Source organism: Sorangium sp. So ce363, from assembly GCF_051520435.1.
In the GTDB taxonomy this organism is placed as follows: domain Bacteria; phylum Myxococcota_A; class Polyangia; order Polyangiales; family Polyangiaceae; genus Sorangium; species Sorangium cellulosum_B.
Genome location: NZ_CP150333.1, coordinates 8,143,136 through 8,258,478, shown reverse-complemented (window position 1 = coordinate 8,258,478; position 115,343 = coordinate 8,143,136). Strand labels below are relative to the sequence as shown.

Genomic DNA, 115,343 nt, shown 5'->3' with positions numbered 1-115,343 from the left:
AAAGCACGCAGAGGAGATTCCAGGATGATCACGATCACAGAGAAGGCAGCCGAAAAGGTGATGGAGATCGCGACAGCGGAGGAGCTGATGGGGCAGGGGTTGCGCCTGCGCGTCGTGGGCGGTGGGTGCGCCGGCTTCTCGTACGACCTGTACTTCGAGGACAAGCCGACGGAGTTCGACGAGGAGTTCGAGGACAGGGGAATCAAGCTCTACATCGACCCGCTGAGCTTCCAGTACCTGGACGGCACGGAGATTGATTACGTGGAAGGCCTCCACGGCTCGGGCTTCAAGTTCAGCAACCCGTCGGTGAAGAGCACCTGCGGCTGCGGCTCCTCGTTCTCCGTCTGATTCCGCTCGTTTCCGTCAGATTCCCTCTGATCGGGCGCCCGCTCTCTTCGCGGGCTTCGCTTCCGTCCTGGCTCGCGCCGCTCGTCTCTCGAGCGGCCTACGCGAGATGCACACGGGCCGCGTGAGCGCGTCTGCCCGGAGCATCGCAGCCTTCCTGGCTCTCTAGCGCCTTCGGTTTGGCTCGTCCCTCGCTCGGGCGCGCCTGAGGCGCGTGCGCCAGCGCTTCGCAGCCATGGTGTACAAGCTGCCCGCCCGGGGCGGCATGCCAGCTGCATCGCAGCCTGGGTGGGCTGCTCTCTTCGGAATCTCGAACCAACCACGTCGGCGGCAAGTGCCGGCGAAGCGATCAACGCGATCGAGGTCCGGCCCCGGCCGACCTCGACAGCAGGAGACGGGGTCCGGCGTCGGCCGGCCTCACCAACCGAACCGGGGTCTTCGGACCTCGAAGGAAACCCTGTGCAAACGTCCCGAGATCAGGCCAGCGCGGTTTCGCGCTACATCACGCATGTTCGGCAGATCCCGGAGCTGTCGCGCGAGGAAGAAGTCGAGCTCGCTCGACGGTGGCGGGACCACGGCGACGAGCAGGCCGCAGCCGCGCTCGCGCTCGCAAACCTGAGGCATGTTGTCTCGATAGCGATCAGCTACCGGCGTTACGGGATCCCGCTCGCCGACCTCATCGCCGAGGGGAACTTCGGGATCGTCCACGCGATCCGCAAGTACGACCCGGACCGCGGAAACCGCTTCGTGACCTACGCGGCCTACTGGATCCGGGCGTACATTCTGAACCACGTCATCCACTCCTGGAGCCTGGTCGGCGTGGGCTCGGGCCCGCTCCGCTCGAAGATGTTCTTCCGGTTGCGGCGGGAACGGGCGCGCATCGCGGGCCTCGTGGGCGAGGGGGAGGAGGGGGATCGGCTGCTGGCCGAGAAGTTCGGCGCGCCCGCGGAGAAGGTGCTGGAGATGGCTCACCGGCTAGAGGCCCGGGACGTCTCGCTCGACACGAAGGTGTTCGAGGACGGCGCCCGGTCGCTGGTCGACACGCTGCCCGCGGACGATCAGGACCAGGAGGAGCGCTTCTCGCGCGCGGAGGAGGGGGCCCTGCTCCGGGAGCGGCTGACGCAGGCGGTGGAGAACCTGGACCCGCGCGAGCGGTACATCGTCGAGACCCGGATGATGGCGGATCCCGAGGAGGAGCTGTCGCTCGCCGAGATCGGGCGTCGCCTGGGCGTGTCGCGCGAGCGGGCTCGGCAGCTCGAGGCGCGCGCCAAGAAGAAGCTGCGCGACCGCCTCCAGCCGCTGGCGGCGTAGCGACTTGCCACAGGTGAGCGGCGGGCGAGCACAAAAGCACGAAGCCCCGCCGGGGCGGAGCTTCGTGGTCGCAGGAGACGTAAGCCGAGTTCTGTTGCGCGGGGAGTCGCCCCCCTCGCGCCGGCGATCATTCCTCTAGGACGCGCGTCGCCGCGCGCCTCAAGCAGCCAACCCGGAGGCCTGGGGCGGGCAGCCCTTGCCGCGGCGGCTGTCGCCGTCGCGGACGCCTCCCTACGCGGCCTTGCTCCAGGTGGGGTTTGCCGTGCCACCCTTGTTGCCAAGGGCGCGGTGGGCTCTTACCCCGCCGTTTCACCCTTGCCGCGCGGCGAGCCAGCGGAGGCTCGGAGCCCAGCCCATCCGGGCAGGAGGCTCGTTGCCCTCGCGAAGCGCGCGGCGCGGCGGTCTGTTCTCTGTTGCACTTTCCTCGAGATCGCTCTCACCGGGCGTTACCCGGCACCCTGCCCTGCGGAGCTCGGACTTTCCTCCCGCGGCCGGGTTTCCCCGTCCGCCGGCGATCGCCTGTCCCGCTGCGACGCGGCGAACATAGTCAAGGGCCGGCCGAACGCCAACACCTGAGGTCGGAGAACGGGCGCGACTGCATGCCGTGGAGCGTCTTGTCCTTTCAAAGCCAAGCTCCGGCGGTGGCGCTGCGCGTGGCGTGGCTGCTCCCCTGCTCGTGGTCAGCATTCGGGGACAGGCCCGCTCCTTGGTCAGGCTCAGGTGCGGCGGAGCTTCTGCGCCATCTGGGCGCCCAGCTCGGCCGAGCGGTTGGACGCCGCCTCCACCGCGTCGATCAAGGTGCGGCGGAGGCCGCCTGCCTCCAGCGTGTGGAGCCCCGCGATGGCCGTGCCGCCGGGGCTCGTCACCATGTCCTTCAGGCGGCCGGGGTGCTCGCCGGTCTCGAGCTGGAGCTTGGCGGCGCCGTACACCGTCTGCGCCGCGAGCAGCAGCGCCGCGTCCCGGCCGAGGCCGACCTTCACGCCGCCGTCCGCGAGCGCCTCGATCATCAGCATGACGTAGGCGGGGCCGCTGCCCGACAGGCCGGTCACCGCGTCGAGCAGCGACTCGTCGAGCACGACGACGCGGCCCACCGCCTGGAACAGGGTCCGCGCGATCTCGACGTCCTCGCTCGTGGCGTGGCTCCCGGCGGCGATCGCCGTGGCGCCGGCGAGCGCGATCGCCGCGGTGTTCGGCATGCTGCGGATGACGCGCGCTCCCTCGGGCAGGCGCGCCTCGATGGCGTCGATCGGCACGCCGGCCGCCACCGAGATCACGACGTCCGAGCGGCCGAGCCCCGACGAGATGGGGGCGAGGATGCGATCGACGACCTGCGGCTTGACGGCGATGACGAGGACGTCGGCCCACCGGCAGAGCGCCTCGTTGTCCTCGGTGGTCTCGATGCCGTAGCGCCCGTGGAGAAAGGAGAGCCGCTCGCTCTTGAGATCGCTCGCGCGGATCTGCTCCGCGCCCACGGCGCCCCCCTGGACGAGGCCGCGGATGAGCGCCTCGGCCATGTTTCCGCCGCCAAGAAACCCGATCTTGCGCCCTCGCAGCAGACCCTCATCGCTCGCCATCGCTCGCCTCGCTTCCAGGAGCGCGCACCCTAGCAGCCTTGCCGAGCGCGCGGCTCAAATCTCGACGGACACCGCCGCGCGGCTGCGTGCCGCGCGTGCCGCCATGGACGTGCAGACAGGCGCGGGGCCCGCTCGCCCGGACCGAGGCGATCACTCTTGTCAGCCGAGCCTGCGGCGTTATTGGTGCGGCGGAATGAACGCAGTCGGTCCCATGTTCGTCGATGGCAGGACGGGACCCTTCGACTGCCCGACGGAGATTTCATGATTCAAGCGGTTTCCTATCGCCCTCGCGCTTCGGCCCTCGCGCTGCTCACGGCGGCGGCGCTGGCCATCGGCGGTTGCGGTCAACAGGCCCACGCCACGCCTCCTTCCACCCAGGCCGCCGCCTCGCCGCAGGCCGCGGCGCCGCCGGTCGCGACCGTGACGCTCCCGCCGGCGACGGCGCCGGTGCCGGCCACCTTCGATGTCGCCGCCCTGTCAGATCGGGTCAAGCCGATGGTCGTCAACATCACGACGACGCATGAGGTCCAGGGGCCCGAAGGGCTCGACCCCTTCCAGTTCTTCTTCGGTCCGCAAGGCGGCGGACGGCTCAACCCGCGGGGCCAGCAGCCGACGCAGACGGCGCTCGGGACCGGCTTCATCATCGACCCGAGCGGCTACGTCGTGACGAACGAGCACGTCATCCACGACGCGTCCGGCGTCCGCGTGCGGCTCGCCGACGAGCGGGAGTTCGAGGCCGAGGTCGTCGGCCGCGATCCCAAGCTCGATCTCGCGCTCCTCCGCCTGAAGGGCGCGAGCGGCCTGCCTGTGGCGCCGCTCGGGGCGAGCGAGCAGCTGCGGGTCGGCGAGCACGTGCTCGCGGTCGGCAACCCCTTCGGGCTCGGCCACACGGTCACGCTCGGCATCGTCAGCGCGAAGGCGCGCGCGATCGGCGCGGGGCCGTACGACGACTTCATCCAGACCGACGCGTCGATCAACCCGGGCAACAGCGGCGGCCCGCTGTTCAACTGGCGGGGCGAGGTCGTGGGCATCAACACCGCGATCCGGGCGGGCGCGAACGGGATCGGCTTCGCGATCCCGATCGACGCGCTGAAGGACGTGCTCCCGCAGCTCCGCGAGAAGGGCTTCGTCGAGCGCGGCAAGCTCGGCCTCCTGTTCCAGCCCGTCACGCGCGATCTCGCCGCGGCGCTCCAGCTCGACGGGCCTCGGGGCGCGCTCGTCGCCGAGGTCGAGCCGGGCGGCGCGGCCGCGCGCGCCGGCATCAAGCCGGGCGACGTGATCGTGAACGTGAACGGCGTCCCCATCCACCACGCCGAGGAGCTGCGGCGCAACGTGGCGCGCAACGCGCCCGGCTCGGAGATCGCGGTGACGCTGGTGCGCGCCCAGAAGCAGCAACAGGTCGTGGCCAAGCTGGACGCGCTCCAGGACGAGGAGGGCGACGCGGCGGGCCGCGCGCGGCCGAGCCAGGGCGCGCGGCCCGAGCGCCAGCTGAGCGCCGAGAAGCTCGGCATCCAGGTCTCCGAGGCCCCGGGCGGCGGCGTGCGGGTCGACGGGTTCGCCTCGGGCAGCAAGGTCCAGGAGATCGAGGTGGGCGACGTGATCCTCGAGGTGAACGGCGCCCCGGTGAAGGACGTCGCCGGCCTCCGGGCGGCCATCTCCAAGCTCAAGGACGGGTCCGTCGCCCTCCTCAAGGTGCGGCGCGGGAAGCTCGTCCAGTTCGCGGCCGTGCCGATCTCCGCGCGCTGATCCTGCGCCGGGCGTGGCTTTCGCGGCTGGCGCGAGCCGCCCTGCGCCAGCCGCGCCGACCGCGCCACCCCATTCCCGCGCCACCCCATTCCCGCGTCACCCCATTCCCGCGTCACCCCACGCCTTGCTGCCGATCGGTGGTGTCCTCTCCACCCAGCGGCGCCTTCGCGGCGCGCGCCGCCTCCGCGAGCGCGCGCTTCTCCGCCTCGGTCTGCTTCACGCGCTCCTCGAGCACGTCGGTGCCGAGGTAGCGGAAGACGTAGACCCCCCCGACGAACATGCAGAGGAACAGGGTGAGCACCCGCCAGAGGACGACGTAGGGCACCACGAACGCGCCGTGGACCCAGGGCGACATGAGCGCGTTCGAGCCGAGCTCGGCGACGCCGCTCGCGCCGGGCGTGGGGGTCATGTAGAGCGCGAAGTTGAGCAGCGTCTGGATCAGGACGACCTGCACGATCGGCGGGCCTACCGAGACGAACGTCGAGGGCGAGGTCGGAATGCCGAGCCCGAGCAGGATGAAGTAGGCGACGGCGAACCGCGAGCAGAAGAAGCCGAACGTGAGCAGCAGCGCGGCGGCGTAGGCGCGCTTGCCGCGGCGCATGTAGATGCGGAAGCCGTGGTGGAACTCGTCCACGCCCAGCAGCAGGCGCGCGGTCGTGGCGCCGGGGGCGGCGAGCGCGGCCTCGGCGCGGGCCCGCAGCCGGGGCACGCGCCGGGCGCCCAGCAGGGCGGCGCGCAGGAGCTTCCCGAGCGGCACCGACAGCGCGCGGACGATCCCCTTGAGGAGCGGCGGGTACGCCGCCGCGGCGATGAGCGCGACGAGGGCCGAGCCGAACATCACGACGGTGAAGAGGAGCAGCCACTCGATCTGCGAGCCCGCCTGCACGACCAGCATCCCGCCCTGCTGCAGCACGAAGATGACCACGGCAGACAGGAGGAAGAAGGTGATCGTGCACGAGGCGGTGAGCAGCTCCGCCGTGGCCACGTCGACGAGCCGCATGCCGCCGTGCACGAGCACGGCGGCCTGCGACGGCGCCGCGCCGGCCTGTCCGGGGGTCACCCCGGCGCAGAACATCAGCACGAACTCCGAGGTCACCGCGGTACGGACGCGGAGCTCGGGCCAGAGGACGCGCCCGAGGGTCCAGATCCTGAGGCCTCCGAACACGCCCTCTTGCAGCGCCAGCACGGCGCCGACGAGCAGCCAGCCCGGGCGCACGTGCGCGAACGCGGCGGCGAGGCTCGCCTGCTTGTCGTGGATCTCGCTGTAGAGGACGTAAGCGAACGACGCGAGCGTGAGCGTGACGATGACCTGGATGCCTCGGATCAGGGTGGCGCGGTTCATACAGGGGCACGCAGCCGGGGTGATCGCATGCGCACGCCCCTATACCCTGTCGCCGGCGCTCGCGACCGTCATGCCTGCGCTCCTCCGGATCGACACCCCTCCCGTGGCGGCCCCGACCACACGGCGCACGCGCGCCGGGTGCGAAGGCCGCTTCGCGCAGGCGCTCCTCGCTCGCCGCGTTCCCCGGGCTCGTCCAGCGCGCCGCGTTCGCCGCCGTCCGCCGCCGTCGCTCCGTCGAATCGCGACGCGCATCCGTGCCTTTCGAGGCCAGGTCGAGGAGATGTCTATTGCGTCGCCGGGGGCGGCTCGCGATGCTGCGAGCCTCATGGCGGCACGAAAGATCGCTATCAGTACCGGCGGAGGCGACGCGCCGGGGCTCAACGCTGTGATCCGCGCGGCCACGCTCGGCGCGCTCGAGCGTGGCTGGGAGGTCTGGGGGATCCGGCAAGGGTACCGCGGGTTGCTCGACGACGATCCGGATGGGCTCATCCGCCTGGATCGCGAGCGGGTCCGGGGCATCGCGCACCTCGGGGGCACCATCCTGGGCACCGCGAACCGCGGCGATCCGTTCCATTACCCGACGCCTGGCGAGCACGGGCTCGTCCCCCGGGATCGATCCGAGGATCTCGTGCGGCGGTTTCGCGCGGAGGGGTTCGACGCGCTCATCTCGGTGGGCGGAGACGGATCCATGTGGATCGCGCACCAGCTGCTCCAGCGCGGGCTGCCCCTCGTCATCGGCGTACCGAAGACGATCGACAACGACGTCTGCTGCACGGACCTCACGTTCGGCTTCGACACGGCGGTCTCCATCGCGACCGAGGCGCTCGACCGGCTCCACACCACGACCGAGGCGCACGAGCGGATCATGGTCGTGGAGGTGATGGGGCGGCACGCGGGCTGGATCGCGCTCAACGCCGGGATCGCCGGCGGAGCCGACGCCATCCTGATGCCGGAGATCCCGTTCCGGTTCGAGGCGATCGCCGAGAAGATCCGCCTGCGGGAGTCGCGCGGGCGCCGCTTCTCCATCGTCGTGGCGGCCGAGGGGGCGTACGCGCAAGGGGGTGAGCTGATCATCAAGGACGCGGGCGACGCGTTCCGCCGCACCGCCGTGCTCGGGGGCGTGGCCGAGCGCGTGGCCAAGGAGCTCGCGGCCCGCACCGGCAAGGAAGCGCGCTCGATGGTGCTCGGCCACCTCCAGCGGGGCGGCGGACCCACGACGGCGGATCGCTTGCTCGCCCTCCGCTTCGGCGCGGCCGCGGCGCGCTGCCTCGTCGAGGACTGCGGCAGCGGGATGGTGGCGCTGCGCTCGAACCGGATCGAGCTCGTCCCCCTCGAGGAGGTCGCCGGCAAGACGAAGACGGTGCCGCTCGACTCGGACACGGTCGTCACCGCCCGTGAGATGGGGCTGTGCTTTGGAGACGAGGCGCCCGGCCACTTCGTCGCGCCCTGATCGGCGAGCGCGCGGGTCTTCCGCTGTCTCCCTGCTCCTCGGCAAGAGTTATGTAGGATTGTGCGGTATCGCCCCCGGGCCGGGCGATTTCCGCTCGGCGCCCCGTCGGCAGGATTGGCAGGCGGATGGCGGCCGCGCGATCTGAGCTGCGCTGCCAGCCTCGTGTTTGACACTCGTTGAAGGGGGCCGATATCTTGGTTTCCCCTCCGAACCCGCGCACACCCCGGAACATGACGAAAGTCCTCGTATTTGAGAGCGATCCGGCGTTTGCCGGGGAGCTCCGCACGGAATTGGGCCGCCTCGGCTGCACCGTTCAGGTGGTCGACGACGGCAACGTCGGCCTGCAGGCGGCAGCGGCCGAGCGCCCCGACCTCATCCTGCTGTCGATCGAGCTGCCGCGCATGAACGGCTTCTCGGTCTGCAACAAGCTCAAGAAGGACGTGCAGCTCAAGGACGTCCCGCTCGTCATCATGTCGAGCGAGTCGAGCGAAGAGACGTTCGAGCAGCACCGCAAGCTCAGGACGCGCGCGGAGGACTACATCCACAAGCCGATCGCGTTCGGCGAGCTCCTCGAGCACATCCGCAACTACGTCTCGATCGACGGGGACGACGCGGAGGCCGATCCGATCATGATCGATGAGGCCGAGGTGCTCGAGGCCGACATCGACGAGGACTCCGGCGATCCCACGATCATCACGGCCGCCGTGGGCTCGGACGGCACGCCCGGGAGCGTCGCGCCTCCGCCCGCCGTTGCGCCGTCGGTCCCGCCGCCAGTGCCGAGGCCGCCGTCCGCGGCGCCGCCGCCTGCCGCTGCCGCCACGCCGTCCGCGGTGCCGCCGCCCCCCGCGCCGAGGCCGCCGTCCGCGGTGCCGCCGCCCCCCGCGCCGAGGCCGACGTCCGCGGTGCCGCCGTCTGCCGTCACACCGTCTGCCGTGCCGTCGGCGCCCCCTGCCGCCGCTGCGCAGGATCGTGCCCGGGCGTCAGCTCCGCCGAGGCCTCCGCAGGGCGCCGCGGCGCGGTCGGACGCCCGCAAGTCGGACGAGGACATCGAGGAGTTCATCGGCGGCGCGTTCACCCGGCTGATCCGCGACGAGGAGGAGGAGCGCACCGACGTCAGGCCCTCGGTCGCGCCGTCGTCTCGGACGCTGGCGCCCACGAAGACGCCCGTGCCGGCCTCGGCGCCGCCGCCCGTGAGCTCGTCGCCGGTGGCCGCGTACCGGGCGCCGGTCTCCGAGCGCGGGGCCGCGTACCGGGCTCCGGTCTCCGAGCGCGGGGCCGCGTACCGGGCTCCGGTCTCCGAGCGCGGTGCCGCGTACCGGGCTCCGATCTCCGAGCGCGGGCGGCTGACCCCTGCGCCGCCCGCGCCGCCTCGCTCCGACGCCGACGCGGCCGAGATCGAGCGCCTGCGTGGCGACCTGGACAGGTCCAAGGGAGAGATCGTCCGCCTCACCAAGGAAGTCGCGGCTGCGCGCGCGACCTCGCTCCGCCTCGAGGGAGAGCTCTCCTCGGCGAACGACGGCAGCCAGGAGGCGGCCCGCCTGCGGCGCGAGCTGGACGAGCTCAAGGTGAAGCTCGCGTCCGGCGCCGGCGCCGGCTCCAGGCCCGGCGGCGTGTCGAGCCGCGAGTTCCTGGATCTGCGCGAGGCGCTCAACAAGAAGGACAAAGAGATCCTCGCGCTCCGCGACCAGATGTCGCGCAAGGACAAGGAGCTGCTGGAGCTCCGGGATCAGTCGCTGTCGCTCGAGCGAGAGAAGGCCGATCAGGTCGACAGGATCCTGGAGCTCGAGCGCGCGAGCGAGGACCTCGACGGACAGGTCGCGTCGCTCCGCGCGGACAAGGAGCTCGCCGCGAAGCGCGCGGACGACTTCAAGGCACGCGCGGAGAAGCTGCAGGGGCAGATCGCGGCCCGCGACGCCGATCTCTCGTCGGCCCGGCAGGCGCTGATGGACGCGGAGGCGGCGCACACGGAGGCGCTGCGCGCGGCGGCGGACGAGAAGACGCAAGCGATCGCCGCCGTCGAGGCCTCGGCGCAGCGCGAGCTCGAGGAGAGCGCGCAGGTGGAGCGCGAGCGCTTCGAGCAGGCGGCCGCGGGGCACCGGGCGGAGGTGGAGCGGCTCAACGCCGAGCACGCCGCCCGGCGCGAGCAGCAGGCCGCCGAGCACCGCGCCGCCGTCGAGAAGCTGACCGGCGAGCACGCCGGCGCCATCGAGAAGCTGACCGGCGAGCACGCCGGCGCCATCGAGAAGCTGACCGGCGAGCACGCCGGCGCCATCGAGAAGCTGACCGGCGAGCACGCCGGCGCCATCGAGAAGCTGGCCGGCGAGCACGCCACGGCGCTGGACCGCCTCCGGGCCGAGCATGCGGCGGCGGCGGAGGGGGCGAAATCCGAGCACGCCGCCGCCATGGAGGGGCTGCGGGCCGAGCACGCCGGGGCGCTCGACGCGTCGAGGCGCGAGCACGAGGCCGCCGTCGAGGCGCTGCGGCGTGAGCACGAAGCCGCGACGGAGCGGCGCGACCGGGAGCACGCCGCTGCGCTGGACACGGCGCGAAGCGAGCACGCTGCCGCCCTGGAGCGCGCTCAGGCGGAGCACGCCGCCGCGCTCCAGGGGGCGCGCGACGAGCACGCCGCCGCGATCGAGAAGCAGCAGGCCGCGCACGCATCCGCGCTGGAGTCGCTGCGGGGCGAGCACACGTCCGCGCTGGAGTCGCTGCGGGGCGAGCACGCGAGCGCCGTCGAGGGGCTCCAGAGCGAGCACGCGGACGAGATCGGACGGCGGGATCGCGAGCACGCGGGCGCGCTGCAACGCCTCCAGACCGAGCACGCGCGCGCCCTCGAGGGGCAGGCCGAGGAGCATGCGCGGGCGATCGCGCAGCAGACGGAGGAGCACGCGAGGGCGCTCGCGGCCGCGCGCGAGAGCTTCGCAACGCAGCTCGCGGCGCGGGAGCGCGAGCTCATCGAGGAGCGCGAGCAGGCCGTCCGCGACGCCGAGCAGGCCCACGCGAAGCGGGTGGTCGAGCTCGAGGCGCGCGCCGCCGAGCGGCAGGCGCAGCTCGAGGCCGCGCACGCGCAGGCGCTCGCCGACGCGCGCGCGGCGCACCAGGCCGAGACCGCCGAGCGGGAGGCCGCCTGGGCGGCGCAGCGGCGCGAGCTGGACGAGGTCGCCCGCGGGCTCTCCACGGAGCTCGGGCAAGCGCGCAGCCAGATCGCGGACCTCGAGGCCCGGACGCAGGAGCTCGATCGGCAGCTGGAGCAGCGCGCGGGTGAGCTCTCCGCGGCTGCCGCGGAGCGCGAGCGCTTGCTGGGTGAGCTCGCCGAGCGGGCGCAATCCATCGAGGCGCTCCAGGGCCGGCTCGCCGAGGCCGAGCGGCGTGGGAGCGAGCTCGGCGCTCAGCTCTCGCAGCGGACCGAGGAGCGCGACAGCCTGCGGGCGCACGGCGAGCAGCTCACCGAGCAGCTGGCCGTCGAGCGCGCCCGCCTGCAGAAGGCACGCTCGAAGTGGGGTGAGGACCGCGTCTCGCTCGAGCGCGCGCGGGAGGCGCTCGCCGCGGCGCTGTCGCAGATCGATCAAGCCGAGGCGCTCTCGATCGAGTGAGCCCTCGGCGCTCCCTGGAGGGCGCTCGGGGCGATCAGCGCGAGAGCGCGGCCGCCCCGAACGCCTCGGGGAGCAGCGCCGACAGCGAGGTGGTCCGCGGCGCCACGCCGTCGGCCTCGGCGGCGATGAGGCGGATCGGGAAATCCTCGGCGAACTCGGCGAGGGTTTGCCGGCACATACCGCACGGGCTGCCGAGCACGGGCCCGCTGGTGGCGACGGTGAGCGCGATCGGATCGCGCTCGCCGGCCGCGACCATCTGCACGATGGCGGAGCGCTCTGCGCAGATGGTGAGCCCGTACGAGGCGTTCTCGACGTTGCAGCCGGTGAACACGCGGCCGGATCGCACGAGGATCGCCGCGCCCACCCGGTAGCTGGAGTACGGCGCGTGCGCCCGCGTCCGGACGGCGAGGGCGGCCTGGTCGAGCGCGTCCCAGTCGATCGCCTGCGCCGCTTCAGCCGAGGCGAGCGCGTCGCTGGCGTCGCGCGGAGGGCGGCTCACGACGCCGTGCTCCCGGCCGCGACGTCGGCGCCGACGCGGCGGACCCACGTCGAGAGCAGCGCCGTGAACCGGGCGCGCGCCTCCCGGGCGGTCTCCTCGACCTCCTTGTGGTCGAGCTCGCGCTTGGTCAGCCCCGCGGCGAGGTTCGTGACGCACGAGATGGCCGCGGCGGGCACGCCCATGTGCCTGAGCGCGATGATCTCCGGGACGGTGCTCATCCCGACCGCATCGGCCCCGAGCGTGCGCAGCATCCGGATCTCGGCGGGCGTCTCGTACGTCGGTCCGAGCAGCGCGGCGTAGACCCCCTCGCGCAGGGCGACGCCCGTGTCGCTCGCCGCAGTCTTCGCGAGCTCGATCAGCCTGGGATCGTGCGCGTAGGTCATGTCGGGGAAGCGCTTGCCGAGCGCCTCGTCGTTCGGCCCGACCAGCGGGTTCGCTCCCATCAGGTTCAGGTGATCGGTGAGCAGCATGAGGTCGCCGGCGGCGAACCCCGGGTTGATGCCGCCGGCCGCGTTGGTCAGGAGCACGGCGCGACAGCCGAGCCGGGCGAGCACCCGCACGCCGAACACCACCTTCGCCAGCGGGTGCCCCTCGTAGAGGTGCGCGCGCCCCTGCAGGCAGGCGACCTGCACGTCCCCGACGCGGCCGGCGCAGAGGAAGCCGGGGTGCCCGGCGACGGCCGGCCGGGGCATGCCGGGGATGTCCGCGTAGGGCACCTTCACGAGCTCGGCGAGCTCGTCGCCCCAGCCGCCGAGCCCCGATCCGAGCACCACACCAACGCGCGGAGGCGCTGGAATTCGTTCACGAATGACGCGCGCGGCTTCGTCGAGCTCAGGCAGGAGGGTCACCGTGACAAGCTACCCCAGGGCGGCGCAAAGGGTAAACGTCGCAGCGTAAACGTCGCAGATGCACGGCGGCGCCGCGCGTGATAGGGTCGCCGCCCTTTCGGGGCAAGTGACGACGATGGCTACCAAGATCGAAGATTTCTTGAAGGAAAAGAAGATCGACCCCCGCCGCATCATCGCGGCGTCGGTGAAGATCGAGCGGCTGCAGCCGGAGGATCGGGCGATCCGCCTGACGAAGCGGCTGGCGCGTGGCAGCGAGGACGCCGCCAAGAAGAAGGAGGCGGCCAGCGCCAAGAAGCCGCGCAGCGGTCGTCCCGTGACCGACCGCACGCTGAGCGCCGCGCTGCAGGGCAAGCCGATCAGCGGCCCCGCGAAGACGCGCGTGCTTCGCGCGGTCAACCGGCTCCTAGAGCAGAAGAAGCAGGAGAAGGTCGAGCTGTCGGCGCTCTTCGAGCTGCCCAAGAAGGGCGGCGCAGCGGGGGCCGAGGCCGCGGGCTGAAGCCGACGGGGACGACCCGGACGGCGCCGCGATCTCCTCGACTCGCCCGGCTGGAGCGCTCGTTGGCCTGAGGCCGGCGCGGGCTCCAGCCGGGCCCCTTTTTGTCAGGGGCTGAAGGCGCTCGCTACACGCGATCGCGGCGGCGGGAGCCCAGATCGAGCAGGTCGGCGGCGACGAGGGCCACGGTCAGCGATACGGCGATGAAGATCATGCGCCGGAAGGTCGCGCCAATGTGGCTCAAGGAACAACTTTTCTGCGTTCGGCGTAACCGCTGCCCTTGTGGAGCAGCCGTGCGGCGCCATGAATGATCCGGCGGCTCGGCGCACCAGAGCTCTCCGTGCATACCGTGGCGGTCGAGACGGGGGCGCTGTGGGCGCACCTCTCGCGGTCGTTCTTCCCTGCTGACGCGGCTGCGCCGGACGGCCGTGGCGACGACCTGCCCGAGTGCGCTGCCAGAGACGCCCACGCGCCGCTCGACGTCGTGTTCGCGGGCGGTGACCGCTCTCGTCGTCCGGCGCTCCTCGTCTCTCCGTCGAGCTCCATGAGCGCCGAGGGGGCGGGTAGGCTTCCGCAGGTGACCGAGCCCGACGACGTGGGCGAGTGGATCCGCCGCTTCCAGAGCGGTGACCCGACGGCGTTCGTGGAGATCTTCCGCCGCTACCGCCGCGACGTCGCGCGCCTCGTTTTCAGGATGCTCGGGCCGACCGCCGACGTCGAGGACGTCATCCAGGAGGTGTTCATCCAGGTGCACCGGAGCCTGGGTGACTTCCGCGGGCAATCGAAGTTCACGACGTGGCTCCACCGGGTGACGGTCAACGCCGTGCTGATGGCGCGGCGCGCTGCGCGCTGCCGGCCGGTGTTCGTGGGCGAGCTCGGCGCCGACATCGAGGTGGACCGCGGCATGCTCCCGGACGAGGACGCCGCTCGCGCTCGCAGGATCGACGCCTTTCGGCGGGTGCTGGAGCGCCTCCCCGAGAAGAAGCGGGTCGTCTACGTCCTGCACGAGCTCGAGGGGATCCCGCCGAACGAGATCGCGGAGATCGTCGGCGCGCCGGTCCTGACGGTGCGGACGCGCCTGTTCTATGCGCGCCGCGAGATCGAGGCGATGATGCGCGCCGAGCCCGCGCTCGCCCAGCTCGCCGCCGAGCTGGCCGAGGGCGGCGCGGACAAGGCGGATGGCGCCGGGCCGGCAGCGGCGCGCACGCGCGTTTCCGTGGGGGGCGCCGCCGTGGGATACCCCGCGGCGGATCCATCGGCTGTCGACGCGGAGGACGCATGAGCGGCGCAAAGCACTACGACCGGGCACGCGAGCACATGGAGCGGTTGCTCCGCGCCGAGCAGCCGCCCGAGCCGCGCTGGGAGACCATCGAGCGCGAGCTGTTCGCGCGGATCGAGCGGGCCGCTCCGGTCCACCGCGCCGCGCCGCAGCAGCGCTCGCCGCTCGGGCGCGCGCTCGGGTTCGCGGCGGCGGCGGCGGCCATCGCGTTCGCGGTCCTCGCGGCCGGGCGCTCCGCCCCGCCCGTCACGGCGACGTCGACGCCACCGCGCGCCCGCGATCTCGCCGAGGTCCCCGTGGCAGCCGGCGGCGACCGGGCGTCCGGCGACCTGGACTTCCGCGCCCTCCGGCCCGGCGACTCCGTCGAGACCGCGGACCACGCGGTCTCTTTCGTCGATGTCGGCTCGGTGCGCTGGACGCTCCTGCCGGACAGCCGCGCCGTCGTGCGCGCCGTGGGCGCGGCAGGGGTCGGCCACGTGATCTCGCTCGAGCGGGGCTCGGTGCGCGCCGACGTCGTCACGCGCGCGCCCGAGGAGGGGCTCGTCGAGGCGTTCGCCGTCGAGGTGGACGGCACCCGCGTCGCGGTGCACGGCACGCTCTTCACCGTGACCCGCCTGGAGGGCCGCGTGGAGGTCGACGTGGAGCACGGCACCGTCGCGGTCGGCCCTGCGGCGTACCGCGGCGCGACCACCGCGCACCTCCTCGTCGGCCCGTCGCGCGGCACCTTCTCGCTCGACGGCGGCCGCGAGGCGCGCCTCCTCGAGCGCCCCGCGCCGAAGGAAGGCGCCGCCGCGGTCGCGTCGCCGGCGCCGGCGCCGGCGCCTGCACCCGCTCCGCCCCAGCCGTCCGTCGGCGCGCGTCCGCCGGGCGGAGCCGCTCTGGCCCCGGCGGTCGTGGCTCGCGCAGAGGAGCCCGCCGCCCCTGCGGTCGCCGAGCCGACTGCGCTGCTGTCGCCGCTGACGACCGAGCCCCCGGCCGCCGCCGCGCCGCCGGTCCCGGAGGCGCAGGAGGCGTCTGGCCCGCCGGCGCTCACGCCGGCCTCCGTGCAGTCGCTGCTGTCGAGCTGCTTCGCGCGCGAGAGCGCGGGCGGCAGGTCCTCGGTCCGCCGATCGATCGTCTCGACGCTGCACGTCTCCGTGCGCCCCGACGGCAGCGTCGCCGCCCTGCGCTTCAACCCGCCGCTCCGGCCGGCGCTGCAGGCTTGCGCCGAGGGCCTCTACCGAGGGCGCTTCGCGGGAGGCTCGAGGCAGCTCGACATCCCCCTGACCATCGACGACTGAGCGGCGGTCACCCGCTTCGGATACGGGCCCATCTCGACGTTTTCGGTGCTCAGCGCACCGGAGTGCGCTTGCGCGCCGAAAACGCCGATCTGGACCCGTCTCCTGTGCGGGTGACCGCCGCTCTTCCTGTGCGGGTGACCGCCGCTCTAGAGGGAGCCGAGGAGCTGCGTGAGCGCGTAGGTCTCGCGTGCGCCCATCATGCCGAACTGTACCCCCATCCCCTCAGGGGTGGTCCATCGCACCACCGACGGGATCACGGCGACCTGCTTCAGTCCTTGCAGGGACAGCAGCACCTCGACGGTCGCGCCGAAGGGAGCCGGCGAGCTCGTCTCGATGAACATCCCGCCGAGGCTGAGGTCGCGGCATATCGCGTCGACGCGCGGGCCGTCACCGATCCGGAACGCGATCGAGAGCTCGATTTGCTTGCGCGGGTGCTTCCGGTGATCTCGCACGTTCCTCGCTGGCTAGCTGCGCGGCGCTGAGGCGCGCCGCGTGGGGTATTCTGGAGCGCAGAGGAGACGATCAATGTCGCGAGCCGAGAGCGTCGCTGTCAAGCGCCGGGAGCCGCGCTCGAGTTCTTCTTCGAGCCGCTCGAGCCGCTCGAGTCGCTCGAGCCGATCGAACAACAGCGGCAGCAGCACCACCCCCGCGGTCGCGGTCGCGTCGTCCACGAGGGCCGACGCGGGGGCGCGCCGCGGCTGGAAGCGGCACCTCGAGGGCTGGGAGCCGGGGCTCGTGGCCGTGTTCATCGCGGGGTCCGCGGCGATCCTCGCTGTGCCGCGGTCGGTCGAGCCGGCCGAGCTGCCGCTGCCGCTCGCCGACGCGCGAGCCCTCGCGCGCGTGCGAGACGCGGACATCACGCGCGCCCGCGAGGCCGAGGAGCTCGGGCTCGACGCCGAGGTGCGCGAGCTCGGCTCCGCCGTCCGCGCGTTCGGGCTCGTGGACGCCGACGCGGATCACACCGAGGCCGAGCTCCTCGCCGCGCGCGCGCGCGTGATCGACGCCGTGGGCCGCGCGCTCGCCCAGGGGGACGAGGCGGTGCTCCGGCTGCGCGCCTACCAGTTGAGAGCGTTCGTCCGCGAGGTGCGCCGCTTCGAGGCGACCGGCGAGGAGTCCGACGAGCTCCGCGAGCTCGGCGGCGATTTCCTCGGGCTGCTCCGCCGAAACGCCTGGCTGGGGCAGGGGGACGCGGCGCCGCGCGGCGGCGGGGAGGGGGCCCGCCGCGTCGCCATGGATGGCGTCGCGCTCGGTGTGCTCTTCAAGAAGCGCTGGAGCGCCATCGTCGGCGTCCAGCGAGATCCGTTCGCCCCGGCGCTCGACGAGGAGCGCGCGCTGTTCAAGTTCTTGCTCGCGCACCCGCTCGTCGCCGCGAGGAGCGCGCAGACCCTCCCGGCTCCTCCCGACGAGGAGACGGCGGCGCGCCTTGCGCAGGCGGGTGGGTCGGGGCCGCGCGCACCCGCGGCGGCGCTCCGCGCAGCGGAGGCGCGGCGCGCCGAGGAGCAGTATCGCCTGAAGAAGATCGACGAGCTCGCCGCGCTCGACCCCTCCTATCCCAGGCACCTCGCCCGCGGCGTCACGCTCTATCGGCTGGGGAGCTTCATGCAATCGGCGGAGGCGTTCCGCAGCCACCTGGACCAGCACCCCGACGGGGCGTACACGCTGCGAGCGCAGAACTACCTGCGCGCCGCGCTCGAGCGCGCGCGCGAGGAGCAATTCTAGGAACGGTCTCCCGTCGGCCGCGCCGATCGGCCGCGCCCCCTGCGCATCCCCCGGGGCGGGCCTACGGGCCCCTGCGCATCCCGCCGGGGCGGTATGGGCGCCCGCTGATGCCCTTGGCCGGGTTGCCTTGCCCGCCGCGCCCTCGGCGCGTCTCCATCTCGTTCCAGATCCCCTGCTTGGCCGAGGCCTGCAGGAACCGGCGAGCGGCCGGAAATACCTCCTGCTCCTCGCTCTCCACATGGCGCTGGTGCGCAGCGCGCAGGTCCTCGATGAGCTGGGGGATCGTCTCCACGGCCTCGGGGCCGCCGTCTCTTTCGATCGCGGCGCGCAGCGCATCGATCGCGCGCTGTTGCGCCTTGTGCTCCTGCCGGAGGCGCTCGAGGGTCGGCGCGATCGCCTCGAGCACCGCGAGCCGCGGGTACAGCGAGCGCTCCTCGTCCTCGCGATGCCGGCTCATCGACCGCTCGAAGTAGGCCACCACGCTGGAGAGACCCTCGAGCGCGGCGGCACGCCCGCGGGGATCGCTGAGCGCGCGCGCGGCGCGCGCGAGATCGTTCAGGTTCTCTTCCAGGCTCCGGTGAGCGGCGGCGAGCTTCTCGAGCGGATCGATCCGGTCATCGGACATTCATCGATCATCGAACGACAAGGCGCACGCGTGGAAGCCCTTTATTCCTTCCGCGCGCTATTGGCGCTCCGCGTCGCGCGCTCCGCGTCGCGCGCTGGTCATCCGACCAACTCGCCACCTGACCAGCGGAGACCGTATCGCACCTCCGGCGCCGGTCATCCCGCGCGGGATCGCTGGCGCGTTCTACGGAAGGCCCGCGTTGCGGGGCAGATCGAGGTGCAGCGCGGGCGCCAGCATCTCGCGCGCGAGGTGCACCTCGAGCAGGTCGATCACGGGGCTCTTCGACACCGCGCGGAGCCGCTCGTCCGCGCCGGCATCCCCCGCCGCCTTCCTGGCCATCGCGGTGTAAAATTGCGCCTCCACCCGCTGCGCCGCGCTCCGGGCGAGCCTGCCGAGATCCGCGTCGCTGAGCCCACCGTTCGCCCAGGCCGCGAGCTTTCCCGTCCAGGACGCGCGGCTCGTCGCGCTGTCCAGCGCGCGACCCGCGGTGCCGTCGGTCGCGACGCCGAGGGCGCGCTCCAGCAGCAGGACCCAGAGCCCGCCGTAGATGAGATCGTCCTCGTCCACGTTCGCCTCGAGGCCGCGCTTCAGCGCCCGCCGCGCGGCGGGGAGATCGCGCTCCACGAGCGCGCGCCCCACGGCGTCGAGCATCGTGGCGCCGAGCTGCGGCGGCTCGGCCGCCACCAGGGCGAACGCCCGATCGTACGCCCGGGTCGCGCCCTTCTCGTCGCCATAGCCGTCGAGGATGCGCCCGAGCAGCCGCTCCGTCCGCGCCTTGGCGCCGGGATCCCGGGCGCGCTGCCGGGTGTCGAGCGCGGCGGCGAGCGCGGCGTCGAGCGACTCCTTCGCCCGGTCCTGCGTGCCAGCGTCGCGGTGGAGCTCGAAGGCGAGCAGGTGCGCCTGGATGATCTCGAGCGGCGCGCTGCGCGCGTCCGGCGCTCCCAGCGCGCGCCGCACGTCCTCGAGCGCCGCCTGGGGCTCGCCGGACTGCCGCTCGGCCATCGCGAGCACCGTGAGCCCGTTGACCGTCGGCTCGGCCGCCGTCGCCGCGCGGAGCAGCGGCAGCGCGGCCACGAGGTTGCCGGCGCGCAGCTCGAGCGACGCCATGAGAGAACGGACGCGGGCGCCCGAAGGATCGAGCGCGCCGCCGCCGCGCGCCGCGCGATCGGCGAGCACGAGCAGCGGCCCCGCCGCGTTGTAGGTGCGCCGGGCCGCGTCGAAATCGTCGTTCGACGCCTCCTCCGAGAGCGCGCTCAGCACGAGCCCGAGCGCGGCCCCGAGCGCGCCCGGGCTCGGCCGGTCGCCGAGCGCGCCGACGATCACGAGCGGCGTCGCCTCGGACATGCCGAGGCGGATCATCACCTGGGAGAGGAGCGTGGCGCTGTCGTAGTTCTGCGGGTCGCGCCGGTAGGCCTCGAGGGCCGCGCCCCAGATCGCACCGTCGAGCAGATCCTGCCGCATTCCGGTCTCGGCGTCGCGCTCCTGCGCCTCGTGCTGCGCGAAGGCGGCGGCGAGCGCCTGCCACGAGACCGCGTCGTCGTCGGAGGCGGCGGCCTTGAGCCGCTGGTACAGGCCGGGCGGGATCACCCGGCGCACGCTCGTGCGGTCGATCTGATCGATCGCGCCCTTCGCGTCGCCGAAGCGGAGGAACAGCGCCGCCAGGCTCGCGCCGCCCGACTCGAGCGCGCGCGCCGCCTCGACCGCCTCCTCGCGCTCCGGCCTCGCGCCGCCCTGCCGGTACTCGATGTTGAACTCGATCGCCCGATCGATCCACGCCACGGTGGCGGCGGCCGCGCGCTGGATCGACTCCGCGCGGCCGTCGACGAGGGCGCGCGAGACGGCCGCGCGCTGATCCGCGCCGAGCTGCTCGAGCGGCCCGCCGGTGCGCGTCTCCTTCATCCACTGCTCGAGCGCGGCGAGGTGCTCGTCGCTCTCGGCGCGGGCCCGGCTCCCGCTCGGCAGCGCGGCGGAGCGGAGCTCCATGAGGGCCCGCACCCGCCCCTCGTCGCCGCGCGGGCTGAGCCGCTCGATCGCGCCGGCGATGGCGCGCTCGCCCACGGCGTCGATCATCTCGGCGCGCCCCTCGCCGGGACGGACGAGGGCCAGCGCGCCCAGGACGCTCTCGACGGCCCGGTCGGGCTGCCCTGCGTTGAAGCGCCCGGCGGCGTGCGCGAGCTGCCTGCGGACCACGCCGATGAGCAGGCCCGTGCGCTGCGGGCTCTGCTTGCCGTCGCGCACGATCGCGAACAGGCTGGCCGAGAAATCGGCGTCGCGGACCTCGACGGCAGCGACGCGGCCCTCGGCGCCTGGCGGCCCCTTCGCCCCCGGCGAGCCAGAGGCCCCGCAGGCGACGGGAGAGAGCGCGAGGGCGAGCGCGGCGAGACCCCGAGCGAGACGGCGCCGAGGGAACAGGGGCGGCAGCGACATTGCGAGCCAGTGTACACGGGGGGAGCGTGAGCGCACCCCTCGGAGGCGCTACCGCGAGCCGTCGCCGAGCTTGCGGCCGAGCAGCTTGGAGGCGAGCGTCTCGCCGAGCTCGCTCATCATCAGCTGCTCGACCACCGCCTCGGTGGCGGCGCGCTCCGCCTCGCTCGTGTACTGGAACTCGATCCCCATCCCCGCCGGAGCCGACTCTGTCGCCTCGGCGGTCGTGACGATCCACTTCACCCGCCCGCGAAGGCGGAGCGGCTCGGCCAGGTTCCGGATCGAGAGGGCGAACACGAACTCGGTGCCGATCGCGAGCGGGCGATCCGTCCGGATGAACGTCCCGCCTTTCGAGATGTTGCGCGTGTAGTCGGCGAAGAACGTGTTGAGCCGTTTGTACTCTACGCTCAGCTCGATCGCGGCGCGATGGGCCGAGCGGCGGTCAGCATCCGTCACGGGACCCACCCTACCACGACGCATGCGGGCCAGAGTAAAGTCGCCGGCCATGCGACTCGGAGGGGTCAGGGCCGCGCTGGCGAGCGGGCGAGGCACGATCGACGCGACGCTCGCCGCCGGGCGGGCAGTGACGCAGGCGGGGCTGCTCGCCGCGCTGCGTTGGCCGGGGCTCAAGGTGCTCGCGCGCGAGCTCGCGAGAGGCAAGGCGAACCCGTCGCTCTTGTTCCGTTTCCACGCCGAGAACAGCCCCCACCGGATCGCGGTGATCGAGCCGCTGGGCCTCGCGAGCCTCGCGCCCCGCGCGGCGGAGCGAGGCGCGGGGCCCCCGGCCGAGGATCGGGTCTACTCCTTCTTCGCGCTGAACGAGGCCATCGATCGGCTGGGCTCCGCGCTCGACCGGCGCGGCGTCGGCCCGGGCGTCACCGTGCTGCTCGCGCTCAAGAACCGCCCCGAGTTCCTGATGTGCCAGGTCGCGCTGGCCCGCGTCGGCGCGTCCGTGGTGGCGGCCTCGTGGCGATCGACCCCCGCGGAGCTCGCCTACCTCGCCGGCCACTCCGGGGCGCGCCTGCTCCTGTTCGACTCCGACATCGCCGGGGTGATCCGCGAGGCCGCGCCGCGGCTCGAGGGGATCCCGCCCGAGGAGATGATCGCGATCGGCGAGCGCGCCCCGGGCTTCTCGCACCTCGACGACCTCCTCGCCGAGCGGGGCGCCGAGCGGGGCGCCTCGCCGGATCGGAGCGAGCGCGCCGCGGTGGTGATGTACACGTCCGGCACCACCGGCAAGCCGAAGGGCGCGGTGCGCGGCTTCGGCGGCGGCATCGTCCTGCCGGCGCTCGGGGCCATCGGCGCGACCCCGATGCGCGCGGGGGACGTGCACCTCGCCGTGTGCCCGCTCTACCACCTCACGGCGCTCGGCTTCGTCAACCTGTCGCTCATCGTCGGCGCCACGATCGTGATCCTCCCGGAGTTCCAGCCCGAGCTCTTCCTCGAGGCGATCCAGCGGTACCGCGTGACCACCACGGCGGTCGTCCCGACGATGCTCCACCGCGTCCTCGAGCTCGGCGAGGCGCGGCTCAGCGCCTACGACACGTCGTCGCTCACCGCGATCTTCGTGGGCGGCGCGCCGCTCTCGCCGGCGCTCGCGGCGGAGGTGATGGCGGCGTTCGGCGACCGGCTCTTCAACTTCTACGGCGCGACCGAGACGGGCATCGTGACGATCGCGGGCCCCGGGGATCTGCGCGCCTCGCCGGGCACCATCGGGCGCCCCGTCGCCGGCAGCGAGCTGCTCCTCGCGCGCGAGGACGGGACGCCGTGCCAGGACGGCGAGGTGGGCGAGCTTTACGTGAGGAGCTCCTTGCTGGTCTCCGGCTACCACAGGGACCCAGGCGCCACGCGCGAGTCGACGCGCGACGGCTACTTCTCGGTCGGCGACCTCGCCCGCCGCGACGCGCGCGGCTGCTACCACCTCGAGGGCCGCAAGCGGGAGCTCATCATCTCGGGGGGCGTGAACGTGTACCCCGCCGAGGTGGAGTCGGTCCTCCACGAGCACCCGGCGGTCGCCGAGGCCGCGGTGGTGGGCGTCCCGGATCGCGCCTTCGGGGAGCGCGTGCGCGCGGTCGTCGCCCTGCGCCCCGGCGCGACCGCGAGCGAGGGCGACATCCGGGCGCACTGCCGCGCGCGGCTCGCGGGCCCGAAGGTCCCGCGCGAGGTCGTCTTCGTCGACGCGCTGCCGCGCAACCCGACGGGCAAGGTGATGAAGCGCGAACTCGCCGGGCCCGAAGGGAAATCAGCGGATTAGGCGGCCCGGTAGCCGCTGTCCCGGGAGGGCGATCGATGCTATTTCGCACGTCGTGCGGGATCCGTACGAAGTATTGGGCGTCGAGCGTTCCTCGACGCAGGATGAAATCAAGAGCGCCTTCCGGCGGCTCGCCGGCCAGCACCATCCCGACAAGAACCCGGGGGATCAGGGCGCGCACGTCCGCTTCAAAGAGCTGAACGCGGCCTACCAGATCCTGAGCGATCCGCAGAAGCGCGCGGCGTTCGATCGGTTCGGCCCCGCCGCCGTCGGCGCCTCCGCCGGCTCTGGGGTCCCGGGCGTGCCCTTCGACATGCAGGACCTCAACCTGGACGCCATCTTCGGCGATCTCCTCGGCGCCCTGGGCATCCGGGTCGGCGACCGCGGGACGCTGCAGAAGGAGGTGCGGATCACCTTCGAGGAGGCGGCGTTCGGCTGCGCGAAGGAGATCACCTACGATCGCGTCGAGCCGTGCGGCGACTGCGCCGGCTCGGGCTCCGCGCCGGGCGCGTCGACCGAGCGCTGCTCGGCGTGCTCGGGCCGCGGCCGCGTCCGGATGCAGCAGGGGATGTTCCCCATCGCGATCGAGCGCCCCTGCGGGCGGTGCCGCGGCACGGGGCGGATCGTGACCGACCCGTGCAGGACGTGCCGCGGCGCCGGCCTCGCGGCGAAGCAGAAGACGATCGAGGTGACGATCCCTCCGGGCGTGGAGAACGGCGCGACGCGGCTCGTGGAGCGCGGCGGCAACGCCGTCCGCTCCGACCGGGGGCCGGGCGATCTGGAGCTCACCATCCGCGTCTCGCCGCACGAGCTCTTCCGCCGCGTCGGCGACGACGTGGTGTGCTCCGTGCCGATCTCGTTCGCGCGCGCGGCGCTCGGCGGCGAGCTGGAGATCCCGACGCTGGAGGGGAAGGGCCGGCTCCGCATCCCCCCGGGCACGCAGCCCGGCGCGGTGCTCCGGATCAAGGGCAAGGGCATACCGCGTCGCGTCGTGGGCGGGCGCGGCGACCAGCTCGTCGAGGTGAGCGTCGAGGTGCCGACGCAGCTCACCGCGACGCAGCGGGAGCTCATCGCGCAGCTGGCGAAGGAGCTCGGCGAGAACGTGCAGCCTCAGCAGGCCACCTTCATGGAGAAGCTGAAGGGGCTGTTTGGTTGACCTGGCGCGCGGCCGCGCGCGATCCTTCGCGCTCTGCTGAACGCCGAGGCACGAGCCCTGCCTCGAGCGCCTGAGCCGACATGGCGACGGAGGGATCGGACATGGACAAGGCGAAGTTCATCGACGTCCTGAGCGACTCCACCGGAGAGACGGCGGAGAAGGCCGTGCGCGCCGCGCTCCTCCAGTACCCGGACGCGGGGGTGCAGATCCGCCTCCACACCCGGGTGCGCACGCCGGAGGTCGCGCGGCCGGTGCTCGAGCGCGCGGCCCGGGAGGGCGCGCTCGTCGTGTTCACCGTGGTGAGCCCCGAGCTGCGCGAGTTCCTGCATGCGTCCACCGCCGAGCTGAACATCGAGGCGATCGATCTGATCGGCTCGCTCATCGTCCGGCTCGGCACCTTCCTCGACCGGGAGCCCATCAACCTGCCGAGCGCGATGCTCCCGCTGAGCGAGGAGTACTTCCGGCGCATCGAGGCGGTGGAGTTCGCGGTGAAGAGCGACGACGGGAAGGAGCCGCGGAACTTCAAGAGGGCCGACATCGTCCTCGTCGGCGTCTCGCGCACGTCGAAGACGCCGCTGTCGACGCTGCTCGCGCAGCGCGGCCTCAAGGTCGCGAACCTCCCCCTGGTGCTCGGCGTTCCGCCGCCGCTCGAGCTGATGGAGGCCCCCCAGGATCGGGTCGTCGGGCTGACCATCGGGATCGATCAGCTCTGCGAGATCCGGCAGGCGCGGCTGCGCCAGCTCGGGATGCCCTCCGAGACCAACTACGCGATGCGCGAGCACGTCCGGCAGGAGCTCGACTTCGCGAACCGTCTCTTCGCCGCGCACCCGGAGTGGCCGGTGGTCGACGTCACCAAGCGCGCCATCGAGGAGACGGCGGTGATCATCCTCGAGCACCTGAAGGAGCGCGACGAGCGCGCCAAGGTCGTGCGCTCCTCGCTCGTGTGAGGCCGCGGCTCCAGCGAGATCAGCTCACGATCTTGAGGGCGCGGCCGACGAGGACCTCGTTGTGGCTGCCGGTCCTGTACCCGCCGAGATCGAGCGTCACGTACCGGAAGCCGTGCCGCTTGCCGGCGGCCACGATCTCGGCGCGCACCGGCGGCTCGGCGGCGCGCGCGAGCTCGCCCGCGTCGAGCTCGATGCGCGCGAGGTCGTCGTGGTATCGGACGCGGACCTGGCGGAACCCGATGCCGCGCAGCGCCGCCTCGAAGCCGCCGATCTGCGCGAGCCGCTCGCGCGTGACGCTGGTCCCGTAAGGGATCCGGCTGGAGAGGCAGGCCGCGGCCGGCTTGTCCCAGATGGGCAGGCCGACGCGCGCCGCGCCGGCGCGCACATCGGCCTTGCTGAAGCCGAGCTCGACGAGGGGGCTCAGCACGCCCGCCTCCCGCGCCGCCTCCAGCCCGGGGCGGTAGTCGCCGAGGTCGTCGGTGTTGGTGCCGTTCACGATCGCCGCGAGCGCCCACTCGGATCGCCTTCGCGCGGCGATCCGGTAGAGCTCGCTCTTGCAGTGGAAGCAGCGATCCGGGTTGTTCGCGACGTAGCGCGGATCGTCGATCTCGGACGACTCGACGAGCCGGTGATCGGCGCCGATCAGCCGGGCGATCGAGGTGGCCTCTTCCTTCTCGGCCGGCGCGAGGCTCGGCGAGACCGCGGTCATCCCGACGGCCCTCGGGCCGAGCTCCTGGTGCGCGACCGCGAGGACGAAGGCGCTGTCGACCCCGCCGGAGTAGCAGACGAGGACCGATCCGAGCTCCCGGAGCCGGGCGCGCAGCCCGGCGAGCTTGGCATCAATGGGCGAGCCCTCGGGCGTGGACGACAGCGCGGACATGGCGATCCTCTTACCATAAGCCGCGTTCCGCGCCGGTCAGCCCGGCGTCCGCCAGGTTACTTGCGGTCCGAGCGCCGGTTCTGACACGCTGCAGGGCGAGATGGACCCGAAGAGGAAGCAGGCCGCCCGCACCTCCCTGCCGTTCGCGCTCGCGGCGGCGCTCGCGCCCGCCGCGTTTGCTGGCCAGGGGTGCAGCGACAACCGGCTGCCGCCGCGGGAGCTGCCGCGCGCCGAGGAGCAGCAGGCGCTCCCGCGATGGTACCCGGAGAAGCCCTGGTCGGAGCAGGGCGGGGAGAGCCAGGTCTACATCGAGGGCAAGATCGTCTTCGACACGAGCAAGGCGACGATCCGGCCGGGCAGCGAGAAGACGCTGGAGACGCTGCTCCAGTTCATCAAGGAGCACCCCGAGGTGACGCGGCTGCGGATCGAGGGGCACACGGACGCGCAGTCGAGCGAGGAGCACAACCAGGCGCTCAGCGCGCGGCGCGCCCTCGCGGTCGCCGACTGGCTGGTCGATCACGAGGTCGAGAGCGACCGGCTGATCGCCGTGGGCTTCGGCGAGTCGCGCCCGCTCGGGCCGAACGAGATCGCGGCAGGCCGCAGCGAGAACCGCCGGGTCGAGTTCCATGTGGCCGAGGTGAACGGGCGCCCCTTCCTGGGGCAGGATCCGTACAGGGGCGGCCTGGCGCTGGAGGTGCTGAGCCTCGAGCAGCGCAAGCAGCGCGCGGAGCAGGCCGCGCAGCTCAAGGCGCCCCCGCCCCGCAAGGGCTTCGTGGCGACGGGCGACGAGATCAAGCCGGTGCAGGTCAAGCCACGGGCCACGTCGGAGGCGCAGGAGGGCGAGCCCCCCGCGCCGAGCGCGCCGGCCAAGGAGAGCGCGCCCGCGAAGGGTGGCGCGGCGCCCGCGGGCGGGGGCTGAGCGACCTCAGGGCGAGGTGCCCGCGGGCGGGGGCTGAGCGACCTCAGGGCGCGAGGTGCCGCGTGCGCGGCGCCCGCGTCCGGTAACGCTCGAGGAGCGCGAGCGTCGCGTCGAGCGACGCGCCGTACGGGAGCACGTTCCCCTTCGGCGTGGCGTACTCGAGGTAGAGGTTGTCGTCCGTGGACAGGATCGGGCCGCCGTCCTCGGCCGCGTCGGCGACGAGGCGATCGAGATCGTCGCCCGAGGTGACGAGGGCGTCGAGGAGGTCCTCGAGCCGCGCGCCGGCGAGCGTCGCCTGGAGCGACGGGCGCGCGTCGAGCCCGGCGAGGCGCGCCCCCGAGGCGACGAGCGGCGCGCCGCTCGCGACGAGGATGCCTTGCGCGCCGCCCACGAACAGCGCGACGTGCGGGAATGCGCTGCGCATCGTCCTCACCACGACGGCGAGCTCGCGCCGCCGGATGTGGTGGAGCTGCACCCACTGCTGCAAGACGCCGCCCTCGGTGAGCCGGGACCGGGCCAGCTCGTAGAACTCGTGGCTATAGAGGCTCGCGGCGCCCGCGAACCAGACGCTGGTGAGCTCGATGGCGATGAGATCGTAGCGGCCCGGGGCGGCGACGAGCAGCTCGTTCCTGCCGTCGTTGAGCGAGAGGCGGACGCGGGGATCGTCGAGCGCGCGGAGGCTCGGGCCGGCGAAGAAGCGCCGAGACGCCTCGACGATCGCGGGCGAGATCTCGGCGACGTCGATGCGCTCGAAGGGGTAGGCCGCGATGGTGCCGGTCGTCGTGCCGGTGCCCAGGCCGATGACGAGCGCGGCGCGCGTGTCGCGGAGGAAGAGCGAGGGGAAGTGCGCGAACCGCCGCTGCGCCGTCATCTCGGGGCCGTCGTCGCCCTGGAACTTGCCGTTCGTATACATGGTCGTGACGCCGGCGAGGTGCGCGACCGTGGTGACGCCGCCGTGCACGTCCTCGCGCACGAAGTCGATGCGCTCGGGGCGCGGCCCCATGGCGAAATAGACGTTCGCGCCGCTCGTGAGGCGGGCCATGTCCCAGCGGGGCGCGAGCACGGCGAGCGCCCCCGCCGCCGCGGCCAGCGCGAGGGCGCGGGGGAGCTCCGCCCCGGCGCGCGCGGCGGCGAGGACGGCCGTGAGGGCGAAGGCGAGCGCGATCGTCAGGAGCGCGCGCTCGGAGCCGAGCGCGGGCAGGATGAGGTAGCCGGTGACGATGGATCCGGCGATCGTGCCCAGGGTGTTCGCGGAGGTCAGCCTGCCGACGCGCGCGGCGACGTCGGCGTGCGCGGCGGCGCGCGCGAGGAGCAGGGGGAAGGTGGTGCCCATGCACAGCGTGGGCAGCGCGAGGATCGCGAGGGCGGCGAGCGCGCGGCACGCCTCGCGGCCGGCCCACCCGTCGACGTGCTTGCCCGCGAAGGCGAAGAGCCGCGGGAGCTGGTCCCAGAGCGGGACGGTGGCGGCGAGCGAGAGCGCGGCGGCGGCGAGCCCCCGGGAGAGCGCGCCCTCGCCGTGGCGGCGCGCGAGGGCAGGCGAGCGCGCGGCGCCGGCCGCGAGGCAGACGAGGAAGACGGCGAGCATCAGCCCGAAGGCGTAGGCGCTGTTGCCGATGAGCAGCGCGAGCAGGTGGGTCTGGACCACCTCGGCGGCGAAGACCAGGAAGCCCGACGCGAACGCGAGCAGGAGCAGGAACGGCGGTTCAGCCCGGCCGGCGGCCGCAGGGAGCGGAGCGTCCGCGGTGCGGGCCTCGGGGGAGCGCGCGTCGGGGGCGGCGGCAGCAGGCGCCGGGCCGCGCAGCCCGGCGGAGATCGCGACGACGCCGAGGACGATGTTGGCGATCGCCGCGGACCAGAGCGCGCCTCGGATGCCGAGGTGCGGGAGGACCACGTAGGCGCCGGAGAGCGCGCCGGCCGCGCCGCCGGCCGTGTTGATGGCGTAGAGCGAGGCGAGGCGGCGCGCGGCGTCGTGCTCGGCGGGAGGCGCGCCGCCGTCCGGCGCGGCGCCGGCGCGGAGGATGCGCGAGAGCACCGGCAGCGTGGCGCCCATCGCGACCGTGGGGACGACGACCACGAGCGCGGTCAGCGCGGCGCGCGCCGCGGTGAGCAGCGCGAGCGAGTCGGGCGCTGCGCGGGCGACGGCGACGTAGGCCGAGGTCAGCGCCTCGAACAGGAACGGCGAGACGGCGCAGATCGCGCCGACGATCACCTCGAGCGCGCCGTAGACGACGAGCGGGCGGCGCGCGGACGCGGCGTGGCGTCCGCCGAGGTGCGCGCCGAGGGCGAGGCCGCCCATGAAGGCGGCGAGGACCGTGCTCACGGCATACGCGGTGGCGCCGAAGACGTAGGCGAGCAGCTTGGAGAAGGCGACCTCGTAGAGGAGGCCGGTCGCGCCAGAGACGAAGAACAGGGCGGCCACGAGCGGGAAGCGGGAGCGCACGGGCGCGCACGCTAGTACAGGCGCCCGACGAGCAGGCACCTCAGAGCGCCGAGCACGACATCCCTCGGCAGGCGGCCGAGGGCGGGCGCGACGCGCCGCCCCGTCACCAGCCGAGCCGCTGCAGCCGCTCTCTGGCCCCCTTCACCCCGAAGATCGTCTCTTCGCCGGGCGGCACCACGGGCGCGAGCAGCACCGCCGCGAGCACCGCGGTGACGACCAGGGGCGCTCGCGCGTCGTCGCCGGCGATCGGCGGCTCTCGCACCTGCCAGACCCGCCGCGCCCGCGCGAGCAGCGCGTCGAACCCGCGCCCGCCGATCGCCCGCACCCCCGCCGCGGCCGCCGCTCGCACGAGCGGCGCGCGATCCAGCGGCACCGTCATGACGAGCACGCGGCTCGTCGCGCGCGGCGTGGAAGTAGAAGAAGAGGAGGTGCGCGCGACGTCCACCTCGACGGCGTCGGCCATCGGCGTGCTCCCCGACGGATACGCCTTCTTCTGCACGAGCGTGAGCTCCGCCCCGAAGAAGACGCGCGCCTGATGTGCCCAGCGGTGCTCGTCGATCCGCGCCTCGGGCTCCGGCGACAGCAGCGACCACCCCTGGCTCGGAGGCAGCAGCTCGATACGTCCTTCCGCCCACCCGCTGCCGTCGAATTCCATATGCGCGCCCGCTGCCACGGTAATCCCTGGTTTGACCTGGTCCGGATCGCACGAACGCGCGGCCGGTGGTCTATAGTTCGTGCCATCTAGGGTAAAGGTGAGCCCTGCATGCCGAAGTCCGATCAGGCGTCGGAAGAGCAAGGCCGGGCTGCCCTGAGGGCGGCCCTCTTTATACACCGACGCGCGCCGCTCTCCCGTCTGCTCGCTCGCCGCGGGCTCGGTCCCTACCGCGGGTACGGCGAGCTCCTGGAGGCGATCGAGCGGCTCGCCGACCGCGGCGCGCAGGTCACGCTGATCGGGCGCTCGATCCGGGGCGAGCCGCTGCTCGCCGTTCACCTCGGCGCAGCCAGCCTGGCCGCTGCGCGCGGCGAGAAGCATGCCGCAGGCCTCCTGGCGCCGAGCGCTCAGGGAGGACAGAGCGTTGCGAACGGCGTCTCACTCCGTCCGCTCGATGGCACGTCGGATGGCACGCCGGATCCCGATGGCAGCCGCGCGCCGGGCGGCGCGGACGACCCGGCGCCGAGCGACGCCGCCCTCGCTCGGTTGGCCGAGCGCGCCGAGCGCGCCAGCCTGCGCCCCTCGACGGGAGCCGGGTCGCGCGAGCGCGTGCGGACGACGGTGATCCTGTCCGGGATCCACCCCCTCGAGTGGATCGGCATCGAGGCCCACCTCGCGCTGCTCGATCGCCTCGCGACCCAGGACCTCGGGGGCCGGTCGATCCTCGCCGTCCCGATCGTGAACCCGGATGGGCTCCTCCGCGTCGAGATGAACCTCCGCGCCGGGCGACACCGGTACGTGCGGGGCAATGCCCGGGGCGTCGACCTGAACCGGAACTTCGACGCGGGATGGTACGAGCGCGGCCTCATCCAGCGCTTCATCGGGCTCCTCTTCTCGCCCGGCAGCCGCCCCGCCAGCGAGCCGGAGGTGGAGGCCATCGCGCACGCGCTGTCGTCGCGCCGGATCGACCGCGCCTTGTCGCTGCACAGCGCCGGCGGCGCCGTGCTGTACCCGCCGGCGCACAGCCTCTGGCCCGTGGCCGACGCCGCCGAGCACCGCGCCTTCGCGCTGCGCGTCGCGCGCGCCGCGGACCGCAGGCCGTACCGCGCCATGCCCTACGTCCGCTTCGCCTGGGGCGTCCGCAAGGCCGGCCTGGAGATCGACTGGCTCCACGATCGTCACGGGGCGCTGTCGCTCCTCGTGGAGTGCTCGCGCGGCAAGCTCGGCCTCCGGCCGTCGCGCCTCGTCGAGCCGTTCGCCTGGCACAACCCCCGGCGTCTCGACGACGCCACGCCGCCGCTCGTCGACGCCCTCCTACCCTTTGTGAAGGGTGCGCGCGCCTAGAGCGGCGGTCACCCGCTTCGGATACGGGCCCATCTCGACGTTTTCGGTGCTCAGCGCACCGGAGTGCGCTTGCGCGCCGAAAACGCCGATCTGGGCCCGTCTCCTGTGCGGGTGACCGCCGCTCTGCTGCCGCTCTGCTGCGGCTCGGCTGCCGCTCTGCTTGGTGCCGAGGGGGGCGGAGACCGATGTGGTTCCGCGAGGAACCGGGCGCGGCGCTTAGAGCTCGATCGGCTCGCTGACGGGGATCTTCTGCAGGCCGAGGAGGACGCCGAGGGCGGCGAAGCTCGCCGCCATCAGGCCGTACGCCGCGAGCGCCCGGTGCTCGATCAGCCAGCCGGCGCCGATGGGGCCGATGATCTGCGAGATGCTCGCCAGCGACTGGCTCACGCCGAGCGCCGCGCCCTGCTCGTCGCGGCCGACGCTCTTCGTGAGGAGCGTGGTGACGGCCGGCCTCACCACCGCCGCGCCGAACGCCGCGATCCCCACGAGCGCGAGCAGCACGGGCAGGGTGTACGCGATGCCGAGCAGGCCGTAGCCGACCACCATCGTGCCGAAGCCGACCAGCGCGAGCCGCTCCTCGCCGTACCGCTTCGCCAGCCGGCCGATCAGGCCGCCCTGGATGCTGCCGCCGATGAGCCCGGAGAAGGCGTAGAGATAGCCCGTCTCCTTGACGCCGAACGCGAAGCGCCGCTCGAGGAAGAGCGCAAGGCCGCCGATGAGCGTCGAGAAGGAGAGGGAGAAGGCGAAGAACTCGAGCAGCCGGCGGCGCGGGAGCGGTCGGTCGAAGTACCGGCGGAAGGCGTCTCCGCGGCCGAGCGACGCCAGCCGGGCGGCGGCGGAGGTCGCCCCGTCCTGGGCCGCCGGCACGGGCGGCTTCGCCGGGAGCAGCGTGGCCGTGAGGAGGACCGACAGGAGCGACAGCGCCGCCGCGCCGTACGCCGGCGCGCCGTAGCCGAAGCGGCTCGCGAGCTCCCCCGTGATGGCCGGGCCGAGCAGGAACCCGGAGCCGAAGGCGATGCCGATGAGGCCGAACGCCTTGGTGCGCTCCTCGGGCCGGGTCACGTCGCTGATGTACGCCTGCGCGATCGTCAGGTTCCCGGCCGTGAGCCCGTCGATGATCCTCCCGAGGAACAGCATCCAGAGCGAGCTCGCCGAGCCGAGCACCAGGAACCCGAGGAACGTGCCGGTCTGGCTCACGAGCAGCGTGGGTTTGCGGCCCACCCGGTCCGAGATCCGGCCGAGGATCGGCCCGGAGACGAGCTGACAGACCGCGTAGCTCGCCGCGAGCACGCCCACCACGAGCTCGCTGGCGCCGAAGTGCTCGGCGTAGAACGGGAGGAGGGGGAGAACGAGCGTGAGGCCGAGGACGTCGACGAAGACGGTAAGGAAGATCGGCAGGAGCGGCGAGCGGAGCATGATGGCTTTCGGTGGCGATGGACTGCGGTGACGGCCGCCGGCGACCGGGCCGGCGATGGCCGGGCCTCCGGACGGGCGCCTGGACGGCGTTGTCCTCATGACGCATCTGCGCCGCGGCGGGTACCCTCCAGCGCGCGTCCAGCGCTCGTGCGGGGCACGGGCCGGGCCGCGGGCGGGCCCGGGGACGCCCGCGCCGTGGCTCAGCGCTCCGACGGGGCGACCGCGCGCGGGTCGGGAGAGCGGAGCGCGAGGGTCATCTGGATGTCATCCAGGATGGCGCCGTCGACCCGGAACGCGTCCTCCCGGGTGCCGATCGGGACGAACCCCATCCCCGCGTAGAGCCGCCTGGCCCGCTCGTTGTTGGCGAAGACGCCGAGGTCGAGGTACTCGAGGCCCGCCTCGTCGCGGGCCCACGCGATCGCGGTCTCGAGCAGGCGCCGGCCGTGGCCCTGCCCGGTGTGGGGGCCGAGGATGCCCATCGCGACGACGGCGCGGTGGCCCTCGGACCAGACGCGGCCGCCGCGGAGCTCGATGTGCCCGATGATGCGCGCCCGCGGCTCGCTCGACCGGAGCAGCCAGGCCCGCCCCCAGAGCGGCTCGTCGAGCCCCTTGCCCCAGCGGTCGCGCGCGCTGTGCTCGACCTCGTCGGGGGCGAGCGACGTCGCGATGGCGAAATGGGGCACTCCGCGCCGGCCGGACTCGGCGACGTGCTCGATGAGGTAGGCCGCGAAGGCCCGCGCGTCCGAGCGGTGGGCCGGGGCGATGGCGTGAAGGGCGGGGGAGGGGATCATGCCGCGGCGCGCGCAGCGCCACGCCGAGCGTAGTGCCGCCCTGGCGCCCGCGCGACCTCCAACGGCAGCAGGCGGGCTCGGCCAGGTTATCTCGGGCCTGAGGGACGCGGACGGCCGGACGCCGCTCAGGGCGTCACCAACGTGAACGTGAACGTTTACGTGGTCGTGAACGTGAACGTTTACGTCGTCGTGAACGTGGTCGTGGTCGTCAACGTTAGGTCGTGAACGACCACGACCACGTTCGGATGTAGGAGAACGCGGCGCGAAGCTTGGTTAACGCTTATGAGGGGGAGCGCGGGGCCCCGGCGCGGGGCCCCGGCGTGGGGAGGCGTGGATCAGTCGGGGAAGATGCCCAGCTGCTCCGGGTCGGCGAGGCCGAACTGGGCCATCATCTTGAGCAGGTAGTCAGGCACCGACTTGTAGCCCTTCAGCTCGTACGCGTAGTGGTTCTTGTAGATGGTGAGCTGGGTGCAGTTCTCGTTGATGTTCTGATCGCACGCCGGCACCTCCTTGAGCGGGCCGACCGCGGGCACGTCCTTGATCGCCGGATCCGGGATGATGATCGCGGCGCCGTCCGGGTGGTACGTGATCATCGCGCGACCGTACTTGTTGAAGCCGGGGCCGTAGTCGGCGACGTACGCGGGATCCGCGGGGATGCTGTCCGCCGGGTTGCCCGGCTGCGCCTCGTGCCTCGCGTCGAGCTGGTAGCCCTTCGCGGTGAGGGCGTTGGCGTACTCGAGCACGCGGGCCGCGATGCCCTTCTGCACCCACTTGCCGCCGGAGTCCTCGCAGGCCGCCCTGTTCTTGCCGGCCCCGAAGAGGCACTCCATGCCGTACGTGCGGGCGTAGTAGACCTGCCCGGACGTCGGGTCCTGCCACTCGATGCGCTGCTCGAAGCCCGGGTCCGCGTCGCTGCCGAGCCGGTAGACGCGCATCATGTCGAGCCAGTTCGTCTTGCCGTTCGCGGGGATGTTCGCGAGCGTCCACGCGATCAGGAACTTCTGCACCTCCCAGCCGATCTGCGGATCGACCGCGACGGTCCGGTCCACGACGGCCGGGTCGAAGTCGCCGCCGAGGTAGTTCGTGCAGAGGTTCTTCCCGTCGGTCGGGAAGCAGACCTTCGGCCCCTCGTTCGGCCACCAGCTGACCCAGCCCATCGGGCGCGCCGGGAACTCCTTCGCCAGCGGGTCGGGATCCTTGCTCGCCGTGTCGAGCACCGGGAAGCCGTCCTCGCCGGCCTCGAGGCGAGGCGCGAGGAGCGAGCGATCGCCGGTGAGGGCGTTGGCGAGCACGCGGCGGTAGCCCTCGGGCAGCACGTCGGCCATGCCGACCGCGCGGAAGCGGGCGTCGTAGAAGTCGCGGCGGGACTGGCTCACGAACCGGTCCTCCGACTCGGAGAGCAGGATGGCCGTGTGGATCTTGTCGTAGTAGCTGCCCGCGTTGAACGAGTAGTCGGTGTCGAAGTCGCCGTTGCTCTCCGAGTTCCTGTTCTCGAGCGGGTGACCGCCGAACCCGATGTCCTTCAGGTAGCCGGTCGAGCCGTTCGGGATCTGCACCAGCACCGGGCTGTTGGTCGTGCCGCCGAAGGAGCCGAAGTCCTCGCCGGCGCCGTAGTCGTCGCCGTCGAGGTTCGAGCGGAGGACCGGGTCGTTGAACAGCGGATCGCGCAGGTAGTGCGGCCCCTCCTCCGGGCGGGCGAGCTGCCTCGTGAAGTGATCGAACGCCACCGTCGCGGCCACGACGTTCTCCTGCAGGCTGCCCTCGACGAGGAGCGGCCACAGCGTGTCGAACGACAGGCCCTGGTTCGTCGCGAGATCCTGGTAGATCGTCCCGTAGAACCCGATGCCGCCGGCGATGCCGAGCATCTTCTCGTTGTAGCGGCTGTAGGACCTGTCCGCCGCGGCGCGGACGCTGAACGTCGTGCGGTTGCGCCGGAAGTTGTCGAAGATGTGCCTGTTCTCCTGGGTGGTGAGCAGGAACATCAGCTGCTCGTACGGGTCGGCGCCGTTGTCGTGGCGGAAGACCGAGACGTTGCCGGTGTCGGCCCAGTTGTCGGTCGCGAACCCGTACGGCACGCGGACGCGGTTCTGGGCGTCGACCGCCGGGCCGCCGCGGAATGCGCCGATCGCGGTCTCGCTGTCCTGCGGCTTGCGCAGCTGCTTCCAGCCGACGTAGTCGACCGGCTGCTGGCGGCAGCGCTTCGTCTCCTCGCCGACCGTGACGATGCCGCCGTCGAGGAGCGGATGCCACTTGCCGTCGAGCTGCTCGTTCCACGTCGCGGGCGGGGTCGCCTCCACGTCGTAGCAGTCGCGGATGACCTCGTACTGCGATTGCAGCTGGGAGTAGTGGAAGTCGTTGACGCTGGGCGCGTTCGTGGCGTTGCCCTTCGCGAACATGCCGTACTTGATGCCGGCCAGCCCGCCGAAGTTGTCCGTCGCGGCGAGGAGCCCGCCGCCGACCCTGCCGCCGGCGAGGTAGTTGCGGTCGCCGTTGTCGTAGACGCTCACGTTGTCGCCGTAGAAGAAGCGCGCGGCGGCGAAGTCGTAGACGCCCAGGCCGACCAGGTCCTGCGAGACGTCGCCCGGGTAGTCCATGACCGTGGAGTGCTGGAACATCCAGATCATGTTCTTCTGCTCTTCGTCCGTGATCGCGTCGAAGTAGCGAGGGCCGACGCACTGCTCCGGGCTCTCGTCCGCCTCACCGGTGCACGCCGCCTTGACCTTCCCGTTCTTCGTCCTGAGCTGCCAGTACTGGGGCCGGAAGAAGAGCGAGGCGTAGCTGCTCACGAAGTTGTGCCGGAGGCCGATGGAGTGCCCCATCTCGTGCGCGATGACCGCGTACTGGTAGCGGCGCTGGATGTACTTGAACATCTTCTCGTAGCGCCCCCGCTTCTCGTCGGCCGTCTCGTCGTCGCCGACGGGGAACTTCTCGCGGAGCGCCTCCGCGAGGCCCGTCATCGCCGAGGCCTCGGGGGCCTCGTGCAGGATGCAGGCGCCGCGCTCGGCGAGCGCGTTGTCGTGCATGCGGCGGAGCTGCGAGTGCATCTTCGGGTTGTTCATCGCGAACGGCGACGCCGCGTCCGCGAGCGGGCCCTCAATGGGCAGGCCGGCGGGGACGCCCGCGCGCTTCAGCATCGCCGGGTTCAGGAGCTCCGACTCGGCGAGGCTGCCCCGGGCGGCCTTCATGCGGGCGCCCACGACCGCCTGCTGCGGGGAGGGGACGTCGCCCCGCACCGCGATGTCGGCGACCTTCGCCTTCATCGGCTCGATGAGCGCCTTGAGCTGGGGGGAGACGCCCTGCGCGACGAGGCCCGCGTACGCCTCGGCGTCGAGCTTCGTGGCGCTCGCGAGCCGCGACGTGACCTCCTGCTTCGTCATCGTGGGCCCCTGGCCGCCGCCGGACATGCGGCTCGCCTGCGCCCAGTCGCGGATGTACTTGCCGTCCGTGATCTCGGAGGTCGGGATCTCGCCGTTGATGTAGCGGACGATGTCGACGAGCTGCTGCGCCGCGGAGTCGGTGACGTGGCTCCAGATGTTGATGCTGGCGGCCACCTTCTCGCCCGTGATCGGGTCGTCGGCGTCGACCATGATGCCCCAGGGCGACGGGGTCTGCGGCTTCTCGACGATGAGCACGCTGTTGTAGCGGAGGTCGCCGAGCCGCGGGGCGACGCGCTCCTCGAGGGGGACGCTCGTGTCGCCGCAGGCGGGGTGATCGCCCTCCACGATGGGGTTGTGGCAGAGCACGATCACCGAAGGCTGCGTGACGACGCTTCCGATCGCGAGCGTCGCCTGGTCGCCGCCCCGCCGCTGAGAGAGCTGCTCCACGGCCTGCTTGGCCTGGTCGTCGCACGCCGGCGCGTCCCAGCCCTGCTCGCGGCGGCACGCGTTCAGCGCGCGCGAGAGCGCGACGGCCTCGTCGATGTCGTCCTGCTGGCCCTTCCACATCGGGAACTTCGCGTCGCAGTCCTGGCCGCCCGTCTTCCGGCACTCGACGAGGCGCGACGTCTGGATCGCGGTCTTCATCGCGAGATCCCACTCCTCGGTGGCCCACTGGGTCGCCTCGAAGATGTCCTCCGACGTGTTGCCGCCGACGTACCAGGGGATGACGACGGCCTCGCGCTCCGTGTAAGGCAGCGTGCACTTCTGCTTGTACACGTCGCACTGCGAGCCCGCGCCGGCCGCCGCGCACACGTCCGCGGTGCCGTCCTTGTTCTCGTCGAGGTTCGGATCGGCGGTCACGTCGCCGGCCGGGGCCGTCTCCCGGGTCGCGCAGGCGACCGCGCCCTCCATCGCCTCGGGATCCGTGTAGAAGTGGCTGCGCTTCCAGAGGTTGTAGCGGGCCGCAAAGCGCCGCCACTGGTTGTCCACGATGCCGTAGTTGCGCTCGTAGCCGTAGCGGTAATCGAAGTTGAAGATGCCGAACGCCTGGAACCTCACGCCGTCGAAGTCGACCGGCTCGTAGTCGTTGTCGACCACCTTCTTGAACGACTGCCGGATCGTGATCTCGACCGGGTTGCAGTTGCCGTACGGGTCGGTGCCGCCGGCGAAGTCGCCCGGGAGCATGCAGGCAGGGAACTTGTCGATGCCCCAGCCAAGGCTCGAGAGGTCGAGCAGCGCGGGCGTGGCGAACGCCTTCGTCGTGACGTCGAAGTAGCCGTTCTCGCCGTCGAACCGCGGGGCGTCGGCGGAGGCGGGGTCGCTGACGTAATAGGCGAGCGGCTCGTACTCGACACCTCCGTAGAGGCCGATCTGCGACAGGGTGTCGAAGTTGTAGGCGTCGGTCGCGAGGTTGCGGGACCAGTCGACGCGGATGTACTCGCGCTCGTACCAGAGCCGGTCGCTGGTGTTCTCGACGATGACGTTCGACTCCTCGCCGGTCGACGGGTTGTAGTCCCGGACGATGTCGAAATGCGACTCGATCGCGTAGCTCGCGACGATCTGGCCGTCGTTCGTGGTCTTCTTGGTGAGCCCGTTATAGTTGTTGCCCTTGCCGTCGGTCCCCTCGATGCGCTCGTAGGCGAGCCGGGCGTTGAGCTGGTGCTCGGTGATCTCCCACTTGATCCGGGAGACGGGCTGGGCGTAGGTCGACGTGAAGAGGCCATCTTGGGCGGCGCCGTACCCGACGTCGACGACCGTACCCCGCATGTAGAACTCGGGGTCATCGACGATGTCTTTGAGGTCCCCTCCAACGAAGAAGGACTTGGCGAGCGCATCGCTCTGCACCCTTCTGATGGACGGCCGCTCCTCGGCGCAGCCCGCCCCCACGACGGTCAGCGCGACGGTGCCGAGGAGCACCGCACGCCTAAAAATTCGATTCATCAACGATCCTCCGGAAGCTGCCTGTCGAGATCGACGCACAAGCTGACCCTTCACGGCGCACAGGGCGCAGCGCGAGGTAGTCCCCCCAAGGCAAGAACGTTGCCAACGCTCGCCGACGCTCGAACGCGAGCTCTTTCGATAAGTTAAGCACCTGTCGCACATGCGCATCGGGGGTGGCGTTAAAGAGTTAACTGTTGCCGGACGAGCTTGCGACCGGCGCCCGTCTCCGGGGTGACGGCGGTCGGAGCAGTGCTCGGGACGGTCAACGGCGCGGGCGCGGGGGCGCGCGGCGCGCGCTCGCGGAAGGGGCACCGCGCGCCGCCGGGGGCCGACAAGTCGTCGGCTGTCGAGTTCTTTGGTATGGTCGCCGCGTGCACTCTCCCTCGCATCGGACGCGCGGGTCGCGCGGGCGCGCGGACAGCCATGGGCGCAGCGCTCTCCTGCGCGAGGGGCACGGCCGCCCTGGGGCGGGCATGCGGTGCGGCCGCCCGGAAGCGGGCGAGCGGGGCAGACGCCGGCAGGTGCCGGGCGCATGAGGCATGAAGCGCTCCTCGGCCGCAAGGTGGCCGGGCGGTTCACGATCACCCGCTTCCTCGGCGAGGGCGGCATGGCCAGCGTCTTCATCGCCGAGCGCGACGCCGAGCCCCGCCGGGTGGCGATCAAGATCATGAACCCGGAGTTCACCGGGGACCGCGCGTTCATCCGGCGCTTCCAGCGCGAGGCGAAGGCCGCGGCGCGGGTGAAGCACCCGAACTCCGTCAAGATCTTCGAGTACGGGGTCGAGGGCGCCCTCAGCTACATCGTGATGGAGCTGCTCTCGGGGGACGACCTCTACGTCCTCCTCGAGCGCCACGGCGCGATCGGCCAGGCGCGGGCGGTCCGCATCCTCTCGGAGGTGTGCGAGGCGCTCGCGGTCGCCCACGAGATGGGCGTCGTGCACCGCGATCTGAAGCCCGAGAACGTCATGGTGGTCCCCGATCCCATGCACCCTCACGGCGAGCGGGTGAAGGTGCTCGATTTCGGGATCGCCAAGATCCTCGACACGGGCTCGTCCGGCGAGGCGCCCGAGCTCCTCGCCGACCCGCTGTCCGTCGTGACGCGCGCGGGCACGTTCGTCGGCACGCCGGCCTACATGGCTCCGGAGCAGTGCGGGCTGCTGCCGGTGGATCAGCGGGCCGACCTGTACACCTGCGGGGTCCTCTTGTTCCAGCTCGTCACGGGGCGGCTGCCGTTCGAGGGCGAGACGCCGCTCCACACGGCGACGCTCCACATCCATGCGCCGGTGCCGGCGCCGAGCAGCTGCGCGCCCGGGATCCACCCGCGCCTCGAGGCGCTGATCGTGAAGGCGCTCGCCAAGGAGCCGGCGGACAGGTACCAGACGGCGCGCGAGCTCGGGTACACGCTGCACTGCCTGCTGGCCGAGCTGCCCGACACGGCCGTGGGGCTCGGGCCGATCTCGCGCCGGCAGCCGAGCTCGCTCTTCTCGCGGGACGCGTCGCTGCAGCGGGGGCCGATGTCGCTCCCGCCGCTGACGTCGCTGCCGAGCTCGACGTCGGCGCCGATCTCCGGCCAGGCGCCCAGGGCGGAGCTCTCGATCGAGTCGGCCCGGACGCTCGTCTCCGGCGGGGGGGCTGGCGCCGAGGTCGCGCGTCCACCGCCGGTGGTGCTTCACCACGCGCCGCCGCCCTCGGAGCTCCCGCAGACGCTCGATCCGCAGGCGGTCGCGCCGGGGGCGGGCGCCGAGCCGCAGCGCTGGGCCGGGGAGTCGGTGCCGGAGATCTCGCTGCAGCTCCCGTCCTGGTCCCACGGCGCCAGCGAGGCGCTGCTCTCGGGGAACGGCCTGGCCGAGCCGGGCGCGTACGGCGCGTACGACGACGCGAGCGGGGACGACGACAGCACGCTCACCATGGTCCGTCGCGACGAGCTCCTCGGTCCGGCGAGGGTGCGAGTCCATACGGCGGCCTATGACGAGGGCGACGAGCTCGACATCACGCCTCCTGGCCGCGAGGTGAAGGCGACGCTCCGCTCCGCCGAGGACTTCGGGCTGGGCACGCCCGAGAAGCGGGCCGAGGTCGGCCTGGTGCGCGTCGATTCCGTGCCGGTCCCGGCGACGCCGCAGAGCCCGCTCGACGGGGGGGCGGCGGGGGCGTGGGACAGGAGATCGCCGCGCGCCGCCAACACGCTCCGGCTGGTCTCGTCCCACCCCCCGGCCGAGAGCCAGATGCCCACGGTGACGCCCGGCGAGCTCCAGGCGGCGAGCCCGCAGGGGTTCGGGGCGATGGGGTTCGGCGCGGCGAGCGCAGAGACCGTCGGGGACTCCGCGGCGGTCGTACGGAGGGCGCCGGCGGCGGCCGACAGCGCCTCGCCGGCAGCCCCGGCGGCGTCGCTGCCGTTCGAGCTCGCCACGACCATCGCAGAGCAGCGCACGGTGCTGGAGCGCCGCGCGACGATGCCCGATCACGTCGTCGTGCCCCAGGCGCCGCCTGCGCCTGCGCCGGCGCCTCCGCAGGCGCGGGAGCCGAGCTGGCTCGCCGGCAAGCGGGGGCTCATCATCGGCTTCGTCGCCGGGATGCTCCTGACGGCGCTGGCGATGTTCCTTGTGATGCGCCTGCTCTCCTGACGTCTCGCACGCGCCCTCCCGCGCGGCGCGCCGGTTCAGGGGATGTCGTACGTCAGCAGCCGGCACTCGATCGGGCCGTTGAACACGGTGAGCGAGCGCTCCGGCCTCCTGCGCATGGCGTGCTCGATGTCCTCGGTGCCGGCGAGGATGGCGACGCGGTGGCCCTCGAGCCGCGACAGCGCCGCCGCCATGTCGCGGTAGAGGGCCAGCGTCCCCGGCAGGCGCTCGCCGTACGGCGGGTTGGTCAGGACGTGGCCCGGCGGCGCGGTCGGGGCGAGCGCGGTGATGGACTGACAGCGGACCTCGATCTGCACGCCGGCCATCCGGGCGTTGCCGCGGGTGATCTCGGCGGCGCGGGGGTCGATGTCGGCGGCGACGATCGCGGGGCCCTCGGGCCGGATCCGCGCGCGGGCGGCGTCGCGGAGCTCGGTCGTGCGCCGCGCGGCGGCCTGATCGTGGCACGCCCACCGCTCGAAGCCGAAGCGCTGCGCGCGCAGGCCGGGGGCGATGTCCCGCGCCCAGAGCGCGGCCTCGAGGGCGATGGTGCCGGCGCCGCACATCGGGTCGACGAACGGGCGGGCGCGGTCCCAGCCGGAGAGGCGGAGCAGCGCGGCGGCGAGCGTCTCCTTGAGCGGCGCGCCGCCGATGTGCGTGCGGTAGCCGCGGCGGTGGAGCGCGGCGCCGCCGAGGTCGGCGTAGAGCGTCGCGCGGTCGCGGACGAGGTGGAGGAAGAGGGCGAGATCCGGGTCGTCGAGGTCGACCGACGGGCGGGCGCCGACGCGGCGCCGGATCTGGTCGACGATGGCGTCCTTGGTCCGCTGCGCGATGAACTGGGTGTGGGTCAGCGCGCTCGAGCGGCAGGAGGCGCGGACGGCGAGCGTATGGACCGGGCTCAGGTAAGGGGCCCAGTCGACGCGCGAGACGCCCTCGTAGAGCGCGTCCCCGCTGGGCGCGTCGAAGGAGGCGAGCTCGACGAGCACGCGCACGGCGGTGCGGAGCTCGATGCACGCGCGGAAGCCCTCGTCCGGCGGGCCGGAGAAGTGGACGCCGCCGCGATCCGCGCGGACGCCGCGGAACCGGTGCTCGCGGAGCTCGTCGCGGAGGGCGGGCTCGGTTCCTTTGGCGGCGGTCGCGAAGAAGTCCATGGCGACGGGGCTTCTAGCCGAACCGCCGCGCGGCGGCCCTCATGAACGCGGCCTCTGGCCGCGCGGCCGCTCCCAGGGCGAGGCGCGTGGCACTGGATTCGCACGGCGTTCGCTGAGCTCTGGGGTGTGTGGACCGGGCGCAGGGACGCCGGCGCTCGGCAGGTGGGGTGAGCGGGCTCCGCGGTCGGCGGGCCGAGGCCGCTCGGGGCAGGACGCCTGGCCCGAGGCCGCGGCCAGCGGGCAGAGCGAGGGAGCCAGGGCGTCGCGCGGCGGAGGCGCCGGCACGGCGATCCGCGAGGGAGGGAGGCCAATGGAGCATCGGATGGCGGCTTTGCGTGGCATCAACATCGCGCTCGGGATCTGGCTGTTGATCTCCGCGTTCGCCTGGCGCCACAGCCGGGACGAGTTCACCAACACCTGGGTGGTGGGCGCGCTGTGCGTCGTCTTCGCCCTGATCGCGCTCTGGGCGCCCAGGGCGCGTTACGCCACCGCGATCCTGGCGGTGTGGCTGTTCGTCAGCGCCTGGACGATACCGGCGCTGCTGATGGCGACGGTGTGGAACAACGCGCTCGTCGCCGTCGGCATCCTCGTCGTGTCGCTCCTCGCGACCGACGTCGCGGTGCGGGGCTCGCGGGCCGCGCGGCGCGTGTAGGCGCCGAACGGCCGCGCCGCCGCGGCCGGAGGGCCGGCCCGGGGGCGCCGACGGCGCTCCCCCCAGCTGCGCGCTGGCGGCGCGCTCCCGGCTGCGCGCCGGCGCGCGGCGTGTTCGCCTCGCGGCGTCGATCGTGTATAGCGGCGTCGCGAGCGCCGCGCACGAGCCGGCGAGAGGATGTCCCATGAAGCTCAGCGTCAACGTGAACAAGATCGCGCTCCTGCGGAACTCGCGGGGACACGATGCCCCGAATGTCCTCTCCTTCGCCCGGAAGATCGTCGACTACGGAGCCCACGGCATCACCATCCATCCGAGGGCGGACCGGCGGCACATCACGCCGGACGACGCGCGGGCGGTGACTCGCCACATCACCACGGTGGAGTCGAACTTCGAGGGCGATCTCCGCGAGGAGTTCCTGGACCTCACGCTCGAGCTCAGGCCGACGCAGTGCACGCTGGTCCCGGTCACGCCGGGCGAGCTCACCTCGCACCGCGGCTGGGACGTCGCGAAATGGCGCTTCGTCCTCCAGCCTGTGGTGAAGCGGCTCAAGGAGGAGGGGATCCGGACAAGCCTCTTCGTCGAGGCCGACCCGGCGGTGGTGCCCGTGGTCGCGGAGATGGGGGCCGATCGCATCGAGATCTACACCGGTCCTTACGCCCAGGCGTTCGATCGCGGCGATCACCGCGCGGAGCTCGACAAGATCGTCGCGACCGTGAGGGCCGCCGTGGCGGCCGGGGTCGGGATCAACGCGGGGCACGACCTCACCGTGGAGAACCTCGCGCCGCTCGTCCGCGAGGCGCCGCAGATTCAAGAGGTGTCGATCGGTCACCACCTCGTGGCGCATGCGCTCGAGGTCGGGATGAAGCAATCCGTGCGCGACTACCTCGCGGCGGTCGAGGGGCGCCCCGCGCCGGCGCAGTAGCGGAGGGCCGGCCGAGCGCGCCGGTCAGCGCTGCGCCGGCCGAGCTCGCCCCGCCGCGATCGCGCCGCCGGCGGCGCCAGCCCTGGTCAGCTCCGGTGTTTGCTCAGCGGATCGACCGCGACGTCATCCACCGGCACGGCCGCGGACGGGCGGGACGCGGGGCCACGCACCGGCAGCTCCACGATGAACTCCGCGTGGCGCCCCTTCTCGGTGTTCCCGAGCCGGATCGCGCCTCCATGGCCGTGACGCACGATCTCATAGCAGATGGAGAGCCCTAGCCCGGTGCCCTGCCCGTTGGGCTTGGTCGTGAAGAATGGGTCGAAGATCCGCTCACGGATGAGCTCCGGTATCCCGGTGCCGTTGTCCCAGATCCGGATCTCGGCGATCGACCCGACCCGGCGCGTCGACACCCGGATGCGAGGTGGCTCCGCCGCGGCGCCCCTCTCCGCCCGCACCCGCTCACCCACGGAGTAGAGCGCGTTGTTGACCAGGTTGATGATCACGCGAGCGAGCTCCTGATCCATCACCTCGACCGGCGGGAGCGAAGCGTCGAACTCCTTCTCGACCACCACGTCCAGGGCGGGCGCCGCAGCGAGCTTGCCGACCATCGCGAGCTCGACCGACTTCTCGACCAGCGCGTTCAAATTCACCGGCTCTCGGACGCCCGACAGGACACGGGAGTGCAGCAGCATGTTGTTCACGATGGCGTTCGCGCGCTTGCCGTGCTCCGCGATCTTGTTCGCGTTGATCCTCAGCATCGGGAGCACCTCCCTGATCTTCGCCATGACCTCGCCGCTGTGCGGGTCGTCGAGATGGAGCTCGGTCGAGAGCGTGACGAGCTCATCCGCGAATCGAACGGACAGCTCAGCGAAGTTGTTGACGAAATTGAGCGGGTTCTTGAGCTCGTGAGCGACTCCCGCGGTGAGGTTGCCGAGCGACGCCATCTTCTCCGCCTGGATCAGCTGCTGCTGGGTCTGCTGGAGGTGCTCGAGCGTCGACGCCAGCGCGATGTTCTTGCGCTTGAGCTCCTCGGTTCGCTCGTCGACCTTCCGCTCGAGATCGTTGTAGAGCCGCGCGTTCTCGATCGAGATCGCGACCTGCGACGAGAGCAGACGGAGCACCTTCAGCCGATCCGAGGTGAAGGTGTCGGTGATGAGGTTGTTCTCGAGATACAGCACACCGACGAGCTGTCCCTGATGAACGAGCGGGGCACAGAGCACCGACCTCGGCTGGCAACGCACGACGTAGGGGTCGCTGACCAGCCGCTCATCCCGCGCCGCGTCGCGCAGCACGACGCTCTCCCGCGTCCTGGCGACGTAGTTCACCAGCGCGTGCGGGAGATCCGGGCTCTGATCCATCGGGATCGACTGCAGCACGGTGACCTCGCCGGACGCGATCGTCCCCTTGGCCTCGATGACGAGCTGGCCGGCTTCCTTGATGAGGAGGACTCCCTTCTCTGCGCCTGCGTTCTCGAGCATGATCTGCATGATCCTGTCCAGGAGCCGACCGAGCATGATCTCGCTGGAGAGCACCTGGGACGCCTTGACGACCGTGGTCAAGTCGAGGTCCTGGGGCGTCGGCGACACCGTCACGGCGGTGCCGCTCTGATGCTTCACCTGCGCCGGAGACGACCGCATGAGGAGCACGGGATACTGCTCGTCGAGCGCGCGGACCTTGGTGTGCGCGCCCCAGGTGAGATAGCAGCCGCGCGCCTCCTGGAGGTACGAGCCGGCCAGCTGCGGTTTGCCCCTGTTCAGATGGAACAGCGCCGCGCGCTCGCACGCCAAAGCCACATCGTGGAGGTACTCGCTCTTCCGCGCTGCGGAGATCGCGTCGTCGTAGAGCCTCGCCGCCTGCCTGGATCGGCCCTCCACGCGCGCCTCCTCGGCCAGCACCAGCGCATATTTGTGGCGGGCGTTCACCGCGCTGTGCTCGGCCCACTTGTGCAAGATCCGCTTTGCCTTGTCGATCGCGCCGCGCAGGCGGCGCCTGTCCGCGCCGTCCGCGTCCGGAACCAGCGAGAGCGCCGCGAGCGCCCGGTAAAACGCGTGGTGCGGAACGAACGCCGAGCTCGGGTCCAGCATGTCCTTGTAGGCCTCGAGCCGCGACGCGATCTCCACCACCTCGTCATAACGCTCGAACAGGTAGCCGATCTGGAGCGCCAGCAGCAGGTGCTGCGCGCGCTGCATGTCCTCGGTGACGTACGCGTCCGGCTCGAGCGAGTGCTCGTTCGAGCGCAGCGCGGAGGGGTCGGCGTCCTGCAGCTCTCGCGTCCAGCGCAGGGTGATCTGCATGCACTGGACCACCTTCTGGGCGTCGGTCCGTCGTCCGAACTCGAGATACCGGCGAGCCTGCGCGGCCACCTCCGCGATCGGGGTGTCGACCAGAGAGGTCCAGTAGATGCTCAGGCACATGCAGTACGATGCTTGCACCAGGTTGCCGGAGTCGACGGCGCACTGGATCGCCTCCGCGAGCAGATCGAGCGCCTCGCGCAGGTGGGACGAGAACACCTCCAGGAAGCTCGCGATGACGAAGAGCGTCCTGCACGTCACCGATGGATCATTGAACTTGCGCGCCAGGACCAGGGCGAGCTTGCCGTACGCCGCGCCCGTCTTGGGATCGCGGAACACCGAGCTGTTGAACATGCCGAAGCAGGCGAACGCGAACGAGGAGGCCTCGGTGTTGCCGTAGGTGAGCGACAGCTGCACGAGCTTGAGGATGATGAGCCCGATGAGCTGCTCGCGCTGCAGCAGGTAGGCAGGGAACCAGAGGGTGATGAGCAGACCCATCGCCGCCCGGATCTCCGGCGTCATGCGGTCCGGCAGCTCGCTGAGCTCGCTGATCTGCCTGCCCCGCAGCTTCCATCGAACCTGGGCGAGCTCGAGCAGCACCTCACCCATGTGCGGCTTGGACGACAGCCGTATGCCGAGCAGCTGCAGCGCGAGCAAGCCGGTCTCCACGGCCTGCTCGTACTGGCACAGGTGCAGGAGCTGCGTCACACGGGCGGTATGCACGGCGACCCGCTCGTCGTCGGCGCGGGCGTTGCGGAGCAGGAGCGCGAACCTCTCGTCGGCGTCCGCGAAGCGGGTCATGAGATAGTCGCACTCGGCCCTCTCGAGGTGCAGCGCGAACGTCAGCTCATGACAGCGGCTCCACCCCTCCGCCCCGACGAGCTCGGTGCCAGCGGCGAGGTAGCGCAGCGCCGGTTCGTAGGCAGCGGACGCCTTTGCCTTGCGACCGGCGGTGAGATCGAGCTGCGCGATCTCCTGGCGCTCCGTCGTGTCGCGCACCACCTCGGCGCCTGCGTTCAGGTGATTGACCACCTCGAAGAGCCGCTCCGCGACGCGCTCGGCCGGGAGGCGCCGCCGGAGGAGGCGGCCGATGTCGAGGTGGGTCTTCTTCCGGTCCTGGTCGGGGATGAGCGAATAGGCTGCCTGCTGCACGCGGTCGTGCAGGAACTCGTACGGGACGGCGAGCTCCTCCAGCGACGCATCGAAGGGATCTCCCGGCTCGGCGCCGAGCAGCAGCTTGTACGACTGATCCGTGGGCAGGATGAGGCCCGCTTGCACGGCCTCCCACAGGGCGTCGGCCGTCTCCCGCGGCGAGCGCTCGAACACGATGGACAGGATGTTCGAGTCGAAGCGGCCCCCGACGCAGGCCGCCAGCTTCACCGCGCTCTGCGCCGCGAGCGGGAGCCTCTGCAGCTTGCCGACCAGGAGGTCGACCACGTTGTCCGTGACCCCGACGGACCTGAGCTGATCCATGTCCCAGCGCCACGCGCCCACGCCGCGCTCGTCCGAGAGCGCCGGGTCGAACACGAGCAGCCGCTCTTGATGGAGCGTCTTCAAGAACTCCATGACGAAGAACGGATTGCCGTGGGTCTTGCTGGCCAGGAGCGACGCGAGCGGCCCCGCGCGCTCTGCCGTGCACGAGAGGACGTCGACGAGCCACCCCGTGAGATCGTCCTGGGAGAGCGGCGCCAGCGCGAGGTGGGTGACCCTCGTCGCCTCCACCTGGAGGCGCTCGAACGCGCGGCCCAGGGGGTGGCCGTCCGTGACCTCGTTGTCTCGGTACGCGCCGATCAGCAGCAGGTAGCCGCTGGCCGGGTTTTCGCTCAGGTACCGGAGCAGATCCAGGGACGCAGCGTCGGCCCACTGCAGGTCGTCGAGGAAGAGCACGAGGAGGTGCTCCCTCTGGGCGAAGGCCTGAATGAAGCTCTGGAAGACCTGACGAAACCGGTTCTGAGACTCCGCTGGGCCGAGCTGGGGCACGGCCGGCTGCTGGCCGAGGACCAGCTCGAGCTCCGGGATCACATCGACGATGATCTGGCCGTTGGGGCCGAGCGCGCGTCCGAGCCGCGTCCTCCAGACAGAGAGCCGCGCCTCGTCCTCGGTGAGCAGCTGGCGGATGCTCTGCCGGAACGCCTCGATGAGGGAGCTGTAGGGTAGACCCCGATTGAACTGATCGAACTTGCCGGAGAGGAAGCTGCCGGTCTGGCCGACGACGAGCCTGTGGAGCTCGTTGACCAGCGTCGATTTACCGACGCCGGAATAGCCATGGACGAGCACGATCTCGGTGGCGCCTCGGGCGACGCGCTCGAAGGCGCCCGTGAGGGCGGCGACCTCCGCGTCGCGCCCGTAGAGCTTCTGCGGGAACTGCAGCCTCTCCGAGCGATCCTGCCTGCCTGTCGGAAACGGCGCTATCTCGCCGGCGGAGCTCCACCCGGCGAGGCAGGTCTCGAGGTCGATGCGCAGCCCGCGCGCGCTCTGGTAACGGTCCTCGGCCGCCTTGGCCAGCAAGCGCATGACGACGCTCGACAGCGGGGCAGGCACTCCCGGCCGCAGCTCCTCCGGCGGCGTAGGCCGCCGGGCGATGTGACAGTGCACGAGCTCGAGCAGATCGGTGGCCAGGAACGGCGGCCGGCCGGTGAGCATCTGGTACAGCGTCGCCCCGAGCGAGTAGAAATCCGTGCGATGGTCGAGGGCCCGGTTCATCCGGCCGGTCTGCTCGGGTGACATGTAGGCCAGGGGCCCCTCGATCCGGGCGACGCTCTCGATCGTCTGGCTCTCGCGAGGCAGCCGGGAAGCGATGCTGAAATCCGTGAGCTTGGCGCGGCCGGTCTCCCGGTCGAACAGGATGCTTCCCGGATGGATGTTCTTGTGGGTGATCTCCCGTTCATTCAAGGCTTCGAGCGCTCGGCAGAGCTGGATCGCGACGCGGAGGAGCAGCTCGATGTCCAGCCCTTCGGCGGGGATGGCGGAGTGCAGCGGCTCACCCGCGAAATCCTCGAGGACGAGCACCGGCACGCCCTGGTGCTTCTCCAGCCGCTGTACCTTGAGGATGTACGGGCTGTCGAGCATCTGGGCGAGCTGGTGCTCGTGCTTGATGCGCGTGATGTCGAGCAGGGTCGGGTAAGCGACGTGGAGCGCCTTGATCAGCGCTGGCTGCCCGTCGGCGGATCGGATGGCTCGATAGGTGGCAGTCCGCGTCTCTTCGACGACGGTCGCGGTCACATCGTAGCCCAGGAGGATCTGCATGAACTCGCCCTTCGCGTGCAGCTACTTCCGCTGCTTCGGCTGAGCGTCGGCCGCGGCCGCGCTCGTCATTCCATAGGCCTGCCCGTCGCCCGCCGGGGCGGCCTTCGGTCTGGCCTTCTTCGCATAGCTCCACAAGAAATCACCGCTGCCGCGCTCTCCCCACGTGATTTTATCCTGCGACCTTCCCCTGGCGATCTGCGCGTCGGAGTGGCAGCCCATGCAGCTCGACGTGTGGAATATCCGGGTCGTCTTGGGGCGCAGAGCGCGGTTCACCTCGGCGGCGACCGTGTTGCCTTTCTGCATGTATGTCTCCAGGACAGTGTTCACGAGGTAAGGTCGGTACGGCCGGCCGCCGGACTCGTTCGCGACGGCATCGGGGAGCTTGTCCGACGGCGACGGCTCGCCCCCGCCGTCCGTCGGCCACTGCGTGCCGACGAGCTCGTAGAACTGCAGGGCAGAGCGGTTCTTCTCGAGCTGCGCCTGGACCTGGCTGTTCAGGGCGGCTGTGTCCTCCCGGATCGGCTGCTGCCGGTGCACCTGCGTGCGGCTGACCCACGGACCCTCCGAAGGCGGCCAGACGCGCTCATCCGGCGGCTCATTGACGGGGCACAGCGGGCAACTCGGATTGTTGAACGAGGGCTTGAGCGGCTTGCCGTCGTGCGTCTCGAGCGGGTTGACGTCGACGTTGTCGATGTGCTCGAACGCAGCCCAGACCCATTGCTTCTTGGCCGAGAGCGTCTTGATCATGACGTTCGCGCCCACGAGGCCGAACGTCTGCAGCGACGGGCCTGCGCCCGTGCTGACGTACGCCTTCCGGAGGATGAAGCGCCCCTCGAGGTGCCTCTCGCTCTCGTCCAGCAGCTTCCACGCGAGCTTGAGCGCGATCGAGGGCATCTGATCCTCGTTCCGCGGGTTGCCCCAGGGCGCGTCGGGGTTGGTGCAGTCTTCCTCGGGGGTGGCGCAGTATTCCGCGCTGTAGGCGATCTGTCCATCGATGCTGTACAGCTCGTTGTCGTTGAGGTACTTGAACAAACGCTCGCTGTACAGCACCTCGTAATACACCTTGTTGCCGTTCTGGTCCCAGAGGATGAACGAATCGGCCTGTCTGTCGTCCTGTAGCGTGCGGGAGGCATTGATCGCGAAGCTCGCGTCCGGAGCGTCCCGCTTGGCCTGCTGCTCGGCAGGGTTCCATGCATCGGGTGGGCCGCCGTCCGGCTTGAAGATGTCGTAACTGGTCTTCCAGGTATCCCACCCATGGGCGCCATCGTCCGCAAGGCGAGGCCGCGCGCGGCCGTCCTTGGTCACCGGCCATGCCATCGCGATGAAGGACTGCCATGCCAGGATGTCGTATAGACGGTTGCCTTCTGCGTATTTCCCCCTCCCTATGGTTCTTTCTTGCAGCTCGGGATCGATGTCTCGGGGCAGGGCCGAGCACAGCTTGTCGGTGAAGCTCGGGAACTTGCTCCACAGCTCCGCCCGGCATGTCTCGTCGTCAACCGGTGAGAGCACGCCCGTGTTCTCAGGAGGGGAGGGCGGGGGAGAGGAGCTCTGCAGCTGGACTGTCGCGGTGCACGACAGGTGTGCCGCGCCCGCCAGGATCATCGAAGCCGATCTGTAGATGGAGGACGAATGGCGTTTCATTGTGCGACGCTCCAGAATACAGCGTGTGTGTCGGTTCTCAGGCCAGGGAGAAGCAACGTAAGACACCAAGGTAGGCTTTGGCCGACAGAGCTCGATCCGGGCCGAGGACGATCTTCAGGTCGATCCAGCGGCGCACGCGGGACGGCCATTCGTGCTCCCGGCAGCGCTCGCGCGAGGACCCGGGCCATGCGGTGAGCGCGTCGCGCTGCGAGGGCGTGCAGAGGCCGAGCGACGAGAGGCGCTCGAGCGTCGCGCTCCGGCCCGGGTCCAGCTTCCGGGTCGCGAGATCGAAGAGCTCGATCCCGAGCCGAGGAGCGACGTTGTCTCCGATGGTGACGTCGATCGTGACGCGCTCGTCATCGACGCGCAGCGCTCTCAGCAGCTCCTCCACCTCACCGGGTTTGCCCGGCCAGCCCACCCCGTGCAGGTAGCCGATGAGCCGGTCGCGCGGCAGCGAGACGTTGAGCTTGAGCGTCGCAGGCTGCCTGGCGCTCATGACGGACAGATGAACGGCGTGGCCGCCGTCCGGCAACAGGGTGAAGCAGCGGAGCAGCGCGGCCTGGGTCGCCGCCGGGACTGGCCCATCGAGGAGCACGGAGAGGGCCGCCTCGACGAGCCGGAGCCGGCCGCTCGGGCTGAAGTCGCGCTCTGCCTCCGGGGCCTCCAGGTTCGTGAGGGGCCTCGGATCCAGGCAGAGGAGCACGGACGGCTCGACCGGACCACGACGCGCGGCCGGCTGATCGAACTCGAACCAGAGCAGGGGAACCTGCTCGAACAGGAGGGTGCCGGGCGTGGTCCACGCGGCGAGGAGACGCCCTGGAGGGCCCCGGAGCGGATCGGCGCCTCCCACCGGTGGAGGGCCGCCGGGGGCGACCGGACCTTCGCGGCGCGAGCGCGGGAGCCGAGACGCGAGGAGCTCTCTCCCTTCCGCGAGAATACAGGCAAGAAAGTCGACCCGCGCAGCGGTCGCCCCCAGATGACATTCGAGGGTCAGGACCGAGGCGGCGTCCAGCAGGGCCGGGGCGCAGCGGCTGAAGGCGCGCCAATCTCGCGGTGACACGAGCGTCGGCGGGGCATGAGGCTCGACGAGCTCCAGCGTCTTCTCCATCGACCGAACGATCATGCAGCGACCTCTCGTCCTGCCGGGCCGTGCCCGCGTGATGACCACCGACTGCCGCGGTCGGCCTTCGAGCAGCGCCCGAGGCTACCCGCTCACCAGGCCTTGTACCAGGCGTCGCCATTGAGCTCGGGAACGGCGAGATCCAGCAGGGCCTCGAGCGAACCGTCGTCGGACGGGCCCCTTGCGATGTGGCTGTCGAGCTTCTTCTTCTGCCGCTCGCTCAGCTTGAACTCGCTCATCAACGAGCTTCTGGATTCGTTCTTGCGCGCTTCATCGTCGGGGTGGAAGCGATTGTAGACCTCCGCGGTGTGCACCAGATGATAAAGGAAGGACAGGAGACCCGGCTTGCGTGCCACGCCGCTCGCCGACGGGGCGGGCGCCTCGTCGCTCGTGTTCTTGAAGAGCCTCTCGTTGACCTCATCCTTCGTGAGGTAGAGGACGTTCGCGACGCAGTCGTCGTCGGGGTGCCCCATGTCGCCGCACTTGTTGAACACCTTCTTCTCGGTGGCGCTCAGGCGAAAGTCTTTCAGCACTTTGTTCTTGTCTGGGTTCACGGTGAGGCCCGCGTACCTCAGGTGATAGAGCAATGACAGGACGCCGGGCGGATAATTCGTTGTCTCTGTGGACATGGTCGTTATTCCCTCGCGTGGTGTAGTTGAAGGGCGCTTCGCGCGTCGCAGCAGGCGCGCGCGGCCCGGTGAATCGCGTGCTCTGCGAGTCCTCAGGGGCCGTCGCTCGCTGGAAAGAACCGCCTGCTCCGAGCCGCTCGATCCAGTCAAGAAAGACATTCGGGATGGAACCGAACCGTCTGCGAATGGGAATTGCACGGCGCGTACCAGCCGTGCGTGCATGTCCGCCGCCCAGCCGACGTGCGGGGATGCGGGCGTTTCCAGGCCGGGATGTGACGGCGGCCGCGGGCGTTCCGTCGAGCGCGTGCGGCAAACTGTCGGCCGACGTGTCGGCCGACGTGTCGGCGGGCGTGCCGGCCGAGGTCTCGGCGCCGTGCCGGTGCCGTGCGGCGCCCTGCCGGCCGACACGATGTCAGCGCGGCGCCTACGCCGGCCTGGGCTCCAGGGAGATCTGGACCGTCTGCTCCCCCTCGAGCAGCGGCCGCATCACGTCGCGCCCCGCCACCCTGTAGACGGTCGTCGATTCGGCCCTGGGCCAGATGCTCCGCGCGCCGGCGCTCTCGAACTTGAACTCCTGCCGGGCGGCCCGGCAGACCGCCTCGTCGACGAGGATCTCCCCGGACAGCGCTGCGCGCGCGAGGTGGGAGGCGGCGTTCACTGCCTGCCCGAGCACCGTGTAGCCGAGCCGCGCGCACGCGTGCGAGCCGACCTCCGCCGCCAGGACGCTGCCGGTCGAGACGCCCGCGCATACCCCGTGAGCGTAAGGCGAATCGTTCCCCGTACGCCGAGCGACCGTCTCGAGCTGCTCGCGTACGGCGACGCATGCCGAGAGCGCCCGGTCGAGGTGCTCCGGCCCGTGGAACACCGCCATGACGGCGTCGCCCACGAATTTGTCCACGATGCCTCCCTGCGCCAGGAGCTCCGGGACGATCACCTCGAAGTTGGCGTTGAGAAGCCGCGTGGCCTCGGCGGGCGGCCTCTCCTGCGCCACGCGGGTGAACCGGAAGACATCGACGAACGCGACGGTCGCCTCCAGCGCCTCGCTCGCGGCTGCGCCCGCGGGCCCGAGCGCCCGGAGCCGCTCCACCAGGGCCGCGTTCGTGAACTTCCGCAGGATATCGTTCTCCTCGTTCGCCTGGGCTTTCTGTCGCTGCTGCTCCGCGGAGCGGAGGGACTTCTCCAGCGTGGTCTCGAGGTCGGCGAAATCGAGCGGCTTGAACAGGAAGTCGAACGCCCCCCGGTTCATGGCGCGACGGATGTTGGTCATGTCGCCGTACGCGGAGACGATCACCGTCCTCGCGAGCGGGTTCACCTCGGGGATGTGCTCGAGCAGGGTGATCCCGTCCATGACGGGCATGTTGATGTCGGCGACGACGACATCGATGTCCGGGTGTCGCCGGAGCTCCTCGAGGGCGTGCTGGCCGTTGTCGGCGAAGATGAGCTCGTAGGCGGAGCTCTTCTTGTTCTGCCGAAAATGCATCTTCAGCAGAAGCTGCATGTCGGGCTCGTCATCGACGATGAGGATCTTGGCGGGCTTGCTCCCCGCGTCACACACCGCGGCGAACGCCGTGATGAGCTCGCGGGACGACTGGAATCTCCGGGTCCGGTCCTTTGCCAGGGCGCGCTCGAAGAATCGATCGAAGCCGGGGAGCAGGGCGGCGTCGAGCGATGACGGCGGCGGGAACGGGTCAGTGCAGATGCTGATGATGAGCCCTGGCAGATTTTCTATCGAGAACGGAAATCGGCCGGTGAGCGCGCGGTACGCAATGACGCCGAGCGACCAGAGATCGGCCAGGGGGTGGGGAACGGCGCCGCGGACCTGCTCCGGGCTCATGTACGCGGGGGTTCCGATGCGCGTGCCGCTCCAGTCACGCGCATCGAACAGCCGCCACCCCACCCCGAAATCGAGGATCTTCACGGACTCGCCGGACGCACCCCGGGCGAGAAAGATGTTCGCGGGCTTGAGATCACAGTGGACAATGCCTGCTGCGCTCGCTGCCTCGAGGCCCGAGCTGAGCTGCCGGAGCAATGACAGCACGGCCGCCGCCGGGAGCTGGCGCGTGCGGCGAAGCCGGCTCTCGAGGTCTTCCCCCTCGAGCAGCTCCATGACGATATAGGGAGAACCCTCATCGATTCCGTAGTCGTGGACTTGGACGATGTGCTCGTTGCGGAGACGGGCGACGGTCGTCGCCTCCTGCTCGAAGTTGCGCCTTGCGTCGAATGAGACGACGTTCTCGGGCATCATCCGCTTCAGCGCCACCGGCCGGCGGAGCATCTGATCGAAGGCCTCCCAGACGATGCCCATGCCGCCGCGGCCGATCTCACGCAGCAGCGCGTATCTCCCGCCGACCGTTTGGCCCTTCACAAAGGAAAACTACTACGCGCGAGCGCACATCGTGTCAACTGGCGTTACTGTGTCCGCGCCCAGGCGACGACGGCGCCAAAGCGGTTCGGTGTGCTCGAATGTGCGCGTCGCGCATGGCGTGGAGGAGCGTGGAGGAGCGTGGAGGAGCGTGGAGGAACCGAACGCCGGCTCCGCTGAGCTTGCAAGTCTTTTCGGTGGGCGCGTATTCTCCCACCCCATGGTGACCGAGCGAACAGGGCTCACCACGATCGCGAACGCGACGACGCTGCACCCCGATACGAGCCCCTCACGGCGGGCATGCACACGCCTCGCTCCGTCCCTGTCCGTCCTTTACCATCCTCGTCTCGAGCGCATCGGTGAGCGCGCCGTCCTCGCCGACCTCGCGCTTCGCGATGCGGTCGCGCTGTCGAGAATGGAGCCGTACTTCGGTCCACCGGGGGCGATCGGCGATGCGCCGCTCGGGGATACCCACCTGAGCCGCAAACCCCTGCGCATCATCGCGCTGCCCGACGACCGGATCCGGCTGGACGCGGCGGAGCGCGGCTCCCACGTCGCGGTGGATGGCGCCCCGCTGGAGGGGAGCCGCGATTTCTCGCTCGACGAGGTGACGCGGGGGGTCGTTATCGAGCTTGCCAGTCGCGTCGTCCTGCTGCTCCACATGGTCGATCCGTCCCCGCGGGAGCCGGGGGAGCACCTCGGTCTGGTTGGCGATAGCGACCTTCTGGAGCGGACGCGGTGGCATATCCGCCGCGTCGCCGACCTCGGAACTGCGGTGCTCCTCCGCGGCGAGACGGGCACCGGAAAGGAGCTCGTCGCGAGGGCGATCCACCAGGCCGGCAATCGGCGCAATCAGCCCTTCGTGGCCGTCAACATGGCGGCGATCCCTCCGTTGCTGGCGGCCGCGGAGCTCTTCGGCGCCGAGCGCGGATCCTATACCGGCGCCCTGCGCGACCGTCCCGGTTACTTCGGCTCGGCCGAGGGCGGGACGCTCTTCCTCGACGAGATCGGCGAAGCGCCGCCCGACGTGCAGGCGATGCTCCTCAGGGCCCTCGAGACGGGCGAGATCCAGGCGGTGGGCGCCCAGCAGCCGAAGAAGACGCGCATTCGGCTGATCACCGCCACGGACGCCGATCTGGAGGCCAAGGTGGCCGAGGGGGCTTTTCGCGCTCCGCTGCTCCACCGCCTGGCCGGCTACGAGATCGCGCTCCCTCCGCTCCGCGATCGCCGAGACGATCTCGGGCGCCTGCTCCTTCACTTCCTGCGCGAGGAGCTGACGGCCTCGGGCGACGCGCATCGGCTCGACACGCCGCGGCCCGACGGCGCCCCGTGGTTGCCGGCGTCCGTGGTGGCCCGGCTCGCGCGGTACGACTGGCCGGGGAACATCCGTCAGCTCCGGAACGTGGCGCGGCAGCTGGTCGTGGGGAGCCAGGGCGCGGCGCGTCTGGAGGGGGCGCCGGCGCTCGAGCACCTGCTCCAGCGGGCAGCCCCGGAGCAGCGGAGCCACGCCGACGGCGATCGCGCGGCTGCGGCGAGATCGGCGCGGCCGGAGACCGCCACGGCGGCGCGGGCGATCTCGGGGAAGGGCGCCGGCTGGCGCAAGCCCTCCGACGTGCGGGAAGAGGAGCTGATCGACGCGCTCCGCCGGAGCCGGTGGGATTTCAAGGCCGCTGCCGAGCAGCTCGGGATCTCGCGGACATCGCTCTATGCGCTCGTGGAGAGCTGCCCGCAGGTCCGCCAGGCGAGCCATCTTGCGCCCGACGAGGTCGCCCGCTGCTACGCGGAGTGCGGTGGACACATCGACGCGATGGTGGAGCGCCTCATGGTCTCCAAGCGGGCGCTTCAGCGCAGGATCCGTGAGTTGCGTCTGGCATAGTCGACCCGGCGCCGGAGCGAGAAAGCCGGAGCGAGAGGCGGTCAGCGCGCCAAGGGGGACGTGAAAGAGATGTGAGGGAGACGTGAGGCCGAGGTTCGAGCCGGTCAATCGTAGGCGCCTCGGTGTCTCGTTCGTTCGGCTCTTCACGTGGGATCTCTGCCTCGGATTCGTGGGCGTCCGCCTGCCCGTCGAGCTCTGATCGTCGCCGACGCCTCATGCCCAGAAGGTCCGATCGACCGGTCAGGCTCGGTCTTGATGGGCGATTGCCCGGAACCAGATCAGAAAGACCAGCAATCGCCTGCGCATGTCGCCCCGCATGCCCCGAACGCACCAGTTGAAATCGTGCGGAATCGAGGTGACGCCTTTCCGCGACGTCGAGCCATCTCAGCTGTTTCATGATAAGTTTGATCCTTGCGTCCTTCCGTCTTCTCTCGGCATGGGACGGGGCCGCCGCGCGCCAACGCAGCGTTTTCCGAGGGGTCTCCGCCGGCGCCTCGCGCGGGTGAGCGGCTCTCGGTCCCGCCGGAACGGAGCCGGTCTGTCTGACGCATTGGGGGGAACATGGGAATTCGTTGCTTCCGTCCAGAGCCTGCGGGGGATGGCGAACCACGGCCCCATGCACTGGCGCGCGGACCGCACGGCCGAGCGCGACGCCACCTCGGCGCTGCCGGACGGCGACCTCTTCGATGAGCGCGCCGCGTTCAAGAAGTTCCAGGCTGGCTTCATCGATCTCCTCGGGCGCCACGAGCCCATCCCCGACGCCGACATGGAGGCGTTCACGGACTTCGTCCTCCAGATCACGTATCCGCCGAACCCCATCCGCGCCCTCGACAGCTCGCTGAACACCGAGCAGCAGAGGGGATACGACGCCTTCCTGTCCACGGTGGATATCAACGGCAAGCGGTGCGTCGAGTGCCATGTCCTCGATCCGGAGGCCGGGCTCTTCGGCACCGCGGGGCTGTCGGGCTTCGCGCTCGAGCCGCAGCTCTTCAAGGTGCCGCACCTCCGCAATGCCTACCAGAAGGTAGGGAAGTTCGGCTTCCCCGCGGCGTTCGGGTTCGTCCCTGGCGACAACGGCTTCACCGGGGATCAGGTCCGCGGCTTCGGCTTCATCCACGACGGGAGCGTGGATACCCTGTTTCGATTCCACCACGCGCTCGGGTTCTCGACGCAGTTTGCGCCCGGGGGCATCCCGGAGACGCCCGCGGGGGACGTGGCCCGGCGCGACCTCGAGGCGTTCGTGCTGGCCTTCGACAGCAACCTGGCGCCGATCGTCGGCCAGCAGGCGACGCTGACCCGGAACAGCGCCGCGGCGGTCGGCCCGCGCGTCGATCGCTTGATGTCGCGCGCCGACGCCGGCGAGTGTGATCTCGTGGTGAAGGGACGGATCGCCGATCGAGCGGTCGGTTATCTCTATGTCGGCGCGGGCCAGCTCGTGGCCGATCGTCGCGCGAGCCCGCTCGTGTCCGACGCCGCGCTCCGGGCGCTCGTCGGGGGCGACGGCGCCCGGCTGACGTTCACCTGCGCGCCGCCGGGCTCCGGGGAGCGCATCGCGCTCGACCGCGACGCCGATGGCTTCCTCGACGGCGACGAGCAGGACGCGTGCAGCGATCCCGCAGATCCTGCCAGCACGCCGTGATGGGAACTCGCGATGTCATGAGCCCGCTCGTGCGCTGCTCGTGCAGGATAACCAGCATCGCTTCATCTGGCGATATGGAATTTTCACGTCGATTTTGATGTGCCCTGTCGCACAGATGGGCAATTGATGATTGCCATCGATGAATCGATTCCTGTAGGGTCATCACAGTACGGCTTGCGGTTAAGAGCGCCGCTCAAGACCTCCTGCACCAGGCAGCCGAGGGCGGGCCCAGCGCGTCGCTGCTCCGCGTCGCCCTGCTTCATCAGGGCACATCGTCGCGCCTAGCGCCGCGCCCACCCTGGGCTTCCTTGTTCGATCCGGTCTTGTTCGGCGCCTGATACGTACGAAAGGGGAACGAGACACATGGCATTCCTTCCTACTTGCTCTTCCATTGGCGCACAGGGGCTCCGCCGCTTCGGTTGCGCGATCGCCGCGGTTTCTGCGCTCACGGCGATATCGGCTCCAGCCAGCGCGCTCCCGTCGTTTCCGGGGGCAGAGGGCTTTGGCGCCGTCGCGACCGGCGGGCGCGGCGGGCGCGTCATCAAGGTCACCAACCTGCGCACGAGCGGGTCGGGGAGCCTCCAGGCGGCCCTCGACGCCAGCGGGCCTCGCATCATCGTCTTCGACGTGAGCGGCGTGATCGAAGGGGATGTCGTCATCCGGAACGGCGACGTGACGATCGCGGGCCAGACGGCCCCCGGCGCGGGCATCACCATCCGCGGTCGCTTGACCGCCAGGTACTCCACCGCGGTCAACAACATCATTGCACGGTTCTTGCGAGTCCGGCCCGTGTACAACGGCTCGGCCGGAGAGCAGTTCGACGCAGCGCAGATCTCGCGGAACTCGAAGGTGATCCTCGATCACATGTCGATCGCCTGGGGCGTCGACGAGACCGTGGACCTCTATGAGGCAGATGACGTCACGGTCCAGTGGTCCACCATCGAGTCGTCGTCGACCACGGGGCATCCAGAGGGGATGCATAATTACGGTCTCATCAACGGCCCTGATGGCCACCGGATCACGCTCCACCACAACCTGTTCGCCCATCACAAGGCGCGTTGCCCCGCCGTCGCGAACGGCCCGGCCGACATCCGCAACAACGTGGCCTACAACGTGAGGCACGGGTTCGTGCACCACAACCGGGCGAGCGGCCGGTTCAACATCGTGGGCAACACCTACATCAAGGGGCCGAGCGATCAGCTGATCCCGTTCTACTTCGACGGCAGCGCCGGCGCAGGGCTCAAGTACTTCCTCGGCGACAACTACATCGACGATCCCGGGAAGTTCACGGGCACCGTCGAGAACCCCTGGAAGCAGCCGTACCTCCACCCGAGCTTCAGCAAGCTCAACAAGGCGGAGTCGTACCGCTCGGCGACGCAGTTCAATTTCACGCGGGATGTCCCGGGGTACATCCCGGTGACGACGCAACGCGCGCAGGACGCGGCTCGGCTCGTCGTCGCGCAGGCGGGCTCGCTGCCGCGCGACGTGGTGACGAAGGGCGTCTTCAAGAACATGGAGCGCCGCGACGGCTCGTGGGGCGCCCGCTACGTGAGCAACCTGATGGACGGGCTCAGCCCGGGGACGGCCCCTGCAGACGCCGACCGCGACGGCATGGCGGACGCGTGGGAGCGGGCGCACGGCCTCAGCTCATCGAACGCGAGCGACCACACCAAGGTGATGCCGTCCGGATACACCGCGATCGAGGAGTACATCAACGAGCTCGCCGCCGCGCTGATCCGCCAGGCGGGGGGCAGCTTCTCGATGCTCCCGGACGAGGGGGAAATCGAGGAGCAGATCGAGTAGCGAGCTCCAGGAGAGCGCGATCGAGAGGCCGCGGCGTGGTCCAGCACACCGCGCCGCTCCGCGCAGCGGAGCGGCGCGGGAGCGGCGGCGACGGTGCGGCCTCGCGACGCGGCGCCGGCTGGCCTGCCTGTTGCGCAGGCCGTCGCCGCTGCTAGGTTCCCCGCGGCGCTCCTTCAGACAGAGCGTCCCGGACGAGACGCGCCGTACCCGGTCAGGATAAGACGACGCCGCCGCATCACGAGGAGAGTCGTCATGTCCTGGCTGGCGTTGCTCCTGGCAGGTCTGCTCGAGGTCTGCTGGGCTATCGGTCTCAAGTACACACACGGCTTCACGCGCCCGTTGCCAACGGCGCTCACGGTCGGCGCGATCATCACGAGCATCGCGCTCCTCGAGAGCGCCTCGCGGACCTTGCCCATCGGCACGGCGTACGCCGTCTGGGTCGGCATCGGCGCGTTCGGGGCGGCGATCGCGGGCATCCTCCTGTTCGGCGAGCCCGCCACGGCCGCGAGGCTCGGTTTCCTCGCGCTGCTCGTTGTGTCCATCGTCGGCCTCAAGCTGGCGAGCCCCTGAGCCCTCGTCGCTCGGCGCGCGACCGGCCGCCTCGGGTCGACTAGCCTTCCCTCCATGCACGGAACACCCGAAGCCCGCGCCCTGCACGCGCAGTACCCCGCCATCGATCTCCACGCCGACAGCCTCATGTGGGCGCGCTGGGTCGGTTACGATCTGCAGGCGCGGCACGAGCCGCCGCTGCCGCTCGCCGCCCTCGGCGGGCACGTCGACGTCCCGCGGCTCCGCGAGGGCGGCGTCGGCGCGCAGTTCTTCGGGCTGGTCTCGCTGCCCATCGGGCAGCGGCGCGGGCTCGCCGCCGTCGTCGAGGAGCAGATCGATCTGCTGGAGCAGGCCGTCCGCGCGCGGCCCGGCCGCCTCGTGAAGGCGCTCACGGCCGAGGACATCGAGGCGGCGAGGGCCCGCGGCGCCGTCGCGGCGCTGCTCGGCGTCGAGGGGGCGCACGCGCTCGAAGGCGATCTCGACACCCTCGCTCGCTTCGCGCGGCGCGGCGTGCGCTACCTCGGGCTCTGCCACTTCAGCGCCAACGAGGCGTGTTATCCCGCCTACGGCAGCGGCCGCAGGGATGGTGAAGGCCTCACCGCCTTCGGCCGCGACGTCGTGCGCCTCGCCGAGGACCTCGGCGTCATCGTCGATCTCGCGCACATCAACCGGGCAGGCTTCCTCGATGCATGCGCGCTCGCTCGCCGCCCACCCATGGTCAGCCACACGGGTATCGCCGGCGCGTTCGATCACTGGCGCAACATCGATGACGACCAGCTCCGCGCGCTCGCCGATCGCGGCGGGTGCGCCGGGATCATCTTTTGTCCGCTCTATCTCGGCGGAAACGGGCTCGCGCCCGTCGTCAAGCACCTCGTGCACATCATCAACGTTGCCGGCGAGGACACGCCAGCGCTCGGATCCGATTGGGACGGTTTCATTATTCCCACTCGTGAGCTGCGTGATGCGGCCCATCTTCCGCTCTTGACGGATGCGCTGCTGCGAGCTGGCTTGAGCGAGCGAGTGATCGCCAAGGTGCTTCGCGAGAACGTGATGCGCATTTTGAGCGACAACCCGCTTCCAACGCGGCTCCCGGTTGCGTAGCCTCTCTCGACGGGCCGTCGGGGTGGGTGGTCCCTCCGGCGCTGCGCGAGATCCTCCTTAACTCGGAGCGGATGCAGGCCATGACTCTCCATCGCCTCGCTGCACAGGGCTACGCGACTGCAGCGGATGCTTACGAGAAGGGGCGCCCGGACTACCCGCGCGGCGCGATCGAGCTCCTGCGCGACACGCTCCGCATCGACGCGACGAGCACGGTGCTCGATCTCGGCGCCGGCACCGGCAAGCTCACGCGCCTCCTGGTGCCCACGGGCGCGCGGCTGCTCGCGCTCGAGCCGGTCGAGGGGATGCGCCGCAAGCTGGGCCAGATGGTCCCGTCCGCCATTCCGCTCGATGGGGTCGCCGAGGCCATCCCCTTGCCCGAGACATCGGTCGACGCCGCGGTCGCCGCGCAGTCGTTCCACTGGTTTCACGGTGATCTCGCGCTCGCCGAGATCCACCGCGTGCTCCGGCCGAGAGGGCGCCTCTCCCTGCTCTTCAACCTGCGCGACGAGCGCGTCGACTGGGTCGCCCGCATCTCCCACATCCTCGACCGCCACGGCCGGGATGCTCCGATACACAGGTTCGGCGCCTGGCGCCGGACGTTCTCCGACTCCCGCCTCTTCGCGCCGCTCGGAGAGCACGAGTTCACCCATACGCAGGAGCTCGACCTCGATGGGCTCCTCGAGCGCGTCGCGTCGATCAGCTACATCTCGGCGCTCCCCCTGCAGGAGCGTTATGCGGTCCTGAACGAGATCCGCGAGCTGGCCGCGAACCACCCGGACCTCGCGGGGAAGAGCGTGTACCTCTTCCCCTACCGGACGCTGGTGCCCCTGTACGAGCGGCGGTGAGCGTCCGGCGAGCCCGCCGACGGGGGCGCCGTGCTAGAGCGGCCCCCGCATGGCGGCGCATGAAGTCGTGATCGTCGGAGGCGGGCCGGCGGGCGTGAGCACGGCGCTCTTCCTCGCCCACCATCGCCCGGCCCTCGCCGACAGGATCGTGGTGCTCGAAAAGGAGCGCTACCCGCGGGACAAGTCCTGCGCAGGCGGCCTCGGCGAGCGAGCGGACAGGGCGCTCTCGTCGATCGGGGTGACGATCGACGTGCCCTCGGTCGTGGTGCACGGCATCAGCGCGGCCTTCCAGGCGGGCGAGGTCGCGCTCCGCGAGGGCAACATCGGCCGCGTCGTCCGGCGCGCCGAGTTCGATCGCGCGCTCGCGCTCGCCGCGCGGGCGCGGGGCGTCCGGATCGTGGAGGGGGCGCGGGTGACCGGCGCCGCGCTGAGCGAGGACGGCGCCCGCGTCGAGAGCTCGGCCGGGGTGTTCGACGGCCGCGTCGTCGTCGGCGCGGACGGCGTCGGCAGCGTCGTCCGCCGCGCGATGGGGCTGCCGTTCGGCAGGCTGCGCGCGCAGGCCGTCGAGGTCGACACCGAGCCCGTCGCGGCGGACCGGGCGCGCGACCTCCTGCACTTCGAGATGCGGGACCGCTCGTTCGCCGGCTATCTGTGGGACTTCCCCACGATCGTCGGCGGGCGCGAGCTCGTCTGCCGGGGGGCCTACGTGCTGCACGAGGGCGCGCTCGGCGTGGCGCGCCCCGCGCCCGACGCCGAGCGCGTGCTCCGGAGCAGGCTCGAGGCGCTCGGCCTCGACCCGGACCGCTACCGGCGAAAGCGCTTCGCCGAGCGAGGCCTCGACCGGCGGGCCGTGATCGCGCGGCCCGCCGCCCTGCTCGTCGGCGAGGCCGCGGGCATCGATCCGATGCTGGGAGAGGGGATCGCCCAGGCGATCGCGTACGGGGCCCTCGCGGGCGAGTACCTCGCCGAGAAGCTCGACGCCCGCGAGCTCGGGTTCCACGACTGGGGCCGGCGCGTCGAGCGATCGCTGCTGGGCCTCGACCTGCGCTTCCGGCGCCGGGTGATGCGCGCCTTCTACGGCGCGCCGCGGGAGCGCGTCGAGCGTTACCTCCTCGGCGAGCCGTCGTTCCTGCGCTTCGGCGTCCGGCACTTCGCCGGCAGAGCCCAGCCGGCGGGCGACGCGCTCCGCGCGGCGGCGACGGGCGCGCTCGTCGCGGGCCGGATCGGGATCGAGCGCCTCGTCGCGTCGCTCCCGCCGCGCGCGCGCAGCGCAGGCAGCGCCGACGGCGCGCACGCATAACGAGGCAGCGAGGCAGCGAGGCAGCGAGACGCGCCGTGCGCCGCGCCCGTGAGCCCCGACACCCCCGCGACGGCCACCATGCTAGCATCGCCCGCCATGGTCGCGCCGTTCCAGCCGGCGGTCGGGATGCTCTTCGGCGAGTTCCGGATCGTTCGGCCCCTCAGCGCCGGGGGCATGGGCGCCGTGTACATCGCCGAGCAGGCGAGCACTGGCAAGCTGCGGGCGCTCAAGCTCATGCACCCGCAGCTCTGCGCGGACGCCCGGCTGCGCGAGCGCTTCGAGCAGGAGGCGCGCGTCGGCGCGCTGGTGGAGAGCGATCACGTCGTGCAGGTGATCGGCGCCGGCGTGGACACGGCCAGCGGCGTGCCCTGGCTCGCGATGGAGCTGCTCGAGGGGGAGGATCTCTCGCAGCGGATGAGGCGCAGCGGGCTGCTCTCGCCGCAGGACGTGCACGAGATCTTCCGGCAGGTCTGCCACGCGCTCGGCGCCGCCCACCGGGCGGGCGTGGTCCACCGGGACATGAAGCCGCAGAACGTGTTCCTCGCGAAGACGCAGAGCGCGACGGCGCGCTGGTCGGTCAAGGTCCTCGACTTCGGCATCGCGAAGATCGCCGCGGAGGCGAGCACGATGGCGACCGCGTCGCTCGGCACGCCCCTCTGGATGGCGCCCGAGCAGTCCGACCCGCGCGGGCAGATCTCGCCGGCGACCGACGTGTGGGCGCTCGGGCTGATCGCGTTCGCGCTGCTCACCGGGCGCATGTACTGGCGCGCCGCGAACGACCCGATGGGCACCGCGATGCCGGTGCTGCTCCGCGAGATCCTCTTCGAGCCGATCGACCCGGCGTCGGTGCGCGCGACCGCGCTCGGGCGCGCCGGCTGCATCGTGCACCCGTTCGACGCCTGGTTCGCGCGCTGCGTCGCGAGGGAGCCGTCGCGGCGCTTCCAGACGGCGCACGAGGCCTTCGACGCGCTCGGCCCGGCGCTCTTCGTCGATCCGCTCGACCCGCGCAGCGTGCGCGCCGCCGGCGGCGCGATCTCGGTGGTGCCGTTCAGCGCCGCGGCGGCGCTCACCCCGGCGGGGCCTGCCTCGCGCCTGTCGATGACCGGACCGACCGAGATGGCCTCGGACGCGCAGCGCGCGCCGTCGTCGCCCGCCGGCGCGCGCCCCCCGGTGACGCCCGCGCCCGTCCTGGCGAGCAGCGCGCCGCCGGAGGCCCCTCCCAGGCCCGCGCGGCGGGGGCCGCTGCTCCTCGCGTGCGGCCTGGCCAGTGGCTTCGCGATGGCGGCGATGGCCTTTTACGCCGGCCGCGCGCAGAGCGACGTCCGGCTGGTGCAGCGCCTGCCGGTGCCGGCGCACCCGACTGTGGTCAGCCCAGGCCGCGGCGGCGACGCGCGCTCGCCGGCGCTGGCGGGCGACGCGAACGGCGCGGGCGAGCGGCAGCCGTCGCCTGGCCCTCGCGACGCTCCGGCGCCGGCGCCCGCGCCGAGGTCCCCGCGCCCCACGCGCGAAGGCACCGCGCCGGCGGCGACGGCGATCGCAGCGGCGCAGCCGAGCGCGCCGAGGCCGTTCGATCGCGGCGCGGCCCACGCGGCGCTGCAAGCGAAGGGCGCCACCGCGCGGATCCACTGCAAGGGCAAGGCGGGGCCGAGGGCGGTGACGGCGCGGGTGTTCTTCAACCCCGCGGGCGCCGTGCAGCGCATCGCGATCGAGCCGCAGGTCGCGATGACCCCGGCCGGGAGCTGCGTGCAGATGCTGCTCGGCTCCGCGCGGGTGCCGGCGTTCGACGGGAGCGAGCTCCAGGACGTCACGACGACCGTCGGGATCGAGTGATCGCCGCGGGTGAGCGCGCGGCCGGCCCCGTCACGGGTCTCCGGAGACGCACTCTCCCTCGCCGCGGAAGTGCCCGATCGTGCGCGAGAGCGCCGCGACGAACGCCCCGAGATCATTGATGTTTCCGGCGCTGCCCGTCCCGTAGGGGCCCTCCTTGATCTCGACGAGGCGCACCGCGGCGAGCTCCTCCAGGGTGACGGCCCCGTCGTCGTCGGCGTCCGCGGCGGCGATGGGCGCGAACCGGCGCGCGGCGGTCGCGGCCTGGAGGTCGTCGTAGAAGAAGTGGTCGCCGTGGATGGTGAGCTCCACGTCGTCGGTGCCGCCGTTCGTGACGAGGACGCCGTCGGTCTCCTTGCCGGCCTTCTCACCCTTGCAGTCGGCGTAGCGCGTCGCGAGCGAGAAGGTCCAGTCGAGGCGCTTCTCGACCTCACCGCCGCCGTCGCTCTTCCGCGCGATCGCCTCGATGTGCACGGACGCTCCCGCCGCGAGCATGAGCGCCTTGTCCTCCTCCGTCGCGCCCTCGAGCGCGGTGTCCGCGTCCACCGGGCCGATCTCGTAGGAGACGGCCTCCCAGGGCTTCGCCTCGAGGTCGTCGAAGGTCACCACCGGCTTCGCGCCGGCCTTCGTGTGGTCGAACAGGATCGAGCCCTGCATGCGCGCTCCGACGTTCCCCTCGCGATCGGCGACGGTGACGTTCCGGACGACGAACAGGAACTTCTCGTACTGGATGCTCCAGCCGTCCGCGAGATCGGCGGCCGGGATCTCCTGCTCGATGTACTCCTCTCCCCACGTCGAGAACGCCACGCTCCCGGCCCCAGGCTCGCCTTCGCCGCAGCCGGCGAGCGCCGTCGCGGCGAGCGCCGCCGCCACCCACAGTCCCTTCGTGGTCCTCATCCTCATTCCTTCTCCTCCGGGGAGCCGGGCGCAAACGAGAGCGCGTAGGCCGTGCCCTTCTTGAGTCCCCGCGTGAAGCCGCGCTGGGCCTGGCTCTCGGGCTCGAGGTCGACCGGCGCGCCGTCCTCGCTCGCGGCGACGGCCTCGAAGTCGACTTGATCGAGCCAGACCGCCGGCTTCACGACGAGCGTGACGGCGCCGGGCCCGTCGAGGAAGACCTCCTCGAAGACGCACCCCTCCACCGACGGCTCGCCGGTCGTGTCGTCGGCGACGTCGGCGACCAGCGCGCGCGCGCGGAACACCCGCGCGAGGTCGCCCTTCTCGGCGCGGCCCTCCACGGCGACGACGTGCCCGTCGAGCGCCGCGGCGAGCGGGCCCGAGGGCGGCGCGCCGAACGTGAAGCGCGCGGATCGCGCGACGCCGCTCACGGCGTCCGCGTCCGCGAGCGCCGTCGTCCCCTGCAGCAGGTCGACCGACGTCGGCTGCGTCATCTGGCCCCTCGCCTCGCCGGTCTGATAGTGGCCCGGGTGCGCGTGCGCCTCGGGCACGGCCCACCGGGCGAGCCGATCCAGCAGCGAGGGGCCGCCGCCCGGCGAAGGCCGCCGCGCCGTGAACGGGGCCCCTTCGAAGTAGTGGAGCGACCCGATCGCCAGGTGCGCCTTCGACAGCGTGATGGTCCAGCCGAGCGCGTTCGTGAACGGCGCGGCCGACGCGGCGTCGGGCGCGATCTGCGTCGCCAGGGTCAGGCGCTTGCCGGAGGTCGCGTCGTCGCCTGCGGCGCCGCACCCGGCGGCGAGCGCGTCCGCGGCGAGCGCCGCGGCGAGGCGCCCCGACGCGGCGAGGGCGGCGCGCCGGCGGGATCGGGTCTGTGCGGTGGTGGATGTCATCGAGGACCTCAGCCGATGTAGAGGGAGAGCGAAGCGAGGAAGCTGCGCGGGGCGCCGACCGTCACGTGCCGCGCGGGGAGGAGGTCGGGCGCCGCGCCGCGGGTGAAGCTCGAGGGGTAGACGAACTCGCCGTCGAACCACGCCGCGTCGAGGAGGTTGTAGACGTCGAGCCCGAGCTCGACGCGGTGGTAGCGGACGTGCGCCGTCATATCGGTGACGAGCGCGTCGTGGCCGAGCTCTCCGAACGGCAGCGGGCGGCCGTGGAGCAGCGTCACGCCCGCGCCGGCGCGGGCCTCGAGGCGCCGGCCGAAGAGCGCGCCGAGGCGCGGCGTCACCGCGAGATCGGCGCGGGCGACGACCTGGGGCACGAAGGGGAGGAGATCGCCCGCCGCGTAGCGCCCCCCGGACGCGGTGAAGGCGGCCCGGGTGTACGTCAGGCCGACGCTCGACACGAGCCACGGCGCCGGGTGCGCCACCGCGTCGAGGGCCACCCCGGTGCGGGCCGTGGCGGGCACGGGCTCGTTGCGGGCGGTCGCCTCGTCGAAGACGAGATCCTCGCTGAGGCGCGTGTGGAACAGCGCCGCCGACGCCCGCACGAGCTCGTCGGCGTAGCGGAGCCCGGCCTCGGCGGAGAGCACCCGCGTGAAGGGGGTCCGCTCGCCGTCGCCGAGGCTGCCGCGCCTGGGGCGAGCGGAACCCCTGGCCCACGCTGGCGAGCGCGCGGAGCCCGGGGAACAGCGCCACGTCGACCGTGCCCTTGCCGCCCACGTGGACGCCCTGCGCGCTGCGCGCCTGGGCCCCCTGACCGCCATTGTCGACGACCTGGTACGCGAGGCCGTCGGCGCGCAGACCGCCGCGCAGCGTGATCCGCCGCGCCGGCCGGATCGACGCGTCGAGGTAGCCGGCGATGTCGGTCGCGCGGACCTTCGCGTCGACGAGCGTGGCGGTCGGCCTGTCGTCGACGGCCGCGAGGCGCCGCTGCGACTGCTCGATCCAGTCGGTGCGCGCGACGACGCCCGCCTCGAACGTGTCGCGGTCGGAGAGCAGCGGGAAGGTGAGCCGGTACGACGCGGTGGCGCCCGCCGTGATCGCCTCGTTGAGCTGCTGGGTGGCGTCGCCGTTCGTGGGGTCCGCGAGGTACCCGGTGAAGTTCGAGCGCAGCCGGAGCGCGCGCAGCACGACGAACGGCGTGAGCGAGAGGCCCTCCCCGCGGGCGGCGCCGTCGCCCGAGCCGCGCAGATCGACGACGAGCTGCGCGCGCGACGAGTCGCCGCCCTGATCGGGATCGTACGAGGCGAAGCGGTCGACCTTGCCCGACTCGATGTCGCAGAGGCGCAGGACGCCGGCGGAGCCGCAGCGGGAGGCGAACGCCGACGCCATCACCCGGGCGGAGACGCCGGCGACCGGCCGGTAGACGGCCTGCGCGACGAGCGAGGCCCGGCCGGCGGCGCGGGCGGGCCCGAAGCCGTCGGTCCCGTACGCCTCGAAGGCCGCGAACGTGGCGTCGTCCGCGTTCTCGGGGTGGTAAGCGAGGAAGAGCCGGCGCGCGCCGGACGAGCCCGCGGAGGTGGTGGCGGTGATCCCCGGCTCGCCGTAGGCGAGATCGAAGCGCATCGTCCCGGCGACCGCGAAGTCGCCCTGGCGCGGGTCGTACGACCCCGGCTGCGCGCGGAGCTCGCCGATCACCTCCGGCATCACGAAATGGAGGTCGGTATAGCCCTGGCCGTGGACGTTGGAGACCTCGTTGACCGGCGCGCCCGCGACCCAGATCTCGAGGTCCTGCCCGTGGACCGCGTCGAAGCCGCGGAAGAAGATCTGGTGCGCCTTGCACTCGCCGCTGTGCTGGGAGGTGAACACGCCCGGCACGAGCTGCAGCACGTCGCTCGCCGTCCGGTGGGGCGCCGCCCGGATCTCCGCCTGCCCGCGCACCGACTCCGAGGCGCTGCGCGGCGGCGCCGCGCCCTGCACCACGACCGTGATGGGCGCGGCGTCGGACACGGGCGCAGCGGCGCCCGCCGCGCCGGAGGCGGGCGCCGCTGCGCCGGCGCCGCCCGAGGCATCGCCGCCCGCCGACGTTGCCGCCCCGGCCGCGGGCGGAGGCGCGGCGCCGGCGCGTGCAGGCGCCGCGCTGTCGCCGGCGCGCGCAGGCGCGGCGCCGTCGCCGGCACGTGCAGGTGCGGCACCGTCGCCAGCGCGCGCAGGCGCGGCGGACGCGATGACAAGAAGCAGCGGGAGCGCCGTGCTCAGGGAGCGAATCACAGGTGGGCTGGCCAGTAGCACGATTTTGTCGGTTCGTGTTATCATGCGGACGCGCACGCTCGCCCGGCGGGCGCGCCGGCGGTTTGGTCGACGTCGCAGGCGGCGAGCGCGTTCGTGTGTTCGTGTGTTCGTCGGTGGCGTCGCTGTCTGCTGGCCGCCGAAGATTGCTCCGGGGCCGTCCGCGAGCCCTCTTCCGACGCCGTATCGACTCGCGCTCTCGGGCGGATCGAGATAGCGACAACATGTCGCATTCAGGCGAGGGGCGGCGCGGCCTATCGTGGCGCGCATCGTTCCTCGGGAGGACGCTCATGGAATCCGGTCTTCGTGCATCACGGCTCTGGTTCCCGCTGGTCGGGGCGGCCCTCGCGCTCATGGCGTGCGGCGACGATGAGGGGGGGACCCCTGTCGACGGCGCGTCGACCTCGACGAGCGGCGGGGGGGGCGGCGGGGCTGAGACGATCGCTGTCGAGCTGCAGTTCGAAGGCCGCGTCCGCGACGAGGTGTTCTCCTGCAGCGAGACGTACGCTGTCGGCAGCGCCTCGACGGACGTGGGGCTGAACGATTTCCGCCTCTACATCCACGACGTGCGCCTGCGCCGCGCGGACGGCGAGGAGGTGCCGCTCTCGCTCGAGCAGGACGAGCTGTGGCAGTACCAGGACGTCGTGCTCCTCGATTTCGAGGACCGATCGGGCACCTGCGCCAACGGGACGGAGGAGACGAACGGCGTGGTGCGCGGGACGGTCCCGGCCGGGGACTACGACGGGCTGTCGTTCAAGCTGGGCGTCCCGTTCGACCTGAACCACGGCGACGCGTCGAGCGCGCCGTCGCCGCTCAACCTGACGGGGCTGTTCTGGAGCTGGAACGACGGGTACAAGTTCCTGCGCCTCGACAGCGTCTCCACGGAGGACGACAAGCCGTTCCTCGTGCACATCGGGAGCACTGGCTGCGTCGCCGGCGCGGGCGGCGAGGTGACCGCGTGTGATCGCCCCAACGTCGCCGAGATCGTCTTCGAGGGCATCGACCCGCTCACGACGAAGGTGCTCGTCGACTATGCGGCGCTCGTCGCGGACAGCGACCTGTCGGGGAGCGCCGACGACATCCCCGGCTGTATGTCGGATCCGTCGGATTCCGAGTGTCTGCCGCTCTTCACCCATCTCGGCATCGACAGCACCGACGGCTCGCCGCGCCCCGATCAGCAGTCGTTCTTCAGGATAGACTAGGCGCCATGGCGATGTTCGCTTCGATGACCTCTCTCCGCCGCTCGGCGATCTCCTCCGCCCTCGCCGCGCTCGCGGCCCTCTGCTGTGCCTGCGGCGACGACGATGGCCCGGGCGGATCGACGGGGGAGGGCGGCGGCGGCCAGGGCGGCGGCGGCGATGGGGGAGGCGGCGCGGGCGCCTATGCGTGGGGGCTGCCGACGGGCTTTCCGGTGCCCAAGGTCCCCGAGGACAACCCGATGTCGCCGGCGAAGGTCGAGCTCGGCAGGCGGCTGTTCTACGACGTGCGCCTGTCCGGCAACGGCACGTACTCGTGCGGCTCGTGCCATCGCCAGGAGCTCGCGTTCACCGACCACCTCGCGAACGCCGAGGGCTCGACCGGCCAGCTGCACTCGCGCAGCTCGATGAGCCTGGCCAACGTCGCTTACCTCACGACGCTGACCTGGGCGAATCCGCTCGTCGAAGCGCTCGAGGAGCAAGCGCTCCTGCCCATGTTCGGCGAGACGCCGGTCGAGCTCGGGCTCGCCGGCATGGAGGACGAGCTCCTGGAGCGGCTACAGGGCGAGCCGCTGTACCAGGACCTCTTTCCCGAGGCCTTCCCCGGCGACGACGAGCCCATCCGCCTCGCGAACATCACGAAGGCGATCGCCGCGTTCGAGCGGTCGCTGCTCTCCTACCGCGCGCCCTACGACCGTTACCGTTACGGCGGCGACCCCTCCGGGATGTCCGATGCGGCGCTGCGCGGGATGGATCTCTTCTTCTCCGAGAAGCTGGAGTGCTTCCATTGCCACGGCGGCTTCAACCTGTCGGACTCGGTGGAGCACGACGGCACCACCTTCACGGAGGTGATGTTCCACAACACGGGGCTCTACAACACGGACGGGAACGGCGCTTACCCGGAGGGCAACGGGGGAGTCTACGAGATCTCCCACAAAGAGGCGGACATGGGCCGGTTCCGCGCGCCCACGCTGCGGAACATCGCCGTCACGGCGCCGTACATGCATGACGGCAGCATCGAGACGCTCGAGGGGGTGCTCGACCATTACGCCGCCGGAGGGCGCACGATCGAGGCTGGCCTCCCCAACGCCGGTGTGGGCAGCGAGAACAAGTTCAAGAGCGAGCTCATCAGCGGGTTCGATCTCACAGAAGAGGAGAGAGCGGACGTGATCGCCTTCTTGCAAACCCTGACGGACGACGAGTTTCTGAAGGACCCGCGCTTCGCGGATCCCTGGGCGGAGGCGCCGTGAGCCGAAGGCCTTTCCTGAGCCGGGCGCTCCTCGTGCCCGCGCTGGCGGTGCTCGCGTCGGCCGCGATGTACACCGGGGCGTGTGGTCACAGCCACGACCACACGTCGAGCGGGACGGCGTCCGACCCGACCCTGGCCGACGTCGTCTTCGAGGGCGGCGCGACCGACGAGGCCCTGGCGGCGCTGCTCGCCGTGGAGCCGAAGGACGATCCCTCGCAGGGCACGGTGTTCGACGCGCCCGAGGACGGCGCGATGCTCCCCGGCGACGCCGCGCCGGAGCTGACCTTCCACGTCGCGGGCGCGGCGCAGCGGACGGCGCCTCGGGCCGCGCCGGAGCTGCGGCTCGCGGCCGCCGCGGCGCCGGGGGCGCGGGAGCTCGCCGCGCCGGGGGCGTCGATCGTCGCGGAGCTCGGGGCGCTCCTTGGGCCGGCGCGCGCCGCCTGGGCTCACGGGACGCCCATCAACGGGCGCGCTTACTTCCTGGTCTTCACGACGGCGGAGCGCGAGCTGCTGCTCCAGGTGTTCACGACCAAGCTGAGCTACACGCCGGACGCGGCGGCCTGGGACAAGCTCCGCGCTGCCGGTGCGCCGATCACGGTCGGCGTGACCAGCGCGCTGTTCGAGAACAACCGCATCGTGCAGGGCGGCGGTCCCTTCCCGGGCGCGCCGGTCACGTTCACCATCCTGCCCTGAAGCCGCCGCGCGGCGCGCGGCGCGCCGCGCGGCGGTGCCGGCTCAGGACGAGCGCGGGAAGATGAGCGTGTACGAGCCCGGCGCGGGGTTGAAGAGCACCGCCTTGTCCGGGTGCTCCTCCCTGTCGAAATGGGGATACCACGGCAGCGCCCGCCAGGACTCCGACTCCTTGATGAACTCGCGGACGATGAGATCGAGCTCCACGTACTTCCCGGCGGTGATCGCGGAGAGCTCCGGTCCGAAGCTCCAGCGCTCGCGCCCAGGGCGCGGGGCGACGTCGTTGTGCAGCGCCCCGCCGTAGGCGATCACCATCTTTCCCGCGGCGTCCTCGCGGCCGAGCAGCGCCTTCGCCTCGGCGGCCGTCTGGCGCGCGATCATCTCGAGCATGGCCGTCACCGCGTCCGGCCCCGCGCGCACGATGGCGTCGACCTCCTGGCAGGAGGGCGTGAGCTGGTGGGGCCGGATGCCGAGCCGCTTCGCCGCGTGGCCGAGCGCGAGGAACTCGTCCTGGTTCTGCGCCGCCTGGCCCTGCGTGACCGTCCGCTGCTCCGTCTCGACCCGCGCGACCTGCTCCTTCTTGCAGCGCGGGTCCACGGCCCAGAGCTCGATGATCAGATCGGAGGCGCGGCCGGCGAGCGCCGGCAGGAAGAGCTCCGTGAAGCGTCGGGTCGTCGAGGGGATGCCCTCCGAGCCTTGCTGTGCGTGCGCCTCGCCCACCGCGAGCACGCGCGGGCCGCTCTCCAGGACGTGGGCGAAGGCCTGGGCCGGCGTATCGAAGGCGAGGCAGCCCAGCGCGCCGCAGGGCGCCGGCGCAGGGGAAGTCGCGGCTGCGGGGGCGGCGGCCTGCGGCGCCGGCGGCGGCGGGGCGGCCGGGGGCGAGCTGGAACCCGAGGCGGCGGCGCTCGCGGAAGGAGCGCTCGCAGAAGGAGCGCTGGCCGAAGGAGCGCCGCCGGCCGGAGCGCCGCAGGCCGCGAGGAAGGCCGCGGCCACCAGGGAGGATCGCGGAGTTCGCATGCGAGCATCTTACCGGGCTCCGAGAGCTCCTGTTCAGCGCGGCGCCTCGGAGCAGCCGAGCGGCTCCCCGGCCGAGCCGCGGCCGCCCGGAGGCTCTCCCGAGGGCTACCCGCAGCCAGGGTGCTGACCCATGTTGCGCAGCGCGCGACGTGATGAGCGAGGGACATCGTGTCCAGACGGAAGAGAAAACCTAAGGGAGCGAGCTCGGTGAGGCGTCGCGAGCGCGACGAAGCGATACGAGAGCGCGATGACGAGCGAGCTCGGCTCGCAGAACGCGACACGCGGGGCACGCACGGAGAGGGGAGCTTCATCATGACCATGAGGACGAGCGGGCGGGCGGAGCACGAAGCCACCGCAGGACACGCAGAGTCCGCGATCACCAACAGCCTGGAGCAGGTGCGCGACATCCTGTTCGGCACCCAGTTCCGCGAGCTCGCGCGCCGGCTCTCGCACACCGACGCTCAGGTCGTCGCCCAGGCGGAGGAGCTGCGGAGCGAAGCGCGACGGCGTCTGGACGCGCTGGAGGCGCACGTGCGCGGGGAGATCGAGGCGCTCAGCGCGTCGATCGAGGCCCAGCGCGCGGCCGCCGACGGCGCGCTCGGCAGCGTGGCGCGCGAGTCGCGGGAGGCGCTCGAGCTGATCGCGCAGCGGGTCCAGCGGCTGGAGGAGCTCGTGGCGCGCACGCAGCGCGAGCTCCGGCAACAGCTGCTGGATCAGTCCAAATCGTTCCTCGACGAGACCCGGCGCACGCGGAGCGAGCTGAGCGCGATGCTCGAGCGCGAGCTGGCCGCCGTGTGGGGCGACGGCGCCGACGCGAGCGCGCCGGACGCGCCGGCGCGCGAGGCGGCCGCGGCGTCGGAGCGGTACCAGAAGACGGAGCGCCGCTCGGACGAGGCAGCGTGAGGCGGCCGCGCCGCTCCGGCCACCGGAGCGTGCGCGGCGGTCCGGAGAAGAACGATGCGAGAGCCGAGAGCGCGCCGCGAGGCGCCTCCGCCGAGAAAGACGCTCGAAGACCTCCGCCCCCTGCTCGTGGGCCCTGAGCAGCACCGGATCCAGCGGATCGAGGAGCGGCTGGACCAGTCCATGGTCGAGATGGTCGCGGGGGCGCTGCCCGAGGCCGTGATCGAGAGCCGCAAGAGGGGTGAGGCGCTCTCGTGGGCGCTGGAGCCGCTCCTCACCAGCGCGATCCAGGAGCGTGTGCGCCAGGACCCGGGGTCGTTCGCGGACGCGATCTCCCCCGCCATGGGGCCGGCCATCCGCAAGGCCGTGCGCTGCGCTCTCCGGGCGATGATCCAGCGCCTCAACGAGGCGGTCGCCCTCGGCCTGTCCTGGCAGAGCGTGCGCTGGCGCGTCGAGGCGCGCCGCACGGGGCGTCCTTTCGCGGAGGTGGTGCTGCTCCGCTCGATGGTCTACCGGACCGAGCAGCTCTTCCTTGTCCACCGCGGGACGGGGCTCGTCCTCGAGCACCTCAGCGCCGACGAGATCCCCTACAGGGATCCCGATCAGGTCACGGCGATGCTCACCGCCATCGACGCGTTCGCCCACGACGCGTTCCGGACCGACGCGCGGCTGGAGCGCTTCCGCGTCGGCGATCTGACAGGGTGGGTCGAGCACGGCCCGTCGGCGCTCCTCGTGTCCATCGTGCGCGGCGTGGCGCCACCAGCGTACGGGCTCGTCCTGTCCGAGACGCTGGAGCACGTCCACCTCTCGTACGGCGGTGAGCTCGTCGGCTTTCGCGGCGATCGGACGCCGTTCTCGGGCGCCCGCGAGCTGCTCTCGCGCTGCCTCCAGCAGCAACGCCAGCCGGTCCCGCGCCGAGCTCGGGCCGTGTCGATAGCGGCCGCCCTGCTGGCCGCGGTCGTCTTGACCGCGCTCGTCTTCTCGGTGCGCGCCTCGCGGGAGGATCAGCGCCGCGTCGAGGCCTGGGGCGAGGCGCTGCGGCGCGAGCCCGGCCTCCTGGTCACCGCGGCGGAGCGGCGCGCCGGCCAGGTCGTGTTCACGGGCCTTCGCGATCCGCTCGCCGCGGACCCGAGGGCCGTGCTCGAGCGCGGCGGCCCCGTGCGCCAGGAGGTCATCCTGCGCTTCGAGCCCTTCTATTCGCTCCATCCGCAGATCGTCGAGCGCCGGGTGGCGCGCGCTCTGGAGCCGCCGCCCGGGGTCACCCTGGCGCTGCGCGGCGGCGCCGTCGTGGCCAGCGGGGTCGCGCCCCAGCGCTGGATCGAGCGCGCGCGCTGGTCGGCAACGGTGCTCCCCGGCGTCTCGGGGTTCGACGGCGAGGGCCTGACGGCGCAGGAGTCGATCGACCGCGCGCACGCGGCGGCGCGATCCCTCGAGGCGATGGAGCTCCTCTTCCGCCGCGGCGCCGCGCGGCTCTCCGGCGAGCAGGCTGCGCGCCTCGACGAGGTCGCGGCCGCTGCCGAGCGGCTGATCGCCCGCGCGCGCGAGGCCGGCATGACCGCCGAGATCCGCGAGATCGGCTATGCGGATCCCGTCGGATCGGAGGCGTCGAACCGAGCGCTCAGCCAGGCCCGCGCGGAGCACGTCGCGGCTGAGCTCGTTGCGCGGGGGATCCCGGCCGATCGCCTGCGAGCGAGCGGCGGGGGAACGCGGCGTGAGGTCGTGTCCCCGTCCTGCGCCGGGGGCGCGGCGCGGGCCGAGTGCCTCGCCGGCGCGGACGAGCGCCGCGCGCGCAGCGTGATCTTCCTTGTGGACCTGCACGCAGAGAGCAAGGACTGAGTCATGGCGGAGAAACGCAAGGTCTGCGTGCTGGGCGCGACGGGGGTCGGCAAGACAAGCCTCGTCGCCCGCTTCGTGCGCAGCATCTTCTCCGAGTCTTACCGGACGACCATCGGCGTGACGATCGAGACACGGCGCGTGATGTGCGATGAAGGCGAGCTCGACCTCATCCTCTGGGACCTGAGCGGAGAGGACGAGTTCCAGGCCGTCCAGACATCGTACCTGCGCGGCTCCGCGGGCTGGCTCCTCGTCATCGACGGCACGCGGCGCCTCACGGCGGAGACCGGGCTCCGCCTCTACACCGCTGCGCGGACGATCGTCGGAGAGGTCCCGGCCGTCGTCGTCCTGAACAAGGCCGATCTCACCGCGGCGTGGGACATCGACGAGGCCACCGAGGCCAGGCTGAGGAGGGCGGGCCTCTGGATCACGAGGACGAGCGCCAAGACCGGCGCCGGGGTCGAAGGCGCGTTCAACGCGCTGGCGCGCGCCATGCTGGCGAGCGAAGCGCCTTGGTTGCGGGGTTGATGGACGTGGACACGTGGCTCCTCGCTGCGCTGGACAAGCTCGTCCTCGAGCGTTTGCACGACGGGACCTTCGTCATCCGCGGCGAGCCGCCGCCGTGGTTCCGAAGGCTCGGGTTCGCGCCGCCGTGGCGCGACTCGCCGCTCCCGATCGATCGCGCGCTGCCCTTTCTGGAGGTGTTCCTCCCCGAGGCGGAGCGGGCCTGGTCCGCGGAAGGCGCGCCGGGCGTGCAATCCGACTTCTGGACGCAGATGATCGGCGACGAGGCGCTTCACCTCGAGGCGACGGCGCTCCGCGTGGGCTCGTCGCGGCTGCTCGTGATCACCCGGAACGACGCGCTGTTCCAGGAGCGCCGCCGCGTCCTCCAGCGGGCGCGCGAGCTTCGCCTCGTGCACGAGGCGCTGTCGCGCGAGGTCGAGCGGAAGGATGTCCTCGTCCATTGCATCGTTCACGACCTCTCCGGCCCGCTGAACAGCCTCCTCGGCGCGCTGTCCCTGCTGGGAGAGCAGCCGCTCCCGGAGAAGAGCGGCGCGCTCGCCGCGGTCGCGTTGAAGGCCGCCCTGCGGCAGCGCGAGCTGATCCGGGAGATCCTCGACGTGTTCACCGCCGAGGGCATGGCGTCCGACGCCTCCAGCGGCGACGTCGCCGCGGTGGTCGACGTGCGCGGCACCGTCGCTCGGGTCGTCGAGGCGCTCCTGCCCATGGCGCGAAGCCGGGGGGTGTGCCTGGAGGCGCCGCCGGAGATCGGCTGCGCGCGGCCGTGCACCGTCGTCGGTGAGGAGCCCAGGCTCGCGCGCGTGGTCTCCAACCTCGTCGAGAACGCGCTCCGGTTCACGCCTCCGCGCAGGTCGGTGCGCGTCGCAGTGCACGATGAGCCCCGGTGGGCTCGCGTGACGGTGGAGGACGATGGGCCTGGCGTCTCCCCTGCCATCGCGCCGCGCCTGTTCCAGAAATTCGCGCACGGCCACGACCCTGGCGCGGGCAGCGGCCTCGGGCTCTACGGCGCCCGGATCGCGGTGGAGCGGTGGGGCGGGGCGATCGGGTACGAGGCGCGGCCGGAAGGTGGGGCGAGGTTCTGGCTCCGGCTGCGGCGTGTCGGCGCGGCGGGCGAGGCGGGTGGCGGCGGGGCGCAAGGGGGGTGATGCCATGGCCAAGCTCTTGCTGGTCGACGATGACTCGGGGACGCTCGCGTGGATGGCCGAGGCGCTGCAAGGCGCGGCGTACGACGTCCGGACCGTGCGCGGCGGGAGCGCGGCGCTGGAGCTCCTCCGGACGTGGACGCCGGATCTCATCCTGGCGGACTTCCTGATGCCCGAGATGGATGGCTTCGCCTTCAACCGGCTGGTGCAGTCGCGCGAGCGGGTGCCCGTGATGCTCGTCTCCGTCGTGAACCAGCCGGCAGAGGCGATCCTGCGAGGGGTCGCCGGCTATGTGCGCAAGCCCGTCACCGCGGCGGAGCTCCGCGCCGCCGTCGAGCGCGTGCTCGGCGCCGTCGAGGGGGTAGCCATCCTCGTCGTGGACGACGACGCGGACATCCGGGAGTGCTACCGGCTGATCCTCGAGCCGCGCTTCAGCGTGCTCGAGGCCGAGAACGGGCGCGACGCCCTGGAGCTGCTCGCGCGCGAGCCCGTGGCGCTGGCCATCGTGGACGTCCACATGCCCGTCATGAACGGGGTGGAGTTCATCCGCGCGATGCGCGACGACGCGAGGTTCTGCACGATCCCGGTCGTGGTGCAGACGAGCGACCGGGCGGCCGCGCGCGCGCCCGTCTGGACCGATCTGCACGTGGCGCAAACGATCCTGAAGGACGAGTTCCTCGACTGGCTCATGACCCAGATCGACGCGCACCTCGCGCCGGCGTCGCCGCGCGAGGCCGAGCGCGCCTGGTCGACCGCGAGCCGGTGAGCGCCGGGCGTCGCTCCTTCGGCGAGCGCGGCCCACCCGGGCGCCGTCAGCCTGGCGTCCACCGCGGGTTCGCGGTGAACAGCCCGGATCCGAAGCTGATGTCGTAGGCCAGGAACAGGCCGAACCCCACGCTGAGGAGGCTGGCGACGGCGCCGAAGGCGTAGTGTATCCCGCTGGTGCGAGCGCGCGCGTAGGCGAACGGCAGCGCGAGCACCCCGGTGATGAGCGTCATCCCGGCGATCGTGCCCACGCCGAACAGCGCGATGTAGCCGATGCCCCACCGCGGGTCGCGCACCGTGGTGAGCACGAGGAGCGCCACCGCGGCCGAGCCCGCGAGGCCGTGGACCACGCCGATGAGCAGCGGCCGGAGGCTCGCATAGACGCGCGAACCGCCGAACACGCGGTCCGCCCAGCCGAGGTCGTGCCGGTGGCCGTCGTGGTGAGCAATCTGCGCAACAGGCGCAACAGGCGCAACAGGCGCAACATGCTCGACCGGAGCAACGTCGGGCGCCGGCGGCTCGCCCCGCCGGACCGCCCGGTAGAGCCGCGCCAGGTGGTACACCCCGAGGCCGATCAGCATCAGGGCGACCGAGAGCTCCATGGCCAGGCCGACATGCGGCGGCACCACGAGCCCGAAGAGCAGGATGCCACCGCCGATCACCATCAGCGTGAGCGTGTGGCCGACGCCCCACATCGCGCCGATCAGCAGCGCCGTCCCGAGGCTCCGGACCCGGCTCACGACGGTCGCCACCGCGATCACATGGTCCGCGTCGGTGGCGTGGCGCATCCCGAGAGAGAAGCCGAGGAGCAGCAGCGGAAACGCCGAGGCGAACATGTCCCCTCTCGTAGCACGGACGGCGCGCGTCGTGTCACGCTGTGCGCGGCCGCCTGTTCCCGCCTCCGGCGGGCTCGCTTCGGCCTGTCGCGGCGAGCCGTCGTCTGCGCGGGGGCGACAAGCGCTGTTTCAGCTCAGCATGTCAGTTCGCGCGGTCTCGACTGAGCGCGTCGATGGCCTGCTGCATCCAGACCGCGTCTTCTTCAGCCTGCTTCAGGCCGTGCATCATCTGCTGGCGCAGCACACCCGTGGTCTGACGGATACCCCGTCGAAAGACATCGGCCGCGCGCTCGTGGACGACCTTGAGCCACGGGGCAAGGTCGCGCTTGTCGAGCGGCCCTGGAGCGTCCAGGACGGTGATGCAGGCATCGATGGCCTCGCGCATGGATCGGGACTCGAGCGCGTCGGCGAAAGCGGAGAACTGGAGCAGCGACTCTCGCAGCGCAGCGCGTCCGGTCGATGAGACTCTGTCTGTCATGGCCGCGCTCAGCCTACCACCTGGGCGACGCCTCCGCCCGTGCGCGCGCTGCGATTGCGCGTCAGCGCAGGCGGGATCGCCCCGCCGTCTCCAGCAACATCGCGAGCACGAGCGGATCGCCGAGGCCTTGCTCTGCGCCGATGTGCGCGCGGAGGCGCGACAGGCGCGCCGCATCCTCCAGGAACAGCGGTTCGTTCAGCCGGGTCGCGGCCTCGTCCAGGATGCCCTCGCGCTCGGAGAGGAGCACGGCGGCGCCGGCGCGATCGCCGCGCGCCACGCGGGCAGCGGCCTCCGCGAGCGACTCGCCCGCGGCGAAGCCCTGAAGCGTGCGCGTCATCGACGCGTCGACGGACGCCGCGCTGGCGGCGTCGCTGTCCGCATAACGCACCTCGATGGGGATCTCCTCGATCACGTTCCTCTTGGAGAGCCGATCTTTGTACTTGAGCTCGACGGTCGCGACGTTTCGCTTCCCCGCGCCGGGGCCGGCGCTCAGCTTGAGCAGCAGCGCGTGCCGATCATCGCGGGCGAAGACAGGCATGAAGAAGCGCATGCCGCCCTCGGCGTCGTCGCGTCGGTCGGCCGCGATCCGGTCCCGCGACTGGGCGGCGACGTCGGCCGCGATCTCCTGGGCGCGGACGCGAGAGGCCTCGGCGCCGTCCAGCCGGCGCGAACCGTAGACGCGGAGCAGCTCGACGCCCGCCTTCAGGCGCACGCGCACCTCCACCGCGGTCGCGACCGGGTCGAGGCGCTTGTCGAGCTCGGTCGACAGCGCGGGCGCGATCTGCTCCGGGTGTCGCAGGTAATAGTAGCCGCCGGCGCCGTCGCTCGCGATCGAGCTCATGAGCTGGCCGTCGAAGTCGTCGCCGAGCCCGAGCGCGCTCGTCTGGATGCCGCGCTGGAAGGCGTCGAGGGCGAGCCACGCCAGGCGCTCGCTGTGGGTGAGGCCGCTCGTCGCCCGGCCGTCGGAGACGAGCAGCACCACGCGCACGGCGTCCTCGGGGATGCCCGGCCGGCTCGCCTGCGCGTAGCCCAGCGAGAGCCCTGCGCCGATGTTGGTGCCGCCGCCCTCGCGGAGCCCTTCGATGGCGCGGCGGATCGCCGCGCGGCGCGGGCCGACGGGGCCGTCCTCGATCACCACCTCGGCGTCGCTGGAGAAGGCGGTGAGCGAGAAGTCGTCGGCCGGCGCGAGCCGATCGACGAGCGCCTGCGCGGCGCGGCGGGCGCTGTCGATCGGCGCGCCGGCCATCGAGCCGCTCGTGTCGAGGACGAGGTGCACGGAGAGGTGCGGCCGCGCCGCCGCCGCCGCCGCCGCGGAGCGGAGCGCGAGGCGCAGGTGGAAGGCGCCGCCGCCCGGGCCGAGCGCGGCGCGCTCCAGGTCGGCGCGCAGGCCGAGCGCCTTGTCGGGGGCGAGCGGGACCTCCGGGGCGTAGCGGGCGGCGACGTCGCCGACGAGCTCGCGCTCCGCCGCGGGCACGACGCCGCGCGCGAGGGCGGCCTCGAACGCGGCCAGGTGGCCGCCCCCGGGCCGGTACGTGGTGGCGAAGCGGCCGTTCGGATCGAGGGCGACCTCGGGCTCCGGAGCGTAGGCGGCCGCGCTCCGCGCCGAGACCGGCGGCGAGGAGGCGCCGGCGCGCCCGTGGCCGCTCCCGAACCCCTGGCCTGACCCGGCGCCCGCGCCGTGCCCGATCGTCCCGATGGACCCCAGCCCGGGCGCCGCGCTCTCGCCGGCGAGGCCCCCGTGGCCGGCGAGGGGGAGGCCCGCGCCGCCTGCGGACGACGCGGCGCCGTCGAGCCCCCACGGCGCCGTGGGGGCGCTCGGATCGCCGCCGCCCCCGGCGTTGAGCAGCCCGATCATCCCGAACTCGGCCGAGTCGCGCAGCGCCTGCTGTCGCGCCACGTGCGGATCGGGGCTGTCGCTCGGGCCCTTGACCCCCCACCTGTTCCCCGTCGCCCCCGCGCGCGGCGTGGACGATGGGTGGCCCATCGACCCTTCCTCGCCCTTGGCTCGCGTCCCTGCGCCGCCCTCCTTCGCGTCGGCGGCGGGCTCGCCCTCGCGCTCGATCGCCGCGCGCAGCTCGCGCTCGTCGGCGGACGCGAGGTACTGCTGCACGAGCGCGATCCGATCCGCGCTCATGCCCGTGGACGGGTCGACGAGGGGCGGCGCCCAGCGAGCGAGGGCGCCGAGGAGCCCGAGGTGCAGGGCCGCCGAGACGGCATGGAGGGCGAGGCTCTTCCGGCTCACGAGCGAGCGGCCCACGCGCTCGCCCGCGGCGGCATCGGCGCGGATCTGGATCCGCACGCCCGCGATCTCGACGTCCACGCGCCCTTGCGCGGGCAGGGGCACGAGCGTGGCCCCGGGGATCGACGCGCGCTCCGCGCCGGCGTGCAGCTCCCGCGCCGCGGCCGCGGACAGCGGCGCGCCGCCGGGGGTGAGCGCGAGCGTCCCCGTCGCGGCGCCCAGCAGGACGAAGCCGACGCGCCCGGCGCTGTCGACCTCGAGGAGCGGCGCGCGGCGCGCGCCGAGCGCGCGCTCGGGGAGGAAGCAGTCGCACGGGCGACCGTCGTCGCGCCGCTCACCGACGTCGAACGCGCGCGGCGGCGTCAGGTGCTGGACGAAGAGCACGGTCGTGCCCCAGGAGATGACGATCTCCACGGAGCGCACCGGGCCTTCGGCCTCGCCGCCGCTCGCCGCGTCGGGCTGCCTCGCGGCGGTGAGGTTCGGATCGGTGGCGGCGCCGCCATCCCCGGCGTCCGTCGTGTTCGCGCTGGGCATAGATCTCCCTTGTGCGCCGCGCGGAGCGGCGCGCTCACGTCCCCTGGATCCGCGCGGAGGACGCGCGGATCCGCGTCCTTCAGGCGGGCGCTCGGCCGCGCTGGCCGGCTGTCCGTCGTGCCTGCGGAATGACAGCGGCGGCGCGGGGAGGTTCCGGGGCTCGAACCTCACGCGCCGCGGCAGCGCCTGTGCTCCTCCCCTCCCGGGCGAGGTACTCGGCGCGCCGCTGAGCCGCGGCCTGGCATTCCGGCTCTGCAGGGCCGAGGCGGCGCGGCGGCTCGGCGAAGGGGGCGAGGCGCGCGTGTGGAGCGGCCTCGATCCGGCGGACCGCGCCGCCCTCGTCGACGCGGATCCGCGCGGTGGTGCGCGGCTCCCTCACGGCCTACGCCCTCCGCCGCCTCCGCCACAGCGCCATCACCCCGACCAGCGCCGCGCCCAGCGCCGCGCCCGCGCCGCGAGCGCCGGACGCGCGCCGCGGCCCGGCGCCCGCGGCCTCGCACGCGCAGCCTCCGCCCAGCTGGAGGATGAGCGGGGCCTGCTGCGGGCCTTCGCACAGGTCCACCGTGAGCGGCCGCGGCGCCGTCCGCGCGACCCCTTGCCTGAGCGGCGTGTCGAGGTTGCCCGTGTTCTGGTTGTCGTGGTGGAGGCTCTCCCAGGCGATGAGCGCGCCCGTCGTCGCCTCGGTGTGCCAGGCGAAGAGCCAGCCGTCGTGGGTGCCCACCGCGATCTCGAGCGTGCCGTCGCCGTCGAGGTCGCCCACGGCGGGCGTCGTGGTGATCGACTGGCCGGTGAACTTCGGGAACCCGCGCGGCTCCCGGCCGCACCCATCGAAGGCGTGGAGGAAGTAGCCGCTCGATCCGCTCAGCACCTCGGGGTAGCCGTCGCCGTTCAGATCGACGACCGCCTGGCTGCCCGAGATCGCGTAGTCCTCGAGCACGAACGGGGCGCGAGGCAGCATCGCGCCCGACCTGCCGCTCCAGACGGCGAGCAGGTGAGGCCCCGGCTGCGTCGCCCCCTGCGTGCCCGCGAGGGCGAGCGCGGCCGCCTTCGAGGCGCCCGCGGCGATGACGTCGGGGGTGCCGTCCTGATCGATGTCGCCGAGCGCAGGTTGCGACAGCAGCGGGAGCATCGTCCGGGCGCCGGCGGCGGGCGAGAGGGGGCCGAACGTCGGGTCGAGCCCGGCCGGCGAGCCGCCGCTCGCCCGCGGCAGCGCGCCCGCCGGCGTCGCCAGGAGCTCGCGCTGCTCGCCGGGTGAGGCCGGGAGGACGAGCGGCGGCGCGCCGTTGCCCTGGACGACGCCCGCCAGCGCGCCGTCGAACCGCCCGACGACGCCCGAGGCCGTGATCCCCTCCGCGGCGAGCGGGTCGAACGAGAGCGACGGCACCGTGATGGGCCACCCTGCGAGCACGGGCCCGGAGGGCGCGGTCGTGCCTCGCCCATCGATCACGTAGACCGCCCCGGCCTCGCCGTCCTCGCCGAGCCGCTCGCTCGACGCGACCAGCAGATCCGGCAGCGCGTCGCCGTTGAAGTCGGCCACGGCGGGCGTCGCGAGGAGGCGGCTCCGCGCCGGCTCCTCGGCGAGCGGACCCGCGTAGTGCACCTCGACGGGAAAGCCGCGCAGCGCGTTGCCATCCCTGTCGAACGCGTGGACCGTGCCGTCGAACGCCGCCTGGATCACGTCGAGCCGCCCGTCGCCGTCGAGATCCGCGAGGACCGGCGAGGCGAAGGCCCCGCGCGCGATCCGCGCGGCCGCCGACATGCACGGCGCGCTCGCCGGAGCCCCGGGATCGAGGGGGCAAGAGGGGATCTCGGGCAGGCGTTTCGGCCACCCGTACCGGTCGCTGCCGTCCGCGCCGATGACGTAGATCGTGCCCGGCCAGGTGGAGATCGCGATCTCCTGCCTGCCGTCGCCGTCGAGGTCCGCGATGGCGGGCGCGCTCAGGATCGGCTCGCGACCGAGCTCACTGTTCACCTTGCTGTACGCGGGGGCGCCGAGGTAAACGGGCGTGGCCGGGGACGCCGGCTCATCGAGCAGGCCGTCGGTGGCGCCGGTCATGAACGGGAACCCCGGCAGCGGCTGCGGCCCCTTGGGCGTCACCTTCAGCACGTGCAGCGCGCCGCCGGCCGTCGGGTAGACGAGCTCGCGGACGCCGTCGCCGTCGATGTCGGCCATCTTCGGGCTGCCCTCGCCGCTGTCGCCGACGCGGACGGGGAAGCCCTGGACCAGCGTCGGATCGCTGTCGACGTGGATCGTGCGCCGCGCCTCGCTCTCCACGTCGCCGGTGGCGTAGTGGGCCCTCGCGCGGACGCGCACCGTGATCGCGCGATCGTCCTCGCCGTGGGGGCTGTCGGGGTCGCGGAGGTGGGACGTGTCGATCGTGCGCACGTCGAGGGAGGCGATCGGGCCCTCGGCGCCGGTGACGACCGTCGGCGCGACGTTCGTCTCCTTGTGGATCACCTTGAAGTCCGCCGCGAGCGGCTGCGCGCCTGCCGCCCACTCGACCCAGTAGTCGTAGGCCATCGCCCGCTTCGCCGAGATGGTGCCCTCGATCGGCACCGGGCCCTGGACCTGATCCTTGTAAACGACCTCGAACCACCGCGGCGACGTGATGTCGACGGCGGGCGGCACGCGCCCCTCCTGGAGCGCCTCGACGGCGCGGTTCGCGTTGACGCGGCCGTGGCCGAACCGCTGATCGAACCCCGCCTGCGAGAAGCGGTACAGCGACCCGGGCTCCTGCGACTCCGGCACGGCGATGTCGTCGGCGGTCGCGACGAGCAGGCCCTGCACCTCCCCCGGGGACAGGGACACGCCGCGGTCGAGGGCGACGGAGTAGAGCAGCCCCGCGACGCCGGCGAGCTCGGCGGTCGCGTCGCTGGCGCAGCCGGGGCTCGACACGGCGAGCACGTTGTTGCCGCCGAAGCTCGAGCACGGGGACGCGTCGACGAACGTGGTCGACGTCGCGACGCTCTGGCCGTCGTAGCGGACGGCGCTCACGGGCAGCGCGTGGTTGCTCGTCGCGGGCACGCTGTGGTGGCGCGAGCCCTCGTTGCCCATCGACGCGACGACGAGCGTCCCCTGGGCGTGGGCGTAGTCGAGCGCCGCCTGGACGAAGCCGGTGTTGTCGACCGCGGTCACCGGGCACTGCACGACGTTGGCCCGGCTGTCGGCCGCATAGAGGAGCGCCTTCGCGAGGTCCTGCGCGTCGGCGACGTGGCTCTCGCCGACGCGCAGCGGGATGAACCTGCACCGCGGGCACACGCCCGCCCCGCCCAGCTGGTTGTTCGTCTGCGCGGCCGACGTCTTCGCGCCCTCGGTGCCGTGGCCGTCGCGGGCGTCGTCGAACGGATCGTTGTCGTTCTTGAAGAAGTCCCAGCCCGCGATGTCGTCGGCGTAGCCGTTCTGATCTTCGTCGATCCCGTCCGAGAAGTTGAGGATGAGGTCGCCGGCGTCGAGCTGGCCGTTCCCGTTCCGATCGCCCTGCGGCCGCCCCTCCGACGCCGCGGGCGTGAGCTCCGGCGTGTCCCTGTAGTCCGCGACGGAGAGGACCCCATCGCCGTTGCAGTCGAAGCCCGCGAGCGCGCCGTCGCCGCCGCACGCCGCGCCGTCCGCGCGCCGCGGCTTGTGGGCCGCGAGCTCGCCCTGGTTGAGCCACACCTTCTCCAGGAGATCCCCCTCTCCCCAGAAGATCCCGGAGTCGGCGACGGCGATCCTGACGCGCGGGTCCCCCTGGGTGAAGCGCCAGGCGAGATCGATCGCCATGCCGGCGGCGGACTCCTCCGGCCGGACGTACCCGCTCGGGGCCGGGATGAACGAGTAGAAGCCCCACTGCCCGCTCTGCGTGACCGACGTGCCGTAGTCCGGGTCGTTCGGCCAGTGCTCGGGCTCGGCCATGTCCGCTGCGCTGGCCAACTCGGGCGGGGGCCAGCCGCCGGACGCGTCGGATGGAACGAGCGCGCCCGCCGCGGCGCCGCCGAGCGCCCCCAGAAGAGCAAACGAGGGAAAGCAAGTGCAGCGCATGCCGAGACCCTACCATCGGTTCGCGCGCGCGAGGCAACCGCCGCCTCCAGCAGGAAACCGGCGCTTTCACCGCGCCCGGGCCCGGATCGCGGCGGCCTTCGCGCCGCGCGCGACCCGACGCCGCCGCGGCGCTGCGGCGTTGCGGCGTTTACTGCGCGCAGGCCGCCGGCGTCGGGTGCTCGGCGCAGTACGCGCTGTCGTCCGGCGGGCCGATGCGCAGCACGACGCTCTGCGACGCGAGGCGCGGCCGCGCGCCGCAGACGTCGGCCGTCTCGGCCTCCGACGGCGCGCACACGCCGGCCTCGTTGGGCACGGTCCAGGCCTGACCGGTGCCGTAGATGAGGTTGAGCGCGTAGCTCCCCTCGGGCAGGCAGCCGAACGCCACCTCGATCGTGCGCCCGAACTGCCGGCTCAGCGCCGCCTCGACCTGGGCCACGTCCCGCTCCGCGATGATGTCGTTGCCTTCCTTGTCGGTCTTGTGGCTGAGCACGAGCACGCCCCCCCGCTCCGGCTCGGTCGGGTGCATGCACAGCGCGGCGGGCCGGACGCCGATGAGCGCGCTGTCTCGCGGCTCGTTCAGCGGCTCCGGGCCGAGCGTGGCCGTGGTCACGAGATCGTCGTAGATCGTGAGCCCCTGGAGGAGCACCGCGGGCGCGGCCTGGCTGGTCAGCGGCTCCTTGTCGTCCTGCTTCGCGAACACCGAGATCGGGAAGAGCGCCGGGATCAGGGCCGAGTCGGGGACATGATCGTCGCTGTCGATCGCCCCGTCGCCGTTCACGTCCTGCCGCGCGTAGGTGAGGGTCGGCGCGGGCTCGCCGCCCACCGGCAGCGAGAGCGGGGGCTTCGCCGCGCGCGCGACCTCGCTGTCCGGCACCCCCGCGGCGAGCCGCAGGCGCAGCAGCGACGCCTCGGTGCCGGCGGGATCGGCCGGGCTGAACGTCTCCAGCTGGAAGTCGGAGGCCATGACCACCTCGCTCGGGCTCTGCGTGACGCCGGACGCCGGCGCGAGCACCTCGGCGACGTGGAAGAGCGGCCGCTCCAGCGGGAGCGGGAGGCCGAGGGTGACGGCGATGCCGCTGACGCGCGTGCCCGTCTCGGGGATGGGGGCGGCGATCGTGATCGCGCGGTACCGCGGGGCGGCGCCCTCGAGCACCTCGGTCGCGTTCTCGATCGCGCCGCCGGCCACGTCGCCCCGGGTCGGCAGGTTGGCGATGCTGAAGGTGGGGTCAAAATTGCCGTCGTGGTCGTAAAAACCGCGGATCTGGTAGGTGCCAGCGACCAGGGGCGAAAGCCTCCAGGGGACGCTCACGGTGACGGGCGGCTCGTCCGGCTCGGGGCAGTGGAGCGCGCCGTCCTCGGAGCGATCGAGCGCGGCGCCCAGGCCTCCGAAGAGCTCGTCGCCGGGGATCACGTCGATGCTCGCGGCCGAGGTGCCGAGCCCCTCGGGCGGCGGCAGCAGGCGCGTGTCGAAGCCGAGCACGACCGCGGCGCCGACGACGTGGCCATCCTTCGTGCAGGGCCGGGGTCCGGCGTACGTCACCGTGCCGTCGAGCACCCCGGCGGGGCCGCTCTGGTCCGGCAGCGGGACGAAGACCTCCACGTCGTCGCAGCCCGGGAGGGCCGCGAGGAGTGCGCCGAGCAGGAGGAGACCGGTGCGGGGGCTGGGTCGGAGCATGGCCTTGCCTAGAGCGAGTAGCTGAAGAATCCCATGAAGCGCCGGCCGATGCGGTTGCCGAACGGGTGCATCTGCAGCGCGTTGTCGCCGAGCCCGTCGAGCGCGTTGAACACGGTCGCGGAGATCTCGGCGCGGTCCAGGAAGCGGTAGCCGACGCGCGCGTTGAGCAGCGTGTACGCGGGCAGCTCGTACTGCTTCGTGGCGATGACCGTCCCCGTCGGGACCTGCTCGGCCCACACCTGCGAGGACTGGTAGTGGAACGTGAGCTCACCGTCGACGCCGATCGGCGTGCGGACCTGGACCCCTGCGTTCACCTTGTGCCGGCTGGTGCGCGCGTCCTCGAGCGCGTCGCGCCCGTCAGGGCGCCGGTGCACCGAGCGGTTGAGCGCGTAGTTGGCGAAGATGTCGAGCCCCTCGGTGGGGTAGACGCGGCCGCCGAGCTCGCCGCCGAAGACGTGGTAGACGTCGCTCTGGTTCTCGAAGCCGCCGAAGCCGGAGGTGTATCTCCCCGTCTCCGGGTTCAGCCCCCCGGACCCGTGGGCGCGCTGCGAGAGGGTCGTGCGCTGCGGCTCGGCGAGCACGATGAGATCGCTCACGCGGTTGTAATACGCGGTGACCTCGAACTCGAAGTAATCGCTCTGCTGGTTCAGGTAGCTCGCCTCGGCGGTGATGATCTGCTCGGGGTCGATGGGGCGCTCGGAGCTGTCCGGCGTCCTCGAGGTCGAGAGGAGCTCGAGGCCGGGCAACGCGAGCTGGATCGGCAGGTCGACGTAGGCCTCGAGCGACGTGGGCGAGCGGAACGCCGTCGAGCCGGAGAGGCGGATCGCCTGGCGCTCGGTCGGCTTGACGATGACGGAGCCGCGCGGCGACGGGATGAGCCGCTCCAGGTAGGGCACGTAGTCGAGCCTCCCGGACGCGACCAGCGTGACGCGCTCGCCGAGCTTCATCGAGTCCTGGAGGAACACCGAGCCCTGGTGCTCGAGCGGCATGTCGTCCTCGAGGTAGCTCCACGAGGTCGCCTTGAGCCGGTAGCCGAGGCCGATGTGGAAGTCGTGCACGACGGGGCTGGGCGCGCGGAGCGTCTTCACGAACTCGAGCTCGGCGTTCACGACGTGCTGCTGCGGCCGCCCTGCGAACAGGGTGTGCCCGAGGTAGGCGGCGTTGAGCAGCGAGTACCCGTCGAGGTTCGAGTAGTACGTCCGCGCGTTGACGTTCTCGCTGCGGTACGCGACCGCGACGTCGGCGTTGGCGACCTCCAGGTTGTAGTCGTTGAAGGGGCCGATGCCGTAGACGTCGAGCTCGCTCCGGGCGTAGCCGGCGCCCACCGTGAGCTCGCGCTGCGGCCCGAGCCGCTGCGAGGTCCGGAGGTCGATGCGGACGTTCTGCGCGCCGAGATCCTGGCTCTGGCCGCTCGTCTCGAGGTCGATGCGGTCGTCCGCGACCTCGCGCGACCACCGGGGGTAGCGGGTGTAGCCCGCGGAGAGCCGGTACGCGAAATCGCCCTCGCGCGCGGAGGCCCACACCGAGGCGTAGCCCTGCCGGTGATCCCCGTAGCCCGCGCGGAAGCCGCTCTTCCCGACGCCGGGCTCGATCGTGATGATGTTGACGATGCCGGCGAAGGCGTCGGCGCCGTAGAGCGCGGAGCCCGGGCCGCGCACCACCTCGATGCGCTCGATCTGATCCACGTCGATCGAGAGCGCCTCCCAGAAGGTCGAGCCGAGCACGTCGTTCTTGACCGTGCGCCCGTTCACGAGGACGAGGATCTTGTTGGCGAGGCGGCTGTTGAAGCCGCGCATCGACACGTTCTCGTCGCCGCCCGTGATTTGCATGACGTCCATGCCGGCGACGCGCCGGAGCAGCTCGGGGATGCGCGTGATCCCGGAGAGCCGGATGTCCTGCCGGGTCACGATGGTCGTCGAGTTCGGGGAGTCGAGCGGGCTCTGGGCGCCGCGCGAGGCGGTGACGACCGTCTCCTGGTAGACGTCCTCGGTCCGGGCCGCGCCGACGATCCTCGCGGCGTCGCCGGGGGCGGCCTTCGAGCCCGGCCCCGGCGCCTTCGTCGCGGCCGTCGCGGGGGCGCCCTGCGCGGCGGGCTCCCCGGCGGGGGGCGGCGGGGCGGGCGCCTCGCCTGGGGTGGGCTGCTGCGGCGCCGGCTGCTGCGGCGCGGGCGCCGGCGGCTGCTTCGGCTCGGGGATCGCCGCGGCGCGCTGCGCGGCGAGGCGCTGCTCCAGCTGCTCCACGATCCGCGTCACCTGCTCACGGTCCGCGGGGTCGCTCGCGATGTACTCGCGGTAGGCGGCGAGCGCCTGCTCGATGTGGCCGGCCTCGGCGTGCGCGCGCGCGATGTTGAAGGTGACGTTCGGGTGCGGGAGGATCTCGTTGGCCTTCTGGAGCTGCCGGATGCCCTCGTCGAACTGCTTCTGGGCGATGAGATCCATGCCTGCCCGGAAGTGGAGGCGCGCCTCGGTGCGGGCGTCGGCGAGCGCGCCGCGCGCGGCGGTCATCGCGCCGAAGGCGACGGCGCAGGCGAGGAGCTTCCGCTGGAGCGCCGTCGCGCGGCGCGGCCGCGCTGCGTGGGCGTCGTCGGTCGGGTCGAGCGCCGGGACATCGTCGCGGCGGCGGTGCGAGCAGGAATCGGAAGACGACATGAGTTCGCCCTGTCCTCAGCGGGGCCGGGGAGCGACGGCGATCCCGGCGAGAGCTCGGGAGCGCTGACGGCGCTGCTCCCCACATCACACCGAACACTTCATCGACGGGTCCACGTGAGGAGCGTCCGGTGAGCTCCTCGCGCGAACGCGAAGCCACTGCGGCCATGGTAAGAGGCCTTAGCCGCGAAAGCGCGGCGACTCTACCAGAAGAGCGGCCGGGGCGCGTCCGCGCCCTCGTCAGTAGGGGTTGCTCTTGTACGGCTCGGGCTTCTGGATGTTCGCCCTGGGCTTGCTCGGGGTCGCCGGCGCCGGGATCGCGGCCGGGTCGAGCTTCGCGCGCACCTTCTCCTCGGCGCCGGAGACGTGCACCGTGGCGGGCTTGTAGCCCGGCTTCTCGAACACGAGCTCGTGCTCCAGCGCGAGCGCGGCCGCGGCCCCTCGCCAGACGATCTCGCACGGCGTCTCGGCGCAGAGCTCCTTGTTGCCTTCCCTGACGGCCGCGCCGGGCGGCGAGCTCTCGATGTGCAGCCCGCGCGCCGCGGGCGCCGGCGCTGCCGGGGCTGTCGCTGCGGGCGGAGGAGGGCTCACCGCGCCCTGCTCGCGCGCCGCCGCGCTCGTGTGGGCGACCGGCACGCGCGCCAGCAGGGCGGCGGCGACGCCGACCCCGACCGCGAGGACCGCGGTGAGCGCCCAGGGGATGACCTTTCGACCTGGGCTCGCGCCGGTCTGGATGGCGGAGAGCACCTCCGCGGGCGGCGCTGGGCGCGACCCCATCGCGTCGGTGATCGACGGGGGGACGAAGACGGGCGCCGCAGGCGGCTTGAGGGCGCTGTCCGTGGCGAGGGGGCCTGTATAGGTGGCGGGTGAGCTCGTGGGGGGCGACGAGTACGGCGTGGAGAGGCCCGGAAAATCGCTCGTCGTCGAGAGCGGAGCGGCCGATGGGTGCGGCGTGGCCGACGGACGCGAAGGCGCCGATGGGTACGGCGTGGCCGATGGATACGAAGGCGCCGACGGGTACGAAGGCGCCGATGGGTACGAAGGCGCCGACGGGTACGGCGTGGCCGACGGATACGAAGGCGCCGACGGGTACGGCGTGGCCGACGGATACGAGGGCAGCGACGCGCGGTAGCCCATCGTGTCGGACCGCATGGGCGGGTTCTCGCCCGTGTCTCGCGTGGAGATGCCGCCTGCGGTGAACTTGAGCGCGTTGACGAGCTCGTTCATCGACGAGAAGCGGTGCGCCGGGTCCTTCTCCAGGCAGCGATAGACGATCCCCTCCATCGTCTGCGAGATGGAGAGCTGCGGGTTGTGGGCTTGCATCGGCGGGATCTGGTCGTGGACGTGCGACATGAGCGTCCCGACGCCCGCGCCCTTGTCGAAGGGCACCTGGCCCGACAGCATCTCGTACATCATCACGCCGAGCGCGTAGATATCGGTGCGCGCAGAGACATCGCTGCCGGTGATCTGCTCGGGCGCCATGTACTTGGGCGAGCCCATGAACAGGCCTTGCTGGGTCAGGTCCTCGCCGCTCTGGGTGTCCTTCACGAGCCCGAAATCGAGCACCTTCACGTGGTCGTGCTCGTCCTCGTGATCGACGAGCAGCACGTTGCCCGGCTTGAGGTCGCGGTGCACGACCCCGAGCCCGTGCGCCTCGCGGAGCGACCGGCAGATCTGGCGCGCGATGTGGGCCGCGCGCGCCTCGGAGAACGGCCCTTCCTCGCGGAGCACGCGGTGCAGGGTCTTCCCCTCGATGTACTCCATCGCGATGTAGTAGATATCGTCGTCGCTCTGGCCGTAGTCGAACACGGTGACCGTGTTCGGGTGCGTGAGCTTCGCCGCGATCGACGCTTCGAGGAAGAAGCGCCTGTGGAACTCGGGATCGTGGTCGCCCTCGTACTTGGGGCTCAGCACCTTGAGCGCGCAGATGCGGCCGAGCGGCGCCTGCTCGGCCCTGTACACCTTCCCCATGCCGCCGCGGGCGATGACGCTGACGATCGTGAAGCGGCCGTTGATGACACGCCCCAGCAGCGGGTCTGTCGCGGCAGCCCTCGAGACCTTCGAGCTGCCGGTTACCTCTCGCTGTCGGCTATCAGGCATGTCGCGCCTCTCCTCGGGCAGCGGGAGGAGGTGAAGATTGGACACACAGCAGCCGCCTCGGGAGCAGTGTGACTGAGGCGACTCTGAGGTGTCAATCTGCAGTGCCACGATACAAGCAGGGAATGCGTGGAGCGTGGTGCGCTGCCGTCCGTGCGGTCGTTGAGGCGTGGCGGGCCGCGCGAGGCTGAACGTCGGTGACCCCGGCGCGTCGCTGCGGGGTGAAGAACGTAGGACGGATCGCGCGCAGGAGCGGGACGTTTGCACGGCCTGCGCATCGCCTCGGTGCGCGGTTCGCGGGCGGATCGCTCCGTCGCGGAGCGCTGCGCGGCGCGCGGCTGGAAGGGTGTCGACCTGCGGCGGACCGCGACCATGAGCAGGAAGCCGCGTTCCGCGCGAGGCCGCCGATCCAGATGCGGTTCGCGTCGTCGGTGAAGAGAGAGGGAGAGCGACGTGCCTGCGATCGAGAGGCCCATGAGCGGAGCCGGGGAGCTGTCGGCGCGCACGCGACCGCCGTCGCCGCTCCCGTTCACGCCCTCGGACGGCGTCAGTCGGACGATTTCCTTCGCGTCCTCTGCACCGTCTGCATCGTCCCGGACGAACATCGGTCCGCTGGGCCGTTCCCAGGCCGTCGCGGAGGAGCCACTCTTCTCGCCCGTCCGGTAGATGGGAGGTGGCTTCAACGGCTCGCTGGCCCGGCGCAGTTCACGTCAGCGCCGGCCCGCGCGCGGCGGTCGCGCCGGGTTGGCCGAGCCGCGTAAACAAATCAGCCGTCATCGTCAAGAGATCCCGGCGGCCGGGACGTTCGTAGGTGCGATCTCGGCCCAAATCAGCGGGGAGGCGGCCGCCGCCGCGCGGGGTTTGGCCTCTCCCTCCGAACGACCGTTGCGCTTGACGTTCAGATGGACGACGCTGTGCGCCGCAGCCGGTGTCGGGCACGCTCCGGTTCGCGCTCCTTTTATCCACCGCGGGCCGTGACCAAGACACCCCCTCCTCCCATCACTGCCGGAACGGTCATCAATGACCGTTACGACATCCGTCAGAGCCTCGGTAAGGGCGGCATGGGCGAGGTCTTCCTGGCCTTCGATCGCTCGACGCAGCAGACCGTGGCTCTCAAGGTTGTCCGCGAAGAGTCGCGCATGCCAGGCGACGACGAGGCGCTTCGCCAGGAGCTCCTCCTCGCGCGCTCGGTGGGCCACCCGAACGTCTGTCGCGTGCACGACCTCGCGCCGAGCCCGTGGGGCCCCATCCTCGTGATGGAGCAGATCCCCGGGCAGACGCTCCACACGCACATCCGCAAGCGCAAGGCCCAGGGCGGCTACTCGGCGGACGAGTTCCGCAAGATCGCGAGCGAGGTCTGCAACGGGCTCGCGGCCATCCACGCGCAGGGCCTCGTGCACGGCGATCTGAAGCCGGGCAACGTGATGGTCTCCGAGGGCCGCGCGGTGATCCTCGACTTCGGCTTCGCCCAGGAGCGCGCGCGCGCCTCGGCGCGCCGCCCTGGCGCCCCGCCCGACGGCGGCACGCCGAACTACATGTCTCCCGAGCGGCTGCGCAACGGCGGCGCGAGCCCCGAGGACGACGTGTACGCCATGGCCTTGACCCTCTGGGAGATGTGGACCTGCCGCGTCCCGGAGCCCGGCTACAAGCCGCGGGTCAAGACGATGAAGCAGCAGATCATGTTCGACGTGCCGGCGGGCCTGTCGATCGACGAGGTGCGGCAGATCTTCCGCGGCCTCAACGAGGACCCGTCGATGCGGCCGCAGGCGCGGCACATGCGCTTCTTCAACCCGTCGCAGCTCACGACGAGCCCGATCCAGCTGCCGCGCGAGCGCCTCGATCCGGGCCCGCCGCCGGGCGGCGCGCTCAAGCTGAACTTCACCCCCGGGGCGCAGTCGCTGCTCGTGACGTACGCGACGAACGCGCCCGAGATCGTGGGCTCCCTGCTGCCGCTGCACGACACGAAGCTCGCGCTCGGCCGTCGCAGCGATCAGAGCCTGTGCGTGCCCGAGGCGACCGTCTCGGGGGCGCACGCGATCCTGAAGTGGCAGACGGGGTCGTGGTTCATCGAGGACCAGGGCAGCACGAACGGCAGCTACGCGGACTTCAACTACGAGCGCAAGTCGCAGGTCTCGCTGCTGCACGGCGGTGAGGTGCAGGTCGGCGAGTGCCGGATGAAGCTCGTGACGTTCGGCCCGGACTCGCCGCAGCACCGGCGCGCGAAGCAGTACCTCGCGAAGCGCGACGGCCTCACCGGCCTGCTCGTGCGCGAGCACCTGATGAAGGCGATCGACGAGGACGGCCTGTTCGCCGACTGGGCCGAGGTGCCGATGCAGGTCGCGCGGTACGAGCTGCGCGGGCCGAACCGCCAGGTCAGCGAGCGCCCGACCATCCTGGAGATGCTCGCCCTGCGGAAGGCGGCGCAGCGGGTGATCGATCTGACCGAGATGCTCCTGCTCAGCCTCACGCCGGCCGTCGCGGGCCGGACGGGGCCGCTCAAGTTCGTGGTCTCGATCGTGGGTCCGAGCATCGACGAGGCCCGTCACGTGGTCGAGCAGGTGGTCGCGCAGGTTCAGGGGATGCTCCCGGAGACGCTCGAGCTCGGCGCGACGCTGGTGAAGGGCGAGCCTGGGCGCCCTGCGCGGACGCTCATCGATTGAGCCTGAGCGCGTCCGATGAACAGCCGGCCTCCGTTCCCGTCCACCTCCAGTCCGCCGTCTCAGCCCTCGCCGTACCGCTACCTCGGTCGCGGTGGCAGCGAGCGCCCCGTGCGGCTCCAGATCATCATCGCGCTCGTCGCGGGCCTCATCGTGGTGGCGGTGCCGCTCTACCTGTGGCGGCGCCCGAAGCCCGAGTCGATCCCCTCCGCGGACGCCGCGACGGCTGACGCAGGCACCTACGCCTGGGACGCGGGCGCGCTCGCCGACGCGGGCGCCGAGCTGTCGGAGGGGGTCACGCTCTCGCCGTTCACCACGATCAAGTGCGAGAACCCCGGCCCGGGCACCACCCCGCCCGAGCGCTGCGATCACGTCACTTTCTTCGAGGACGGCCTGTCGCGCGCGATCCGCGACAACGTCCAGTGCGCCCCTTCCGGCAAGGCGGGCGTCACGGTGAGCTTCGTCCTCGAGATGGACTTCCGGCGCAAGCGGACCAACCTCTACGTGGGCAAGTCGACGACGGTGAGCCGCGCGAAGACGAAGGAGCTGCTCCGCTGCGTGAAGCGGGCCATGCCGACGCCCGACTGGGGGACGATCCCGCACCAGTACGTGAAGTACAAGATCAACGTCATGGCGACGTACCCTGCCAACGAGTCCTTCTGAGGCGAGAGGCTCGTGCGTAGCGCATCGATCGTCCTGGTGCGCTTCGCGCTCCCGGCCCTCGGGGCGCTCCTCGCGATCGAGGCGCAAGCCCAGCAGGGCGGGACGGCAGCGGCCGCCGGGAAGCAGGGGGGGCCGGCGGCGCCCGCCGCGCCGGCTCGGCGCGAGGGCTATTCGAGCTACGAGAGCGCCACCATCGAGCGTGTCCTGTCGCGCCTCGGCGCGACGCTCGATCCTGCCCCCGAGGGCAAGATCGTCGAGGGAATCGACGTGGTCCCGCTCGAGGTGATCGAGGACCGCGATCCTGCGCCGGCCTTCCTGAACTGGTTCCACGCCCTGTCGCGCCCGTACGTCATCCGGCGCGAGGTGCTGCTCGCGGCCGGGCGCCCTTACGAGCAGGCGCTCGCCGACGAGTCGGCGCGCAACCTGCGCGACCTGAGCCAGCTGTCGCTCGTCCTCGTCTTCGCCGTGCGAGGCGGCGCTCCGGATCGGGTGCGGGTCGCCGTCGTCACCAAGGACGTCTGGAGCCTGCGCCTCAACTCGGACTACCGCATCGCCGGCGGGCAGCTCGAATACCTGTTCCTGCAGCCCAGCGAGCAGAACCTGCTCGGCGTCCACCACTCCGTCGCGGCGCAGCTCGCGCTCGATCCCGGCGCGCTCTCGTTCGGCGTCACCTACGCGATGCCGCGCATCGGGGGCAGCCACGTGCGGCTGCGGACCCAGGCGAACGCGATCATCGACCGGGAGACCGGCGAGTTCGAGGGGACGAGCGGCGAGTTCATCTACGGCCAGCCGCTCTACGCGACGCAGGCGGAGTGGGCCTGGGACCTCGAGATCTCCTGGCGCGACGAGGTGACCCGCCGCTTCGTCGGCACGAAGCTCGCCACCTTCGACGCGGAGGCGACGCCGAAGGACGATCGCGTCCCGTACCGCTACCGGAGCGATCTCCTGGTGGGCGGCTACGCCGTCACGCGCAGCTTCGGCGGCGGCGCGTCGAGGTCCTCGGCCGTGAAGCACGACGTCTCGGTGGGCATCGAGGCGAGCCGCAAGGTCTATCGCCTCGACGCGCCCGGGGGCCTCCCCCCTGCCGCGATCGCCGAGTTCGAGGAGCGCGTGATGCCGGTGAGCGACACCCGCGTCGCGCCGACGTTCAAGTACGCGACGTACTCGACCCGCTTCTTGCGCGTCCTCGACTTCAACACGCTCGCGTTGCAGGAGGACTACCGGCTGGGGCACGAGCTCGCGATCCTGATCTATCCGGTCACGACCGCGCTCAACTCCAGCCGGAGCTTCCTCGGGATCTCCGCCGCGGCCGCGTACACCGTCGCGCTCGGCGACGGCCTCGCGCGCGCCGTGGTCGAGACCGTCACCGAGCTCGACGGCTCGCAGATCTTCGACGCCTCCATCGAGGCGCGCGCGCGGGTTCACACGCCGAGCTTCGGCGTCGGGCGGCTCGTGTTCGACGTGCGCCTGTTCGACCGATACAGGAACTACCTGAACAGGAAGCTGGTCCTCGGCGGCGACACCCGGCTCCGCGGGTACCCGACGGCGGCGTTCATCGGCGAGGACGTGCTCTCTGCGAACCTGGAGCTCCGCACGCGGCCCCTCGAGATCTGGTCGTGCCAGGTCGCGGGCGCGGCCTTCTTCGACGCCGGCGACGCCTTCGACGGCTTCGACGATCTGCGCCTCAAGCAGTCGGCTGGCTTCGGGGTACGTGCCCTCTTCCCGCAGCTCAGCCGCGTCGTCATGCGCGCCGACTGGGGGGTGCCGCTGACGCGCGGCTACAAGGAGCCTGACGCGCTCCCCGGCGACATCCTCGTCACCTTCGAGCAGGCGTTTCCGATGCTCCCTGCGGACGAGTAGGGACGCCGCCGGCGCCGGGCGGCGCCGGTGGACCGCTCGCGGCCGCTGCGACGCGCGCGCGGTGCGCCGAGAACGCGCCCCGGAGCGCTGGCGTCACCGGCTCTCGGTCGAGCGTCGCGAGCGTGTCGGCCGCCGGCCTGCCCGCGAGCACCGCGTGCCAGGCCCGCTCGAGCGCTCCCCGCAGGCGCGCGGCGTCGTCCTTCGGCGGCTCCTGCCGCTTGCCCTGGCCGGCCGTCTCCGCGCCGGGGCCTTCCGCGCGCGTTGCATGGAACGCCCGAGCGACGCTGCCGCGGTGCGTGTAGCGATCTCCCTCGAACCCCGCGACGTCGAGGAGATCCGGCGCGATGGGATCCCCCTCGTCCAGCGGGATCCGGCCGGCGAGCTCCAGGGTGCCATCCTGGTCGACGTCGAGCGCGAACCGCGGCGGCGCCGCGAGCTCGACGGCGTACCGGGCCGCGCCGAGCGGCTGCACGGCCCAGATCTCCAGCTCGCCTTCCTCGTTTCTGAGCACGACGTCCGGAGCGCCGTCTTGGTTGAGATCGGTCCCGGAGCGGAACACCCCGAGCTGCTCCGTCGCCTCCGGCTCGTGGCCGGGGAGGAGCGACGGTATCAGCTGGGTCGCCTGTCTGCGGTCCACGCGCCCGCTGTCGAGGGGCCCCGCGGCGATGACCACGCCGTGCGGCGTCGCCACGCGGACCGCCGAGGCGCGGCGCCCGAGCGCATCGGTCCCGCTGTAGCCGCGCACCACCACCTCGCCGCCGCGCCGTAGCGCGCCGCGGAGCTCGACCTCGAGCTTCAGCCCGAGCTCGGCGGCCTCCACGTCGATGGCGTGCAGCCGAGCGTCGAGGTCCGGGGGCGCGACGAACGCGCCGAGCGTCGGTCTGCCCGCTGCACCCCAGGGAGAAACCTGATGATCGCTGGCGCATGAGCTGGTGCAACTGACGCAGACGACGCAGACGAGGCGTAGAACGCCCATCGTCAGCGAGAGCTTTTCTGTTACGGTTCCCGTCCGCATGCGCCTGCTAGTAGCCGACAAAATGGACCTCTCGGCTCTGGAAGAGCTCAAGGTGCTCGGGATTGAGATCGAGTCCCGGCCGGAGCTCACCAGAGACACGCTGCCGGCGGCCCTCGAGGGGATCGGCATTCTCGTCGTTCGTTCCACGGAGGTCACGGCGAAGGCGATCGCGTCCGGGCGACAGCTCAACCTGATCGTGAGGGCAGGGGTCGGCGTGGGGACGATCGACGTCGCGGCCGCGAGCGCGCGCGGCGTCTACGTGGCGAACTGTCCCGGCAAGAACGCGACCGCGGTGGCAGAGCTGACGATGGCGTTCATCCTCGCGCTGGACCGCCGCCTGGTCGATGCGACGTCGGAGCTCCGGGCCGGCCGCTGGGAGAAGGCGAAGTACTCGGTGGCCCGTGGCCTGTTCGGTCGGCGGATCGGGATCGCGGGGCTCGGCGCGATCGGCCGTGAGGTGCTCCTGCGCGCCCGCGCGTTCGGGCTCGAGCCGCACGCCTGGTCGCGCTCGTTGACGCCGGGCCGCGCCGCCAAGCTGGACGTCAGCTATGCGCGGACCTTGGAGGATCTGGCTGCCCGCTCTGACATCTTCACCGTCCACCTGACGGCCACCCCGCAGACGCGCGGTATCGTCAGCCGGAGCGTCCTCGAGGCGCTTCCCGACGGCGCCATCGTCGTGAACGCCGCGCGCCCCGAGGTGATGGACTACGCCGCGCTCGAGGAGCTCATCCCGCGCAAGGGGCTGCGGGTCGGCCTTGACGTGTTCGCCACCGAGCCTGACAAGAGCTCGGCGCCGTTCGAGTCGCATCTCCTCGGGCGAGGGCTCGTCTACGGCACCCCGCACGTCGGCGCGCAGACGGAGCAGGCCCAGCGCGCGGTCGCCCTCGAGACGGCCCGGATCATCCGTGCCTTCATGACGGAGGAGGAGCTGCCCAACGTGGTCAATATCTGCGCCACGTCGCCCGCCCGCTACGCGGTCGTCGTCCGAATGATGGACAAGGTCGGCGTCCTCGCGAACACCCTCAGCGTCATGAAACGCCACGGGATCAACATCGAGGAGATTTCAAACACCGTCTTCGAGGGGGCCACTGCGACCTGCACGAAGATGCGCGTCTCCGGCCGGCCGAGCGAGGCCTGTCTGAAGGAAATCGCGGCGTTCGAGGAGGTCCTGCACGTCGATATCGTCGCGCTGCCGAATCTGGCATAACGCTGACGGACCCGGCGGGCGCGTCGCGTGACTGCCGCGCGGCGGGGAGCGCTCCAGCGCTGACGCGCTGCTGGCCGTCGCGAGGACGCGAGGACGCGAGGACGCGAGGACGCGAGGAGGAACCGGCGGGAGATCTCCGGCCGTGCAGGGGCGGTTTGCCCGTATCCCCCCTTGCATGAGGGCCCGCACTCGACTAGGTTGTCCGCCGACAACTAGGCGGATCCGCGAGCCGGGTTCCCAGTTCGGGGAATCGGCTCTTTTTTTTTGGCGCAGAGGCACCGGGCACCCTCGCTCGGGGCCGATCGCGCTGGGAGGACCTGGATCCGCCGAAAGTGACGTCTCTCACATGCAGCAACCCATGGAGCCTTCGACCAGAGCCGTGTTCGATCTCGGGCGCGTTCGCGACGCCGTCGCGCCGGTGCTGGCCTCGCATGGGATCACGCTCGTCGATCTGGAGTGGATCACGGAGCGGGCGGGCTGGACGCTGCGGTTCACGATCGAGCGCGAGGGGGCGGACGACGCGGGCGGCGGGGTCACGCTCGAGGACTGCGCGGACGTGTCGCGCGACGTCTCGTCGGTCCTCGACGTCGAGGATCTCATACCCAACCATTACAACCTCGAGGTCAGCTCGCCTGGCCTCGACCGGCGGCTGCGTACAGCGGCCGAGTTCGCTCGTTTCCTCGGCAGGACAGCGAAGGTGAAGCTGGCGCGCCCCGCGCCGGACGGTCAGCGGTTGCTCCGGGGCGAGCTCCTCGAGGCTCCGGAGGGGCAGGTCGCGGTGCTGGTCGACGGCAAGCGGATCGCGGTCCCGTTCGCGGATGTCGTGGAGGCGCGCCTCGTCTTCGAGCTCACGGCGCAGCCCAAGAAGGGGCAGCGGCAGGGCAAGGAGCCGGCTAAGGAGTCGGGGCAGAAGAAGCAGCTCGCGGAGGCGGCTCCGCGGTCGGGCTCAAAGCGGAGCGAGCGCGGCTCCGAGAAGCGCAAGTAGAGAGAAGAAAGATCAGGAGACAGGGACGTCATGGCAACGATGGCAGCGATGCCGACCTCGGAGACGAGCCTCGGCAGCATCCTCGATCAGGTCGCGAAGGAGAAGGGGATCGACAAGAAGATCCTCGTCGAGACGATCGAGGCCGCGATCTTGAAGGCCGCGCAGAGCGTCTTCGGCCCCACCCGCGAGCTCGAGGCGCGCTTCAACGAGGACACCGGGCAGATCGACCTCTTCCAGTACATGACCGTGGTCGAGGCCGTGACGGAGCCGGAGCGCGAGATCTCCATCACTGACGTGGACAAGCTGAAGCTGGATGCGACCCTGGGCGAGGAGCTCGGCTTCCAGGTCTTCTGGCGGCCCGAGGACGCGGAGAAGGCGCGCGATCAGGACAAGGAATACGGCGACATCCTGAAGCTCAAGCACGGCCGCACGACCTTCGGGCGCATCGCCGCGCAGACGGCGAAGCAGGTCCTGCTGCAGCGCGTGCGCGACGCCGAGCGCGATCTCATCTTCAACGAGTACAAGGATCGCAAGGGCGAGCTCATCCGCGGCATCGTGCGGCGGTTCGAGAAGGGCAACAACATCATCGTCGACATCGGCCGCACCGAGGGCGTGCTCACGTTCCGCGAGCAGACGCCGCGCGAGACGTACCGGCCCGGGGACCGCATCGTGGCGTACGTGAAGGACATCGATCGCGAGGCCCGCGGCCCGCAGGTCATCCTCTCTCGCTCCGATCCCCGGCTCGTCGAGAAGCTCTTCGAGGCCGAGGTCCCCGAGATCTACGAGGGCATCGTGCGGATCGTGTCGGTCGCCCGGGAGCCGGGCGCCCGCTCGAAGATCGCGGTGACCAGCCGCGACGCGGACGTCGATCCGGTGGGCGCGTGCGTGGGCATGAAGGGCTCGCGCGTGCAGGCGGTCGTCCAGGAGCTCCGCGGCGAGAAGATCGACATCGTGCCGTTCGATCGTGATCCGGCGCGCTACGTCATCGCCGCGATCCAGCCGGCCGAGGTGCACAAGGTGATCGTCGACGAGGCCGACGGGCGCATGGAGCTCGTGGTGCCGGACGAGAAGCTGTCGCTCGCGATCGGGCGCAAGGGCCAGAACGTGCGGCTCGCCGCGCAGCTGACGAACTGGAAGCTCGACATCATCAGCGAGACCAAGTTCAAGCAGATGGAAGAAGAGGCGATCTCCGCCTTGCAGCAGATGGACGTGGTGACGGAGCAGATCGCCAAGTCCATGTACCGGCTCGGCTTCCGCGCGCTCGAGGAGGTCAGCGAGGCCTCGGTCGAGGAGCTCGCGGCCATCCCGGGTCTCGGCGGGGTCGAGGCCGCCGATCGCATCAAGTCGCAGGCGGACACGACGATGGAGCGGCTGCGGCAGGAGCGCATCCGCTCCGCGAGCTCGCGCACCGAGCCGCTCACCGACCGCGAGCGGCTGATGTTCATCCGTGGCGTCGGCGATCGGACGGTGGTGTTGCTCGAGGAGGCCGGGTACCGCAGCGTCGAGGACGTGCTGCGGGAGGACGAGGATCGGCTGGCGATCCGCACCGGCCTCGGCATCAAGAAGGCGCGCGCCATCAAGCAGGGGGCGCGGGATTTCGTTGAAAGCGAGCAGAAGGTGCTCGATGCGGCGCGGGCGGACGTTCGTCGCGCCGCAGACGTGAGGCACGCGTAGGCTGCGAGGAGAAGTAGAGGGCCGAGGATGGGATCAGCAGTGAGCAGACAGAGCGACGCGGGTGAGCGTGAGCCCTTCGAGAAGGGGCGAGTGCGCACGTGCGTCGGCTGCGGGGAGCGCGTCGGCGTCGACGACGTCCGCGGCGCTCGTCCGCTCGTCCGGCTCATCCTTGGTCCCGGCGGTGTGGTCGCGGTAGATCCGGGCGACGGCGGGTTCGGGCGGGGCGCACACGTCCACCCGCAGCAGGACTGCCTCTCGGCGGCGGTCGCCCGGGGGCTCGCCCGCGCCGCGAAGGGACGTGTCCACGCGATCGTGGGGGCCGCTGGAGGAGGCGCCGAGGGCGCCGGCGATCAGGCGCAGGGCGTCGAACCGCTCACGACCGTCTCGCTGGCGCGGGCGATCCGAGGGGCTACCGAGCGCCGGCTCCACGGGCTCGTCCGTGCCGCCGTCCGCTCCCAGAGCGCGGCGATCGGCGCCGATGCGGTCGTTGGGTCGTGCGTGCGCGGTGAGGCCGCGCTCGTCCTGGTCGCGTGCGACGCCGCGGCAGGCGCGGATCTGCCGGAGGTCCGGCGCGCCGTCGCCGAAGGGCGCGCCGTCGCGTGGGGCAGCAAGCAGGGGCTCGGCGCCCTGGCGGGCGGCCCGCGCGAGCGCGGCGTGGCCGTGATGGCGATCTCGGCGGCGTCGATCGCCGCTGCCATCGCGAACGCAGCGCACGTCGTGGACACGTGCGCGCGCGTCGAGCGGGGCGAGGACGCCGCGGAGGGTGGGCGCCGCGGCGCCGGTCGCAGGGGGCGGCCTTCGCGCAGCGCGGCCGCCCGATCGGAGGAAGGCGAGAGCCCCGAGCATCGGAAGGCGCCGCCTGGCCATGCTGGCCTCTCGCGTCGCCGAGGGCCGGGGACGTCAGGCGTGGAGCGCGAGAACCCCGGGGCCGGGGTTCTCTCGGCGTCCGAGGATGTCGGGGGAAGACCCGGCAGCCTGGAGGGCGCGCTTACCAGCCGCGAGGAGCGGCGGGTGCCGGAGAGTGGGTCCGGTCGGCTTCTTGCTACTGCGCCGGGCATGGGGGGAGGCGGTGCGGTCGGGGGCAGGGCGGCGGTGTCCGGTTCTACCGGACGCGCCTCGACGGTCGACAGAGTGGCCGCAAATCGTCGCCCGCGCGGATGGGTGAGGCGGATTGGTTAACGTGGAGCGAGGTGCATGAGCAAAGTCCGGGTCTACGAGGTCGCCAAGCAGCTGAACATGGACCAGAAGACGCTGGTCGCGCTCTTCCAGTCCATGGGTATAGGCGACGTGCGCAATCACATGAGCGCCGTCGAGTCCGACGTCGTCGAGCGGGTTAAGCGGCACCTCGAGCGGCAAAAGTCGCCTGAGGTGGTGGAGGAGAGGATCCGCCCCACGGTCGTCAAGCGTCGCGCACGGCCCGGGGCCGAGCCCGAGCCGTCCTCGCCAGGCCGCGGGCCTGACCTGTCGGAGGCGCCCGTTCGCGCTGCTCCGGAGCCTGCGCCTTCTCGGCCTGCGGCTGAGCCCGCTCTGGCTTCGTCGCCGCCCGAGCGCGCCGCTCAGGACGAAGCGCCGCCCCGTCGCCCCGTTGCGCCGCCCGCCGCTCCCGTCGCAGCGCCCTCGGCGCCGGCCCCCGAGCCGGTCGTCGCCGTGAGCCCGCGCGAGCCTGCTCCCGCACCCGCGCCCAATGCGCCTGCCCCGGCGATGCCGCCTGTTGCGGCTGCGCCCCCTGCGCCGCCGCCCCCGGCGGCTCCCGCTCCCGCAGCAACCGCGCCTGCCGCGGCGTCCGCGGCCGCGGAGGAGACGAAGGTGACCTCGCCCGAGCCGAAGCCTGCGCCGCCTGTCGCGGCGCCGCCTGCCACCGCCGCCGCGCCGGCGCCCGTCCCCGCTGCGGCTGCGCCCGAGGCGCCAGCTGCCGCCCCCGCGCAGGCGGCTGCGCCCGCGCCGATCCCTGCGCCTGCCGCAGCGGCGCCTGCCGCAGCGGCGCCTGCCGCAGCGCCTGCGCCTGCCGCAGCGCCTGCGCCTGCCGCAGCAGCCGCAGCGCCCGGAGCAGCCGCGGCGCAGACGCCGACCCGGCCGCAAGCCGCGCCCTCGGCGCCCGCGCCTGCTCCAGCGCAGGGGGCGTCGCGGCCGACGTCGCCGCCGCCCGCGCCGCAGCGGCCTGCAGCTCCGGCCGCCGCCCGCCCGGGCGCTCGGCCGACCACGCCGCCTGCGCCCGCGGCCAAGCCGGAAGATCCGGCCGGCACGCCGGGACAGGCGCCGCGCCGCCCGTCCTCGCCGCCGAAGACCGGCATTGAGGTCTGGCAGGGGCGCCCCGGCGTCACGATGCCGGCTCCCCGCACCGGCACGCCGCCGGCGCGGCGCACGACCTACGATCCGCGCGCCAACGCCCAGCAGGCACGCCCTGGTGGTCCCAGCTTCGGTCCAGGCGGCCGGCCCATGGGCGGTCGGAACACCCGCCCCGGGATGTTCGGGCGGCAGCGCCCGGGTGGCGGTGGTCTCCCGCGCAAGCCGGTCCAGGTCTCCACGCAGGAGATGGCCTCGCACAAGAAGGTCATCAAGATCGAGGAGCAGGTCACCCTCCAGCAGCTCGCCGCGAAGATGAGCCTGAAGGCGACGGACGTGCTCATGCGGCTCCTGTCGATGGGCATGACGGGCGTGAACATCAACAGCACGCTTGACGCCGAAACCGCGAAGATCCTCGCGAGTGAGTTCGGCTGGAGCGTCGAGGACGTGGCCGTCAGCGAGCAGGACACGCTGAGCGCGGCCATGCAGGCCGGGGCCGACACCGACGAAGAGGTGGAGATCCGTCCGCCCATCGTCACCGTCATGGGTCACGTCGACCACGGCAAGACGTCGCTGCTCGACAGGATCCGGAAGGCCACGGTCGCCGAGGGCGAAGCCGGCGGGATCACCCAGCACATCGGCGCTTACCGCGTCGAGACGCCGCGCGGCACGATCGCCTTCCTCGACACGCCGGGCCACGAGGCGTTCACGGCGATGCGCGCCCGCGGCGCCTCGCTCACCGACATCGTGATCCTGGTGGTCGCGGCCGACGACGGCGTGATGCCTCAGACCAAGGAGGCGATCTCGCACGCCCAGGCCGCGAAGGTGCCGATCCTTGTCGCGGTGAACAAGATCGACAAGCCGGGCGCCGACGCCGACAAGATCAAGCGCGACCTCGCCGCGCTCGGGTTGCAGCCCGAGGAGTGGGGCGGCGAGACGATGTTCTGCAGCGTGTCGGCGAAGTTGGGGCAGGGCATCGACCAGCTCCTCGAGTCGGTCCTGCTCCTCGCCGAGGTCCAGGACCTCCGCGCCAACCCGAAGAAGCGCGCCAGCGGCACCGTCATCGAGGCGCTGCTCGATCGTGGCCGCGGCCCGGTCGCGCGCGTCATGGTCCAGGACGGCACGCTCCGCACGGGCGACATCCTCCTGGCCGGCGCCGCGTGGGGCAAGGTCCGGGCGATGACCGACGAGCTCGGGCGCTCCGTCGCCGAGGCCGGCCCCGCGACGCCCGTCGAGGTCCTCGGCCTCAACGAGGTGCCGAGCGCGGGCGATCCCGTCCACGCCGTCAAGGACGGGAAGACCGCGGAGGAGATCGCCGAGACCCGCCGCAAGAAGGCGTCGAAGACGCTCATCCCGCAGGATTCGCGCGTCTCGCTCGAGTCCATCACGAAGAACCTGCAGGAGGCCGATCAGCTCGAGCTCAAGCTGATCATCAAGGGCGACGTGCAGGGCTCGGTCGAGGCGATCATCCACGCGCTGGCGAAGCTCTCGACCCAGAAGGTGAAGGTCACGATCGTGAACGGCGCCGTCGGCGGCATCACCGAGGGCGACGTCAACCTGGCGGTCGCGTCGAAGGCGATCATCGTCGGCTTCAACGTCAGGCCGGCCGGCAAGGCGGGCGCTCTGGCCGAGAACGAAGGCGTCGAGATCCGGCTCTACAACATCATCTACAACGCCGTCGACGACATCCGGAGCGCGATGGAGGGGCTGCTCCCCGCGACCAAGGTGGAGAAGGTCCTCGGCCGCGCCGAGGTCCGCCAGGTCTTCAAGATCACGAAGGCGGGCACGGTCGCCGGCTGCATGGCCATCAGCGGCTCGGTCAAGCGCACCGGCGAGGCGCGCCTCATCCGGGACAACGCCGTGGTCTGGACGGGTCGCCTGTCCGGGTTGCGCCGGTTCAAGGATGACGTGAAAGAGGTGGTCGAGGGGTTCGAGTGCGGTATCTCGCTCGAGGGCTACTCGGACATCAAGGAGCGCGACATCATCGAGAGCTTCGAGATCGAAGAGGTCAAGACGAAGCTCTGAGCCTCATCCGATGTTCGTGGGTGTACTCCGTCTCCGTCTCGATATCGTCGGGGCCCGCTCCCTCAAGGACAAGCGCAGCGTGGTGCGCTCCTTGAAGGAGCGGGCGCAGAGCCGGATGCGCGTGTCGATCGCCGAGGTTGGCGTGCTCGACGATCCGAGGCGGGCGACGCTCGGCGTCGCGGTCGTCTCGAACTCGGCGGTCATGTGCGACAAGGTCCTCGCGGACGTGGCCGCGATGGCAGGGTCGCTGCCGCACGCCGTCCTCACGGATCGGGCGACCGAGATCGTGCCGTTCGGCGATGGAGGCGCTGGGGTGCAGGGCGGCATCGAGCAGGCGCTCGGCCGTGACGATGGAGATCTGGGAGCGTCCTCGGACATGTTCGAGGACGCAGAGGACGACGAATGAGCGGCGTGGTGAAGCGGGCGACGCGGGTCGCCGAGCGGCTCCGTGAGGATCTGTCCAACCTGCTCCGGGATCTGCGTGACCCGCGGATCGCCGGCGTGCTCGTGTCGCGCGTGGAGATCACCGACGACCTGCAGAGCGCGAAGGTCCACGTGCGCCACGAATTCGGCGCGGAGGACGCCGCGGCGCGCCGCGCCCTGCTCAAGGGGCTAGACGCGGCGTCGGGCCGGCTGCGCAGGGACGTCGCCCGCACGATGGGACTGCGCGTGGTGCCGACGCTGCGCTTCTTTTACGACGAGGGGCCGGACGCTGAGCGGCGGATCGAGGAGCTGCTCCGAGAGATCAAGGACGGCTCGGGCGGCGAGCGCTCCTAGCGGCGGGGTCGAGCGGCGCGCGGCCGAAGCTCGGGCGCGATCACCGCGAGATGAGCCGCTCGATCGCCTGCGCGGGCTCGAGGTCGAAGCGCCACGGTCCCATCTTCGTCGGGGCGTCGAGCGCCACCTTCAGCGCCCTGAGGAACTCGCGCCGCCGCCACTCCACGGCGCCGAATCGCTCCAGGTGGTCCGTGTACACCTGGCAGTCCACCAGCGCGAAGTCCCAGGCGACGAGGTTCCCGAGGAGCGTCGCGAACGCGACCTTCGAGGCGTCGGGCGCGCGTGCGAACATCGACTCGCCGAAGAACATCCGCCCCAGCGACACGCCGTAGAGGCCGCCGACGAGCTCGCCGTTCGACCACGCCTCGATGCTGTGCGCGACCCCGGCGGCGTGCAGCGCCGTGTAGCCGGCGATGAGCTCCTCGGTGATCCACGTGCCGTTCTGCCCAGGGCGCGGCGCGGCGCTGCAGGCCTGCATGACCCGCTCGAACGCCGTATCGGTCCGCACCTCGATCTCGCCCCGGCGCACCCGCTTGCGCAGCGAGTGCGGGACGTGCGCCTCGCGCGGCGGCAGGACGAAGCGCGGATCCGGGGAGAACCAGAGCAGCGGCAGCCCCTCGTGAGGCCAGGGGAAGATGCCCCGGCGGTAGCCGGCCAGCAGCCGCTCCGGCGAGGCCTCGCCGCCCACGGCCACGATCCCCTCCGGGGTCGCGCGCTCTGGCGGAGGGAAGTCGAGCTTGCTCGTGAGCACCGGGACCCGCATCGCTGTGGGATCGAATCCTCCCAAAAGAGCGCGCGGTTGCAAAGCGTCGCCCGCCGCGCGCTCAGGAGGCGCACAGGTAGTCGGAGCCCTCGACGAAGCCGCGCGCCGCGAGGTGGCCGCGGATGAGCGCGCGCGCCCCCCGCGCCCCCACGGCGACGACGAGGGTCTCTGCGCCGCGCTCCAGCCGCGACGGGTCGACGATCGGCGCGCCCTGCGCGATCCGGCCGATCTTGCGCGGATCGATGTCCACGAACCGCGCGGGCGCCACGCCGTTCCGGGCGAGCGCCCTCGCCAGCCGCCGGCCTGTCTTTCCCGCGCCCCACACGGCTACCGGGCGCGCTGGGCGCAGCTTCCTCGCGAGGTAGTGCGCCTTTGCCTCGAGGAACCTCGCGATCGCGTACCGCGGATCGGCGAAGGTGGCGCGCCCCTCGCGGTGCCGCCAGCGCAGGCCGAGCTCCGGGAGCTTCGCCATCCGCGCGCCCGCGGCGTCGAGGCGCAGCCACAGGTCGTAGTCCTCCGCCCACGGGACCTCCCGGAACCCGCCCACCTGCTCCAGCGCGCTCCGCCGCAGCATCACCGACGGGTGGCACAGCGGGGACTCCACGAACATCTCGCGCGCGTGGTCCTCCGGGGTGACGATCGAGTTCAGCCAGTCGACGTAGCGCAGCATGCCCTCGCCGATCGGTCCGGCAGCGAACGCCTCGACGCGGGCTCCGACGACGTCGAGCCGCGGATCCCGGAGGAGCATCTCCGCTTGTCGCGCGAGCCGCTCGCCGACCGAGATGTCGTCGCCGTCCATGCGGGCGAGGAGCTCGCCGCGCGCCGCCTCCGTCGCCCGCGAGAGCGCCTGTGCGATCCCCACACCGCCCGTCGCGACCTGGAGGACGCGGCGATCGCGCTGCGCGATGCGCGCGACCCTGGCAGGGCCGCCGTCCGTCGAGCCGTCGTCCACGGCGACCACCTCCAGGTCGACCGCGCGCTCGGCGAGCACGCTCTCCAGCGCCTCCTCGATCGTCGCTTCCGCCTGCCGGTACGGGAGCAAGACGGAGACGAGCGGCGCCACGCGGAGACCATGGCGGCGCGCCCGCGCAGCGTCCACAAGAACGGGCGCGGACGCCTAGCGCTTCTTGAAGTCGCCGAGGTGCGTGATGTACCAGCGGCCCTGCCACGAGATGATCGTGTGGACGTCCAGGCTCGCCGGCTTCCCGTCGATCTCGTACTTCAGCTTGCCGTGAAAGGAGCGGTAATAGCCGATCTTGTTGACCTCGTCCCCCGGAGGCACCCACTTCGGCTTGGAGCCCACAACGAAGCTGACGAACCGCGCCCCCTCCCAGCTCTTGCGCTTCCGATGCATCGACTTCACGTCGTTCACGTAAGCGGCGTGGAGGTTGTCCCAGTACTTGCCGGGGTCCTTCACGTCCTTGAGCGGGATGAACGGCTCCTTGGGGAACCAGAAGGGCTCGGCCAGCGCCGGCTCCTTCTTCGCGATGGCGTCGAACAACGCCCTGGCTCGCGCCGTGAGCTCCTCGCTCTCGAGCGCCGGCAGGATCTTGTTGTCCGCGCGGGCGGAGGTCGCGGCGCTCGCGTCGGCGCCTGCGCTGGGCTCCGCTCCTGGGCCTGGCGACGCGTCGGCCGCGGGCGCCTCGGCGGCCCCGCGATCGCCCCCGTCCTGCGGCGGCTCCGGCGCGCTTGCGTCCTCGGGGCGAGGCGCTGACGCCACCTCAGCCGCGCTGGCCCCTGCCGTCGTTGCTGCCGCCGTGGGCGCGGCGCCGACGGAGGAAGGCCGGGCGCTCTCGGCTGGCCGGGCATCGGGCGCCGGGGTGGGCGCCGCGCAACCCGCCACCACCGCCAGCGCGGTCGCGATGACCTGCTTGATCATGCGCGTGCCCTATCGCAGCGCCCCGGCGCCGACAAGCGACGCCGAGGCGCGGCCGGATGCGGGGCCCGCCCGGCGGCGGACCTGGCTCACTTCTCCACGATGATGAACTGAACGCGCCTGTTCTTGGCCTTGTTCGCGGGCGTGACGTTCGGCGCGACGGGGCGATCCTGCCCATAGCCCTTCGCGAGCAGCCGCGAGCCGTCCACGCCGGCCCGGATCAGCCAGGCGCGCACCGCGTTCGACCGGGCCTCGCTGAGCGTCTGGTTGTGCTCGCGCCCGCCCGTGTTGTCGGTGTGCCCCTGGATCTCGATCTTGCGGATGTTCGGATTCCGCTGGAGCACGTCCGCGATCTCCTCCATCAGCGCGTTCGAGTCGCCGAGGATCTTCGCCGAGTCGGTCTCGAAGTGGATCTGCCGCGAGATCTTGATCTCGTTGCCCAGCACCTTCACGAGCGAGATCTTCGGCCGCTTGTTCACCGTGAGGGCGGCGCGCGTGTCCTCGCTCGTCCGGACGTCGGCCTGGTTGACGTGGTTCATGTAGCCCTGCGCCTCGACCTTGAGCGTCACCGCGCCGGCCGGCAGGTCGGGGAAACGGAAGGCGCCGCTGCCGTCGGCCGTCGCCGTCTGCTCGCGGCCCGCAGCGTCGACCAGCCGGATCGTCGCGCCAGCGACCGCGTCCCCGCTCTCCGCGTCCTTCACCGTCCCGACGATGTTGCCCGTCTTGGGCAGCGCCTCGAGGGAGCAGTCGACGTCCACGAACGTCGGCCCCTGCGGCTGTGCCGGGCTCGGCGCAGCGCCAGGCCCTCCCGGCTGCGGACCGAAGGGCCCAGGCTGTCCGGGCTGCGGGCCGAAGGGCCCAGGCTGCGGACCGAAGGCGCCGGGCTGCCCGGGCTGCGGGCCGAAGGGCCCAGGCTGTCCGGGTTGCGGACCGAAGGCGCCGGGCTGCCCGGGCTGCGGACCGAAAGGCCCAGGCTGTCCGGGTTGCGGACCGAAGGCGCCGGGCTGCCCGGGCTGCGGACCGAAAGGCCCAGGCTGTCCAGGCTGCGGACCGAAGGCGCCGGGCTGTCCAGGCTGCGGACCGAAGGCGCCGGGCTGTCCAGGCTGCGGACCGAAGGCGCCGGGCTGCCCGGGCTGCGGGCCGAACGCCCCGGGTTGCCCCGGCGCTGCCCCGCCAGGGAGGATCGTCGCCTGGCAGGTGCCGGGCTTGTACCCGTTCGCCCGGATGTTGAAGGTGTACGTCCCCGGATCGAGGTGCCGTGTGAGGAAGCGGCCGTCCGGCCCTGTCGCGTACGGCGGCTGAGCCGCGCCCTCGATCGTCACGATGGCGTCCGCCACCGCCGCGTCGGGCTTGCTCTGCTCGTGCACGAAGCCGCGCGCGAAGGTCTGCGGCGCCGGCACGAGCTGCGGCGGCTCCTTGATGATCTGCGGCGCCGGGGCCGGCGGCGGCTCCTTCTGCTTCGTATCGTACGCATAGCCAATCCCGAGATAGAGCGTCCACGGCGCCTGAGGCGCGACCTCCTCGATGAACACGGAGGTCGCCGACAGGCCGAGGTCGAACGCCGCGTGTCCGGAGAGCCCGCGGAACGCCTTCTCGAACGGCGTCACCCGCACGCCGAGCGACAGCCGCGACGGCGCCGCGGCATAACCCGGTCCGCCCTGGTTCTGCGGGTCAGGAGACGCGAAGTCGTCGAGCCCGAGGCAGACGTCGCCGCGCGACACGGTCTTCGTGTGGCACTCGTAACCCTGCCGGTTCACCGGGATGTCGAGGGTGTACTCCAGGTAAGGCTGCACCTTCGGCAGCGGCACCTCGACGCCGAGGTGGGTCTGGAAGAAGTCGACGCGGTTGATGCCGAGCCCGAACCGCTCGATCCGCGAGATCGGCTGCCGCTCGCGATCGTCCGTGAACGCCTTCGCGCGCGCCTTCTCGACCTCCTCCACGAGGACGCCGGAGTTGTCGAGCTTGTAGCCGAGGTTCACGTTCACCCGCAGCGGGAACCCCTTGCCCTGCGGCTTGCGCAGATCGAGCGACGCGAGCCCGCGGAAGACCGCGCTCGTGCCGCCGCCGGCGAGGCCGACGTTGCCGGTCCCGTTGAGCAGGAGCAGCTGCGCCTCGCCGCCGAAGGAGAACGGCTTGCCGATCTTCGTGGGGGTGAACGCCTTCACGCCGAACGTCGTGTCGCCGAGCACCTGCAGCAGCCGCGGACGACCCTGGTCGTTCGCGTTCGCGAACGTGCGGATCGACGCGTACCCCTCGAGGAAGGGCAGGGGGGTCGCGTTCAGCGCGAAGAACGCTCCGACGTGGCTCGCCGAGTCCTCCTTCGCGTCAGGACCGCACGTGATCGGGTGACCGGCGAGCGTCGACTCCGCCGGATCGCAGAGGAAGCCGCTCGTGGAGAACCAGTCGAGCAGGAACGACACCCGGAAGGTGCCCGGCGCGCCCGAGCCCGCGTACGACGTCCTGAGGAGGCCGGTCGAGCCCCACAGGTTCGGCTGCGCGGTGAGGGAGAGCGCCCGCTCCTCCTCGTCCCACGCGGTGGATGTCGGCGCCGTCGCGCTGGCCTGGAGGCCCTGATCACCGACCGACGCCTGCGCGCCGAAAGAGACGCTCCCGTCCGGCGGCGGTTGGCCCGGCTGCGGCCCGAACTGCGGCGGAGCGTCGCCCGGAAAGCCCGGCTGCGGCCCGAAGGGGCCGGGCTGACCGGGCTGCGGCCCGAAGGGGCCGGGCTGACCGGGCTGCGGCCCGAAGGGGCCGGGCTGACCGGGCTGCGGCCCGAAGGGGCCGGGCTGACCGGGCTGTGGCCCGAAGGGGCCGGGTTGCGCGGGAGGTTGCTCGGGCCCGAAAGCGCCGGGCGGCTGCGCGGGCTGGCCTGGGATCGGCTGAGGTCCGAAGGGCGGCTGCGGCTGCTGCGCCTCGGCAGCGCCCGCGAGCGTGAGCGAGCCGACGAGCGGCAGCGCCGTGAGCGCAGCGCGCCGGGGCCTGTCGGCAAACACCTTCCGAAGCGTATGCATCGAGCCTCACCCGCGAGGTCGAACAAGGAAACGCCCGCCAATCGGGACGGTGGAGACCTCGCGCGCGGCCCGTTGTATCACTCCGGGCGGCGCGTGAAACAGCGGTTTTCGCTGGCAGCAGCTCCGCGACAGGCGCGCCGCACGGCTCGATAAGTACGGCATCCCCGCGCGGTGATGCCGAGCCTTTCGGCCTTCTCTGCGCGAGGCACGCCGCCGCGCCGCCGCGCCGGCGCCTCGGTCGCAAACGTGCTCGACCAGAGCGCCCTGCGGTCCCGCCGCCGCTCGGCCGGGGCCGAGCAGCCGTCCAATTCCGCGGACGCGCATGCTAGGAAAGCCATCACCATGGCATCCCGCGGGCGCATCCTGATCGTCGACGACGAGGCCAACGCGCGCGCGGCGCTCTCGGAGATCCTCCGCGAGGAGGGGTACACGACCGAGAC

Annotated in this window: 80 protein-coding genes, 1 other RNA gene, 1 pseudogene and 1 riboswitch (1 of these 83 cut by a window edge); of the genes and pseudogenes, 44 read left to right on the top strand and 38 right to left on the bottom strand. The window is 72.0% G+C overall.

Features of this window, described 5'->3' with window-relative positions; all coding sequences use genetic code 11:
• The first annotated feature begins 24 nt into the window (after positions 1–24).
• The gene (gene erpA, locus WMF12_RS30965; protein ID WP_437740264.1) at positions 25–348 is read left to right on the top strand and encodes an iron-sulfur cluster insertion protein ErpA; all 324 of its coding nucleotides are present in this window, start codon (positions 25–27) and stop codon (positions 346–348) included.
• 456 nt (positions 349–804) lie between these two features.
• Positions 805–1,656 carry a sigma-70 family RNA polymerase sigma factor gene (locus tag WMF12_RS30960; protein ID WP_012238497.1) on the top strand — a complete coding sequence of 284 codons (852 nt, stop codon included), beginning with the start codon at positions 805–807 and terminating at the stop codon, positions 1,654–1,656.
• Positions 1,657–1,722: 66 nt separating this feature from the next.
• On the opposite strand, the gene rnpB is transcribed toward WMF12_RS30960, so the two are convergent.
• Both rnpB and proC read right to left on the bottom strand, forming a co-directional pair.
• Positions 1,723–2,187: RNase P RNA component class A (gene rnpB, locus WMF12_RS30955), an RNA gene on the bottom strand.
• Between the two features lie 185 nt (positions 2,188–2,372).
• Positions 2,373–3,230: a pyrroline-5-carboxylate reductase gene (gene proC, locus WMF12_RS30950; protein ID WP_437851173.1), complete on the bottom strand. Its 858-nt coding sequence runs from the start codon at positions 3,228–3,230 to the stop codon at positions 2,373–2,375.
• A gap of 261 nt (positions 3,231–3,491) precedes the next feature.
• Here proC and WMF12_RS30945 point away from each other — a divergent pair, with 261 nt between their 5' ends.
• The gene (locus WMF12_RS30945; RefSeq protein WP_437851171.1) at positions 3,492–4,976 is read left to right on the top strand and encodes a Do family serine endopeptidase; all 1,485 of its coding nucleotides are present in this window, start codon (positions 3,492–3,494) and stop codon (positions 4,974–4,976) included.
• Between the two features lie 112 nt (positions 4,977–5,088).
• Here WMF12_RS30945 and WMF12_RS30940 read toward each other — a convergent pair whose 3' ends face one another.
• Positions 5,089–6,318 carry a lysylphosphatidylglycerol synthase transmembrane domain-containing protein gene (locus WMF12_RS30940; protein WP_437740261.1) on the bottom strand — a complete coding sequence of 410 codons (1,230 nt, stop codon included), beginning with the start codon at positions 6,316–6,318 and terminating at the stop codon, positions 5,089–5,091.
• Positions 6,319–6,643: 325 nt separating this feature from the next.
• On the opposite strand from WMF12_RS30940, the gene WMF12_RS30935 reads away from it, so the two are divergent.
• Positions 6,644–7,768, top strand: coding sequence for a 6-phosphofructokinase (locus WMF12_RS30935; RefSeq protein WP_437740260.1), 1,125 nt, complete (start codon positions 6,644–6,646; stop codon positions 7,766–7,768).
• 230 nt (positions 7,769–7,998) lie between these two features.
• Positions 7,999–11,361: a response regulator gene (locus WMF12_RS30930; protein WP_437851169.1), complete on the top strand. Its 3,363-nt coding sequence runs from the start codon at positions 7,999–8,001 to the stop codon at positions 11,359–11,361.
• A 34-nt stretch (positions 11,362–11,395) separates the two neighbouring features.
• Here WMF12_RS30930 and cdd read toward each other — a convergent pair whose 3' ends face one another.
• Together cdd and WMF12_RS30920 are read right to left on the bottom strand one after the other, a co-directional pair.
• Positions 11,396–11,860, bottom strand: a complete 465-nt coding sequence (gene cdd / locus WMF12_RS30925; protein ID WP_437851167.1) for a cytidine deaminase — start codon at positions 11,858–11,860, stop codon at positions 11,396–11,398.
• Positions 11,857–12,708: a purine-nucleoside phosphorylase gene (locus WMF12_RS30920; RefSeq protein WP_437851165.1), complete on the bottom strand. Its 852-nt coding sequence runs from the start codon at positions 12,706–12,708 to the stop codon at positions 11,857–11,859. The genes cdd and WMF12_RS30920 overlap by 4 nt, the downstream gene beginning before the upstream one ends.
• Before the next feature lie 115 nt (positions 12,709–12,823).
• Here WMF12_RS30920 and WMF12_RS30915 point away from each other — a divergent pair, with 115 nt between their 5' ends.
• The 3 genes from WMF12_RS30915 to WMF12_RS30905 all read left to right on the top strand — a co-directional run bounded on the left by WMF12_RS30915 (position 12,824) and on the right by WMF12_RS30905 (position 15,760).
• A complete protein-coding gene (locus tag WMF12_RS30915; protein ID WP_437851163.1) occupies positions 12,824–13,204 on the top strand; it encodes a hypothetical protein in 381 nt (126 codons plus the stop codon).
• Between the two features lie 304 nt (positions 13,205–13,508).
• Complete coding sequence (locus WMF12_RS30910) at positions 13,509–14,483, top strand: RNA polymerase sigma factor (RefSeq protein ID WP_437851161.1); 975 nt, start codon at positions 13,509–13,511, stop codon at positions 14,481–14,483.
• Complete coding sequence (locus tag WMF12_RS30905) at positions 14,480–15,760, top strand: FecR domain-containing protein (RefSeq protein ID WP_437851159.1); 1,281 nt, start codon at positions 14,480–14,482, stop codon at positions 15,758–15,760. Before WMF12_RS30910 ends, WMF12_RS30905 begins: the two co-directional genes overlap by 4 nt.
• 146 nt (positions 15,761–15,906) lie before the next feature.
• Here WMF12_RS30905 and WMF12_RS30900 read toward each other — a convergent pair whose 3' ends face one another.
• Complete coding sequence (locus WMF12_RS30900; RefSeq protein ID WP_012238486.1) at positions 15,907–16,212, bottom strand: PilZ domain-containing protein; 306 nt, start codon at positions 16,210–16,212, stop codon at positions 15,907–15,909.
• Positions 16,213–16,285: 73 nt separating this feature from the next.
• Here WMF12_RS30900 and WMF12_RS30895 point away from each other — a divergent pair, with 73 nt between their 5' ends.
• Positions 16,286–17,479 carry a hypothetical protein gene (locus tag WMF12_RS30895; RefSeq protein WP_437851157.1) on the top strand — a complete coding sequence of 398 codons (1,194 nt, stop codon included), beginning with the start codon at positions 16,286–16,288 and terminating at the stop codon, positions 17,477–17,479.
• Positions 17,480–17,540: 61 nt separating this feature from the next.
• On the opposite strand, the gene WMF12_RS30890 is transcribed toward WMF12_RS30895, so the two are convergent.
• The 3 genes from WMF12_RS30890 to WMF12_RS30880 form a co-directional block, all read right to left on the bottom strand.
• Positions 17,541–18,104: a hemerythrin domain-containing protein gene (locus WMF12_RS30890; protein WP_012238484.1), complete on the bottom strand. Its 564-nt coding sequence runs from the start codon at positions 18,102–18,104 to the stop codon at positions 17,541–17,543.
• A 183-nt stretch (positions 18,105–18,287) separates the two neighbouring features.
• A complete protein-coding gene (locus WMF12_RS30885; protein WP_437851155.1) occupies positions 18,288–20,531 on the bottom strand; it encodes a hypothetical protein in 2,244 nt (747 codons plus the stop codon).
• 48 nt (positions 20,532–20,579) lie between these two features.
• Entirely contained in the window at positions 20,580–20,984 is a 405-nt protein-coding gene (locus WMF12_RS30880; protein ID WP_437740249.1) for a PilZ domain-containing protein, read from the bottom strand.
• Between the two features lie 49 nt (positions 20,985–21,033).
• Here WMF12_RS30880 and WMF12_RS30875 point away from each other — a divergent pair, with 49 nt between their 5' ends.
• The 3 genes from WMF12_RS30875 to WMF12_RS30865 all read left to right on the top strand — a co-directional run bounded on the left by WMF12_RS30875 (position 21,034) and on the right by WMF12_RS30865 (position 24,882).
• The gene (locus tag WMF12_RS30875; protein WP_437851153.1) at positions 21,034–22,782 is read left to right on the top strand and encodes a class I adenylate-forming enzyme family protein; all 1,749 of its coding nucleotides are present in this window, start codon (positions 21,034–21,036) and stop codon (positions 22,780–22,782) included.
• 52 nt (positions 22,783–22,834) lie between these two features.
• Complete coding sequence (dnaJ, locus tag WMF12_RS30870) at positions 22,835–23,935, top strand: molecular chaperone DnaJ (protein ID WP_437851151.1); 1,101 nt, start codon at positions 22,835–22,837, stop codon at positions 23,933–23,935.
• A 101-nt stretch (positions 23,936–24,036) separates the two neighbouring features.
• Positions 24,037–24,882: a pyruvate, water dikinase regulatory protein gene (locus WMF12_RS30865; RefSeq protein ID WP_437740246.1), complete on the top strand. Its 846-nt coding sequence runs from the start codon at positions 24,037–24,039 to the stop codon at positions 24,880–24,882.
• Between the two features lie 19 nt (positions 24,883–24,901).
• Here WMF12_RS30865 and larE read toward each other — a convergent pair whose 3' ends face one another.
• The gene (gene larE, locus WMF12_RS30860) at positions 24,902–25,762 is read right to left on the bottom strand and encodes an ATP-dependent sacrificial sulfur transferase LarE (protein ID WP_437740245.1); all 861 of its coding nucleotides are present in this window, start codon (positions 25,760–25,762) and stop codon (positions 24,902–24,904) included.
• 100 nt (positions 25,763–25,862) lie between these two features.
• Between larE and WMF12_RS30855 the strand changes: the two genes are divergently transcribed.
• Positions 25,863–26,681, top strand: a complete 819-nt coding sequence (locus WMF12_RS30855; protein WP_437851149.1) for an OmpA family protein — start codon at positions 25,863–25,865, stop codon at positions 26,679–26,681.
• Between the two features lie 43 nt (positions 26,682–26,724).
• Here WMF12_RS30855 and WMF12_RS30850 read toward each other — a convergent pair whose 3' ends face one another.
• Together WMF12_RS30850 and WMF12_RS30845 are read right to left on the bottom strand one after the other, a co-directional pair.
• Positions 26,725–29,121, bottom strand: coding sequence for a fused MFS/spermidine synthase (locus WMF12_RS30850; RefSeq protein ID WP_437851148.1), 2,397 nt, complete (start codon positions 29,119–29,121; stop codon positions 26,725–26,727).
• A gap of 103 nt (positions 29,122–29,224) precedes the next feature.
• On the bottom strand, positions 29,225–29,776 hold the full coding sequence (locus WMF12_RS30845; protein WP_437851146.1) for a hypothetical protein: 552 nt from the start codon (positions 29,774–29,776) through the stop codon (positions 29,225–29,227).
• Positions 29,777–29,884: 108 nt separating this feature from the next.
• On the opposite strand from WMF12_RS30845, the gene WMF12_RS30840 reads away from it, so the two are divergent.
• Positions 29,885–31,117 (top strand): M14 family metallopeptidase, encoded by a 1,233-nt coding sequence (locus WMF12_RS30840; protein WP_437851144.1) that lies wholly within the window; start codon positions 29,885–29,887, stop codon positions 31,115–31,117.
• A gap of 216 nt (positions 31,118–31,333) precedes the next feature.
• On the opposite strand, the gene WMF12_RS30835 is transcribed toward WMF12_RS30840, so the two are convergent.
• The 3 genes from WMF12_RS30835 to WMF12_RS30825 form a co-directional block, all read right to left on the bottom strand.
• Complete coding sequence (locus WMF12_RS30835; RefSeq protein WP_437851142.1) at positions 31,334–32,533, bottom strand: MFS transporter; 1,200 nt, start codon at positions 32,531–32,533, stop codon at positions 31,334–31,336.
• Between the two features lie 200 nt (positions 32,534–32,733).
• The gene (locus WMF12_RS30830) at positions 32,734–33,324 is read right to left on the bottom strand and encodes an N-acetyltransferase family protein (protein ID WP_437740239.1); all 591 of its coding nucleotides are present in this window, start codon (positions 33,322–33,324) and stop codon (positions 32,734–32,736) included.
• 335 nt (positions 33,325–33,659) lie between these two features.
• The gene (locus WMF12_RS30825; RefSeq protein ID WP_437851140.1) at positions 33,660–38,642 is read right to left on the bottom strand and encodes a zinc-dependent metalloprotease; all 4,983 of its coding nucleotides are present in this window, start codon (positions 38,640–38,642) and stop codon (positions 33,660–33,662) included.
• 532 nt (positions 38,643–39,174) lie between these two features.
• Here WMF12_RS30825 and WMF12_RS30820 point away from each other — a divergent pair.
• Positions 39,175–41,262 (top strand): protein kinase domain-containing protein, encoded by a 2,088-nt coding sequence (locus tag WMF12_RS30820; RefSeq protein ID WP_437851139.1) that lies wholly within the window; start codon positions 39,175–39,177, stop codon positions 41,260–41,262.
• A gap of 35 nt (positions 41,263–41,297) precedes the next feature.
• On the opposite strand, the gene WMF12_RS30815 is transcribed toward WMF12_RS30820, so the two are convergent.
• Positions 41,298–42,407 carry a THUMP domain-containing class I SAM-dependent RNA methyltransferase gene (locus WMF12_RS30815; protein ID WP_437851138.1) on the bottom strand — a complete coding sequence of 370 codons (1,110 nt, stop codon included), beginning with the start codon at positions 42,405–42,407 and terminating at the stop codon, positions 41,298–41,300.
• Positions 42,408–42,729: 322 nt separating this feature from the next.
• On the opposite strand from WMF12_RS30815, the gene WMF12_RS30810 reads away from it, so the two are divergent.
• Positions 42,730–43,059 carry an SPW repeat domain-containing protein gene (locus WMF12_RS30810; RefSeq protein WP_437851137.1) on the top strand — a complete coding sequence of 110 codons (330 nt, stop codon included), beginning with the start codon at positions 42,730–42,732 and terminating at the stop codon, positions 43,057–43,059.
• 184 nt (positions 43,060–43,243) lie between these two features.
• Positions 43,244–43,981 (top strand): pyridoxine 5'-phosphate synthase, encoded by a 738-nt coding sequence (locus WMF12_RS30805; protein WP_437851135.1) that lies wholly within the window; start codon positions 43,244–43,246, stop codon positions 43,979–43,981.
• A gap of 86 nt (positions 43,982–44,067) precedes the next feature.
• On the opposite strand, the gene WMF12_RS30800 is transcribed toward WMF12_RS30805, so the two are convergent.
• The 5 genes from WMF12_RS30800 to WMF12_RS30780 all read right to left on the bottom strand — a co-directional run bounded on the left by WMF12_RS30800 (position 44,068) and on the right by WMF12_RS30780 (position 55,273).
• Positions 44,068–49,518, bottom strand: coding sequence for an AAA family ATPase (locus tag WMF12_RS30800; RefSeq protein ID WP_437851133.1), 5,451 nt, complete (start codon positions 49,516–49,518; stop codon positions 44,068–44,070).
• 21 nt (positions 49,519–49,539) lie between these two features.
• The gene (locus WMF12_RS30795) at positions 49,540–51,027 is read right to left on the bottom strand and encodes a hypothetical protein (protein WP_437851131.1); all 1,488 of its coding nucleotides are present in this window, start codon (positions 51,025–51,027) and stop codon (positions 49,540–49,542) included.
• 169 nt (positions 51,028–51,196) lie between these two features.
• Positions 51,197–52,282, bottom strand: a complete 1,086-nt coding sequence (locus tag WMF12_RS30790; protein ID WP_437851129.1) for a hypothetical protein — start codon at positions 52,280–52,282, stop codon at positions 51,197–51,199.
• An 89-nt stretch (positions 52,283–52,371) separates the two neighbouring features.
• The gene (locus WMF12_RS30785; protein WP_437740230.1) at positions 52,372–52,908 is read right to left on the bottom strand and encodes a hypothetical protein; all 537 of its coding nucleotides are present in this window, start codon (positions 52,906–52,908) and stop codon (positions 52,372–52,374) included.
• A gap of 424 nt (positions 52,909–53,332) precedes the next feature.
• Entirely contained in the window at positions 53,333–55,273 is a 1,941-nt protein-coding gene (locus tag WMF12_RS30780; protein WP_437851127.1) for a protein kinase domain-containing protein, read from the bottom strand.
• Positions 55,274–55,421: 148 nt separating this feature from the next.
• Between WMF12_RS30780 and WMF12_RS30775 the strand changes: the two genes are divergently transcribed.
• The 8 genes from WMF12_RS30775 to WMF12_RS30740 all read left to right on the top strand — a co-directional run bounded on the left by WMF12_RS30775 (position 55,422) and on the right by WMF12_RS30740 (position 66,213).
• Complete coding sequence (locus WMF12_RS30775) at positions 55,422–57,146, top strand: sigma 54-interacting transcriptional regulator (RefSeq protein WP_437851125.1); 1,725 nt, start codon at positions 55,422–55,424, stop codon at positions 57,144–57,146.
• Positions 57,147–57,744: 598 nt separating this feature from the next.
• Positions 57,745–58,785 carry a hypothetical protein gene (locus tag WMF12_RS30770; RefSeq protein ID WP_437851123.1) on the top strand — a complete coding sequence of 347 codons (1,041 nt, stop codon included), beginning with the start codon at positions 57,745–57,747 and terminating at the stop codon, positions 58,783–58,785.
• Between the two features lie 363 nt (positions 58,786–59,148).
• Complete coding sequence (locus WMF12_RS30765) at positions 59,149–60,588, top strand: pectate lyase family protein (RefSeq protein WP_437851122.1); 1,440 nt, start codon at positions 59,149–59,151, stop codon at positions 60,586–60,588.
• A 162-nt stretch (positions 60,589–60,750) separates the two neighbouring features.
• Positions 60,751–60,819, top strand: a riboswitch (guanidine-III (ykkC-III) riboswitch).
• 21 nt (positions 60,820–60,840) lie between these two features.
• Positions 60,841–61,158, top strand: coding sequence for a quaternary ammonium compound efflux SMR transporter SugE (gene sugE / locus WMF12_RS30760; RefSeq protein WP_437740225.1), 318 nt, complete (start codon positions 60,841–60,843; stop codon positions 61,156–61,158).
• 54 nt (positions 61,159–61,212) lie between these two features.
• Positions 61,213–62,238, top strand: coding sequence for a dipeptidase (locus WMF12_RS30755; protein WP_437740224.1), 1,026 nt, complete (start codon positions 61,213–61,215; stop codon positions 62,236–62,238).
• Positions 62,239–62,318: 80 nt separating this feature from the next.
• A complete protein-coding gene (locus WMF12_RS30750; RefSeq protein WP_437740223.1) occupies positions 62,319–63,083 on the top strand; it encodes a class I SAM-dependent methyltransferase in 765 nt (254 codons plus the stop codon).
• 49 nt (positions 63,084–63,132) lie between these two features.
• The gene (locus WMF12_RS30745; protein WP_437851120.1) at positions 63,133–64,383 is read left to right on the top strand and encodes an NAD(P)/FAD-dependent oxidoreductase; all 1,251 of its coding nucleotides are present in this window, start codon (positions 63,133–63,135) and stop codon (positions 64,381–64,383) included.
• A 96-nt stretch (positions 64,384–64,479) separates the two neighbouring features.
• On the top strand, positions 64,480–66,213 hold the full coding sequence (locus WMF12_RS30740; protein WP_437851118.1) for a serine/threonine-protein kinase: 1,734 nt from the start codon (positions 64,480–64,482) through the stop codon (positions 66,211–66,213).
• Between the two features lie 30 nt (positions 66,214–66,243).
• Here the strand turns inward: WMF12_RS30740 and WMF12_RS30735 are convergent, their stop codons facing one another.
• The 4 genes and pseudogenes from WMF12_RS30735 to WMF12_RS30720 form a co-directional block, all read right to left on the bottom strand.
• Entirely contained in the window at positions 66,244–67,107 is an 864-nt protein-coding gene (locus WMF12_RS30735) for a hypothetical protein (RefSeq protein WP_437851116.1), read from the bottom strand.
• Positions 67,108–67,109: 2 nt separating this feature from the next.
• Positions 67,110–67,994, bottom strand: coding sequence for a hypothetical protein (locus WMF12_RS30730; protein ID WP_437873909.1), 885 nt, complete (start codon positions 67,992–67,994; stop codon positions 67,110–67,112).
• An 8-nt stretch (positions 67,995–68,002) separates the two neighbouring features.
• Positions 68,003–68,632: a TonB-dependent receptor domain-containing protein gene (locus WMF12_RS30725; protein WP_437873908.1), complete on the bottom strand. Its 630-nt coding sequence runs from the start codon at positions 68,630–68,632 to the stop codon at positions 68,003–68,005.
• Between the two features lie 1,036 nt (positions 68,633–69,668).
• A pseudogene (locus WMF12_RS30720) lies at positions 69,669–70,298 on the bottom strand (TonB-dependent receptor plug domain-containing protein); the annotation flags it as partial.
• 263 nt (positions 70,299–70,561) lie between these two features.
• Between WMF12_RS30720 and WMF12_RS30715 the strand changes: the two are divergent.
• From WMF12_RS30715 to WMF12_RS30705, 3 genes are read left to right on the top strand one after another with little or no spacing between them, the layout of a single operon-like run.
• Positions 70,562–71,473: an MbnP family copper-binding protein gene (locus tag WMF12_RS30715; protein WP_437851114.1), complete on the top strand. Its 912-nt coding sequence runs from the start codon at positions 70,562–70,564 to the stop codon at positions 71,471–71,473.
• A 5-nt stretch (positions 71,474–71,478) separates the two neighbouring features.
• Positions 71,479–72,717 (top strand): MbnH family di-heme enzyme, encoded by a 1,239-nt coding sequence (locus tag WMF12_RS30710; protein ID WP_437851112.1) that lies wholly within the window; start codon positions 71,479–71,481, stop codon positions 72,715–72,717.
• Positions 72,714–73,409, top strand: a complete 696-nt coding sequence (locus WMF12_RS30705) for a hypothetical protein (RefSeq protein WP_437851111.1) — start codon at positions 72,714–72,716, stop codon at positions 73,407–73,409. Before WMF12_RS30710 ends, WMF12_RS30705 begins: the two co-directional genes overlap by 4 nt.
• Before the next feature lie 42 nt (positions 73,410–73,451).
• Here the strand turns inward: WMF12_RS30705 and WMF12_RS30700 are convergent, their stop codons facing one another.
• The gene (locus WMF12_RS30700; protein WP_437851109.1) at positions 73,452–74,423 is read right to left on the bottom strand and encodes a hypothetical protein; all 972 of its coding nucleotides are present in this window, start codon (positions 74,421–74,423) and stop codon (positions 73,452–73,454) included.
• Between the two features lie 312 nt (positions 74,424–74,735).
• On the opposite strand from WMF12_RS30700, the gene WMF12_RS30695 reads away from it, so the two are divergent.
• From WMF12_RS30695 to WMF12_RS30675, 5 genes are read left to right on the top strand one after another with little or no spacing between them, the layout of a single operon-like run.
• Positions 74,736–75,326, top strand: coding sequence for a hypothetical protein (locus WMF12_RS30695; RefSeq protein WP_437851107.1), 591 nt, complete (start codon positions 74,736–74,738; stop codon positions 75,324–75,326).
• 54 nt (positions 75,327–75,380) lie between these two features.
• Positions 75,381–77,159 (top strand): OmpA family protein, encoded by a 1,779-nt coding sequence (locus WMF12_RS30690; RefSeq protein WP_437851105.1) that lies wholly within the window; start codon positions 75,381–75,383, stop codon positions 77,157–77,159.
• 3 nt (positions 77,160–77,162) lie between these two features.
• Positions 77,163–77,684 (top strand): Rab family GTPase, encoded by a 522-nt coding sequence (locus WMF12_RS30685; RefSeq protein WP_437851103.1) that lies wholly within the window; start codon positions 77,163–77,165, stop codon positions 77,682–77,684.
• Complete coding sequence (locus WMF12_RS30680) at positions 77,684–78,823, top strand: ATP-binding protein (RefSeq protein WP_437851101.1); 1,140 nt, start codon at positions 77,684–77,686, stop codon at positions 78,821–78,823. Before WMF12_RS30685 ends, WMF12_RS30680 begins: the two co-directional genes overlap by 1 nt.
• Before the next feature lie 4 nt (positions 78,824–78,827).
• Entirely contained in the window at positions 78,828–79,586 is a 759-nt protein-coding gene (locus WMF12_RS30675; protein ID WP_437851099.1) for a response regulator, read from the top strand.
• 46 nt (positions 79,587–79,632) lie between these two features.
• On the opposite strand, the gene WMF12_RS30670 is transcribed toward WMF12_RS30675, so the two are convergent.
• The 7 genes from WMF12_RS30670 to WMF12_RS30640 form a co-directional block, all read right to left on the bottom strand.
• On the bottom strand, positions 79,633–80,421 hold the full coding sequence (locus WMF12_RS30670; RefSeq protein ID WP_437851097.1) for a high-affinity nickel-transport family protein: 789 nt from the start codon (positions 80,419–80,421) through the stop codon (positions 79,633–79,635).
• A 142-nt stretch (positions 80,422–80,563) separates the two neighbouring features.
• Positions 80,564–80,806, bottom strand: coding sequence for a hypothetical protein (locus tag WMF12_RS30665; RefSeq protein ID WP_231864310.1), 243 nt, complete (start codon positions 80,804–80,806; stop codon positions 80,564–80,566).
• 154 nt (positions 80,807–80,960) lie between these two features.
• Positions 80,961–83,672 (bottom strand): vWA domain-containing protein, encoded by a 2,712-nt coding sequence (locus WMF12_RS30660; RefSeq protein ID WP_437851095.1) that lies wholly within the window; start codon positions 83,670–83,672, stop codon positions 80,961–80,963.
• Between the two features lie 382 nt (positions 83,673–84,054).
• Positions 84,055–87,690 carry an FG-GAP-like repeat-containing protein gene (locus WMF12_RS30655; RefSeq protein WP_437851093.1) on the bottom strand — a complete coding sequence of 1,212 codons (3,636 nt, stop codon included), beginning with the start codon at positions 87,688–87,690 and terminating at the stop codon, positions 84,055–84,057.
• Between the two features lie 148 nt (positions 87,691–87,838).
• The gene (locus tag WMF12_RS30650; protein WP_437851091.1) at positions 87,839–89,365 is read right to left on the bottom strand and encodes a hypothetical protein; all 1,527 of its coding nucleotides are present in this window, start codon (positions 89,363–89,365) and stop codon (positions 87,839–87,841) included.
• A gap of 8 nt (positions 89,366–89,373) precedes the next feature.
• A complete protein-coding gene (locus tag WMF12_RS30645) occupies positions 89,374–92,013 on the bottom strand; it encodes a TonB-dependent receptor domain-containing protein (protein WP_437851089.1) in 2,640 nt (879 codons plus the stop codon).
• Positions 92,014–92,250: 237 nt separating this feature from the next.
• Positions 92,251–94,110 (bottom strand): protein kinase domain-containing protein, encoded by a 1,860-nt coding sequence (locus WMF12_RS30640; protein ID WP_437851087.1) that lies wholly within the window; start codon positions 94,108–94,110, stop codon positions 92,251–92,253.
• 971 nt (positions 94,111–95,081) lie between these two features.
• Here WMF12_RS30640 and WMF12_RS30635 point away from each other — a divergent pair.
• The 3 genes from WMF12_RS30635 to WMF12_RS30625 all read left to right on the top strand — a co-directional run bounded on the left by WMF12_RS30635 (position 95,082) and on the right by WMF12_RS30625 (position 99,287).
• The gene (locus tag WMF12_RS30635) at positions 95,082–96,767 is read left to right on the top strand and encodes an FHA domain-containing serine/threonine-protein kinase (protein ID WP_012238434.1); all 1,686 of its coding nucleotides are present in this window, start codon (positions 95,082–95,084) and stop codon (positions 96,765–96,767) included.
• A 108-nt stretch (positions 96,768–96,875) separates the two neighbouring features.
• The gene (locus WMF12_RS30630) at positions 96,876–97,427 is read left to right on the top strand and encodes a hypothetical protein (RefSeq protein ID WP_437740197.1); all 552 of its coding nucleotides are present in this window, start codon (positions 96,876–96,878) and stop codon (positions 97,425–97,427) included.
• A 12-nt stretch (positions 97,428–97,439) separates the two neighbouring features.
• Positions 97,440–99,287, top strand: a complete 1,848-nt coding sequence (locus WMF12_RS30625; RefSeq protein WP_437851085.1) for a hypothetical protein — start codon at positions 97,440–97,442, stop codon at positions 99,285–99,287.
• On the opposite strand, the gene WMF12_RS30620 is transcribed toward WMF12_RS30625, so the two are convergent.
• Complete coding sequence (locus tag WMF12_RS30620; RefSeq protein ID WP_437851083.1) at positions 99,244–100,263, bottom strand: FG-GAP repeat domain-containing protein; 1,020 nt, start codon at positions 100,261–100,263, stop codon at positions 99,244–99,246. The two genes, WMF12_RS30625 and WMF12_RS30620, sit on opposite strands and share 44 nt — an antisense overlap.
• Here WMF12_RS30620 and WMF12_RS30615 point away from each other — a divergent pair.
• From WMF12_RS30615 to rbfA, 7 genes are all read left to right on the top strand, one after another.
• Positions 100,220–101,509, top strand: coding sequence for a phosphoglycerate dehydrogenase (locus WMF12_RS30615; RefSeq protein WP_437740194.1), 1,290 nt, complete (start codon positions 100,220–100,222; stop codon positions 101,507–101,509). The genes WMF12_RS30620 and WMF12_RS30615 overlap by 44 nt on opposite strands.
• Before the next feature lie 358 nt (positions 101,510–101,867).
• Positions 101,868–102,494 carry a ribosome maturation factor RimP gene (gene rimP, locus WMF12_RS30610; RefSeq protein WP_437851081.1) on the top strand — a complete coding sequence of 209 codons (627 nt, stop codon included), beginning with the start codon at positions 101,868–101,870 and terminating at the stop codon, positions 102,492–102,494.
• A 30-nt stretch (positions 102,495–102,524) separates the two neighbouring features.
• Complete coding sequence (gene nusA / locus WMF12_RS30605) at positions 102,525–104,168, top strand: transcription termination factor NusA (RefSeq protein WP_437851079.1); 1,644 nt, start codon at positions 102,525–102,527, stop codon at positions 104,166–104,168.
• A 39-nt stretch (positions 104,169–104,207) separates the two neighbouring features.
• Positions 104,208–105,347 (top strand): YlxR family protein, encoded by a 1,140-nt coding sequence (locus WMF12_RS30600; RefSeq protein WP_437851077.1) that lies wholly within the window; start codon positions 104,208–104,210, stop codon positions 105,345–105,347.
• Positions 105,348–105,362: 15 nt separating this feature from the next.
• The gene (gene infB / locus WMF12_RS30595; RefSeq protein ID WP_437851075.1) at positions 105,363–108,476 is read left to right on the top strand and encodes a translation initiation factor IF-2; all 3,114 of its coding nucleotides are present in this window, start codon (positions 105,363–105,365) and stop codon (positions 108,474–108,476) included.
• 10 nt (positions 108,477–108,486) lie between these two features.
• Complete coding sequence (locus tag WMF12_RS30590) at positions 108,487–108,882, top strand: DUF503 domain-containing protein (protein WP_437851074.1); 396 nt, start codon at positions 108,487–108,489, stop codon at positions 108,880–108,882.
• Positions 108,879–109,253: a 30S ribosome-binding factor RbfA gene (gene rbfA, locus WMF12_RS30585; RefSeq protein WP_437740188.1), complete on the top strand. Its 375-nt coding sequence runs from the start codon at positions 108,879–108,881 to the stop codon at positions 109,251–109,253. Before WMF12_RS30590 ends, rbfA begins: the two co-directional genes overlap by 4 nt.
• Positions 109,254–109,293: 40 nt before the next feature.
• On the opposite strand, the gene aat is transcribed toward rbfA, so the two are convergent.
• The 4 genes from aat to WMF12_RS30565 all read right to left on the bottom strand — a co-directional run bounded on the left by aat (position 109,294) and on the right by WMF12_RS30565 (position 114,903).
• Positions 109,294–110,016: a leucyl/phenylalanyl-tRNA--protein transferase gene (aat, locus tag WMF12_RS30580; protein ID WP_437851072.1), complete on the bottom strand. Its 723-nt coding sequence runs from the start codon at positions 110,014–110,016 to the stop codon at positions 109,294–109,296.
• 61 nt (positions 110,017–110,077) lie between these two features.
• Positions 110,078–111,079: a glycosyltransferase gene (locus WMF12_RS30575; RefSeq protein ID WP_437851070.1), complete on the bottom strand. Its 1,002-nt coding sequence runs from the start codon at positions 111,077–111,079 to the stop codon at positions 110,078–110,080.
• Positions 111,080–111,133: 54 nt separating this feature from the next.
• On the bottom strand, positions 111,134–111,895 hold the full coding sequence (locus tag WMF12_RS30570; RefSeq protein ID WP_437851068.1) for a hypothetical protein: 762 nt from the start codon (positions 111,893–111,895) through the stop codon (positions 111,134–111,136).
• Between the two features lie 86 nt (positions 111,896–111,981).
• Positions 111,982–114,903 carry a carboxypeptidase regulatory-like domain-containing protein gene (locus WMF12_RS30565; RefSeq protein ID WP_437851066.1) on the bottom strand — a complete coding sequence of 974 codons (2,922 nt, stop codon included), beginning with the start codon at positions 114,901–114,903 and terminating at the stop codon, positions 111,982–111,984.
• Between the two features lie 342 nt (positions 114,904–115,245).
• Between WMF12_RS30565 and WMF12_RS30560 the strand changes: the two genes are divergently transcribed.
• Positions 115,246–115,343, top strand: partial view of a sigma-54-dependent transcriptional regulator gene (locus tag WMF12_RS30560; RefSeq protein WP_437293693.1) — the 5' portion only. Its footprint extends 1,330 nt past the window's final position; only the first 98 of its 1,428 coding nucleotides appear in the window; it begins with the start codon at positions 115,246–115,248; its stop codon lies beyond the right edge, outside the window.

What these genes read in the sequence shown, in the direction of transcription:
- erpA (WP_437740264.1), top strand. Translation starts at nt 25, where the DNA reads ATGATCACGATCACAGAGAAGGCAGCCGAAAAGGTGATGGAGATCGCG.
- proC (WP_437851173.1), bottom strand. Translation starts at nt 3,230, where the DNA reads ATGGCGAGCGATGAGGGTCTGCTGCGAGGGCGCAAGATCGGGTTTCTT.
- WMF12_RS30945 (WP_437851171.1), top strand. Translation starts at nt 3,492, where the DNA reads ATGATTCAAGCGGTTTCCTATCGCCCTCGCGCTTCGGCCCTCGCGCTG.
- WMF12_RS30940 (WP_437740261.1), bottom strand. Translation starts at nt 6,318, where the DNA reads ATGAACCGCGCCACCCTGATCCGAGGCATCCAGGTCATCGTCACGCTC.
- WMF12_RS30935 (WP_437740260.1), top strand. Translation starts at nt 6,644, where the DNA reads ATGGCGGCACGAAAGATCGCTATCAGTACCGGCGGAGGCGACGCGCCG.
- WMF12_RS30930 (WP_437851169.1), top strand. Translation starts at nt 7,999, where the DNA reads ATGACGAAAGTCCTCGTATTTGAGAGCGATCCGGCGTTTGCCGGGGAG.
- WMF12_RS30915 (WP_437851163.1), top strand. Translation starts at nt 12,824, where the DNA reads ATGGCTACCAAGATCGAAGATTTCTTGAAGGAAAAGAAGATCGACCCC.
- WMF12_RS30910 (WP_437851161.1), top strand. Translation starts at nt 13,509, where the DNA reads ATGATCCGGCGGCTCGGCGCACCAGAGCTCTCCGTGCATACCGTGGCG.
- WMF12_RS30905 (WP_437851159.1), top strand. Translation starts at nt 14,480, where the DNA reads ATGAGCGGCGCAAAGCACTACGACCGGGCACGCGAGCACATGGAGCGG.
- WMF12_RS30895 (WP_437851157.1), top strand. Translation starts at nt 16,286, where the DNA reads ATGTCGCGAGCCGAGAGCGTCGCTGTCAAGCGCCGGGAGCCGCGCTCG.
- WMF12_RS30890 (WP_012238484.1), bottom strand. Translation starts at nt 18,104, where the DNA reads ATGTCCGATGACCGGATCGATCCGCTCGAGAAGCTCGCCGCCGCTCAC.
- WMF12_RS30885 (WP_437851155.1), bottom strand. Translation starts at nt 20,531, where the DNA reads ATGTCGCTGCCGCCCCTGTTCCCTCGGCGCCGTCTCGCTCGGGGTCTC.
- WMF12_RS30875 (WP_437851153.1), top strand. Translation starts at nt 21,034, where the DNA reads ATGCGACTCGGAGGGGTCAGGGCCGCGCTGGCGAGCGGGCGAGGCACG.
- WMF12_RS30865 (WP_437740246.1), top strand. Translation starts at nt 24,037, where the DNA reads ATGGACAAGGCGAAGTTCATCGACGTCCTGAGCGACTCCACCGGAGAG.
- larE (WP_437740245.1), bottom strand. Translation starts at nt 25,762, where the DNA reads ATGTCCGCGCTGTCGTCCACGCCCGAGGGCTCGCCCATTGATGCCAAG.
- WMF12_RS30855 (WP_437851149.1), top strand. Translation starts at nt 25,863, where the DNA reads ATGGACCCGAAGAGGAAGCAGGCCGCCCGCACCTCCCTGCCGTTCGCG.
- WMF12_RS30845 (WP_437851146.1), bottom strand. Translation starts at nt 29,776, where the DNA reads ATGGAATTCGACGGCAGCGGGTGGGCGGAAGGACGTATCGAGCTGCTG.
- WMF12_RS30840 (WP_437851144.1), top strand. Translation starts at nt 29,885, where the DNA reads ATGCCGAAGTCCGATCAGGCGTCGGAAGAGCAAGGCCGGGCTGCCCTG.
- WMF12_RS30835 (WP_437851142.1), bottom strand. Translation starts at nt 32,533, where the DNA reads ATGCTCCGCTCGCCGCTCCTGCCGATCTTCCTTACCGTCTTCGTCGAC.
- WMF12_RS30830 (WP_437740239.1), bottom strand. Translation starts at nt 33,324, where the DNA reads ATGATCCCCTCCCCCGCCCTTCACGCCATCGCCCCGGCCCACCGCTCG.
- WMF12_RS30825 (WP_437851140.1), bottom strand. Translation starts at nt 38,642, where the DNA reads ATGAATCGAATTTTTAGGCGTGCGGTGCTCCTCGGCACCGTCGCGCTG.
- WMF12_RS30820 (WP_437851139.1), top strand. Translation starts at nt 39,175, where the DNA reads ATGAGGCATGAAGCGCTCCTCGGCCGCAAGGTGGCCGGGCGGTTCACG.
- WMF12_RS30815 (WP_437851138.1), bottom strand. Translation starts at nt 42,407, where the DNA reads ATGGACTTCTTCGCGACCGCCGCCAAAGGAACCGAGCCCGCCCTCCGC.
- WMF12_RS30810 (WP_437851137.1), top strand. Translation starts at nt 42,730, where the DNA reads ATGGCGGCTTTGCGTGGCATCAACATCGCGCTCGGGATCTGGCTGTTG.
- WMF12_RS30805 (WP_437851135.1), top strand. Translation starts at nt 43,244, where the DNA reads ATGAAGCTCAGCGTCAACGTGAACAAGATCGCGCTCCTGCGGAACTCG.
- WMF12_RS30800 (WP_437851133.1), bottom strand. Translation starts at nt 49,518, where the DNA reads ATGCAGATCCTCCTGGGCTACGATGTGACCGCGACCGTCGTCGAAGAG.
- WMF12_RS30790 (WP_437851129.1), bottom strand. Translation starts at nt 52,282, where the DNA reads ATGATCGTTCGGTCGATGGAGAAGACGCTGGAGCTCGTCGAGCCTCAT.
- WMF12_RS30785 (WP_437740230.1), bottom strand. Translation starts at nt 52,908, where the DNA reads ATGTCCACAGAGACAACGAATTATCCGCCCGGCGTCCTGTCATTGCTC.
- WMF12_RS30770 (WP_437851123.1), top strand. Translation starts at nt 57,745, where the DNA reads ATGGCGAACCACGGCCCCATGCACTGGCGCGCGGACCGCACGGCCGAG.
- WMF12_RS30765 (WP_437851122.1), top strand. Translation starts at nt 59,149, where the DNA reads ATGGCATTCCTTCCTACTTGCTCTTCCATTGGCGCACAGGGGCTCCGC.
- sugE (WP_437740225.1), top strand. Translation starts at nt 60,841, where the DNA reads ATGTCCTGGCTGGCGTTGCTCCTGGCAGGTCTGCTCGAGGTCTGCTGG.
- WMF12_RS30755 (WP_437740224.1), top strand. Translation starts at nt 61,213, where the DNA reads ATGCACGGAACACCCGAAGCCCGCGCCCTGCACGCGCAGTACCCCGCC.
- WMF12_RS30750 (WP_437740223.1), top strand. Translation starts at nt 62,319, where the DNA reads ATGACTCTCCATCGCCTCGCTGCACAGGGCTACGCGACTGCAGCGGAT.
- WMF12_RS30745 (WP_437851120.1), top strand. Translation starts at nt 63,133, where the DNA reads ATGGCGGCGCATGAAGTCGTGATCGTCGGAGGCGGGCCGGCGGGCGTG.
- WMF12_RS30740 (WP_437851118.1), top strand. Translation starts at nt 64,480, where the DNA reads ATGGTCGCGCCGTTCCAGCCGGCGGTCGGGATGCTCTTCGGCGAGTTC.
- WMF12_RS30735 (WP_437851116.1), bottom strand. Translation starts at nt 67,107, where the DNA reads ATGAGGACCACGAAGGGACTGTGGGTGGCGGCGGCGCTCGCCGCGACG.
- WMF12_RS30730 (WP_437873909.1), bottom strand. Translation starts at nt 67,994, where the DNA reads ATGACATCCACCACCGCACAGACCCGATCCCGCCGGCGCGCCGCCCTC.
- WMF12_RS30715 (WP_437851114.1), top strand. Translation starts at nt 70,562, where the DNA reads ATGGAATCCGGTCTTCGTGCATCACGGCTCTGGTTCCCGCTGGTCGGG.
- WMF12_RS30710 (WP_437851112.1), top strand. Translation starts at nt 71,479, where the DNA reads ATGGCGATGTTCGCTTCGATGACCTCTCTCCGCCGCTCGGCGATCTCC.
- WMF12_RS30700 (WP_437851109.1), bottom strand. Translation starts at nt 74,423, where the DNA reads ATGCGAACTCCGCGATCCTCCCTGGTGGCCGCGGCCTTCCTCGCGGCC.
- WMF12_RS30695 (WP_437851107.1), top strand. Translation starts at nt 74,736, where the DNA reads ATGACCATGAGGACGAGCGGGCGGGCGGAGCACGAAGCCACCGCAGGA.
- WMF12_RS30690 (WP_437851105.1), top strand. Translation starts at nt 75,381, where the DNA reads ATGCGAGAGCCGAGAGCGCGCCGCGAGGCGCCTCCGCCGAGAAAGACG.
- WMF12_RS30685 (WP_437851103.1), top strand. Translation starts at nt 77,163, where the DNA reads ATGGCGGAGAAACGCAAGGTCTGCGTGCTGGGCGCGACGGGGGTCGGC.
- WMF12_RS30680 (WP_437851101.1), top strand. Translation starts at nt 77,684, where the DNA reads ATGGACGTGGACACGTGGCTCCTCGCTGCGCTGGACAAGCTCGTCCTC.
- WMF12_RS30675 (WP_437851099.1), top strand. Translation starts at nt 78,828, where the DNA reads ATGGCCAAGCTCTTGCTGGTCGACGATGACTCGGGGACGCTCGCGTGG.
- WMF12_RS30670 (WP_437851097.1), bottom strand. Translation starts at nt 80,421, where the DNA reads ATGTTCGCCTCGGCGTTTCCGCTGCTGCTCCTCGGCTTCTCTCTCGGG.
- WMF12_RS30665 (WP_231864310.1), bottom strand. Translation starts at nt 80,806, where the DNA reads ATGCGCGAGGCCATCGATGCCTGCATCACCGTCCTGGACGCTCCAGGG.
- WMF12_RS30660 (WP_437851095.1), bottom strand. Translation starts at nt 83,672, where the DNA reads ATGCCCAGCGCGAACACGACGGACGCCGGGGATGGCGGCGCCGCCACC.
- WMF12_RS30655 (WP_437851093.1), bottom strand. Translation starts at nt 87,690, where the DNA reads ATGCGCTGCACTTGCTTTCCCTCGTTTGCTCTTCTGGGGGCGCTCGGC.
- WMF12_RS30650 (WP_437851091.1), bottom strand. Translation starts at nt 89,365, where the DNA reads ATGCTCCGACCCAGCCCCCGCACCGGTCTCCTCCTGCTCGGCGCACTC.
- WMF12_RS30645 (WP_437851089.1), bottom strand. Translation starts at nt 92,013, where the DNA reads ATGTCGTCTTCCGATTCCTGCTCGCACCGCCGCCGCGACGATGTCCCG.
- WMF12_RS30640 (WP_437851087.1), bottom strand. Translation starts at nt 94,110, where the DNA reads ATGCCTGATAGCCGACAGCGAGAGGTAACCGGCAGCTCGAAGGTCTCG.
- WMF12_RS30620 (WP_437851083.1), bottom strand. Translation starts at nt 100,263, where the DNA reads ATGGGCGTTCTACGCCTCGTCTGCGTCGTCTGCGTCAGTTGCACCAGC.
- rimP (WP_437851081.1), top strand. Translation starts at nt 101,868, where the DNA reads ATGGAGCCTTCGACCAGAGCCGTGTTCGATCTCGGGCGCGTTCGCGAC.
- nusA (WP_437851079.1), top strand. Translation starts at nt 102,525, where the DNA reads ATGGCAACGATGGCAGCGATGCCGACCTCGGAGACGAGCCTCGGCAGC.
- infB (WP_437851075.1), top strand. Translation starts at nt 105,363, where the DNA reads ATGAGCAAAGTCCGGGTCTACGAGGTCGCCAAGCAGCTGAACATGGAC.
- WMF12_RS30590 (WP_437851074.1), top strand. Translation starts at nt 108,487, where the DNA reads ATGTTCGTGGGTGTACTCCGTCTCCGTCTCGATATCGTCGGGGCCCGC.
- rbfA (WP_437740188.1), top strand. Translation starts at nt 108,879, where the DNA reads ATGAGCGGCGTGGTGAAGCGGGCGACGCGGGTCGCCGAGCGGCTCCGT.
- aat (WP_437851072.1), bottom strand. Translation starts at nt 110,016, where the DNA reads ATGCGGGTCCCGGTGCTCACGAGCAAGCTCGACTTCCCTCCGCCAGAG.
- WMF12_RS30570 (WP_437851068.1), bottom strand. Translation starts at nt 111,895, where the DNA reads ATGATCAAGCAGGTCATCGCGACCGCGCTGGCGGTGGTGGCGGGTTGC.
- WMF12_RS30565 (WP_437851066.1), bottom strand. Translation starts at nt 114,903, where the DNA reads ATGCATACGCTTCGGAAGGTGTTTGCCGACAGGCCCCGGCGCGCTGCG.